This is a genomic window from Erwinia endophytica (assembly GCF_009295515.1).
Classification (GTDB): Bacteria; Pseudomonadota; Gammaproteobacteria; order Enterobacterales; family Enterobacteriaceae; genus Erwinia; species Erwinia endophytica.
This window is the reverse complement of the sequence record NZ_RQVV01000053.1, coordinates 173,015-288,357: the sequence shown is the minus strand read 5'-3', so window position 1 is coordinate 288,357 and position 115,343 is coordinate 173,015. Positions and strand designations below refer to the sequence as shown.

103 protein-coding genes, 1 other RNA gene, 3 pseudogenes and 1 other annotated feature (2 of these 108 running past the window's edge) are annotated in these 115,343 nt (G+C 51.8%); of the genes and pseudogenes, 43 read left to right on the top strand and 64 right to left on the bottom strand.

Annotation, left to right across the window (positions count from 1 at the left end; all coding sequences use genetic code 11):
• Together pykF and EH228_RS16005 are read left to right on the top strand one after the other, a co-directional pair.
• Positions 1 to 928: the 3' portion of a pyruvate kinase PykF gene (gene pykF / locus EH228_RS16010; protein WP_152322609.1), read on the top strand. The gene continues 488 nt to the left of window position 1, outside the view; 928 of the gene's 1,416 nt are visible here — the last part of the coding sequence; its start codon lies off the left edge, out of view; its stop codon occupies positions 926 to 928.
• A gap of 304 nt (positions 929 to 1,232) precedes the next feature.
• Positions 1,233 to 1,469, top strand: coding sequence for a major outer membrane lipoprotein (locus EH228_RS16005; RefSeq protein WP_152322608.1), 237 nt, complete (start codon positions 1,233 to 1,235; stop codon positions 1,467 to 1,469).
• An 85-nt stretch (positions 1,470 to 1,554) separates the two neighbouring features.
• Here EH228_RS16005 and EH228_RS15995 read toward each other — a convergent pair whose 3' ends face one another.
• From EH228_RS15995 to sufA, 7 genes are all read right to left on the bottom strand, one after another.
• Positions 1,555 to 2,520 (bottom strand): L,D-transpeptidase family protein, encoded by a 966-nt coding sequence (locus EH228_RS15995; protein ID WP_152322606.1) that lies wholly within the window; start codon positions 2,518 to 2,520, stop codon positions 1,555 to 1,557.
• A 63-nt stretch (positions 2,521 to 2,583) separates the two neighbouring features.
• Positions 2,584 to 3,006 (bottom strand): cysteine desulfuration protein SufE, encoded by a 423-nt coding sequence (gene sufE / locus EH228_RS15990; RefSeq protein WP_152322605.1) that lies wholly within the window; start codon positions 3,004 to 3,006, stop codon positions 2,584 to 2,586.
• Positions 3,007 to 3,030: 24 nt separating this feature from the next.
• The gene (sufS, locus tag EH228_RS15985) at positions 3,031 to 4,251 is read right to left on the bottom strand and encodes a cysteine desulfurase SufS (protein ID WP_152322604.1); all 1,221 of its coding nucleotides are present in this window, start codon (positions 4,249 to 4,251) and stop codon (positions 3,031 to 3,033) included.
• On the bottom strand, positions 4,248 to 5,531 hold the full coding sequence (sufD, locus tag EH228_RS15980) for a Fe-S cluster assembly protein SufD (protein ID WP_152322603.1): 1,284 nt from the start codon (positions 5,529 to 5,531) through the stop codon (positions 4,248 to 4,250). The genes sufS and sufD overlap by 4 nt, the downstream gene beginning before the upstream one ends.
• Positions 5,506 to 6,252, bottom strand: a complete 747-nt coding sequence (gene sufC, locus EH228_RS15975; protein ID WP_152322602.1) for a Fe-S cluster assembly ATPase SufC — start codon at positions 6,250 to 6,252, stop codon at positions 5,506 to 5,508. The genes sufD and sufC overlap by 26 nt, the downstream gene beginning before the upstream one ends.
• A 55-nt stretch (positions 6,253 to 6,307) precedes the next feature.
• The gene (sufB, locus tag EH228_RS15970; RefSeq protein WP_152322601.1) at positions 6,308 to 7,801 is read right to left on the bottom strand and encodes a Fe-S cluster assembly protein SufB; all 1,494 of its coding nucleotides are present in this window, start codon (positions 7,799 to 7,801) and stop codon (positions 6,308 to 6,310) included.
• A 5-nt stretch (positions 7,802 to 7,806) separates the two neighbouring features.
• Positions 7,807 to 8,181, bottom strand: a complete 375-nt coding sequence (gene sufA / locus EH228_RS15965) for a Fe-S cluster assembly scaffold SufA (RefSeq protein WP_152322600.1) — start codon at positions 8,179 to 8,181, stop codon at positions 7,807 to 7,809.
• Positions 8,182 to 8,574: 393 nt separating this feature from the next.
• On the opposite strand from sufA, the gene EH228_RS15960 reads away from it, so the two are divergent.
• Positions 8,575 to 8,979 (top strand): hypothetical protein, encoded by a 405-nt coding sequence (locus tag EH228_RS15960; RefSeq protein ID WP_152322599.1) that lies wholly within the window; start codon positions 8,575 to 8,577, stop codon positions 8,977 to 8,979.
• 26 nt (positions 8,980 to 9,005) lie between these two features.
• Here EH228_RS15960 and EH228_RS15955 read toward each other — a convergent pair whose 3' ends face one another.
• The gene (locus EH228_RS15955) at positions 9,006 to 9,437 is read right to left on the bottom strand and encodes a hotdog fold thioesterase (protein WP_152322598.1); all 432 of its coding nucleotides are present in this window, start codon (positions 9,435 to 9,437) and stop codon (positions 9,006 to 9,008) included.
• Positions 9,437 to 12,499: a D-2-hydroxyglutarate dehydrogenase YdiJ gene (gene ydiJ / locus EH228_RS15950; protein WP_152322597.1), complete on the bottom strand. Its 3,063-nt coding sequence runs from the start codon at positions 12,497 to 12,499 to the stop codon at positions 9,437 to 9,439. Before ydiJ ends, EH228_RS15955 begins: the two co-directional genes overlap by 1 nt.
• Positions 12,500 to 12,723: 224 nt before the next feature.
• Between ydiJ and ydiK the strand changes: the two genes are divergently transcribed.
• Together ydiK and rprA are read left to right on the top strand one after the other, a co-directional pair.
• Positions 12,724 to 13,833, top strand: a complete 1,110-nt coding sequence (gene ydiK, locus EH228_RS15945; RefSeq protein ID WP_152322596.1) for an AI-2E family transporter YdiK — start codon at positions 12,724 to 12,726, stop codon at positions 13,831 to 13,833.
• 265 nt (positions 13,834 to 14,098) lie between these two features.
• Positions 14,099 to 14,206: antisense sRNA RprA (rprA, locus tag EH228_RS15940), an RNA gene on the top strand.
• A 70-nt stretch (positions 14,207 to 14,276) separates the two neighbouring features.
• Here the strand turns inward: rprA and ppsA are convergent.
• Positions 14,277 to 16,652, bottom strand: coding sequence for a phosphoenolpyruvate synthase (gene ppsA / locus EH228_RS15935; RefSeq protein WP_152322595.1), 2,376 nt, complete (start codon positions 16,650 to 16,652; stop codon positions 14,277 to 14,279).
• 465 nt (positions 16,653 to 17,117) lie between these two features.
• Between ppsA and ppsR the strand changes: the two genes are divergently transcribed.
• The gene (ppsR, locus tag EH228_RS15930; RefSeq protein WP_152322594.1) at positions 17,118 to 17,945 is read left to right on the top strand and encodes a posphoenolpyruvate synthetase regulatory kinase/phosphorylase PpsR; all 828 of its coding nucleotides are present in this window, start codon (positions 17,118 to 17,120) and stop codon (positions 17,943 to 17,945) included.
• Between the two features lie 168 nt (positions 17,946 to 18,113).
• On the top strand, positions 18,114 to 19,160 hold the full coding sequence (locus tag EH228_RS15925; RefSeq protein ID WP_152322593.1) for a 3-deoxy-7-phosphoheptulonate synthase: 1,047 nt from the start codon (positions 18,114 to 18,116) through the stop codon (positions 19,158 to 19,160).
• 175 nt (positions 19,161 to 19,335) lie between these two features.
• On the opposite strand, the gene EH228_RS15920 is transcribed toward EH228_RS15925, so the two are convergent.
• The 12 genes from EH228_RS15920 to EH228_RS15865 form a co-directional block, all read right to left on the bottom strand.
• A complete protein-coding gene (locus tag EH228_RS15920; RefSeq protein WP_152322592.1) occupies positions 19,336 to 20,775 on the bottom strand; it encodes a protein adenylyltransferase SelO in 1,440 nt (479 codons plus the stop codon).
• A 206-nt stretch (positions 20,776 to 20,981) separates the two neighbouring features.
• Positions 20,982 to 21,440, bottom strand: coding sequence for a C40 family peptidase (locus EH228_RS15915; protein WP_152322591.1), 459 nt, complete (start codon positions 21,438 to 21,440; stop codon positions 20,982 to 20,984).
• Positions 21,441 to 21,653: 213 nt separating this feature from the next.
• Positions 21,654 to 22,196, bottom strand: a complete 543-nt coding sequence (locus EH228_RS15910) for a glutathione peroxidase (RefSeq protein WP_152322590.1) — start codon at positions 22,194 to 22,196, stop codon at positions 21,654 to 21,656.
• Positions 22,197 to 22,412: 216 nt separating this feature from the next.
• The gene (gene ihfA / locus EH228_RS15905; protein ID WP_152322589.1) at positions 22,413 to 22,712 is read right to left on the bottom strand and encodes an integration host factor subunit alpha; all 300 of its coding nucleotides are present in this window, start codon (positions 22,710 to 22,712) and stop codon (positions 22,413 to 22,415) included.
• Between the two features lie 4 nt (positions 22,713 to 22,716).
• Positions 22,717 to 25,104: a phenylalanine--tRNA ligase subunit beta gene (gene pheT, locus EH228_RS15900; protein WP_152322588.1), complete on the bottom strand. Its 2,388-nt coding sequence runs from the start codon at positions 25,102 to 25,104 to the stop codon at positions 22,717 to 22,719.
• Between the two features lie 15 nt (positions 25,105 to 25,119).
• Positions 25,120 to 26,103 carry a phenylalanine--tRNA ligase subunit alpha gene (gene pheS, locus EH228_RS15895; protein ID WP_152322587.1) on the bottom strand — a complete coding sequence of 328 codons (984 nt, stop codon included), beginning with the start codon at positions 26,101 to 26,103 and terminating at the stop codon, positions 25,120 to 25,122.
• Positions 26,104 to 26,182: 79 nt separating this feature from the next.
• Positions 26,183 to 26,306: a sequence feature (Phe leader region), on the bottom strand.
• On the bottom strand, positions 26,257 to 26,301 hold the full coding sequence (pheM, locus tag EH228_RS15890) for a pheST operon leader peptide PheM (protein WP_152322708.1): 45 nt from the start codon (positions 26,299 to 26,301) through the stop codon (positions 26,257 to 26,259). Its footprint overlaps the feature before it by 45 nt.
• A 130-nt stretch (positions 26,307 to 26,436) precedes the next feature.
• Positions 26,437 to 26,793 (bottom strand): 50S ribosomal protein L20, encoded by a 357-nt coding sequence (gene rplT, locus EH228_RS15885; protein WP_152322586.1) that lies wholly within the window; start codon positions 26,791 to 26,793, stop codon positions 26,437 to 26,439.
• Positions 26,794 to 26,833: 40 nt separating this feature from the next.
• On the bottom strand, positions 26,834 to 27,031 hold the full coding sequence (gene rpmI, locus EH228_RS15880; RefSeq protein WP_004157374.1) for a 50S ribosomal protein L35: 198 nt from the start codon (positions 27,029 to 27,031) through the stop codon (positions 26,834 to 26,836).
• 97 nt (positions 27,032 to 27,128) lie between these two features.
• Complete coding sequence (gene infC / locus EH228_RS15875) at positions 27,129 to 27,680, bottom strand: translation initiation factor IF-3 (RefSeq protein ID WP_152322585.1); 552 nt, start codon at positions 27,678 to 27,680, stop codon at positions 27,129 to 27,131.
• A gap of 3 nt (positions 27,681 to 27,683) precedes the next feature.
• Positions 27,684 to 29,612: a threonine--tRNA ligase gene (gene thrS / locus EH228_RS15870; RefSeq protein ID WP_152322584.1), complete on the bottom strand. Its 1,929-nt coding sequence runs from the start codon at positions 29,610 to 29,612 to the stop codon at positions 27,684 to 27,686.
• Between the two features lie 283 nt (positions 29,613 to 29,895).
• Positions 29,896 to 30,651 carry a DUF481 domain-containing protein gene (locus EH228_RS15865; RefSeq protein ID WP_152322583.1) on the bottom strand — a complete coding sequence of 252 codons (756 nt, stop codon included), beginning with the start codon at positions 30,649 to 30,651 and terminating at the stop codon, positions 29,896 to 29,898.
• 396 nt (positions 30,652 to 31,047) lie between these two features.
• Here EH228_RS15865 and EH228_RS15860 point away from each other — a divergent pair, with 396 nt between their 5' ends.
• Complete coding sequence (locus tag EH228_RS15860; protein WP_152322582.1) at positions 31,048 to 31,941, top strand: fructosamine kinase family protein; 894 nt, start codon at positions 31,048 to 31,050, stop codon at positions 31,939 to 31,941.
• A gap of 21 nt (positions 31,942 to 31,962) precedes the next feature.
• On the opposite strand, the gene EH228_RS15855 is transcribed toward EH228_RS15860, so the two are convergent.
• Positions 31,963 to 32,502: a YniB family protein gene (locus tag EH228_RS15855; RefSeq protein ID WP_152322581.1), complete on the bottom strand. Its 540-nt coding sequence runs from the start codon at positions 32,500 to 32,502 to the stop codon at positions 31,963 to 31,965.
• A gap of 171 nt (positions 32,503 to 32,673) precedes the next feature.
• Between EH228_RS15855 and hxpB the strand changes: the two genes are divergently transcribed.
• The 7 genes from hxpB to EH228_RS15820 all read left to right on the top strand — a co-directional run bounded on the left by hxpB (position 32,674) and on the right by EH228_RS15820 (position 41,302).
• Entirely contained in the window at positions 32,674 to 33,345 is a 672-nt protein-coding gene (gene hxpB, locus EH228_RS15850; protein WP_152322580.1) for a hexitol phosphatase HxpB, read from the top strand.
• Between the two features lie 156 nt (positions 33,346 to 33,501).
• Complete coding sequence (locus EH228_RS15845) at positions 33,502 to 34,092, top strand: metal-dependent hydrolase (protein ID WP_152322579.1); 591 nt, start codon at positions 33,502 to 33,504, stop codon at positions 34,090 to 34,092.
• Positions 34,093 to 34,255: 163 nt separating this feature from the next.
• Complete coding sequence (locus EH228_RS15840) at positions 34,256 to 35,653, top strand: L-cystine transporter (RefSeq protein WP_152322578.1); 1,398 nt, start codon at positions 34,256 to 34,258, stop codon at positions 35,651 to 35,653.
• A gap of 138 nt (positions 35,654 to 35,791) precedes the next feature.
• Complete coding sequence (gene katE / locus EH228_RS15835) at positions 35,792 to 38,056, top strand: catalase HPII (RefSeq protein WP_152322577.1); 2,265 nt, start codon at positions 35,792 to 35,794, stop codon at positions 38,054 to 38,056.
• 206 nt (positions 38,057 to 38,262) lie between these two features.
• A complete protein-coding gene (locus EH228_RS15830; RefSeq protein ID WP_152322576.1) occupies positions 38,263 to 39,600 on the top strand; it encodes an MFS transporter in 1,338 nt (445 codons plus the stop codon).
• A 137-nt stretch (positions 39,601 to 39,737) separates the two neighbouring features.
• Complete coding sequence (locus EH228_RS15825) at positions 39,738 to 40,109, top strand: DUF6515 family protein (protein ID WP_152322575.1); 372 nt, start codon at positions 39,738 to 39,740, stop codon at positions 40,107 to 40,109.
• A 278-nt stretch (positions 40,110 to 40,387) separates the two neighbouring features.
• Positions 40,388 to 41,302, top strand: coding sequence for an antimicrobial resistance protein Mig-14 (locus tag EH228_RS15820; RefSeq protein ID WP_240116309.1), 915 nt, complete (start codon positions 40,388 to 40,390; stop codon positions 41,300 to 41,302).
• A 243-nt stretch (positions 41,303 to 41,545) separates the two neighbouring features.
• On the opposite strand, the gene osmE is transcribed toward EH228_RS15820, so the two are convergent.
• On the bottom strand, positions 41,546 to 41,881 hold the full coding sequence (osmE, locus tag EH228_RS15815; protein ID WP_152322574.1) for an osmotically-inducible lipoprotein OsmE: 336 nt from the start codon (positions 41,879 to 41,881) through the stop codon (positions 41,546 to 41,548).
• A 212-nt stretch (positions 41,882 to 42,093) separates the two neighbouring features.
• On the opposite strand from osmE, the gene EH228_RS15810 reads away from it, so the two are divergent.
• From EH228_RS15810 to nadE, 3 genes are all read left to right on the top strand, one after another.
• Positions 42,094 to 42,675 carry a TetR/AcrR family transcriptional regulator gene (locus EH228_RS15810; RefSeq protein WP_152322573.1) on the top strand — a complete coding sequence of 194 codons (582 nt, stop codon included), beginning with the start codon at positions 42,094 to 42,096 and terminating at the stop codon, positions 42,673 to 42,675.
• The gene (locus tag EH228_RS15805) at positions 42,672 to 43,865 is read left to right on the top strand and encodes a multidrug effflux MFS transporter (RefSeq protein ID WP_152322572.1); all 1,194 of its coding nucleotides are present in this window, start codon (positions 42,672 to 42,674) and stop codon (positions 43,863 to 43,865) included. The genes EH228_RS15810 and EH228_RS15805 overlap by 4 nt, the downstream gene beginning before the upstream one ends.
• 123 nt (positions 43,866 to 43,988) lie before the next feature.
• Positions 43,989 to 44,816: an ammonia-dependent NAD(+) synthetase gene (nadE, locus tag EH228_RS15800; protein WP_152322571.1), complete on the top strand. Its 828-nt coding sequence runs from the start codon at positions 43,989 to 43,991 to the stop codon at positions 44,814 to 44,816.
• A 99-nt stretch (positions 44,817 to 44,915) separates the two neighbouring features.
• On the opposite strand, the gene spy is transcribed toward nadE, so the two are convergent.
• From spy to EH228_RS15765, 7 genes are all read right to left on the bottom strand, one after another.
• A complete protein-coding gene (gene spy / locus EH228_RS15795) occupies positions 44,916 to 45,407 on the bottom strand; it encodes an ATP-independent periplasmic protein-refolding chaperone Spy (RefSeq protein ID WP_152322570.1) in 492 nt (163 codons plus the stop codon).
• Positions 45,408 to 45,787: 380 nt separating this feature from the next.
• A complete protein-coding gene (gene astE / locus EH228_RS15790) occupies positions 45,788 to 46,786 on the bottom strand; it encodes a succinylglutamate desuccinylase (protein WP_152322569.1) in 999 nt (332 codons plus the stop codon).
• Between the two features lie 85 nt (positions 46,787 to 46,871).
• Positions 46,872 to 48,200, bottom strand: coding sequence for an N-succinylarginine dihydrolase (gene astB, locus EH228_RS15785; protein WP_152322568.1), 1,329 nt, complete (start codon positions 48,198 to 48,200; stop codon positions 46,872 to 46,874).
• The gene (gene astD, locus EH228_RS15780; RefSeq protein ID WP_152322567.1) at positions 48,197 to 49,666 is read right to left on the bottom strand and encodes a succinylglutamate-semialdehyde dehydrogenase; all 1,470 of its coding nucleotides are present in this window, start codon (positions 49,664 to 49,666) and stop codon (positions 48,197 to 48,199) included. The genes astB and astD overlap by 4 nt, the downstream gene beginning before the upstream one ends.
• Positions 49,663 to 50,697 (bottom strand): arginine N-succinyltransferase, encoded by a 1,035-nt coding sequence (gene astA, locus EH228_RS15775; protein ID WP_152322566.1) that lies wholly within the window; start codon positions 50,695 to 50,697, stop codon positions 49,663 to 49,665. Before astA ends, astD begins: the two co-directional genes overlap by 4 nt.
• The gene (locus EH228_RS15770; RefSeq protein ID WP_152322565.1) at positions 50,694 to 51,914 is read right to left on the bottom strand and encodes a bifunctional succinylornithine transaminase/acetylornithine transaminase; all 1,221 of its coding nucleotides are present in this window, start codon (positions 51,912 to 51,914) and stop codon (positions 50,694 to 50,696) included. The genes astA and EH228_RS15770 overlap by 4 nt, the downstream gene beginning before the upstream one ends.
• 454 nt (positions 51,915 to 52,368) lie before the next feature.
• Positions 52,369 to 53,790 carry a YchO/YchP family invasin gene (locus EH228_RS15765; protein WP_152322564.1) on the bottom strand — a complete coding sequence of 474 codons (1,422 nt, stop codon included), beginning with the start codon at positions 53,788 to 53,790 and terminating at the stop codon, positions 52,369 to 52,371.
• A gap of 373 nt (positions 53,791 to 54,163) precedes the next feature.
• On the opposite strand from EH228_RS15765, the gene EH228_RS15760 reads away from it, so the two are divergent.
• The 9 genes from EH228_RS15760 (at position 54,164) to EH228_RS15720 (ending at position 64,047) form a co-directional block, all read left to right on the top strand.
• A complete protein-coding gene (locus EH228_RS15760) occupies positions 54,164 to 54,712 on the top strand; it encodes a YbhB/YbcL family Raf kinase inhibitor-like protein (RefSeq protein WP_152322706.1) in 549 nt (182 codons plus the stop codon).
• Positions 54,713 to 55,012: 300 nt separating this feature from the next.
• Positions 55,013 to 55,510, top strand: a complete 498-nt coding sequence (locus EH228_RS15755; protein WP_152322563.1) for an SH3 domain-containing protein — start codon at positions 55,013 to 55,015, stop codon at positions 55,508 to 55,510.
• 38 nt (positions 55,511 to 55,548) lie between these two features.
• On the top strand, positions 55,549 to 56,769 hold the full coding sequence (gene icmH / locus EH228_RS15750) for a type IVB secretion system protein IcmH/DotU (RefSeq protein ID WP_152322562.1): 1,221 nt from the start codon (positions 55,549 to 55,551) through the stop codon (positions 56,767 to 56,769).
• Positions 56,769 to 58,883: a type VI secretion system membrane subunit TssM gene (tssM, locus tag EH228_RS15745; protein WP_152322561.1), complete on the top strand. Its 2,115-nt coding sequence runs from the start codon at positions 56,769 to 56,771 to the stop codon at positions 58,881 to 58,883. The genes icmH and tssM overlap by 1 nt, the downstream gene beginning before the upstream one ends.
• Before the next feature lie 16 nt (positions 58,884 to 58,899).
• Positions 58,900 to 59,598, top strand: coding sequence for a type VI secretion system-associated protein TagF (tagF, locus tag EH228_RS15740; RefSeq protein ID WP_152322560.1), 699 nt, complete (start codon positions 58,900 to 58,902; stop codon positions 59,596 to 59,598).
• A 39-nt stretch (positions 59,599 to 59,637) separates the two neighbouring features.
• Positions 59,638 to 60,804, top strand: coding sequence for a type VI secretion system-associated FHA domain protein TagH (gene tagH / locus EH228_RS15735; RefSeq protein WP_152322559.1), 1,167 nt, complete (start codon positions 59,638 to 59,640; stop codon positions 60,802 to 60,804).
• Positions 60,801 to 61,595 carry a PP2C family protein-serine/threonine phosphatase gene (locus EH228_RS15730; RefSeq protein WP_152322558.1) on the top strand — a complete coding sequence of 265 codons (795 nt, stop codon included), beginning with the start codon at positions 60,801 to 60,803 and terminating at the stop codon, positions 61,593 to 61,595. Before tagH ends, EH228_RS15730 begins: the two co-directional genes overlap by 4 nt.
• Positions 61,592 to 62,545, top strand: coding sequence for a hypothetical protein (locus tag EH228_RS15725; RefSeq protein ID WP_152322557.1), 954 nt, complete (start codon positions 61,592 to 61,594; stop codon positions 62,543 to 62,545). The genes EH228_RS15730 and EH228_RS15725 overlap by 4 nt, the downstream gene beginning before the upstream one ends.
• 53 nt (positions 62,546 to 62,598) lie before the next feature.
• On the top strand, positions 62,599 to 64,047 hold the full coding sequence (locus EH228_RS15720; protein ID WP_152322556.1) for a serine/threonine protein kinase: 1,449 nt from the start codon (positions 62,599 to 62,601) through the stop codon (positions 64,045 to 64,047).
• Between the two features lie 12 nt (positions 64,048 to 64,059).
• Here the strand turns inward: EH228_RS15720 and EH228_RS15715 are convergent, their stop codons facing one another.
• Positions 64,060 to 64,737 (bottom strand): gamma-glutamylcyclotransferase, encoded by a 678-nt coding sequence (locus EH228_RS15715; protein WP_152322555.1) that lies wholly within the window; start codon positions 64,735 to 64,737, stop codon positions 64,060 to 64,062.
• Between the two features lie 699 nt (positions 64,738 to 65,436).
• On the opposite strand from EH228_RS15715, the gene chaA reads away from it, so the two are divergent.
• Positions 65,437 to 66,534, top strand: coding sequence for a sodium-potassium/proton antiporter ChaA (gene chaA, locus EH228_RS15710; protein ID WP_152322554.1), 1,098 nt, complete (start codon positions 65,437 to 65,439; stop codon positions 66,532 to 66,534).
• Between the two features lie 77 nt (positions 66,535 to 66,611).
• Here the strand turns inward: chaA and EH228_RS15705 are convergent, their stop codons facing one another.
• Genes EH228_RS15705 through hemA form a run of 7 tightly spaced genes read right to left on the bottom strand, consistent with a single transcriptional unit; the run spans position 66,612 to position 72,369 of the window.
• Positions 66,612 to 67,025 (bottom strand): META domain-containing protein, encoded by a 414-nt coding sequence (locus tag EH228_RS15705; RefSeq protein WP_152322553.1) that lies wholly within the window; start codon positions 67,023 to 67,025, stop codon positions 66,612 to 66,614.
• A gap of 53 nt (positions 67,026 to 67,078) precedes the next feature.
• Positions 67,079 to 67,933, bottom strand: a complete 855-nt coding sequence (kdsA, locus tag EH228_RS15700) for a 3-deoxy-8-phosphooctulonate synthase (RefSeq protein ID WP_152322552.1) — start codon at positions 67,931 to 67,933, stop codon at positions 67,079 to 67,081.
• Between the two features lie 15 nt (positions 67,934 to 67,948).
• Positions 67,949 to 68,758 (bottom strand): invasion regulator SirB1, encoded by an 810-nt coding sequence (sirB1, locus tag EH228_RS15695; RefSeq protein ID WP_152322551.1) that lies wholly within the window; start codon positions 68,756 to 68,758, stop codon positions 67,949 to 67,951.
• On the bottom strand, positions 68,755 to 69,153 hold the full coding sequence (locus tag EH228_RS15690) for a SirB2 family protein (protein WP_152322550.1): 399 nt from the start codon (positions 69,151 to 69,153) through the stop codon (positions 68,755 to 68,757). The genes sirB1 and EH228_RS15690 overlap by 4 nt, the downstream gene beginning before the upstream one ends.
• Positions 69,154 to 69,167: 14 nt before the next feature.
• A complete protein-coding gene (gene prmC / locus EH228_RS15685) occupies positions 69,168 to 69,995 on the bottom strand; it encodes a peptide chain release factor N(5)-glutamine methyltransferase (protein WP_152322549.1) in 828 nt (275 codons plus the stop codon).
• Positions 69,995 to 71,077: a peptide chain release factor 1 gene (prfA, locus tag EH228_RS15680; protein WP_152322548.1), complete on the bottom strand. Its 1,083-nt coding sequence runs from the start codon at positions 71,075 to 71,077 to the stop codon at positions 69,995 to 69,997. The genes prmC and prfA overlap by 1 nt, the downstream gene beginning before the upstream one ends.
• A 35-nt stretch (positions 71,078 to 71,112) precedes the next feature.
• Positions 71,113 to 72,369: a glutamyl-tRNA reductase gene (gene hemA, locus EH228_RS15675; RefSeq protein WP_152322705.1), complete on the bottom strand. Its 1,257-nt coding sequence runs from the start codon at positions 72,367 to 72,369 to the stop codon at positions 71,113 to 71,115.
• A gap of 224 nt (positions 72,370 to 72,593) precedes the next feature.
• On the opposite strand from hemA, the gene lolB reads away from it, so the two are divergent.
• The 4 genes from lolB to EH228_RS15655 all read left to right on the top strand — a co-directional run bounded on the left by lolB (position 72,594) and on the right by EH228_RS15655 (position 76,595).
• A complete protein-coding gene (lolB, locus tag EH228_RS15670; RefSeq protein ID WP_152322547.1) occupies positions 72,594 to 73,217 on the top strand; it encodes a lipoprotein insertase outer membrane protein LolB in 624 nt (207 codons plus the stop codon).
• The gene (ispE, locus tag EH228_RS15665) at positions 73,214 to 74,104 is read left to right on the top strand and encodes a 4-(cytidine 5'-diphospho)-2-C-methyl-D-erythritol kinase (RefSeq protein WP_240116308.1); all 891 of its coding nucleotides are present in this window, start codon (positions 73,214 to 73,216) and stop codon (positions 74,102 to 74,104) included. Before lolB ends, ispE begins: the two co-directional genes overlap by 4 nt.
• 141 nt (positions 74,105 to 74,245) lie before the next feature.
• Complete coding sequence (prs, locus tag EH228_RS15660) at positions 74,246 to 75,193, top strand: ribose-phosphate diphosphokinase (RefSeq protein WP_152322546.1); 948 nt, start codon at positions 74,246 to 74,248, stop codon at positions 75,191 to 75,193.
• Between the two features lie 253 nt (positions 75,194 to 75,446).
• The gene (locus EH228_RS15655; protein ID WP_152322545.1) at positions 75,447 to 76,595 is read left to right on the top strand and encodes a GGDEF domain-containing protein; all 1,149 of its coding nucleotides are present in this window, start codon (positions 75,447 to 75,449) and stop codon (positions 76,593 to 76,595) included.
• A 51-nt stretch (positions 76,596 to 76,646) separates the two neighbouring features.
• Here the strand turns inward: EH228_RS15655 and ychH are convergent, their stop codons facing one another.
• Complete coding sequence (ychH, locus tag EH228_RS15650; protein ID WP_152322544.1) at positions 76,647 to 76,928, bottom strand: stress-induced protein YchH; 282 nt, start codon at positions 76,926 to 76,928, stop codon at positions 76,647 to 76,649.
• A gap of 265 nt (positions 76,929 to 77,193) precedes the next feature.
• Here ychH and pth point away from each other — a divergent pair, with 265 nt between their 5' ends.
• Complete coding sequence (gene pth, locus EH228_RS15645; protein WP_152322543.1) at positions 77,194 to 77,781, top strand: aminoacyl-tRNA hydrolase; 588 nt, start codon at positions 77,194 to 77,196, stop codon at positions 77,779 to 77,781.
• 34 nt (positions 77,782 to 77,815) lie between these two features.
• On the opposite strand, the gene EH228_RS15640 is transcribed toward pth, so the two are convergent.
• Positions 77,816 to 79,285 carry a SulP family inorganic anion transporter gene (locus EH228_RS15640; RefSeq protein ID WP_152322542.1) on the bottom strand — a complete coding sequence of 490 codons (1,470 nt, stop codon included), beginning with the start codon at positions 79,283 to 79,285 and terminating at the stop codon, positions 77,816 to 77,818.
• A gap of 347 nt (positions 79,286 to 79,632) precedes the next feature.
• Here EH228_RS15640 and ychF point away from each other — a divergent pair, with 347 nt between their 5' ends.
• On the top strand, positions 79,633 to 80,724 hold the full coding sequence (ychF, locus tag EH228_RS15635) for a redox-regulated ATPase YchF (RefSeq protein WP_152322541.1): 1,092 nt from the start codon (positions 79,633 to 79,635) through the stop codon (positions 80,722 to 80,724).
• Positions 80,725 to 81,670: 946 nt separating this feature from the next.
• On the opposite strand, the gene EH228_RS15630 is transcribed toward ychF, so the two are convergent.
• Positions 81,671 to 82,396, bottom strand: a complete 726-nt coding sequence (locus EH228_RS15630; RefSeq protein ID WP_152322540.1) for a dTMP kinase — start codon at positions 82,394 to 82,396, stop codon at positions 81,671 to 81,673.
• 154 nt (positions 82,397 to 82,550) lie between these two features.
• On the opposite strand from EH228_RS15630, the gene EH228_RS15625 reads away from it, so the two are divergent.
• Both EH228_RS15625 and EH228_RS15620 read left to right on the top strand, forming a co-directional pair.
• Entirely contained in the window at positions 82,551 to 83,264 is a 714-nt protein-coding gene (locus EH228_RS15625; protein WP_152322539.1) for a nucleoside/nucleotide kinase family protein, read from the top strand.
• A gap of 42 nt (positions 83,265 to 83,306) precedes the next feature.
• Positions 83,307 to 84,077 (top strand): nucleoside/nucleotide kinase family protein, encoded by a 771-nt coding sequence (locus tag EH228_RS15620; protein ID WP_152322538.1) that lies wholly within the window; start codon positions 83,307 to 83,309, stop codon positions 84,075 to 84,077.
• Positions 84,078 to 84,401: 324 nt separating this feature from the next.
• Here EH228_RS15620 and EH228_RS15615 read toward each other — a convergent pair whose 3' ends face one another.
• Positions 84,402 to 84,761 carry a diacylglycerol kinase gene (locus tag EH228_RS15615; protein WP_152322537.1) on the bottom strand — a complete coding sequence of 120 codons (360 nt, stop codon included), beginning with the start codon at positions 84,759 to 84,761 and terminating at the stop codon, positions 84,402 to 84,404.
• A gap of 28 nt (positions 84,762 to 84,789) precedes the next feature.
• Entirely contained in the window at positions 84,790 to 85,914 is a 1,125-nt protein-coding gene (locus EH228_RS15610; protein ID WP_152322536.1) for an N-acetyltransferase, read from the bottom strand.
• A gap of 808 nt (positions 85,915 to 86,722) precedes the next feature.
• On the opposite strand from EH228_RS15610, the gene EH228_RS15605 reads away from it, so the two are divergent.
• Genes EH228_RS15605 through spt form a run of 4 tightly spaced genes read left to right on the top strand, consistent with a single transcriptional unit; the run spans position 86,723 to position 90,827 of the window.
• Positions 86,723 to 88,465, top strand: coding sequence for a fatty acyl-AMP ligase (locus EH228_RS15605; RefSeq protein ID WP_152322535.1), 1,743 nt, complete (start codon positions 86,723 to 86,725; stop codon positions 88,463 to 88,465).
• Complete coding sequence (locus EH228_RS15600) at positions 88,462 to 89,376, top strand: NAD-dependent epimerase/dehydratase family protein (protein ID WP_152322534.1); 915 nt, start codon at positions 88,462 to 88,464, stop codon at positions 89,374 to 89,376. The genes EH228_RS15605 and EH228_RS15600 overlap by 4 nt, the downstream gene beginning before the upstream one ends.
• A gap of 31 nt (positions 89,377 to 89,407) precedes the next feature.
• Positions 89,408 to 89,668, top strand: coding sequence for an acyl carrier protein (locus tag EH228_RS15595; protein WP_152322533.1), 261 nt, complete (start codon positions 89,408 to 89,410; stop codon positions 89,666 to 89,668).
• Entirely contained in the window at positions 89,655 to 90,827 is a 1,173-nt protein-coding gene (spt, locus tag EH228_RS15590) for a serine palmitoyltransferase (RefSeq protein WP_152322532.1), read from the top strand. Before EH228_RS15595 ends, spt begins: the two co-directional genes overlap by 14 nt.
• 276 nt (positions 90,828 to 91,103) lie before the next feature.
• Here the strand turns inward: spt and EH228_RS15585 are convergent.
• The 15 genes and pseudogenes from EH228_RS15585 to EH228_RS15520 form a co-directional block, all read right to left on the bottom strand.
• Positions 91,104 to 91,635 (bottom strand): annotated as a pseudogene (locus EH228_RS15585) (IS1 family transposase).
• An 8-nt stretch (positions 91,636 to 91,643) separates the two neighbouring features.
• Positions 91,644 to 91,760: pseudogene (locus EH228_RS20250) on the bottom strand (YhcH/YjgK/YiaL family protein); the annotation flags it as partial.
• A pseudogene (locus tag EH228_RS20245) lies at positions 91,761 to 91,951 on the bottom strand (shikimate kinase); the annotation flags it as partial.
• Between the two features lie 17 nt (positions 91,952 to 91,968).
• The gene (gene idnO / locus EH228_RS15575) at positions 91,969 to 92,733 is read right to left on the bottom strand and encodes a gluconate 5-dehydrogenase (protein WP_152322531.1); all 765 of its coding nucleotides are present in this window, start codon (positions 92,731 to 92,733) and stop codon (positions 91,969 to 91,971) included.
• Between the two features lie 128 nt (positions 92,734 to 92,861).
• On the bottom strand, positions 92,862 to 93,566 hold the full coding sequence (locus EH228_RS15570; protein ID WP_240116307.1) for an NADPH-dependent F420 reductase: 705 nt from the start codon (positions 93,564 to 93,566) through the stop codon (positions 92,862 to 92,864).
• A gap of 174 nt (positions 93,567 to 93,740) precedes the next feature.
• Positions 93,741 to 94,340, bottom strand: a complete 600-nt coding sequence (locus EH228_RS15565) for a cupin domain-containing protein (protein ID WP_152322530.1) — start codon at positions 94,338 to 94,340, stop codon at positions 93,741 to 93,743.
• A gap of 267 nt (positions 94,341 to 94,607) precedes the next feature.
• Positions 94,608 to 95,936 carry an NTP/NDP exchange transporter gene (locus tag EH228_RS15560; RefSeq protein ID WP_152322529.1) on the bottom strand — a complete coding sequence of 443 codons (1,329 nt, stop codon included), beginning with the start codon at positions 95,934 to 95,936 and terminating at the stop codon, positions 94,608 to 94,610.
• Between the two features lie 78 nt (positions 95,937 to 96,014).
• Positions 96,015 to 97,676, bottom strand: coding sequence for a Na+/H+ antiporter (locus tag EH228_RS15555; RefSeq protein WP_152322528.1), 1,662 nt, complete (start codon positions 97,674 to 97,676; stop codon positions 96,015 to 96,017).
• A 436-nt stretch (positions 97,677 to 98,112) separates the two neighbouring features.
• The gene (locus tag EH228_RS15550) at positions 98,113 to 99,639 is read right to left on the bottom strand and encodes a sodium:solute symporter family protein (protein ID WP_152322527.1); all 1,527 of its coding nucleotides are present in this window, start codon (positions 99,637 to 99,639) and stop codon (positions 98,113 to 98,115) included.
• Entirely contained in the window at positions 99,636 to 99,905 is a 270-nt protein-coding gene (locus EH228_RS15545; protein ID WP_152322526.1) for a hypothetical protein, read from the bottom strand. The genes EH228_RS15550 and EH228_RS15545 overlap by 4 nt, the downstream gene beginning before the upstream one ends.
• A 243-nt stretch (positions 99,906 to 100,148) precedes the next feature.
• A complete protein-coding gene (locus tag EH228_RS15540; protein ID WP_152322525.1) occupies positions 100,149 to 101,087 on the bottom strand; it encodes a choline kinase family protein in 939 nt (312 codons plus the stop codon).
• Positions 101,084 to 102,013 (bottom strand): phosphotransferase, encoded by a 930-nt coding sequence (locus EH228_RS15535; RefSeq protein WP_152322524.1) that lies wholly within the window; start codon positions 102,011 to 102,013, stop codon positions 101,084 to 101,086. The genes EH228_RS15540 and EH228_RS15535 overlap by 4 nt, the downstream gene beginning before the upstream one ends.
• On the bottom strand, positions 102,007 to 103,302 hold the full coding sequence (locus tag EH228_RS15530; protein ID WP_152322523.1) for a M20 family metallo-hydrolase: 1,296 nt from the start codon (positions 103,300 to 103,302) through the stop codon (positions 102,007 to 102,009). Before EH228_RS15530 ends, EH228_RS15535 begins: the two co-directional genes overlap by 7 nt.
• On the bottom strand, positions 103,241 to 104,038 hold the full coding sequence (locus tag EH228_RS15525; RefSeq protein ID WP_152322522.1) for a DeoR/GlpR family DNA-binding transcription regulator: 798 nt from the start codon (positions 104,036 to 104,038) through the stop codon (positions 103,241 to 103,243). The genes EH228_RS15530 and EH228_RS15525 overlap by 62 nt, the downstream gene beginning before the upstream one ends.
• 46 nt (positions 104,039 to 104,084) lie before the next feature.
• On the bottom strand, positions 104,085 to 105,515 hold the full coding sequence (locus EH228_RS15520; RefSeq protein ID WP_204902671.1) for an amidase: 1,431 nt from the start codon (positions 105,513 to 105,515) through the stop codon (positions 104,085 to 104,087).
• A gap of 790 nt (positions 105,516 to 106,305) precedes the next feature.
• Here EH228_RS15520 and EH228_RS15515 point away from each other — a divergent pair.
• From EH228_RS15515 to EH228_RS15505, 3 genes are read left to right on the top strand one after another with little or no spacing between them, the layout of a single operon-like run.
• Positions 106,306 to 107,700, top strand: a complete 1,395-nt coding sequence (locus EH228_RS15515; protein ID WP_193323360.1) for a purine-cytosine permease family protein — start codon at positions 106,306 to 106,308, stop codon at positions 107,698 to 107,700.
• Positions 107,701 to 107,721: 21 nt separating this feature from the next.
• Positions 107,722 to 109,374 carry a GMC family oxidoreductase gene (locus tag EH228_RS15510; protein ID WP_152322521.1) on the top strand — a complete coding sequence of 551 codons (1,653 nt, stop codon included), beginning with the start codon at positions 107,722 to 107,724 and terminating at the stop codon, positions 109,372 to 109,374.
• Positions 109,367 to 110,857, top strand: a complete 1,491-nt coding sequence (locus EH228_RS15505) for an aldehyde dehydrogenase (RefSeq protein ID WP_152322520.1) — start codon at positions 109,367 to 109,369, stop codon at positions 110,855 to 110,857. Before EH228_RS15510 ends, EH228_RS15505 begins: the two co-directional genes overlap by 8 nt.
• Positions 110,858 to 111,034: 177 nt before the next feature.
• On the opposite strand, the gene yncE is transcribed toward EH228_RS15505, so the two are convergent.
• The 5 genes from yncE to EH228_RS15480 all read right to left on the bottom strand — a co-directional run.
• Positions 111,035 to 112,099 (bottom strand): 7-bladed beta-propeller protein YncE, encoded by a 1,065-nt coding sequence (gene yncE / locus EH228_RS15500; protein ID WP_152322519.1) that lies wholly within the window; start codon positions 112,097 to 112,099, stop codon positions 111,035 to 111,037.
• A 132-nt stretch (positions 112,100 to 112,231) separates the two neighbouring features.
• Positions 112,232 to 112,642 carry a hotdog fold thioesterase gene (locus EH228_RS15495; protein WP_152322518.1) on the bottom strand — a complete coding sequence of 137 codons (411 nt, stop codon included), beginning with the start codon at positions 112,640 to 112,642 and terminating at the stop codon, positions 112,232 to 112,234.
• Between the two features lie 12 nt (positions 112,643 to 112,654).
• Positions 112,655 to 113,413 carry a 2,3-dihydro-2,3-dihydroxybenzoate dehydrogenase gene (gene dhbA, locus EH228_RS15490; protein WP_152322517.1) on the bottom strand — a complete coding sequence of 253 codons (759 nt, stop codon included), beginning with the start codon at positions 113,411 to 113,413 and terminating at the stop codon, positions 112,655 to 112,657.
• On the bottom strand, positions 113,410 to 114,264 hold the full coding sequence (locus tag EH228_RS15485) for an isochorismatase (RefSeq protein WP_152322516.1): 855 nt from the start codon (positions 114,262 to 114,264) through the stop codon (positions 113,410 to 113,412). The genes dhbA and EH228_RS15485 overlap by 4 nt, the downstream gene beginning before the upstream one ends.
• Positions 114,265 to 114,278: 14 nt before the next feature.
• Positions 114,279 to 115,343, bottom strand: the 3' portion of a protein-coding gene (locus tag EH228_RS15480; protein WP_152322515.1) for a (2,3-dihydroxybenzoyl)adenylate synthase. 552 nt of this gene lie beyond the right edge of the window; 1,065 of the gene's 1,617 nt are visible here — the last part of the coding sequence; the start codon falls outside the window, past its right edge; the stop codon is at positions 114,279 to 114,281.

Genomic DNA, 115,343 nt, shown 5'->3' with positions numbered 1-115,343 from the left:
TTCAATCCAGTTGCCCGCGCTGGCTGAAAAAGACAAACATGACCTGATCTTTGGTTGCGAACAGGGTGTCGACTTTGTTGCGGCTTCCTTTATCCGTAAGCGTTCGGATGTACTGGAAATTCGTGAGCACCTGAAGCAACACGGTGGAGAGCACATCCAGATCATCTCTAAAATTGAAAACCAGGAAGGTCTGAATAACTTTGACGAGATCCTTGAAGCCTCTGATGGCATCATGGTTGCTCGTGGCGACCTCGGCGTGGAAATCCCGGTGGAAGAAGTGATCTTCGCGCAGAAAATGATGATCAAAAAATGTAATCGTGCACGTAAGGTGGTGATCACCGCGACGCAGATGCTTGATTCAATGATCAAGAACCCGCGTCCGACTCGTGCTGAAGCTGGCGATGTGGCTAACGCCATCCTCGACGGTACTGATGCCGTTATGTTGTCCGGTGAGAGTGCGAAAGGGAAATATCCGCTGGAAGCCGTGACCATTATGGCCACCATCTGCGAACGTACTGATCGCGTGATGAAAAGCCGGATTATTGACGCGAAGAATGACAACCACAAAATACGCATCACCGAAGCAGTATGCCGCAGTGCCGTGGAAACAGCTGAGAACCTGGAAGCACCATTGATCGTGGTCGCGACGGAAGGCGGTAAGTCAGCTAAATCTGTGCGTAAATACTTTCCTCAAGCCACGATCCTGGCACTGACGACCAATGAGCAAACTGCCCGCCAGTTAATTCTGAGCAAAGGCGTCGTCACTTCCGTGGTAAAAGAAATCGCCTCTACTGATGATTTCTATCGTATCGGCAAAGAAGCCGCTATCGCCAGTGGATATGCACAGCGAGGCGACGTAGTGGTCATGGTTTCGGGTGCTTTAGTACCGAGTGGAACGACGAATACCACTGCTGTACATGTTCTGTAATCTAAGATTACGCCTTGCAGCGATAAAGCGCCCTGAGTGGCGCTTTTTTTATAACTTCAGTAAAGAATTATCTTAAAAAAACCTATCGAAATTAACTATTCAACTCGGTAATAAGTGAGATTGATCCGATTAAAGTCGCCTGTTTTAGCTAAATTTTTTGCACCTTTTTGGTAAGACGGTGCTTCTTTGAGCGAACGATCAAATTTAAGCACGTTCTCATTAAAAATTTATTCTCATTAGAAAATACTTTGTGTAATACTTGTAGCGCTACATGGAGATTAACTCAATCTAGAGGGTATAAATAATGAATCGTACTAAACTGGTACTGGGCGCGGTAATCCTGGGTTCAACTCTGCTGGCTGGTTGTTCAAGCAACGCTAAAATCGATCAGCTGTCTACCGACGTTCAGACTCTGAACGCTAAAGTTGATCAGCTGAGCAACGACGTGAACTCAATCCGTTCCGACGTACAGGCTGCTAAAGATGACGCAGCTCGTGCTAACCAGCGTCTGGACAACCAGGCTCACTCTTACCGTAAGTAAGACGCGTTCTGGTACTAAAAATGGCGCACAATGTGCGCCATTTTTTTTGCCTTTTACCTCTTCTCCTTATGCAACATCCCGGTTTTCACTGTTGCTGGACCGCAGGTTCCGGAGCATGGTCATCAACCTCCTCCCCGGCATTCACCAGCACTGGCATACCTGAACGGCGGACCAACGCGGCGTTAATCACCGCAACATCGCTGTCATCACTGTTAATAAATTTTTTCGCGTTAGCACTCAAAGCAATTGGCATGGTTTGCGGATCGTCTTTCTCACTGTGTGACAATGGCTGGTGCACTTCGATATAACGTTTGCCATCCGGTTCCACCGCATATTTGAGCGGCTGATTGATGACCTGCACACGCGTACCTGCGGGGACGCGGTTAAACAACGCCGCGATATCATCAGGCCGCAAGCGAATACAGCCAGAGCTGACACGCATTCCAATGCCGAAATCAGCATTGGTTCCGTGGATCAGATAATGCCCTTTGCCATATGCCAGACGCAGCGCATAGAGTCCCATCGGGTTATCGGCCCCCGCAGGCACGGTGACCGGCAGCACTTTGCCTTCAGCGGCATAACGCTTGCGGATATTGGGTGTGGGCGTCCAGGTCGGATGGGGGATTTTTTGGCTGATAGTGGTGACCATCTCCGGGGTATTCGCCCCCAGTTGACCGATACCTATTGGATAGACGATCACCGTGTTCTCGCCCTGCGGATAATAATAGAGGCGCAATTCCGCCACATTAATCACTATCCCTTCCCTTTTGGTATCCGGCAATAACATCTGGGTGGGAATGATCAGTTGCGACCCCGCTTTGGGTAACCACGGATCGGTACCCGGATTCGCTTCCAACATCCCCAATAATCCGATTTTGTATTCCGCCGCGATCCTCTCCAGCGATCGACCATCACTGGGCACAGTGTAGGTGGTATTCTCACCAATCAGACGGCTATTTTCAGCGGGAAGAGGGTATGCTGTAGCGCGGGCTTGCTGTACAAACAAAAGAGCAATCAGTAACAAATAAACAAACTGGGACAACGTTTTCATGCGATTTCTCGTGTAAAAAACTTCCCACCAACATAGTGGGAAGCCTACGAGAAGTGTAGCAATTCAATCCACAGTAAGCGCCTGCGCTTTCAGACGAATGGCACGAATCATCGCTTCCAGCCCCTGAGAACGGGAAGGCGTGAGATGTTGAGTCAAGGCCAACTGGGCAAACCAGGGGCGGACATCAAAGGCAAGGATTTCTGCCGGCGTCATCTGCTGATAAAGGATAAATACAATACTAATCAATCCTTTAACGATAGCAGCATCACTATCACCACGCAGTACCACACGTCCATTGTCGTCGACGTCCATCAAGATCCACACCTGACTCTGACATCCAGAAATGGTGTTTTCCGGCTGATGCAATGATTCAGGAAATTCAGGCAACAACGCACCCAGTTCAATCACATACAGGTATTTTTCTTCCCAGTTAGCGCAACGGGTAAAGTTGCGGACCAGTTTGTCTCTATCTGGCAGGGTCGCCATGGTTCATCCCTCTTTGCCGCCAGCTCAGCCCAGCAGGCGGTGTATTCGTGTCAGGCCAACCGCCAGGCGATCAACCTCTTCTTCGCTATTATACAGAACAAAGGAGGCCCGGCACATCGCCGGAACGCCGTAGTGGTTCATCAACGGCATGGCGCAGTGGTGGCCCGTGCGAATGGCGATACCATACTGGTCGAGAAAGCTACCAACATCATAGGCGTGATGCTGACCCAGATTGAAAGCAATCACCCCTGCCCGCTGCTGAGGTCCATAGATTTTCAGGTCCGGTACAGCGGCGAGCTTATCCATGGCATAATGCATCAGCGCCTGTTCACGCTGATGAATGACATCCAGACCCAGTTCACTCACCCAATTCAGCGCCGCTCCCAACCCCATAATTCCACCCGTGTTAGGCGATCCCGCCTCAAAGCGCCACGGCGCTGCCGCATAGGTGGTTCCTTCGGTCAGGCTGACCGTGGCGATCATTGAGCCGCCGCCTTCCCACGGCGGCATTTGATCCAGCACGGCTTTACGGCCATACAGAATACCAATACCAGACGGACCGTAGATTTTATGGCCTGAGAAAACGTAAAAATCACATCCCAGATCCTGCACGTCAACCTGCTCATGCATGACCGCCTGGGCTCCATCAATTAACGTGGCGACGCCAGCGGCTTTCGCCTGAGCCACCAGTTCTTTCACCGGGTTAACTGTGCCGAGCACATTCGATACCTGGGTGATCGCCAGCATGCGGGTACGGCTGTCCAGCAATGACGGCAACGCAGAGAGTTCCAGCTCGCCAGTCGCCGTTAACGGGATAAACCGCACTTCGGCGCCGGTACGTTGCGCAATCATCTGCCACGGCACGATGTTGGCATGATGCTCCATCGCGGTGATCAGAATGTTGTCACCCGGCTGCAAGTGACTCGCCCCCCAGCTATTGGCGACCAGATTGATCGCCTCGGTGGTCCCCTTAACAAACACGATCTCTTCCGGCGACGCCGCATTAAGGAAACGCGCGGCCTGCGCACGCACATTTTCCATTGCCGTGGTGGCTTCAGCACTCAGAGTATGGATCCCCCGGTGCACTGCCGCATAACCCTGCTGATAGAAATGACTTTCCGCATCGATAACCACTTGCGGCTTCTGGGCACTGGCCGCGCTGTCGAGATAGGCCAGCGGCTGGCCATTTATTTCTCGCGTCAGAATGGGAAAATCAGCCCTGACGCGCGTCAGGTCAAAACTCATTTTATGTCTCCAGGGAAACGCTGAGCGATACGCTGCATCACCGCTTCCTTCAGCACGTCATCCGTTATAGCTTCGGTTAATTCTGCGGCAAATGCGTAAATAATCATCCGCTGGGCTGACTCTTCGCTGATACCCCGGGCACGCAAATAGAACATCTGCTCGTCGTCAATGCGGCCAATGGTTGCACCATGACTGCACTTCACGTCATCAGCGTAAATTTCCAGTTGCGGCTTGGTGTCCACTTCAGCCAGACGCCCCAATAACAGGTTGTTGTTGGTCATCTGTCCGTCGGTTTTCAGCGCATATTTAGCCACTTTGATCTGGCCATTAAACACCGCCCGGGCTTTATCTCGCACGATGGTTTTATGCAGTTGGCGGCTCAGGCAATGGCCCTTGTTGTGCTCCAGCCAGGTTCGGCTGTCACAGACTTCTTTGCCTGATGGCAACATCAAACTATTAATGCCAAGCTCCGAGCCTTCGCCATTCAATTGCACACTGGTGTTATGGCGGGATAAACCGCTGCCCAGCAGGAAATTGTGGCTTTGTACCCGGGCATCGCTGGCAATCACGATATCGTTATGAGAGAAGTGGTAACTGCTGCTGTGCTCGAAAGCCAGCTTGTAATGTGTCAGTTGCGCATTGTTGCCCACGGTCACGGTCAACCGCGCGCCAGTAAAATGCGCGGCATCATTCAGGCTGACATAGTGTTCAATCACTGTCGCCGACGTATTGTCGTCCAACTGCAACTGATGGCGGTAGTGAGAGGTGTTCATCTCTTCCTGCACGCTACCGCTACTGATATGTAACATATAAAGCGCCCGCGCAGCTGACTTACCGCGCGGCAAATGAATGGTAGCCACCTCTTCTGCCAGACTCTCGGTCAAATGCAGAAAAACTTCTGGCTGTATCGGCGCGCTCAACTCACGACGTTCTGCCCCCAGGCTGACCTGAACAGCGAATACGTCAAAGGATTTATCGCTCAATTCCGCATTGAAGCGACCATCCACAAACACCATCTTCACCGCATCCAGATTCAATGACAGACTGGCGACATCAGCGGCGGTCAGGTCGGGCGCGTCGGGTAGGACGAAGTTGTGTGCCAGTAATCCTTCCAGTGGCGTGTATTTCCAGTTTTCATGCTTGCGGGTCGGCAGACCAAGACGCAGCAATTGCTGCCAGTGCTGCTGCGCCTGCAGTGAACGATGATGCCCGTGACTCTCAAACAGATGATGCCACTGCTGCAAAGCGTTCTCGTTATTCCTGGTCGGTAAGCCAGCCATAGCCTTGGTCCTCCAGTTGTTTTACCAGCGTAAAGTCGCCGGACTTCACGATTTTTCCCTGATATAAAACATGGACGAAGTCTGGCTTGATGTAGTCCAGAATACGCTGGTAATGCGTCACGATAATAAATGCGCGTTTACCGTCACGCAGTGAGTTAACGCCATTGGACACGATCCTCAGCGCATCAATATCCAGTCCTGAGTCGGTTTCGTCGAGAATGCAGAGTTCAGGTTCCAACGCCGCCATCTGCAGGATGTCGTTACGCTTTTTCTCGCCACCCGAGAAGCCCACATTGACTGATCGGGTCAGGAGGTCTTCCGGCATCTTCAACAGGTGAATTTTGTCTTCGATAAAGTCCTGGAAATCAAAGCGGTCCAGTTCATCCTGCGCACGGTATTTACGCACCGCGTTAACCGCTGTTTGCAGGAAAAACTGATTGCTGACGCCGGGAATTTCTACCGGATACTGAAAGGCCATAAAGATCCCTTCGCCCGCGCGATCTTCCGGCGAAAGCGTCAGTAAATCCTTGCCTTTGAAATTGACCGAACCGCCCGTTATCTCATATTCTTCACGCCCCGCCAGCGTGGCGGACAGGGTACTTTTACCCGAGCCATTCGGTCCCATAATGGCATGAACTTCACCCGGCTTAACCTCCAGGTCTAACCCTCGCAGGATCTCTTTATCTGCAATACTTACCTGTAAACCTTTAATACTTAACATAGTGTTTCCTGAACAATACTCTGCGGTATTTCGCAATGATCGTAAACGGCAGGGATTAGCCCACGCTGTGTTCGAGGCTAATCGCCAGCAATTTCTGTGCTTCAACCGCAAACTCCAGTGGCAGCTCGGAAAAGACGTCTTTACAGAAACCGTTCACAATCATCGAAATCGCGTCATCTTCACTGATCCCTCGCTGCAGGCAGTAGAACAGCTGATCCTCACCGATTCGCGAGGTGGTGGCTTCGTGCTCCAACTGCGCTGAATTGTTACGCGCTTCCACGTACGGGAATGTATGCGCGCCGCACTCCGCACCAATCAGCATCGAGTCACACTGAGTGAAATTACGCGCATTGGTGGCGGTTGGCATAATCTTCACCAGACCACGGTAGGTATTCTGGCTTTTCCCGGCCGAGATCCCTTTGGAAATGATGGTTGATTTGGTGTTTTTGCCGATATGGATCATCTTGGTACCCGTATCGGCCTGCTGGTGACCACTGGTCAGCGCCACAGAGAAAAACTCACCGATGGAGTTGTCGCCACGCAGAATAACGCTAGGGTATTTCCAGGTGATCGCCGATCCGGTTTCAGACTGCGTCCAGGACATCTTGCTATTCTCGCCTTCACACAGCGCTCGCTTGGTCACGAAATTGAGAATACCGCCTTCGGACTCACCGCCGGAGAACCAGTTCTGCACGGTGGAATATTTCACTTCGGCATCTTTATGGATGATCACTTCCACTACCGCAGCATGTAACTGATAGCTGTCGCGGACCGGTGCCGAGCACCCCTCAATATAGCTGACATAACTGCCTTCATCAGCAATCAGGATGGTGCGTTCAAACTGGCCGGTCTTCGCGGCGTTAATACGAAAATAAGTCGACAGCTCCATTGGGCAACGTACTCCTTTCGGGATATAGACAAACGTCCCGTCAGAAGCCACCGCCGAGTTCAGCGCGGCAAAAAAGTTATCATTCGCTGGTACGACGGTTCCCAGATACTGCTTAACCAGTTCCGGGTGCTCATGAATAGCTTCACCAAATGAACAGAAAATAATCCCCTGCTCCGCCAGCTTGCTACGGTAAGTCGTGGAAACCGATACCGAGTCGAAGATGGCATCAACCGCCACTTCCTGACCTTCACGAACCGGAACCCCCAGTTGTTTAAAGGCGTTTTCCACTTCTTCCGTCAGGTAGTTCGGAGCCTGAGCACCAGACGTTTGTTGAGCGCCAGGCGCTGAAGCGCAACTGTCATCACAGTTCCCACAGGACGGGGCTGAATAGTAGCTGTAGTCCTGATAGTTAAGTGACGTGTAGTGGGCTTTCAGCCAGTGCGGCTCTTCCATTTCCAGCCAGGCTGCATAGGCCTTAAGGCGGAAATCCAGCATCCACTCAGGTTCGTTACGTTTGGCCGAAATCGCCCGTACGACGTCTTCGCTGATGCCATGTTCAAACTCTTCAGTCTGCAGTTGGGTAAAGAAACCTTCTTTGTACTTCTGATGGTTTCCGCCCCAGACCTGCACATCGTCTGATGTTTCAGTGTTTCGAGACATAAATTTTACTCAACGCCAAAGCTCTCACCACAGCCACAGGCGTGTTGAGCTTTAGGATTATTAAATTTAAAAATCTGATTCAGACCTTCACGTACGAAATCCACTTCCGTTCCGTCAATGAAAGGCATGGCCTGCAGGGGCACAAACAGCGACGCGCCCTTATGAGTAAACACCAGATCATCGTCAGCAGGCTGTTTTATTAAATCCATCGTATAGCCAAAACCGGCACAACCCGACGTTTTCACGCCCAGTCTCAGCCCCTTCACTTCTGGATCGCCAGCCGCCAGGGTAATAATTTGCTTAGCGGCGCTGTCAGTGAGCGTCAGGCCTTTCCAGACATAGTCGTCAGGAGAAAAAGAAGCAGTCGTTGCTGATGACATAATATTACCTCGCGAGTCGATAGCCCTGCGGGCTAATACCTCTATGTTAGTGATAATGATTGTCTCTTCAACCTCTTGTTTTGCAGGGATTAACGCCAAGAGGGTTTTTTAGGGCCTTTTTATTCAGTTTAGACCCTTAGAAGAGGATAACGATCGATGTCACGCCGCAATTTAACGAAATGCTAACGCATTGAAAAGTAGCCAGTAAATATCGGCGCTGCCGGGTTGATTAGGATTAATAGTCATTTTAACTTCTCAACCCCAACCTCGAATAGTTATTACCAATTTATCTGAGGAGCAGCATGAATCGATAAATTTTCATCGCTGCGCCGTTGAATAATATTCTCGTTATTATATGCTAATGATTATCATTAGCGGAAAATGGACCCCTGAATGAATCTGTCGATAAATGCCTGGCTACAACATAAGATTGATGAGTACAAATTTTCTGTCCGTAATATTACTGTGGATTTCTATATGGTGCAGGCCAAACTAAACCGCCCTGAGTGCACCCTGGAACAACTGCGAAAATTCAACGATACCTGTCTGGATATGGCTGATCTCTGCCAGCTCAACGGCGATGATCAGAGTTACCTGCACGCTCTGGGTAAGCTACACCAACGTCTGCTGCAAGAGTTGGGCAACACCAGCCGTGAGCGGCTGTTCCGTATGCAGGCCTGGCAGTTAGCCCGCCATTCACTGACCCGACTGTGTCATCAGTTGGCAATCAATGGCCAGTGGGACAAAGCCACTGCACTGCAAAGTGATTTTGTCAAACATGCGTCCTGGATAATATGACGCCGACAGTAATGCTTTAAAGGTGCCTACTTTTCCGTCCGCGACGTCATTACCGCCGTAGTCAATCGTGCAGTACAGCATAATTGCCGCTGCTCGTTAACGATCTCTATCTGCCAGACCTGATGCGTACGTCCCAGGTGCAGAGCCCGACAGATACCGCTCACCAAACCGTCCCTGACACCCCGCAGGTGGCTGGCATTAATTTCCAACCCCACAATGTAGTCATCCCCATCCGTACAAAGATAACCTGCCACTGACCCCAGCGTTTCCGCCAACACCGCTGACGCGCCGCCGTGCAACAGACCAAACGGCTGTCGGGTCCGGGCATCAACTGGCATGGTGGCTTGCAGGCTCTCATCATTAAGCGCGGTGAACACGATACCTAAGTGTGCCACCATTGTACCCTGGCTACGCTGATTTATCTGCTCCAGTGAGCTGTCGCGTTTCCAGATAGCCATCAAATTAACTCCAGTAAAGCCTGCAATGGGTGACGCATGCCGTTGCCCTCAATACGCTTCACCTGGCTACGACAGGAATAGCCGGTCGCCAGGCAACGCTGGCGAGGTAATTTCTGCAATGCCTGATGCCAGGATAGCGCATAAATGCCGAGCGAATTATCCAGATTTTTCGCCTCATGACCATAGGTTCCCGCCATCCCGCAGCACCCGACACTGACATTTTCCAGTCTGGCGCCAAATTTAGCGAAAATACCTTTCCACTGCGCGCTGGAAGCAGGCAACGCGGTGACTTCAGTGCAGTGCCCGAAAAGGTACCAGGCTTCGCCGCTCTGATTGTCATCCGCCGCGTTGACTTCTGACAAAATTTGCTGCAACCATTCATGTACCAGTTGAACGTGGAAATTCCCCCGTTTATCCGCAAGGATTTCCTTATATTCATCGCGATAGCAAAGTACCAGCGCCGGATCGACGCCGACCATCGGCAGTTCCAGCCTGGCGACCCGATTCAAAAAATCCGCTGTTTTTTGCGCTGTGCGGGCAAAACGCCGCAGAAAACCTTTGATATGCTGAGCTTTACCGTTAGGCGAGAACGGCAGTACCACTGGGTGGTAGCCCAGTTTTTCAATCAGCCTGACGAAATCGGTGACCAACTGCGCTTCGTAATAGCTGGTGAAGGGATCCTGAACCACCAGGACATAACGCTGACGCTCGCTGGCGTTCATTGCTTCGAGCTGTTCCAGCGTGGTGGTGGTGACTGAACGTTGTCCCGCTAACTGCTGCCGCAGATTAGGTGAAGAGAGCTGCGGTAAATCAACCATACCGATATAACGTTTGCTCATCTCGCGTACCAACGGTTGACGCAGGAAAAAGTTAAAGAATTCAGGCGCTCTCGCCATCAGAGGGGCATAACTTTCGACCGAGGCGACCAGATGATCACTGACCGGGCGCAGATAACGCGTGTGATATAGCTGCAGGAAGCGCGAACGGAAACTCGGCACATCAATTTTGATCGGACACTGGGTGGAACAGGCCTTACAGGCAAGGCAGCCGGACATCGCCTCTTTGACCTCATGGGAAAAGTCATATTCTCCCCGTCTGGCGTACCAACTATTGCGAGTTCGCTCAATCATGCCGCGTAAGCTAACCTTGCGTTCCGGCAACTGCGTCTCCAATACCCGCGGGTCAACACCTTGTTCAGCCAGCAAGCGCAACCATTCACGGGTCAACGTCGCGCGACCTTTTGGCGAATGAATGCGATTGCCGCTGATCTTCATGGACGGGCACATCGGACTACGCACATCAAAATTAAAGCACAGACCATTGCCGTTACATTCCATCGCCCCACGCCACTCGGTTCTGACATTGACCGGGATCTGCCGATCCCAGGTACCACGCTTAACCGCATCCACCTTCATCATCGGCTCATCGACGCCGAACGGCGCACAAATTTTCCCGGGATTAAGCCGGTTTGCCGGATCAAAGGCCGCCTTAATCCGGCGTAAATCGTTGAACAGCGCCTCGCCAAAAAATGCCGGACTGTATTCAGCACGAAAACCTTTACCGTGTTCTCCCCACAACAAACCGCCATAACGCGCGGTCAGCGCCACCACTTCATCGGAAATTTGCTTCATCAGCATTTCCTGTTGCGGATCGCACATATCCAGCGCCGGACGCACATGCAGCACACCGGCATCAACGTGACCAAACATGCCGTAGCTCAGATTATGTCCGTCCAACAGCGCCCGGAACTCGGCAATATAGTCAGCCAGATGCTGTGGCGGCACGCAGGTATCTTCCACAAACGGAATCGGTTTAGCCCGGCCTTTGGCATTCCCCAGCAGACCCACCGCTTTTTTACGCATGGCATAAATACGCTCGATACCGGCAATATCGTCACACAGTTGATAACCGATAATGCCGGCTTGATGGGCGGCCATCAGACTTTCCAGACGTGCACAGAGTGATGCCACCTGGGTGTCAATCAGCGCTTTATCATCCCCGGCAAATTCAACAATATTCAGGCCAAGCATATCCCGTTCCGGCACATCAGTAATCAGTTCACTGACTGAATGCCAGACGATATCTTCACGCGCCAGGTTCAACACTTTTGAATCAACGGTTTCAACTGACAACGCCTGCGCCTCGACCAGAAAGGGCGCACTGCGCAGGGCCGAATCAAACGAATCGTATTTTATATTCACCAAACGCCGGACTTGCGGGATTGGTGTAATGTCCAGCGTCGCTTCAGTAATGAAAGCCAGCGTGCCTTCCGCGCCACACAGCAAACGGGTCAGATCAACCTGCTGCAGGTCGTCGCTGATAACATGCCGCAAATCATAGCCAGTGAGGAAGCGGTTTAGTGTGGGGAATTTATCGAGGATCAACTGACGCTGGTCACGACAACGCTCCAGCACGGTACGATAGATATTGCCTACCCGGTCCGGCTCACTAGCCAACTGTTCCGCCAGAGAGACCGGTATGCGCCGGGTGTCCAGAATTTCTCCCCCCAGCAGCACGGCACGTAACCCGATGACATGATCGGACGTTTTGCCATACACCAGGGAACCCTGCCCCGATGCATCGGTGTTGATCATCCCACCAAGCGTGGCCCGGTTACTGGTCGACAATTCAGGGGAGAAAAAATAGCCGTAGGGTTTGAGCCAGGCATTGAGCTGATCTTTGATAACCCCTGCTTCAACTTTTACCCAGCCCTGCTCGACGTTGATTTCCAGGATACGGTTCATATACCGGGACATATCCACCACAATCCCCTGATTTAGCGATTGTCCGTTAGTACCCGTACCGCCGCCTCGCGGGGTAAAGACCAGACTGCGGAACCTCTCCTCGCCCGCCAGACGGGCGATCAGCGTGACATCCGCAGTGGAGCGAGGGAACAGCACCGCATCGGGAAGCAATTGATAAATACTGTTATCGGTAGACAGGGTGAGACGGTCGGCATAACTGGTCGCCGTGTCGCCGGTAAAGCCCTGTTGCTCGAGCACCTGCAAAAAATTTAGCACCAGTTGAACGAGGCCTGGCGCCTGGGAAATCTGTGGGATCATTATCGGGTGACCAAAATGTTGTCTGTAATGGTTGCGCTTTGGCGAAAGTTTTATCACATTTTTTTATGGCCTGTCGCGATTTCAAAATCCCTGAGAAAAGAATCACGTGTCGTTTGTATCGAAAATGCATCTGATACATCATGCTTATGGTGTCGGGCATAAGAAATGCCCGCGTCCGTGAAGGACCACCCACTACGTCTTTTACCTGAGGTTAATGTTCATACATGAAGAATGTGTACAAAGGATGGGATTTGCCACAAATTGTCTTCTCCCTGATGTTTATTACGCTGATGATTGTCGCTTGTTTCTGGGTGGTGCAACCGTTCGTTCTGGGGTTCGCCTGGGCCAGCATGGTGGTGATTGCGACCTGGCCGCTGATGATAAAAATTCAGAACTGGTTGTGGGGGCGACGCTCACTGGCGGTGATCGCCATGACGTTAATCCTGCTGCTGCTGTTTATCATTCCCATTGCCGTATTGGTTAACAGCCTGATTGAGAACAGTGGCCCGGTTATCGCCTGGGCGACATCGGGTCATCTGAAACTCCCTGATATGGGCTGGCTGAACAGCATTCCGTTGGTCGGTAAAAAGCTCGCCTCCTTCTATCACAACCTTGTGCAGGGCGGCGGCGGCGCGATGATGGCGAAGGTACAGCCTTACATCGGACGTACCAGCGGTTTCCTCTTCGCCCAGGCCGGTAACTTTGGTCGTTTTATGGTGCACCTTGCCCTGATGCTGCTATTCAGTGTGTTGCTCTACTGGCGTGGAGAACAGGTTGGTCACGGTATCCGCCATTTTGCCTATCGGATGGCCTCCCAGAGCGGTGATGCGGTGGTATTGCTGGCTGGTCAGGCTATCCGCGCCGTTGCTCTGGGGGTGGTGGTCACCGCGCTGGTGCAAGGCGTACTGGGCGGCATTGGTCTGGCTATTTCCGGTATTCCTTACGCCACTGTATTGACGGTATTGATGATATTCTCCTGCCTGGTTCAACTTGGCCCGTTAGTGGTGCTGATCCCGGCGGTTATCTGGCTCTACTGGAGCGGTGATACCACCTGGGGATCGGTGCTGGTTATCTGGAGCTGTGTGGTCGGGATGCTGGATAGCGTGCTACGGCCAATGCTAATCCGTATGGGGGCTGATTTACCGATGATCCTGATACTTTCTGGTGTTATCGGCGGTTTGATTGCTTTTGGCATGATCGGCCTGTTTATTGGCCCAGTGGTATTAGCCGTGGCTTACCGGCTGGTCTCACTCTGGATACAGGAAACGCCTGCGCCAGATGAAGATTCACAGAAAGCGAGTGAAGAACTGGCCGAATTTAAACAGGAAATTTAGTAAAAATCTTTTTTCAACGCGGTCAGCTTGCCTGACCGTTTTTATTACAAAATATCAACATTATCTTTTAAGCACATTAAATAAAAAATTTTCACAAAAAAACACCGTCATTCTGCCCTCATCAATTATCAACACACCAAATTGATTAACATAACTACAGTTTTCATTCTGTTATCAATCCCCTTTCAGTCACAAATGATTATAAATGTTAAACTAATAAGAGGATTCTTAATGACTCTTTCCGTCCAGCTGAATAGTATGCTTAATAAGTTTATGATCAAATTTTTGTTCTAAAAACAACGCGTTCTCTGAGTAAAGTGAAGAATTGCTGTGTGTAGTCTTTGCCCATCCCTAAAGGTGGGCTTTTTTTTATCTCTCAAAGAAAAAAGCCAGATAATCTGGCCTTTTACAAGTATAACCGTGAACATTAGCGAGGGCTATTTTTACGGCAATTCAGCCAAACTGAGCCAGGTTTGTACCACCGTGTCCGGGTTCAGCGACAAGCTATCGATACCCTGCTCCATCAGCCAGGCGGCAAAGTCTTCATGATCTGACGGGCCTTGCCCACAGATACCAACATATTTTCCCTGTTTCTTCGCTGCTTTGATAGCCATTGACAACAGCGCTTTCACGGCATCATTACGCTCATCAAACAGCTCAGAGACCACGCCTGAGTCACGATCCAGTCCCAGTGCTAACTGGGTCATATCATTAGATCCGATGGAAAAACCGTCGAAGTATTGCAGGAATTCTTCAGCCAGCAACGCATTCGAGGGGATCTCACACATCATGATGATTTTCAGCCCGTTTTCACCACGTTTCAGTCCCTGACGCTCCAGTTCCTCCACCACCGCTTTCGCTTGTGCTACCGTGCGGACGAACGGCACCATAATCTCGATGTTGGTCAGTCCCATCTCATTACGTACACGCTTAACCGCCGCGCATTCCAGGGCAAAACAATCGCGGAAACTGTCAGCCACGTAACGTCCGGCCCCGCGAAAACCCAGCATCGGATTTTCTTCTTCCGGCTCGTAACGCTCCCCTCCAACCAGGTTGGCATATTCGTTCGTTTTAAAGTCAGAAAGACGCACAATCACCCGCTTAGGCGCAAAAGCGGCCCCCAGTGTGGCAATGCCTTCCGTCAGGCGAGCGACATAAAATTCAACCGGATCAGCAAACCCCTTCATCAACGTGCGAATCTGCTGCTGCAACTCGGGGGTTTGGCGGTCAAACTCAAGCAACGCTTTAGGATGCACCCCGATCATTCGGTTAATGATAAATTCAAGACGCGCTAACCCTACCCCTTCGTTGGGTAAGCAAGCGAAATCAAACGCCCGATCCGGGTTGCCGACATTCATCATGATTTTCAGCGGCAATGAAGGCATTTCATCGACCTGGGAGCTTTTCACTTCGAAGTCGAGCAGGTCATCGTAGACATAACCGGTATCGCCTTCTGCGCAGGATACCGTGACTTTATGACCGTCCTTCAGGCATTCCGTCGCCTCGCCGCACCCCACCACCGCCGGGATCCCCAGTTCACGGGCAATAATGGCCGCATGACAGGTTCGCCCACCACGATTGGTGACAATCGCTGACGCTTTCTTCATGATCGGTTCCCAGTCCGGGTCGGTCATATCGGTCACCAGCACGTCACCTTTTTCAATCCGATTCATTTCGCCAATGTCATGAATGACTTTGACGACACCGGCACCAATACGATGACCGATAGCGCGCCCTTCCACCACCACCTTGCCTTTGCCCTGTAAGGTATAACGCTCCATTACCTGGCCATTTGAACGCACCGTTTCCGGACGGGCCTGCACGATAAATAACTGACCAGTATGCCCATCTTTCGCCCATTCAATATCCATGGGACGTTGATAGTGTTTTTCGATCTGTACCGCCTGCGCGGCCAACGCTTCCACTTCTTCGTTACTCAGGCAGAAACGATCGCGCTCCGCTTCCGGTACATCCTCGATCCTCACCTGTTCACCGTGTTCCTGCGAATCGGCATAAACCATGCGGATTTTTTTCGACCCCATATTACGGCGGACAATTGCGGGTCGCCCGGCCGCGAGCGTCGGCTTGTGCACGTAGAACTCATCCGGATTAACCGCCCCCTGTACCACCATTTCACCCAGGCCTGGTGCCGCGGTAATAAATACCACCTGATCGAAGCCAGACTCAGTATCAATGGTGAACATCACACCAGCGGCGCCAACATCAGACCGCACCATGCGCTGTACGCCGGCAGAGAGCGCCACGCCACGATGATCATAGCCCTGATGCACACGATAAGAGATCGCCCGGTCGTTAAACAGCGAAGCATAAACGTGCTTGACTGCAATCAACACGGCATCAAAGCCCTGCACATTAAGGAACGTTTCCTGCTGCCCGGCAAACGATGCGTCGGGCATATCTTCAGCCGTGGCAGAAGAACGTACGGCAAAGGAGGCTTCGGCATCGTCAGACGACAACTGCTGGTATGCCTCTCGGATGGCCTCTTCCAGCTGCGGCTGAAAAGGCGTGTCCACAATCCACTGACGAATTTGTTTGCCCGCTTTAGCCAGTTCGTCAACATCATCAATATCGGTCTTTTCAAGCAGGTCGTAGATACGCTGATTGACGCCGCTTTGATCGAGAAATTGATTGAATGCATCAGAAGTCGTCGCAAAACCGTTCGGAACGGATACGCCGAGCGAAGACAAATTAGTAATCATTTCACCCAGAGAGGCATTTTTGCCTCCCACCCGATCAACATCGTTCATGCCAAGCTGGTTATACCAGAGCACAAGCGGCAATTCGCCTTTATTGGACATTGAAACAATCCTTTTAAGATTTAATTAAAAATACGAGGACAGAATAATGCCTTTTAAGCCTGGCACATTAAGGCAAAAGAAAGAAACCGTTGAATCGTTCAAGCAAGGAAAAAACACATTTTTAAGAATACTCCGCCTGAATTCATCACATTCAAATTAAAAATAAATTCATATATTTCAAGTTATTACATTAAAAATCCATCTTGAAGATGTATACCAACCCGGCGCCTTACCGTGTAATTCATATTCAGAATGATTTTTTGATTAAGCTCTATTTTTACGAATACAAAAAGAAAACATCATTTCATTAATGTGACTTTTTTTACCAGCCATCATTTTGATTGAAAATTTCATATTATTAAAATTTGAATTATTCATTTTAAAAAGTGATAGTGGTCATTATTTGCTTTATCGCTATAAATTAATTTAACCTGTTAAGAACAATCGTTGGGAGATAAACCAGACGTGAACAATGAACGAAGTGTTTTTTATATCTCAGATGGAACTGCGATTACGGCTGAAGTACTGGGACATGCGGTGCTGTCGCAGTTCCCGGTAGGAATCAATAGTGTCACGCTGCCTTTTGTTGAAAACGTACAACGTGCCCAGGCCGTGAAGGCGCAGATCAATACCTTATATCAAAAGAGCGGTATACGTCCGTTGGTGTTTATTTCCATCGTCACACCAGAAATTCGGGAAATCATCCAGCAAAGCGACGGCTTTTGTCAGGATATCGTGCAGTCGCTGGTTGCCCCCTTACAGCAGGAATTGGGGGTTGCTCCAACCCCCGTAGCTAACCGTACACATGGACTGACGGCGAGTAACCTGGGCAAGTATGATGCCCGTATTGCCGCGATTGATTACACTCTGGCCCATGATGACGGGATCTCGTTACGTGGACTGGAGGAGGCGCAGGTCATTTTGCTGGGGGTCTCACGCTGCGGCAAAACGCCAACCAGCCTGTACCTGGCGATGCAATTTGGTATCCGTGCGGCAAACTATCCTTTTATTGCTGAAGATATGGATAACCTGAAGTTACCGCCAGCTCTGAAGCCTTTCCAGCATAAGTTGTTTGGTCTGACCATCGATCCGGAACGACTGGCTGCTATCCGTCAGGAGCGTGCGGAAAATACCCGTTACGCCTCAATACGTCAGTGTCGTCTGGAAGTCGGTGAAGTTGAGGCGCTGTTCCGAACGCATCAAATTCGCTATCTGAACAGCACTAACTATTCGGTGGAAGAGATAGCAACCAAAATCCTCGACATCATGGGGCTGAGTCGCCAGATGTACTGATCCCGTGCCGGGGTGTCGGTTAATCTGTTGTCTAAACCATAATATTTATTCCACTGAGACCACATTCTGTGGCTGTTCGCGTTGAAATCATCGCTGATTGGTTTATTGTGATCGCCATCACTTCCCGGCACGCCTGCCGATGCGAAGAAAAAAATTTCAGAGAACATAATGAACAAAACAGATGAACTGCGGACCGCGCGCATCGAAGCCCTGATCACGCCTGATGAACTGGCGCAGCGCTATCCGATCACCCCAACAATTGCGGCCAACATCACCGATTCTCGCCAACGTATTGCCCGTATTCTTGCTGGCGAAGATCACCGCCTGCTGGTAATCATTGGCCCCTGCTCACTGCACGACCCGGTCGCCGCCGTGGAGTATGCGACAAGACTGAATGTACTGCGTGAAAAATATCAGTCACGTCTCGAAATCGTGATGCGTGCTTACTTCGAAAAACCGCGTACCGTGGTGGGCTGGAAGGGCCTGATATCCGATCCCGATCTGGACGGCAGTTTCCGCGTCAACCTCGGTCTGGAAGTCGCCCGCAAGCTGCTACTGGATATCAATGCGCTGGGGATGCCTACCGCGACGGAATTTCTGGATATGGTGGTCGGTCAGTTTATCGCCGACCTGATCAGCTGGGGAGCAATTGGCGCCCGGACCACGGAAAGCCAGATCCATCGTGAGATGGCGTCGGCGCTTTCCTGTCCGGTGGGCTTCAAAAATGGTACCGATGGTAATATTCAGATTGCCGTGGACGCCATCCGTGCTGCACGAGCCAGCCATATGTTTTTATCGCCGGATAAGCACGGCCAGATGACCATTTACCAGACCAGTGGCAATGCATCCGGCCATGTGATTATGCGGGGAGGTAAGCAACCCAACTATTATCCAGAAGATATCGCCCAGGCTGTAGGCAGCCTGCGCCAGTTTTCGTTGCCAGAACATGTAGTTATCGATTTCAGTCACGGTAACTGTCTGAAGCAACATCATCGGCAGAAAGACGTGGCGGAATCCGTCGCACAGCAGATCCGTGATGGCTCGCTGGCCATTGCGGGCGTGATGATTGAAAGCTTCCTGCAGGAAGGGACACAGAAAGTCGAGGCCGGTAAACCACTGGTTTACGGTCAGTCGATTACTGATCCCTGCCTGGGATGGGAAGACAGCGAGGCCGTACTGGCCCTGCTCGCCGAGGCCATTGATTCACGTTTCTGATGTGTGGTCATGTCGGCCCCATCAATTGATGCCTGTCGATCTATCCGGATAAACAGACCGTGGAGCGCATGGACGCGCGTCGTCAGGGACGATTCACGGCGTGTCCATCTCCCGGAGGGTCCCTTCGGCGACAACCAGAACACCACCGCGATCAGCCCTGTTTCCTGACAATGCTTCAGCTCGAACAACTGACTTCCAGCTTCTTGCCCCAGTCTGGCGGACGCCGCATCAGATCTGCAAACTCTGGCGCATCATCGAATGGCTTACTCAGTGCCTGATGGAGTCGTTTCAGCACGTGGGTATCGTCCTGCTCAGCCCGCTCGATCGCCTGCTGTGCCAGATAATTACGCAGCACGATTGCCGGGTTCACCTGCTTCATCGCTTGCTGACGCTCCTCATCGCTACGCTCTTCTTTAATCAAGCGTTGGCGATAAATGTTGTACCAACGGTCAAAGGCTTCACGATCGATAAACTCATCGCGTAGCGGCGATGTGGACTGCTGCTGTTCCGTCTCACTCAGCTTTCTGAACGTCAGGGTATAATCGCTGCCCTCTTTCGTCATCAGCGACAGTAATCCGGTAAGAATATCATTGTCATCCCGGTCCTGGGTTTTCAGCCCCAGCTTCGCCCGCATCTGCTCACCCCAGCAACGCATCAACTCCGGCTCGTACTCTGCTAGTGTCTGCTCCAGTTGCGCAGTATCCAGTAATCCCGACAGCGCATGCGCCAGACGATTCAGGTTCCATAACCCAGCCACCGGCTGATTATCAAAACTGTAACGCCCCTGATAGTCCGAATGGTTGCAGATAAAGTCCGGCTGATAATCATCGAGAAAACCATAAGGGCCATAGTCCAGCGTCAACCCCAGAATTGACATATTATCCGTATTCATCACGCCATGAGCGAAGCCGACACTCTGCCAGTGTGCAATCAGCCGGGCCGTGCGCCTGACCACATCACTGAACCACAGCAGATAACGATCAGCTTCGTCCTGCCATTGCGGCCAGTGGTGGTGAATCACATAATCGACCAACTGGCGTAACTTTTCCGGCTGCCGGGTATAAAAGAAGTGTTCGAAATGACCGAAACGAACATGGCTCTCCGCTACCCTTAGTAACATGGCGCCCCGCTCGATAGTTTCGCGCCTGACCGGTTCATCACTGGTCACCACTGTCAATGCACGAGACGTCGGTATCCCCAGAGCATGCATCGCTTCTGAGGCCAGAAATTCACGCAGAGTGGAACGCAATACCGCCCGACCATCCCCCATGCGGGAGTATGGCGTCAGGCCTGCGCCTTTCAGGTGCCAGTCCATCTTACGGCCATCGGCCAACTGCTGCTCGCCCAGTAGCAGTCCCCGGCCATCACCCAGTTGCCCGGCCCAAACGCCAAACTGATGCCCACTGTAAACCTGCGCTAATGGCTGCATCCCTGGCAGAAGCGTCTGCCCGCTCCACACTGCACTCTTCGGCTCCCTAAACCAGCACGAATCCAATCCCAGCTCCTGCGCCAGTGTGGCGCTGTGAAACAACAGGCGTGGATTTTTAAGTGGTGTTGGCGGCAGAGCCGTATAAAACCCCGTCAGCTCATGGTGCCAGGTATTATTGAATTGCATGGCGTCCCCTTACGATTTGCCGGAGCCAGGAGGGTTACCCGCCCCCGATCTGACCGCCAGTGTACCCCGACAAACGAGGGGTTAACACGGAGTCATCAAAGGGTTATTAAGGTGGGAGGCCAGGCATAGGGCGTCCGTGGATGTCATCTCGCACAGAACAAAACAAGCATCGACTGCATCGCAGTCAGGCGACATATGAGCAGAATTTAAATCCGTCTTGCCTGCCAAAAAACTTTTTTCCAATAGACATTATTTAATGAGGAGCGGATAACCCCCTGGCTGGTAGAAGCATGAATAAACTGGTTATCGGTATCATAGATACCCACGTGCAATCCGTTATCTCCCCTGCCGGTTTTGAAAAAAACCAGGTCGCCAGGCAACAGTTCATTTTGGCTGATACGGGTCCCGATATCCGTCTGCGCCTCCGTGGTCCGGGGTAATTGCAAACCAAAGCGATCGCGAAAAGTCATATAGACAAAACCGGAGCAATCAATGCCCTCCCTGCTCATACCACCATAGCGGTACGGGGTGCCACGCCACTGGCTGAGCTGGTCGTTCAACTGGGCAATAACGGTGATGGAATCGGAAAGGCGGTCATTTGGCGGCGGCGCATGGCTGCTGCAACCCGCGAGAATAACAATGATCAACAGAAGCCAGTAACGCATAGCGGAGCATCCTTCATAAGAAGCTACTACTCTAATCGCAAAATGCGGTCACAGGCAACATCATCAGGATAATCAGAGGGATGAGATCAGCATTTTATGCTCTTCAGTTATCAGGTCAGCTTCCTGAAAATGGATGCGTTGCGCCTCCTCAACCAGCAAGCTGAATGAAGCAAGGCGCCGCGCAAGCGCAACGCCTTCACACAGTCACCACCGTTATTTTGCCAGTGCCTGTTTGATGCTTTCGATAATCAGGGGATTATCCGGCTGCATATCAGGTGAAAAACGCTGTACCACGCTACCGTCACGGCCAATCAGGAATTTTTCGAAATTCCACAGAATATCGCCAGGCTCTTTCGGCGCGAGACCTTTGCTGCTAATACGCTCAAGGAAACTGTTGTCCGGCGCAATGGCTTCAGGCTGCGCCGCAACCAGTTGCTGATACAACGGATGACGCTGGGGGCCGTTAACCTCAATTTTACTGAACATGGGGAACGTCACGCCGTAAGTCATGCTGCAGAAGGTTTTAATCTCTTCCTCACTCCCCGGTTCCTGGCCAAGGAAAGCATTACACGGAAAGCCAAGCACCGAAAAACCCTGGTCATGTAGCGTGTTATGGAGTTTTTCTAACTGTTCGTACTGGGGTGTCAGGCCGCATTTCGAGGCCACGTTAACCACCAGCAATACCTCGCCCTGCCACTTCGCCAACGTTGTACGTTCACCATCCAACGTAACCAGTTCTGTGTCAAAAATACTCATTGGTTTTTCCTGTTTCACTAAGGGGATAAAAGCCGTCCGACCATTAAGACCAGCTGCATATGAGTCACTCAATTAAAGACTGGGGCACCTGACGTTACTGTCACCACCAATACATTAATGCTATCACCACATGAGCAATCGCATCAAAAGAAAGTGCCATCGCCGTTTACCACCAATGAAAAAGGTCGCATTAGCGACCTTTTTATATAACAGAAATCAGTCTTCTTTTGGCGTGGCCTTCTCAACCCGACTTTTAAGTTTCTGCCCAGGCCGGAAAGTTACCACACGGCGCGCCGTAATTGGAATATCTTCACCGGTTTTAGGATTACGTCCCGGACGTTGATTCTTGTCGCGAAGGTCGAAGTTGCCAAATCCTGATAGCTTAACTTGCTCACCATTTTCCAAAGCGCGGCGAACCTCTTCAAAAAACAGCTCTACCAGCTCTTTGGCATCCCGTTTGCTAAGCCCCAGCTTCTCAAACAGGTATTCAGACATTTCAGCTTTTGTAAGCGCCATAGGTTCAATCCCTCAAGGTTGCCTGGAATCGCTCTTTTAACGCTGCAACACATTTGGCGACGGTTGCAGCGATCTCCTCTTCTTCAAGTGTCCGGCCGGTATCTTGCAAAATCAGGCTGATAGCAAGGCTCTTAAAACCTTCATTTACGCCCTTACCGCGGTACACATCAAACAAGTTTACGCCAACTATCTGATTTACGCCAACTTTCTTACACTCTGCAATGATATCTGCTGCCGGGACGTTTTCAGCCACCACCACAGCGATGTCACGACGGTTTGCCGGGAAGCGAGAAATCTCACTCGCATCAGGCAGGACGCGGTCTGACACCTTGTCCCACTCCAGTTCAAACACCACGGTACGACCATTAAGATCCAGTTTCCGTTCAAGTTCTGGATGTACCACACCGATAAAACCGATGCGATCATCGTGTAAATAAATTGCCGCACTTTGCCCCGGATGAAGGGCTGGATGAGCTTCCGCACGGAACTGAATGTCAGATAATTTGCCGGTCAGATCGAGTACAGACTCCAAATCACCTTTCAAATCATAGAAGTCAACCGACTGACGTGCCAGATCCCAATGCTCTTCATACCGGCTACCACTCATCACGCCTGCTAGCATAACATCCTGGCGAATACCGAGGTTAGCCTGAATATCAGGGACAAAGCGCAGCCCGCTCTCAAACAGACGCACACGATTTTGCTGACGGTTCTGGTTGTAAACCACTGCGGAAAGCAGCCCAGTCCACAACGAAAGACGCATCGCTGACATCTCAGTCGATATGGGGCTTGGCAGCACCAACGGTTCGATTCCTGGATGCAACAACGCCTGAATCTTCGGATCCACAAAGCTATAGGTGATCGCTTCCTGATAACCTTTATCCACCAACATCGCTTTCACCCGTTTAAGGGAAAGCCGGGCTTCCCGGTGGGTAGTCATCACCAGATCAGTGTGGAGCGGTACATCAGGAATAGCGTTGTAGCCATAAACACGGGCCACTTCTTCCACTAAATCCTCTTCGATTTCCATATCGAAACGCCAGCTCGGCGCAACCGCCTGCCAAAATCCGTCACCTTCGGTCACTTCACAACCAAGACGCCGCAAAATGTCAGTCACATCCGGGTCAGCAATCACGTGACCGATCAAACGATCCAGCTTTTCACGACGCAGTGTAATGGTGGCTCGCTTTGGCAATGTGGCTTCATTGCTGACATCGATAACCGGCCCCGCGGCTCCGCCGCAAATATCCAGCAACAAACGCGTCGCCCGCTCAATCGCTTTAAACTGGAGTTGTGGATCAACGCCACGCTCGTAACGATGAGATGAGTCAGTATGCAGACCATGACGACGTGCGCGCCCGGTTATCGACAATGGATTGAAGAACGCACACTCGAACAGCACATTGACTGTTTCTTCGTTAACGCCGGAATGTTCGCCACCAAAGATACCGCCCATCGCCAGTGCTTTATGATTATCAGCAATCACTAATGTGTCAGCGTTCAGCTTAGCTTCTGTGCCATCCAGCAACCTCAGTGTTTCCCCCTCTTCTGCCATGCGCACCACGATACCGTCATCAATACGATCGAGATCGAATGCGTGCATCGGCTGTCCCAGTTCAAGCAGCACAAAGTTAGTGATATCAACCACTGGATCGATCGAGCGGATACCACAACGACGCAGTTTCTCTTTCATCCACAACGGCGTTGCGGCTTTAACGTTGACCCCCTTGATCACTCGACCAAGGTAACGCGGACAGGCTTCCTGTGCCTCAACACGGATGGGGAAAGTGTCCTCAAGAGTGGCCGCCACTGGTGTCATCTCTGGCTCAGTCAACGCCATTTTATTCAACACCGCCACATCACGCGCCACCCCGATGATACTTAAGCAGTCTGCACGGTTTGGCGTGACGCTGATTTCGATGGTGTGGTCATCAAGCGCGAGGAATTCGCGAATATCAGCACCCACCGGCGCATCCAGCGGTAACTCAATAATACCGCTATGATCGTCGGAAATACCTAACTCGGAGAAAGAACACAGCATGCCTTCTGATGGTTCGCCACGCAGTTTAGCCGCTTTAATTTTGAAATCACCCGGCAGCACCGCACCGATGGTCGCCACAGCCACTTTCAGACCCTGACGACAGTTTGGCGCGCCACAGACGATATCCAATAAGCGATCGCCGCCGACATTAATTTTAGTCACCCGCAGTTTGTCTGCATTCGGGTGCTGACCACACTCCACCACTTCTCCCACAACCACGCCGTGGAACGCCCCAGCGACAGCCTCAACGCCGTCCACTTCCAGGCCAGCCATGGTAATTTGTTCAGACAGGGCGGCGCTATCGATAGCGGGGTTAACCCATTCACGTAGCCAAAGTTCGCTAAATTTCATTGCTGTTATCCGCCCTTATTTAAACTGTTTTAGAAAACGTAAATCATTTTCGAAGAAAGCGCGCAAATCGGTCACGCCATAGCGCAACATCGTCAGGCGCTCCATCCCCATGCCGAAGGCGAAACCAGAATAAACTTCCGGGTCGATACCCACATTGCGCAACACATTGGGATGCACCATGCCACAGCCCAGCACTTCCAGCCATTTGCCATTTTTTCCCATTACATCCACTTCAGCGGAAGGTTCGGTGAACGGGAAATAAGATGGACGGAAACGAACCTGCAAATCCTCTTCAAAGAAGTTGTTCAGAAAATCGTGCAGCGTGCCTTTCAGGTTAGTAAAGCTGATGTTCTGATCGACGATCAGCCCTTCCATCTGATGGAACATCGGAGTGTGAGTCTGATCATAGTCGTTACGATAAACTCGTCCTGGCGCGATAATACGAATCGGCGGTTTCTGGGTTTTCATGGTGCGGATCTGCACACCGGAGGTCTGGGTACGCAGCAGACGGGTCGCATCAAACCAGAAAGTATCGTGATCAGCACGTGCCGGATGATGGCCCGGAATATTCAACGCATCGAAATTGTGGTAATCATCTTCGATCTCCGGGCCGGTCGCCACCGCAAAACCCAATTCACCAAAGAATGTTTCGATACGATCAATAGTCCGGGTTACTGGGTGCAGTCCGCCATTCTCCATACGGCGCCCAGGAAGCGAGACATCGATCGTCTCTGCCGCCAACCGGGCATTCAGGGCGGCGGATTCCAACTCGTTCTTGCGCTCGTTCAACGCTTCCTGAACCTGCTGTTTCGCTTCATTAATAACCGCACCGGCTGCCGGACGCTGTTCCGCGGGTAATTCACGCAGTGTGGTCATCTGCAACGTCAGATAACCTTTTTTCCCAAGATATTCAACGCGTACCGTATCTAACGCGGCAACATCGTGTGCATCAATAATGGCCGCCTTTGCGTTCGCCACCAATTCTGCGAGATGTGACATGCTTTCCTCTTCTTCCAGCCACTGTGGCCGGTCTGTTTTTTATGGGGACGATCACTCGCCCTGGTTCTGACACGCAAGAAACAAAAAAGCCTCCACGAGGGAGGCTTTCAGCGCAATTTTTCGTTTCTTTTCTCAGCGCAAGCCTCCCGGGATTCAGGTGCTAAAGTCAAAAAAGAAACGGAAAATAGCAGCATTCATGCTTGCATTACCTTGTTGTCGGGTGAACTCTGCCTGGGACAGTGACTTCTATTGAAAGCCGCACAAGCAGAAATGTCAATTTTTTCAGTTATTACAGACAACAAAAGAGGGAGCAAGCTCCCTCTTTTTCCTGACTTACGCCAGCGCTGATTTCGCTTTTTCGACCAGAGCAGAGAATGCAACTTTGTCGAATACTGCGATATCGGCCAGAATCTTACGGTCGATTTCAATCGAAGCCTTTTTCAGGCCATTGATGAAACGGCTGTAAGAAATACCATTGGTGCGGGCCGCTGCGTTGATACGCGCGATCCACAGTTGACGGAACTGACGCTTACGTTGACGACGGTCACGATAAGCATACTGTCCCGCTTTGATAACAGCCTGGAAAGCAACGCGGTAAACACGTGAACGTGCACCATAGTAGCCTTTAGCTTGTTTTAAGATTTTCTTGTGACGAGCGCGAGCAACGACACCACGTTTTACACGAGCCATTTAGCTCTCCTGTTTAATATTCTGTTTGAAAAAAAATGACTTATGCGTACGGCAGACAGGCAATAACCAGCCCCAGATCACCTTTGGACACCATGCCTTTCGGACGCAGGTGACGCTTACGCTTAGTCGATTTTTTGGTCAGAATATGACGCAGGTTCGCGTGTTTACGCTTGAAGCCGCCAGAGGCAGTCTTCTTAAAGCGCTTAGCCGCGCCACGTACAGTTTTAATCTTTGGCATTTAAAACATCCACTTCGCATTGTTAATAAAATGAATCAGACAGGCGAATAAAAAACACCGCGGTCAAGACCGCAGCGATTTTCATTACTTTACAGGCCTACTGTTTCTTCTTAGGAGCGAGCACCATGATCATCTGACGACCTTCAATCTTAGAAGGGAAAGATTCGACAATCGCCAGATCCATATCTTCACACAGATCTTTACGGACGCGGTTAAGCACTTCCATGCCAATCTGTTGGTGCGCCATCTCACGACCACGAAAACGCAGCGTAATTTTGGCTTTATCGCCCTCTTCCAGAAAGCGAACCAGGTTGCGTAGTTTTACCTGATAGTCGCCATCATCGGTACCAGGACGGAATTTAATTTCCTTAACCTGGATAACTTTTTGCTTTTTCTTCTGTTCTTTAGAAGATTTGCTTTTTTCATAGAGGAACTTGCCGTAATCCATGATACGGCAAACGGGCGGTTCGGCGTTAGGGCTGATTTCCACTAAATCAACGCCTGCTTCTTCAGCTTTTTCTAAAGCTTCATTCAGACTGACAATACCAATCTGCTCGCCATCGACGCCAGTCAGACGAACCTCGGTGGCACGGATTTCTCTGTTAATACGATTAGGACGCGCCGGTTGAACTCGTTTTCCGCCTTTAATACCTTATTCCTCCAATTGATGAAGATTGCGACTGCGTATTTCATCCTGCAGCTTCGCGATCACGTCGTTTACGTCCATGCTGCCCAGGTCTTTACCACGGCGGGTGCGAACGGCAACTTTGCCAGCTTCCACCTCTTTATCACCACAGACCAACATATAAGGGACACGACGTAAAGTATGCTCGCGGATTTTAAAGCCAATCTTCTCGTTTCTCAAGTCCGCTTTTACACGAATGCCTGCATTCTGAAGTTTTCGCGTTAATTCTGCAACATATTCAGACTGACCATCGGTGATATTCATCACCACAACTTGTACCGGAGCCAGCCAGGTTGGGAAGAAACCGGCATACTCTTCGGTAAGAATACCGATAAAGCGCTCCACTGACCCCAAAATGGCGCGGTGAATCATTACCGGCACCTGACGCTCATTATTTTCACCAATATACGAGGCACTCAGACGGCTCGGCAAAGAGAAGTCGAGCTGAACGGTACCACACTGCCATGCACGATCCAGGCAGTCATGCAGGGTGAATTCAATCTTCGGACCATAGAATGCCCCCTCACCCGGCTGATAGTCGAATGGAATGCCGTTCTCATTCAACGCAGCGGCCAGGTCGGCTTCGGCACGATCCCACTGTTCCTCAGAACCAATACGCTTCACCGGACGGGTAGACAACTTGACCGCAATTTTTTCAAAACCAAACGTGCTGTACATGTCGTACACCATGCGGATGCAGTTGTTCACTTCGGCGCGCACCTGTTCTTCCGTACAGAAGATATGGGCGTCATCCTGCGTGAAACCACGTACACGCATCAAACCATGCAACGCACCAGACGGTTCGTTACGGTGGCAACTGCCGAACTCCGCCATACGCAGTGGCAGATCGCGGTATGATTTTAAGCCCTGATTGAAGATCTGTACGTGTCCGGGGCAATTCATCGGCTTGATGCAATATTCACGGTTCTCCGAAGAGGTGGTAAACATCGCTTCTTTATAATTCTCCCAGTGGCCGGTCTTTTCCCACAGCACACGGTCCATCATCAGCGGACCCTTCACTTCCTGATAGTCATACTCAGTCAGTTTGCTGCGCACGAAAATTTCCAGCTCCCGGAAAATAGTCCAGCCGTCATTATGCCAGAACACCATCCCCGGCGCTTCTTCCTGCATATGGTACAAGTCGAGTTGCTTGCCAATTTTACGGTGGTCACGCTTTGCCGCTTCTTCAAGGCGCAATAAATAGGCCGCCAGCTGTTTTTTATCAGCCCAGGCGGTCCCATAGATACGCTGCAACATTTTATTATTGCTGTCACCACGCCAGTAAGCACCAGAAATTTTCTGTAGCTTGAAATGGTGGCAGAAGCGCATATTCGGCACATGTGGCCCACGGCACATATCGATATATTCTTGATGATGATACAAGCCTGGCTGGTCATCGCGGCTGATGTTTTCATCAAGAATGGTCATCTTGTAAGTTTCGCCACGTGCAGCAAACACATCACGCGCTTCCTGCCAACTGACTTTCTTCTTGATGACGTCGTAATTCGTTTCGGCCAGTTGGTGCATCCGCTTTTCCAACTGCTCAATATCTTCCTGCGTCAGCGTACGATCGATATCCACATCATAGTAAAAACCATTATCAATAACCGGACCGATCGCCATTTTGGTATCAGGCCATAGCTGTTTGATCGCATGACCTAACAGATGAGCGCAGGAATGGCGGATAATCTCCAGACCTGCGTCGTCTTTGGCGGTGATGATGGCGACGTTTGCATCTTCCGTTATAGGATCCACCGCATCCACCAGCTCACCATTAACGCGACCGGCGATACAAGCTTTTGCCAACCCCGGACCAATGTCCTGTGCAATATCCATCACGCTGACTGCGTGGTCAAAAGTACGCTGACTTCCATCAGGAAGAGTAATAATGGGCATGTTACATCCTTAATTGCAGTGGTAACCCATACGCAAGGCTACATACAAAATTGGGTTCATTTTATACGTCAGGATGAGGAGACTTGAAACCAACTCACCGTTGTCAGTTTGGTACTCCACCTGGTACACACGCTCAGAAGCTTGCCGCTGGCAAATAACACCTGAGGGACGAACATCTTACACGCTATGAGCAGTGCGTCAAAGAATGAACAGAGCGAGATATTTGCTGAAGATCAAACGGAGAGAGAAAAGACGGGCCGACGCATCGCGGCCCGTAACAGATTTACATGGCGTAAGAAAGTTGAATTGTGGTTTTTGTGTCGGTCTTGTCCGGGGCTGAGTCCGGTGGATTCTCGTTCCAGGTCACGTTATAGGCTAACTTCAGCGCGAAATGGGCGTTGATAGCCACCTGCAGACCCGTTTCAGAGTTCAGCGTCGTGTCATCGCTGCCCAACACCGATACCCCCTGAATAAACCGAGTGGTATCAGTCAGTTGCCATTGATAACTCAGCGCACCATAAGCCAGCGCCCGGGTATCATGCCCACCATCATGATAATCGTCATAACGTACACCGGGGCCCGCTTCCACACGGAGTGAATGCACCGGACCGCTGAGGATCTGACGACCATAACCCGCCGCCAGAAAGGTACGTCCATCGTAACCGTTAAAACGATCGCTCAGCCAACTGGTTTGCCCAAACAGGTAGTCTGCGCTGTTCAGGTTATAGCGTGTACGAGCGCCAAGTTGGTATGTTTCGGAAGATCGTTCATCATTGGATGAGGTGTTACTGGCATTCCCCCACAAACTGTAAGCCGTTGAAGGATGATACCAGGTCATATTGGTACTGGCCGTCAGTGAAGAACTGGAGGTATTACCGGTTTGTGCCAGATAACCCGCCGCGGCATTGCCTTCAAAACTTTTCTTTGCGGTGGAGGGATCATCCATGATGGTAAAGACGTTGTTATCCGCCAATGCCTGATGGCTAACCGCGCCAGCAGAGAGCAAAAGTACGACAGACAGCTTGTTAAACGCTTTCATTAATTATGACCCGTACAACAGTTTAAAAAAAGTTGAGTCTGAAGAATTTCAGAGGACTAACAATACATTTTACAGTAATAATTGTAACAATTTATTAAATCACCCTTTTCCCCCTGGCATCCAGGCCTGACGCCTTCATGAATGAGAGCATTCCCATTAACAACGCACATTATAAAGGTTAATGAAATTATTTACAGCACGATGAAAATGATAAAACCCCGAATAAGCGCACATATTAACCTCATAATGTAACTAAAATAATCAAAATATTTCATCACGCCGAACGCGAAAATTATTTAAATAATGCTTTATGCTGACACTTCCTCTGTTGTTGGTTGTTCTTTATGCGGTAATATCCCCCCAACCTGCAAGACACAGCGAAAAGAGGAACCCCCTATGTGGTCAGCCATTGGTCGTCTGTTGCGTGAGCAGTTTGGTGTCGCTGAAATCAGTCAGCGTACAACATTGCCCGGTGGCGATGTTCACCCGGTATGGCGGTTTCGCTACGGCGAGCATGATGTGTTCGTAAAAAGTAACCATCGTGAAATGCTGGACTTGTTTACCTGGGAAGCTGATCAGTTGCAATTGCTGGCCCGTAGTGGAACGGTTCGCGTTCCCGCCGTGTACGGCGTGGGTAGCAACCGCGATGAGAGCTTTCTGCTACTGGAATATATCCCCCTGCAGCCCCTCGATCAGCACAGTGCGTGGCAGTTAGGCCAGCAGTTGGCCCGCCTCCACCAATGGAGCGATCAACCGCAGTTTGGCCTTGATTATGACAATAACATCACCACCACCCCACAGCCCAATAGCTGGCTGCGACGCTGGTCAGTCTTTTTTGCCGAACAACGAATCGGCTGGCAACTTCAACTGGCGGCGGAAAAAGGTATCCAGTATGGCGACATCGAGATGATTACCCGTTGTGTGCAAGATGTTCTTGGTTCCCATCATCCCCAACCTTCTTTGCTGCACGGCGATCTTTGGCCTGCAAATTGTGGCGCCAGCGCCAGTGGCCCGTGGATGTTCGACCCGGCCTGCTACTGGGGCGATAGAGAATGTGACCTGGCAATGTTGAGCTGGTTCGACGAATTACCAAAACAGATTTTCGCAGGCTACCAGTCTGTATGGCCATTGCCCGCTGATTATCTGCAACGTCAACCGGTTTATCAGCTCTATTATTTGCTGAATCGGGCTAACGTTTTTGGCGGTCACTGGCTGGATGCGGCCCAGCGGGCGGTGGACGTCCTGCTGGACGAAGACAAGCTGGGCAAACAACATGCCCGCCCGGCCTGATTGTGTGCATCAGGCCCAGGGTCAGTAAATGAAACCCAGCAACTTAAGAACAAAGTAACCCGCCGCAGCGATAACCACCGGCAAGATATAGAGCGGGAAGAATTGCAGAAAAATAGTGTGATGCGGCACCACTATTTTTTCTTCCAGTTGCTGACGACTACGCCCTTCCGCTCCCTTCGCGTTTTCCAGGATTAGCTGGTCCTCAATCCCTTCTTTCAGATGGCGCGACTGACGCCACATTCTGGCGCCGGAGGCCTGCAGGGCCAGAGCGACAAAGATCAGCAAGTAGATAATCCAGAAAGTGATATTGCTGCCGTTATTAAAATCCGGCACTGGTGAATTATTCCAGAATGCGTCCAGAAAACCGGTATTAAAGCGGATCATATCAATCATCACATGAGAGAAATCCTGCATTACTGCATTAATCCCTTCTCGTTTCTCACGGCTCTTTTCCAGAAAACCCATCAGTGAAATCAGTGTTGAAATAAGCGCCGGAATAAAAATAATCCAGCCAGCGACCCGCTTGAGTATCGCGACCCGGCCAGCTTGTTGATAAGTCATGCTTTCTCAATCCTCATGGTATGGAACGGTAAGTTTACCCGCACGAGGCAAAATGTGCCTGAAAAAAGTGACGTTGTCGCCATAAATGGCGTTTTAACTGTGTAAACAGACCGATGTTGTCGGCAAAAACTTCATGTTAAGGTGTCTGCAAATTTTCAAAGGAGTCACAATATGTCCTGGTCCCGCCCGGTATTGGCTGCAATTTTTGATATGGATGGCCTGTTGATTGATTCAGAGCCCTTGTGGGAACGCGCCGAGATGGATGTCTTGGGTACGCTGAAACTCGACCTGTCAAAACGCAGCGAGCTGCCAGACACCCTGGGTCTGCGGATCGATCAGGTGGTACGCATGTGGTTCGAAACCATGCCCTGGAATGGCCCTGATCAGCAAGAAATCACCCAACGCATCATTAACCGGACGCTTGACCTGATAGACGAAACCCAGCCTTTACTGCCTGGCGTGCAACAAGCGTTGCGGTTGTGTAAAGCTGAAGGGCTGAAAATCGGCCTGGCCTCCGCGTCACCGCTGTATATGTTGGAACGGGTGCTGAAAATGTTCAACCTGCGCGACTATTTTGAGGTACTGGTTTCCGCTGAAACCTTGCCTTACAGCAAGCCCCATCCACAAGTTTATCTGGATGCCGCCGCACAACTCGGCGTTGACCCGCTGAATTGCGTCACCCTGGAAGACTCGTTCAATGGCATGATCGCCACCAAAGCGGCGCGTATGCGTTCCATCGTCGTGCCCGCCGCTGACTTTGCGACAGATCCACGATGGGCGCTGGCCGAGGTAAAACTCTCCTCGCTGAATGAACTCACCTCCGCCGCTTTACTCGGCCAATAAGCTTTCTGCGGGTAGAAATCGGCTGCCCGCCGCTTTTTTCCGCCACCTGTTGCGCAAGCATGCAACATTCATTTTTAGTTACAACGTCACATCTATATTCTACTGTATATATCCCCTATACTGGATGAATCAACAGCCTCATAACCAGGTAGACTCATGACGGCCGAAGGCCATGTTATTTTTGCCATTGCCAGCGCGATTTTTGCCAAACGGGCTGCGCTTACGCCCGAACTGGCAAATGGCGACTGGTGGCACATTATGCCTGCGGTTTTGCTGACTTGCCTGCTGCCGGATATCGATCACCCCAGCTCCACACTTGGCCAGCGCCTAACATGGCTGTCGCAACCGATCGCCCACACTTTTGGTCATCGGGGATTTACCCACAGTCTGCTGGCCGTCTTCGGCGGCATCGTGCTTTTCCAACTAAAAATCCCGGCACAATGGGGTCTCCCCGCTGATGCCTTCCAAGGCCTGGTACTGGGATATCTCAGCCATATTGTCGCTGATATGCTCACACCCGCGGGAGTTCCGTTACTGTGGCCGTGCCGCTGGCGCTTCTGCCTGCCACTGCTGCACAGTCAGAAAGGAAACCAACTGGAGCGGGTTTTATGTCTGGCTCTGGTCGGTTATGCCATGTGGTTTCCGCCGGGAATGCCTCCCTTTGGTGCAAGCGGCTGGCCCTCCCAGCTGGTTAATTCGGTGCAAAACAGTCTGCTCCGCGTTATAAACCACCAAAAAGTTCATTAAATGAACGATAAAAACCAATAAGTTATTATCCATTCCTTTTGGATATATCGGCCTTTCATCCTGAACTGTTACCATTCATCCTTTGACGCACTTTTTACATATTGAAAATTATCTATTACTGAGCGGGGTGAGATCCAACCCCGTAATCACTGGAGATCTGGGGATGAACCTTCCATTATTTGCTAACGTGGCGATTTTTATCGTCCTGTTGGTTGTCCTGGCTAAAATCGGCAATACGCGCTGGAGCCTGTCAAAACGGGTTCTGGCCGGGTTAGTTATCGGCGTACTGTTCGGCCTGTGTCTGCATGCCCTCTATGGCGCTGACCACCCCGTGCTGAAAGAATCCATCGCATGGTTTAACATCGTCGGTAACGGTTACGTTCAACTGCTGCAGATGATCGTCATGCCATTGGTCTTTGTCTCAATCCTCAGTGCGGTTGCTCGTTTGCATAATGCCGCAGCATTGGGAAAAATAAGTGTGCTGACCATCAGCGTACTGCTGTTTACTACGGCTATTGCCGCCGTGGTGGGCGTATTCGTGACCTGGTTATTCAACCTGAATGCCAACGGTCTGGTACAAGGAGCCCAGGAGACGGCACGTTTGGCCATGCTACAGTCCCACTACGTGGGGAAAGTCGCCGACCTGACCACCCCGCAACTGCTGCTCTCTTTGGTGCCCAAAAACCCGTTTGCCGACCTGACTGGCGCCAGCCCAACGTCTATTATCTGCGTGGTTGTTTTCGCCGCTTTCCTGGGCGTGGCCGCCCTGCACCTACTGCGGGATGACCAACCAAAAGGTGAACGAGTCCTGTCCGCTATTGATGTGCTGCAAGCATGGGTGATGAAGCTGGTTCGCCTGGTAATGACCCTGACCCCATTCGGGGTACTGGCGTTGATGACGAAAGTGGTGGCCAGTTCTAATATCAATGACATCATCAAGTTGGGCGGATTTGTGCTCGCCTCCTATCTTGGCCTGGCGATAATGTTTGCCGTGCATGCTCTGCTGCTGTCGCTCAACGGTGTCAATCCTAAACGCTTCTTCCAGAAAGTATGGCCTGTCATCACTTTCGCATTCACCAGCCGTTCCAGCGCGGCAACTATCCCATTGAATGTTGAAGCACAAACCCGTCGCCTGGGCATTCCGGAATCAATTGCCAGCTTTTCAGCCTCATTTGGCGCCACCATTGGTCAAAACGGCTGTGCAGGTCTGTATCCGACCATGCTGGCGGTGATGGTTGCGCCGACCGTCGGCATCAACCCATTTGACCCACTGTGGATTGCCACACTGGTTGGAATTGTGACGCTAAGCTCCGCTGGCGTTGCCGGTGTTGGTGGCGGTGCGACCTTCGCGGCGTTGATTGTACTGCCCACCATGGGCCTGCCGGTTACTCTGGTCGCGCTGCTCATCTCAATTGAGCCACTGATTGACATGGGACGTACTGCACTGAACGTTAACGGTGCCATGACTGCCGGAACGCTGACCAGCCAATGGCTAAAACAAACCGACAAAGCACTGCTGAATAGCGACGTGGATAATAACATTGAGTTAGCGCACCGCTAATCACCTTCCTACCGGACTGGCAGACTGCCAGTCCGTTTTTTCCCGGCGACCATATTTGCCCCTGTCGTTTTCAGGCGTATCCATGCCACTGTTCTATAGTTATTGGAGTAAAAAACGACAGTAACAGGAGCCGTGATCATGTCGAAAGCACCTCATAACAAGGAAATGAGCCATGATGCGCCCTCAACCGGGCCTGATTCGGCAAAACCGGGATTAGATTCACTGGCACCAGCAGATGACTCACATCAACCTCTGGCGAAACCAACGTCCCCCGGCAAGCAGCCAACCGCTCCCGGTAGCCTGAAAGCCCCCAATACCCACAACGCGAAGATCGACGCGCTGGAAACATTCCGCAAAGGCAGTGAAAATTTTCCGCTGACCACCAATCAGGGGACCCGCATTGCTGATGATCAGAACGCGTTGCGCGCCGGTACGCGAGGCCCGACGTTGTTGGAAGATTTCATCCTGCGTGAAAAAATCACCCATTTTGACCATGAGCGAATCCCGGAGCGGATCGTGCATGCCCGGGGTTCCGCCGCGCACGGCTATTTCCAGCCATATCGCGATATGAGTGACATTACTAAAGCTGACTTTTTGCGTTTTCCTGAACAGTTAACGCCCGTTTTTGTCCGTTTCTCTACCGTTCAGGGGAGCGCCGGCTCAGCGGATACCGTCCGCGATATCCGCGGCTGGGCCACTAAATTCTATACTCAGGAAGGCGTGTTCGACCTGGTCGGCAACAATACTCCCGTTTTCTTCATTCAGGATGCGCATAAATTCCCGGACTTTGTTCACGCGGTCAAACCTGAGCCACACAACGACATTCCGCAGGGGCAGAGCGCGCACGACACCTTCTGGGATTATGTCTCGCTACAGCCAGAAACACTGCATAACGTTATCTGGGCGATGTCCGATCGCGGTATCCCCCGCAGCTACCGCACGATGGAAGGTTTTGGCATCCATACCTTTCGCTTTATCAATGCCGAAGACCAGGCCACTTTCGTACGCTTCCACTGGAAGCCCGTCGCGGGTAAGGCCTCCCTGCTGTGGGATGAGGCGCAAAAACTGGCTGGGCGCGATCCGGACTTCCATCGTCGCGATCTGTGGGAAGCGATTGAAGCCGGTGACTTCCCGGAATATGAACTGGGCGTGCAGTTAATCCCGGAAGAAGATGAGTTCAAATTTGATTTCGACCTGCTGGATGCCACCAAACTGATCCCGGAAGAACTGGTGCCGGTCGAGCTGATTGGCAAAATGGTGCTGAATCGTAACCCTGATAACTTTTTTGCCGAAACGGAGCAGGTGGCCTTCCATCCCGGACACATCGTGCCCGGCATCGACTTTACCAATGATCCGCTGTTACAGGGGCGCCTGTTCTCCTACACCGATACACAGATCAGCCGTCTCGGTGGACCGAATTTCCATGAAATCCCGATCAACCGTCCACTCTGCCCGTACCACAACTTCCAGCGCCAGGGGATGCACCGGATAGATATTGATACCAATCCAGCAAACTACGAGCCGAATTCAATCAATGACAACTGGCCGCGTGAAACGCCCCCCTCGCCGCATCGGGGAGGCTTTAAAAGCTACCAGGAACGGATTGAAGGCCATAAAGTGCGGGAGCGTAGCCCATCATTTGGTGAATACTACTCACAACCACGCCTGTTCTGGAATAGTCAGACTCCGGTGGAGCAGCAACATATTATTGCTGCGTTCTCCTTTGAACTCAGTAAAGTCGCTCGTGCTTACATCCGTGAGCGGGTGGTGGATCATCTGGTACATATTGATGTGTCGCTGGCTAACAGCGTGGCGGAAAATCTGGGTATCACACTCTCCGATGAGAAAATGCATACTGCGCCCCCCAAAGATGTCAACGGGCTGAAGAAGGACGCCAGCCTGAGCCTGTACGCAATACCGAATGGCACCGTCAAAGGCCGCCAGGTGGCGCTATTGGTCAGTGATGGCGCGGTCGCGGCCGATGTGCTCGCTATCCTGCAGGAACTGGGGGCGCATGGCGTACATGCCCGGCTACTGGCTGCGCACATGGGTCAGATACATGCTGACGACGGTTCTACTCTGCCGATTGACGGTACCTTCAGCAGCTTGCCTTCACTGACCTTTGACGCGGTTATCGTGCCTGACGGCAATATCGATAGCTTATTGCTCAGCGGCGATGCCCGCTACTTCCTGCTGGAAGCCTACAAGCACCTGAAAGTGATTGCCCTGAGCGGTGATGCCCGCCGCTTCAAGGCACAATTTGCTCTGAGCGACCATGAACGGGAAGAAGGTATTATCGAAGACAGCAAAGCCGAAGGCGTACTGATGAGTGAATTTCTGTCGGCGATGGCGGCACACCGCATCTGGTCGCGCAGTCAGAAAGCGCAGAGTGTTCCGGCATAAATGCCAACGCTGCACCTGAACACGGCAACATCGTCCTTATCAGCGTTTCATCCAGGTGCAGCGGGTGAGGTTTATCTACCGCCCTTTCTTCCTCTTGCTAACCGGTTGATCGTCGCCCATGGCGAATTCTTATCATTTGGTCAAAACAGTGGCACCAATGTTGCATCTCCTTCTGTATAACACATCTGTTGTTCAGGAGATTATCCATGAGCATTGCCGCCAGCGATACCCGCTACCGTTATCGCATTTTCGCCATGCTGTTTTTCATCGCGTTGATTAATTACATTGATCGCGGTGCACTATCGTTTGCTGCAAATGACATTTCGGCTGAGTTTCACTTCAGCAAAATACAGCTTGGGGTCGTGCTGAGCTATTTTGGCTTTGGCTACCTGTTCGGTTCATTGTGCGGCGGTTTCCTTGCTGACCGTCTGGGTACGAAAAAGGTCTGGTTGATAGCGGGCATTCTCTGGTCATTACTGGAGATGGCTACCGCCTGGGCTGGCGAACTGGGCATCGCGTTGTTTGGCGGTTCCGCCATTATGGGCTTTGCGGTGATGCGCATCATGTTTGGCGTTGCGGAAGGCCCGGCCTACGCGTTAATGAATAAGGCCATCGCCCACTGGGCACCAGACAATGAACGGGGATTCGCGCTGGGAATCGGCTTGCTTAGCACGCAGGTCGGTGCGTTGCTGACCGCGCCAATTGCTGTTGGCCTGCTGCTACTGACCGCTGACTGGCGGGTAATGTTCATCCTGCTGGGTATTTTCTCACTGGCCTCGATGGTGCTCTTCGCCCGCATTTTCACCGATACGCCGGAACAACAGCCACGTGTCAGCCTGTTCGAACGCTCCCTGATAGCTCAGGGACAGTTACAAAACGCGCATACCGTGCGCTTGCCATGGTGGTGTTTTTTCACCAACCGCACCCTCGTCTGCAACGCGTTGGGCTATTTTTCCTTTCTCTATGTCACCTTCACGTTAGTGACCTGGGGACCCAAATATTTGCAGGATAACTTCCACTATGACCTGCACTCACTGTGGTACGTCGCAATGATCCCATGGAGCGGCGCCTGCTTCACCGTGCTACTGGGCGGCAGGATCGCTGATTCGCTGCTCAGACGTTTCAATAATCTGCGCCTGGCCCGTAACGTTTTTGCCGCCGTCACACTGTTACTGACTTCGCTGTGCTTTATGGCGATCCCATGGATGCCATCAGCCACCGGGATAATCCTGATGATGACGCTGGGCAACGCACTCAACGCGCTGGTGAACAATGTTTACTGGTCAGTGGTGATTGACGTTACGCCAAAATCCACCGTCGGCACCTATAGCGGTATCACTTTAGCCATTGCCAATCTGGCTTCGATTATCTCTCCGATGCTCTGCGGCTGGCTGGCGCAGCATTATGGCTATAACGCGATGTTCAGCGCCACGGCCGCTATCGCATTTGGCAGCATGATAGCAATGACCCTGCTCCAGCCGGAAAAAAAACTGTCTGTCGATCCACAAGGGTTTACAGTCCGTTCGCATCAGGACGCAATCTGAAAGGGATAATGCAGGACAGGTTAAGAATACGTTAAACGCTGTAAGCAACGGACAACAGGAAGCCGTTGCCCCTTGTATTTTGGCTGCTCCGGAGTAATGTTACCCTCAGTCAGAACCAGGAGACCAGGAGAAACTGTATGAAAAAGGTGACGAGTACGTTGTTCGCCTTGATGTTGTTATCACCCACGCTGGTTTCCGCACAACCAGGTGGCTGGGGCCCAGGTCCGGGACCGGATGGGGGACATGGTCCAGGGCATTTGTCTTTCCTGCCGGAAGCAGCGGCAGCGGTGATTATCGGTGGCCTCACCTATTACGCGCTAAACGGTAATTACTACCAGCGCCAGAACGACAATACTTATGTTGTGGTTCAGCCTCCGGTTGAACATACCAGCGGAAATATGCACGCGCTTGACTACAACGGTGAGCGATTCTATGTGCAGGATGGTCACTATTATCGTCGTGATATCGATGGCCGTTATCTGGAAGTACCACGCCCATCGGGCTTGTAATAAATAAGCACATAAAAAAGTCACCCAGGTATAATGTCCGTCAGTTAAGGAGCGTTTGGCTGACCCTGAGCTTGGGTAAGAATACGGAAATGTTGATCGTTTTCTGATTAATGAGACGGTCCCCACCCCCTGTGAGCAACACGCTGACAGGGGGTTTTATTGTTATCTGGAGAATTGGACTTCCTGACTTCATGTTCACTCACATTGATAGCGCTCCTTATCGACCACCTTGGTAGAAGACTTTTCCTTATGGTATGATCGGCGAATCGAAGGATCGAATGAACATATGGATTATGTTAATAGCAAAGGTTCTAAATTGGGATGAGTGCTCACTCAGCGATTATAAATATTCATGTCTAGAATATGGCTATAATTGTGAGTCTGCACCTGAATTTCTATCGTTTATGTTACGGCATGGTGCACCGCTTAGGTTCTTTTCCTACAAAAAGAAGGGAATAACACTTGGTAGTGTTTGCGTTGATCATGGCTGGATTGCAAATGACATTAAGAACCGGAACAGGAGTATTCTCCATCTACCGGTTCCAGCAACATCAATTTACCTGCCATTTAGTCAGGATTTAAAAAGCAAAGTGATCATGCCTTTTAAATCAAAGTGCCTACATCCTCTGCAAAATAAAATTTTCATCAACACGTCTTATGGCTTGTTAAGCAAAAGGACCGCTGCCTTCGCAAAAAATATTAATTCAGACTTCTCGAAAAAGACGATTACCACACGCGAAAGAGAAATTCGGAATTTTTTAAAATCTGGTGGGAGTTTTTTGTCAGTAGACAAAATGTCAGGTGACCAAATTTTCGATATATATCAAACATTATTTTTTTCGAGACGAAAAAAGGAAGTATCAGATCAGACAATCAACAGATCATTCTTTAATGAATTTCACGCTAACTTCAAAGGTGACGTGATGTTCATTGGTAATGAAGCGATAGGTATTCAGTTGTTGTTGTCTGTTAACAGCAAAAGCGGTTTTTTTGTGGACTTCATCAACATTGGATACCGGCAGGATAGTCATATAAATTCACTGGGGACTATTTTAATGTGGCGAAATTTGGCCTCACTGAATGCTGAAGCGTATAAGATGCGTAAAACATTAAATTTCTCTTATGGTTTTATGTCTGGTGATTACAAGAAACGATGGTGTAACCCTGCCCCCGTAGGAAAAGTTTTGATTTAACAAAAACTATTCGCATAGCGAGATACCGCTCTGTAAATAATTCGGGGTAACCGGTCAGTGTCAAGATAATTGATGGAGCATCTGGAGAATATGCCTAAGAGGGTGAAACTGCCAACAGGAAGAGAAAGGGCCTTTACGAGAGCGGCCCTGGATGTATCCGAAAGCGCAGAAAAATGCCAGTCAGTTGCTTTACTGGCTGGCATGACATCTAAGTGACCGTTTGTCTTTAAATACCGCCGTAGATCAATGAGATAATTGCGGATCGGTATCGTACTCTTTGCAGCTCTGGAAGCCATAGTTCATGACGCGGCCAGTATCACTATAGCTGACGAAATAAGTCTGCTGTTTACCATCACGCTCGCCCAACACATAAGTCTGGCAGGTACCACGAGCATAAACCATGGTAATTTCAGTCGCGGGTGGCCCGGCAATATCACGAACCTGCTGCCGGGTCATCCCCTTTTTCACATCCTGTACCACCGGCTTTGTCACATAGCTTTCAGCGCGATCATAGGCTGTACAGCCAGATAAAACAGACAGAGCCACTGCAGCACCAATCAATCCCATTAACTTCTTCATATTTTTATTCCTCTCATTGTTATCCATATCTTTGTAAGCCTGAAGCATAAAGGTAGATTAATCAACTTTATGACGTATAAAATCCCCTACAGGAACATGGGTGACTCCGTTATAATAACATCATTTGAGAATGAACATTCTCTCTCAGTTTAGGGCATGGGCATGCGCACACGATGTCCTGATGGCGAATACAGTACAAGCGTGAGGTAACCATGAGCGCGCCAAATGAAGCCCGCGATGCCCGTCATCGCCTGCGTCAGGATGAGATCATTGCAGCGGGTCGTCGCTGCTTTCGCAAGGAAGGCTTTCACGGAGCCAGTATGGCGCAACTGGCGGCTGAAGCCCGGCTCAGCGTTGGCCAAATCTACCGTTATTTCACCAATAAAGATGCGATTATCGAAGAGATCGTTAAACGCATCATTGATGCCCGTCTGGCACATATGGAAAAGACCGCTGCGATTAATATGTCAGAGATGCTGGCCTGGCGACTCGCGCTAAACGAGGATGACGAAGCGCTAATGATGGAAGTGGCCGCCGAAGCGACCCGTAACCCAGTGGTTGCGGCGATGATGATTGAGGCCGATAACCGTATGTTCACCCACGCTTGTTCAAATTTTAAACGCGCGTATCCACAATTAAGTGATGAGCATATCCGTGCCTGCGTGGAAGTACTGGCGGTACTCACGGAAGGCACATCATGGCGACGTCTGACGCCGCAAAAAGCATCAGCGGAACGCCTGTGTGCCCTCTATCAACAATTCAATGATCTCCTTTTTAAAACAGAGGAAAAATGACGCCTGCTCATCACCATCGTCTTGGCTATGCCATTACACTCGGCCTGCTGGCCGCACTCGGGCCGCTTTGCACCGATCTTTATCTCCCGGCGCTGCCAGATCTGGCCAAAGACCTTAACGTTCCCACCGCTACTGCTCAGCTTAGTCTGACTGCTGGTCTGATTGGCCTCGGCGGCGGCCAGTTGATTTTCGGGCCAATGAGTGACAAGTATGGCCGTATCCGTCCGTTGCTGATCTCACTGGTTCTGTTACTGATCGCCTCCGTTGGTTGCGCACTGGCGCAGAATATCCATCAGTTGCTACTCGCCCGCCTGTTCGAAGGATTATCCGGCGCTGGCGGTGCGGTACTGTCACGCGCTATCGCACGCGATATGTACAGTGGCCATGATTTGACCCGCTTCTTTGCGTTGTTGATGCTGGTGAACGGCCTGGCACCGATTGCCGCCCCGGTAATGGGCGGTGTGCTGATGGCCCTGTTCAATTGGCGCGGACTGTTTGTGGTTATCGCCGCCATCGCCGCACTGCTGTTTGTTCTGGCGAAGATGAAATTGCATGAGACGCTCCCTGCTGAGCGACGCAGTCAGGGCAGTATTTTTTCCGCATGGGCCACCCTCGGCCAGGTGGTAAAATACCGGCCATTTATGGGCTTCTGCCTGACACAGGGCTTTATGATGTCGGGCATGTTCGCCTATATCGGGGCCTCGCCGTTTGTACTACAACAGATTTATGGCCTTTCCCCGCAGGCTTTCAGCTTCTGCTTCGCGGCTAACGGCCTCGGTCTGATTATTGCCTCGCAAACCAGTGCGCGACTCAGTTCGGTATGGGGTGAGTACCGCGTACTGAAGGGCGCGCTGACCCTGGCGTTTATTTCGTCAGCCAGCCTGTTAATCGCCGGACTGAGTCATTCTGAACTATCGTTGGTGCTGGTGACGCTGTTCTTCAGTGTAGCCAGTAATGGTGCGGTTGGCGTGGTGGCGGCATCACTGGCGATGCAAAGCCAGGGGCAACGGGCGGGAAGCGCGTCTGCGGTGCTGGGCGTGTCCATGTTTACACTGGGCGGAATTTCAGTGCCGATCACCGGGATTGGCGGCACCTCGGTACTGACCATGGCCACAACGATCTTCGGTTGCTATTTGCTGGCAATCACCATGTTTATCCTGCTGACAAAAAAACCGAAAGCGACTGATTAATCAGTAAAGGGCGTGCAATCAGCAACATTGAATCTTGTTGTTTCACGCCTGGCGAGTTAGTTTTACAGCAGATGTTTTCGCCATTGCCCTGTCCGGGCAGGCACTGAATCTGAGGAGAGGTAAATGGCTCTGCAACAGGAAATTATCAAAGCGCTGGGTGTGAAACCCACCATTGACGTGAAGCAGGAAATTCAGACCAGCGTTGCGTTTCTCAAAGCCTATCTGAAAACCTACCCGTTTATCAAAACGCTGGTGCTTGGCCTCAGCGGCGGCCAGGACTCGACCCTGACCGGTAAGCTGAGCCAGATGGCCATCAGCGAACTGCGTAGCGAGACCGGTGACCAAAGCCTACAGTTTATCGCCGTACGCCTGCCCTATGGTGTGCAAGCTGACGAGCAGGATTGCCAGGACGCGATTGATTTTATTAAGCCGGATCGCGTGCTGACCGTTAATATCAAAGAAGCGGTGCTCGCCAGTGAGAAGGCGTTGCGTGACGCAGGCATCATCCTGTCAGACTATATCCGCGGCAATGAAAAAGCGCGTGAACGCATGAAGGCCCAGTACAGCATTGCGGGGATGACGGCTGGTGTGGTGGTGGGAACCGATCATGCGGCTGAGGCGGTAACCGGCTTCTTCACTAAATACGGTGATGGCGGCACTGATATCAACCCAATCTTTCGCCTGAATAAAGGCCAGGGTAAAAAACTGTTGAAAGAACTGGGTTGCCCTGAGCATTTATACCTCAAACACCCCACAGCCGATCTGGAGGATGACCGCCCTGGATTACAGGATGAAGTGGCCTTGGGGGTGACTTATGAGATGATCGACCGCTATCTCGAAGGCCAGACCATTGATGCCAAGGCCAGTACAATTATTGAGGGCTGGTATCTGAAAACGGAACACAAACGCCGACCACCGATTACCGTCTTCGACGATTTCTGGAAAAAATAGCCCGCCCCAATAGTAACCGGCACCATAAATAAAACCGCCGAGGCTGTCCACAACAGGTGAACAACATCGGCGGTCTCAATTCAGTCTGACAGCGAACGGTTAGTCTTCTGCAGGAGGAGGTGGCATTTTACCTTCATGCTGCGGCTTTTCGGTCAAATGTTTTTCAAAATTCTGATTGAATTGCTTCTTCTGCTCAGGCGTCAGGACATTGTACATTTTGTTCTGCGTTTCCAGCATGTTAAGTGTACGGTCCTTGCTGTCTGCCGCTATCTGGCTGGCCTGCGCTTCGGCTTTCGTCTGGTCGAAGGCATCAGAAGCGATAATGTCATGCAATGCACGGCGCTCTTCCGGAGAAGGGCGTTTCATGTCTTTGTGAGCGTCTTTCATGATCGCATGCATCTGCTGTTTCTGCGCCTCAGTCAGCTTCAGACCTTCAAACATGGCAAACGGACCTGGGTGATGCGGTGGCTTATGCATCATGGCTTTGTCTTTACCGGCTGGCGGCGGCGTGATGTTATCGGCGGCGTGAACGATATTTGCCGCCCCCATGGCCAGAGTCATAGCAACAACAAGAGAAGTTAATTTACGCATAATATTATCCTTGAATTGAAACTTATTTTGCTCACTAGCGACTCTTTGTCGCAAAGTCGTAAATAAGTTTATGCGACGAAACGTCAAGTACTCAGAGACTGAGTAAATCCCTGAAAGCATAAAAGACAAAAACACGGCAATCATGGAGAGAATGGGAAGATTATAGTGAAAAATTGCAAAAGGATATGAATTTAAAACGATTAATACAAAAACGACGATGCAATGTAATATACTCGATAAGATTCCGGAAAGATAGAGTAAACATCCAACAGATTTTCTGGCGGGTAATAAACCATTCTGACAGATTACCCCAAATAATAACGGCTGAAAATATTGATGATGGCAAAATAAACATCTCACGACCCGACCACCCGGCAGAATCAGCCCGTACCGGTCGCCTCATTATGGACATTATCTTCCACCAACATGAGTCCCGCGCGTTGCCCCAAAGCAACATCAGGATTAGGAAACAGAATGTACTCCCTCGCCTGCTGCACGTAGTAACGTTTTTCCCCGTCTTCCGCCAACAAGGTCCCCTGTGGAAAAGCGGTAAAATTGAGCGTGCGATGACTCATATGCAATCTGAACGCTTCCGACAGACGAGTAATCTGCTGCGAGACCCGGTAACGCACCGGCTGAGCGGCAGGTTCAGACAGCACTTCGCCTGACAATACAGCCGCCAGCGCATCACGCACCGCAGTAAACTGCTCCAGGTCATTGCAACCCAACGGCCGCGCCTTACCCAGTTCCAATGTACAACTGGCTGCACTAAAATGTTGGGCACTGTAATGGGTAAACGTGCCGCCCGGCGCACGATGAAAGACCAACGCATCCAGGCCGGCAGCGGCCAGCCAGTGAAGAAAATCTTCCGGCCAGGGGGTTTCGCGCAGCGGCATCACGCCGAATCGACTATGCCAGGATCCACGAATAGCGGTATGTAAATCCAGATGCCAGCGGACTTCGTCACGGTTGCCCACCTGCCAGAACGTTTCCAGCGCCTGTTCCAGCCGCCACGCCCGTCGTGCTTCCGGTGAGTCTTCATATTGCTGCCAGCGTCCACCAAATAATCGGTTGGCGTCATAACGAAGATAGCGCTTATTTTCGCGCAAAGCCTGCGGGTTACCGAGGATCACCAGTAACCGGGAACGTAACGGACGCTCCCCGGCTAATAATGCGTTGATCAACGCGTTCAGTATTTCAACCGGTGCCGTTTCATTACCGTGAATGCCTGCGGAGATAACCAGCGCCAGTGATGACGCGTTAAGCGGGGTCATTTCAAGGATCCCTTCATCCAGCCACTGCCAGCTCAGGTGCTCATTGTGGCCTGAAAACTGCGCTGGCGGCTTTCCGGAAAGAGTTTGATTCAAGAAATCCTGCATGGATTCTCCTTGTTATGAATGTCGGCTTGACCTCAATACCACAAGGTACGTCACAGGGTAACACAACACGTATTGGATCCCGTGTTTACTGTTGAAAGCGATAAACATTACCTAAGTTTAGCCGTTGGGTCAGTTCGTCCAGTGCTTCCCTGCCTTCAAGCAGCAATTGCGGGTCGGCAAGGTCCTCATAACACAGACGATCCCGGTAGTATTTTTCCACCCAGTGGTTCAACGTGACAAACAGTTGATCATTCATCATTACCGCAGGATTAACCGCAGCTTGTTGCTCGTCATTTAACACCACACGCAAGCGCAGGCAGGCTGGCCCACCACCATTGCACATACTTTCACGCAGATCGAAAACCTTCAGCTCATCAATCATGCCGCCGCTCTCCGCCAGCGAGCATAAATAACGCCAGACCCCCGGATGCTGACGCGCTTCTTCCGGCAGCACCAGCAGCATTTTGCCGTTAGCTTTGCTGAGTAACTGGCTGTTGAAAAGATAGGTCGAGACAGCATCGGCTACACTGACACGGTTGTCTGGTACTTCAACTGGCGTGAAACCCGGTATTTTTTCCCGCAGTGTCGCCAGCAGTTCTGGCTGATGCAGAAACGCCTGCTGGTGGCAGAATAAAACCTGCTGGTTACTGACCGCTATCACGTCATTGTGAAATACCCCTTGATCGATGACCGCTGGATTCTGCTGAGCAAAGACGGTTCTCTGCGGGTCAAGCTGATGCAGGCGAGCCACGGCTTCACTGGCCTCGCGAGTCTGCCGGGCCGGATAACGATGCGGGTGTTGGCTACAACCGCCCTCCTCACGACCATAAACGAACAATTGTACTCCCGGCTCACCATATGCATGGGTGAAGCGATTATGGTTCGCCGCACCTTCATCACCAAACATCGCCACCTGCGGCAACGCATCGTGCACAGCAAAGTGCTTTGAATCGTGGAAAATGGCCCGCAGTAAAGCGGCAGTGGTCGGCGCTTCCATCGCCCGGTGGAATTTATTGTTCAGGTTCGCTACGGTCAAATGCACCCGATCATCGGCACTGTCGGTGGAAGGAGATACGGTAGCCGCGTTAGCCACCCACATCGCCGAAGCGGAACTGACCGCCGAAAGCAATTGCGGCGCCTGGCGGAAGGCTTTTTCCACCACCTGCGCATCGCTGCCAGTAAAACCAATCTGCCGCAGCATTGCCACATTGGGGCGCTCATGTGGCGGGATAACACCCTGTACAAAACCGGCATCAGCCAGCGTCTTCATTTTCAGCAATCCCTGCTGAGCGGCAAGCTTTGGATTAGAAACCTGATGCTGATGCCGGGTGGACGCCTCATTACCAAATGAGAGACCCGCGTAATGATGCGTCAGCCCTGGCAGACCGTCAAAGTTAGCTTCGCAGGCAGTCATTGTTCATCTCCCGACCAACTGAAATCCAACCCTGGCGCTAAAGTCACCGGCAACCTCAGATCGTCGCTTTCCAACGAAGCCATCGTCCATGCGCAGTAATCGGCGGCGTAAAACGCGCTGGCCCGGTGATTACCGGATGCGCCAATCCCGCCAAATGGCGCACTGCTTGCCGCGCCGGTCAACGGTTTGTTCCAGTTAACGATCCCGGCGCGCCCCTCAACCAGCAGGCGATCAAACAGCTCGCGCTGAGCAGAGAGCAGGCCAAGGGAAAGACCATAACGCGTAGCGTTCGCCAGACGGATTGCCTGGTCAAAATCGTCATAGCGGATAACGGTCAGTAACGGGCCAAAAACTTCTTCATCTGGCACATGATTAAGCGTGGTGAATTCGATAATTCCTGGCGTCAGGATCGCGCTGTTCCGCTCTGGCCAACGCATGGGCAGTAGCACGTTCCCCCCCGCGTCAACCCGCGCCTGCCACGCGTTAAAGATACGCTCCGCCGCCGCTAAAGAGATAACGCTGCCCATAAATGGCTGCGGTTCGTCATTCCAGCGTCCGGTACGGATTTTCCCCGCCACTTCAATCAGACGGGTAAGAAACGCATCCCCTGTCGCGCCACGCTTCACCAACAGCCGACGGGCACAGGTACAGCGCTGACCGGCGGTAATAAAAGCAGACTGGATGGTCACATTCACCGCCGCATCAATATCGGCAGGGTCGTCGACAATCAGCGCGTTGTTGCCGCCCATTTCCAGTGCCAGTATTTTGTCTGGTCGCCCGGCAAACTGCCGATGCAACTGATAGCCCGTACTGGCGCTCCCGGTAAACAGCAGGCCGTCAATTTGCTGTTCTTGCGCCAGCGCCTGTCCTGTTTCACTGCCCCCCTGCACCATATTCAACACGCCGCCTGGCAGGCCGGCATCGAGCCACAAGCGGACCACTTTTTCCGCAATCGCCGGCGTCGACTCACTGGGTTTAAAGACCACGGTATTACCGGCCAGCAGTGCGGGCACAATATGACCGTTCGGCAGATGCCCCGGAAAATTATAAGGCCCCAAAACAGCCATAACGCCATGAGGACGATGGCGTAGCGCGCTGTCCCCGGACTGACTTTCACCGGTACGGACATGATAAGCTTTTATCGAAATGGCAATTTTATTGATCATCGCCTGAATTTCAGTCACCGCTTCCCAACGTGGCTTGCCCGTTTCCTCGGCCAGGGTTGCCGTCAGTGATTCTTTATTTTTTTCCAGTCGCGCGGCAAATTTCTCCACAATACTCTGGCGCCCGGCGAAAGAAAGACGAGACCAGGCGGGAAATGCCGCTCGGGCCGCGGCACAGGCGGAGGATACCTGCTCCTTACTGGCGGCTTTCCCCTGCCACAGCAATGCGCCATTTACCGGATCGAGCTTGCTGAAACTATCCCCACCACCGGTCAACCATTGTCCGTTAATACAGTGCGTCATGCTTTTTTCTCCGAACTTGATACCGTCACTACCCGCAGGGGATCACCCTGTTCGCAGCGTAAAATGTCAGCCTGTTCCTGGGTGAGAGTCAGGTGCTCGCCATGTGGATCGACATTGAGCAACACGACGCGAAAATCGTCATAATGATCATTACCGACCAGGCATAAAGGCAGGTTGTGGTGCGGTTCAGTGCCGATGTTTACCGGCAACAAGCGACTCTTGCGGATCGCCCGTACGTGATCAATATCACATTCCAGCGTCGGGCCGCCGTCAAAGATGTCGACATAATTCAGGTACCTGAATCCCTCCGCCTCCAGCACGGCACGGGCGGGTGCCGTTTGCGGATGTGTTTTACCGATCACTTGCTGAGCCTCCGCCGACAGATAGGCGATATACAGCGGGTGCTTTGGCATCAACTCAGCGATAAATGATTTTTGTCCGGTGCCGCACAGGTAATCGGCGGCGCTGAAGGACATCGAGAAAAAACGGCTGCCGACGCTTTCCCAAAACGGTGAACATCCCTTCTCATCGATCCAGCCGCGCATTTCAGCCACTACTTTTTGCATAAAGCGGTGGCGAAATGCGGCCATAAACAGGAAACGGGATTTCGACAGCAAATAACCATTTTTGCCGTTGCGGTAATCAGGATCGAGAAACAAAGTACACAGTTCACTGCAACCCGTGTGGTCATTACTCAGCGAGAGCGTCGGCAAGATGTTATAGACGTTGAGTTCTTTTGAAGCATGAACCTGGGTCCCGACATGGAAGTTGTACCACGGCTCCTGCAATCCCACGGCGACCTCAATGGCACAAATGCCCACCACCTGATGCGTTGCTCCGTCTTCCAGTACGAAGACGTAGCCCTGTTCTGCCCGTGGCAACGCATTCTGCCAGGTGAGAATCGAACGCTCGATTCGCGCTGACAGCGTGGCACTGTCGGTGGGCAAAGAAGTCAGTCCCCCGCCGGTTTTCCCGGCGAGAACCATCAACTGAGCAAGATCATCATGCCTGGCAGGACGAATGAACATCATAATCCGCTCCCGCGCATCACCGCCCGGCACGCTTTTTCAAAACGAACCAGCCCCTCTTTCACTTCCTGCTCACTGATTATCAACGACGGCGCAAAACGCACCACGCTGGCGCCGGCAATCAATATCATCAGACCTTCGCGGGCCGCCGCCTGGTTAAACCATTTCGCCTTGCCGCTGTAATCTTCCTTCAGCACGCAGCCAATCAATAGCCCCAGTCCGCGAATATCACTGAACACCTGCAGTCGTTGGTTAATGTCGTTCAGACCATCCATAAACCACTGATGACGTAACGCCACGCCCGCTAACATGTCCGGGCGGTTAATCAGCGAGAAAACTTTCCCTCCCACCGCGCCAGCCAGTGGATTACCGCCGTAAGTGGTGCCATGAGTGCCAGGCCCCAGTACGCTGCCCCATTTTTCCGTGGTCAACATAGCGCCAATCGGGAAGCCACCGCCCAGTGCTTTTGCGCTGGTCAGCACATCCGGCGTCACCCCATAGTGCATATAAGCATACAGAGATCCTGTACGGCCCACGCCGCTTTGCACCTCATCAAAAATCAGCAACGCCTGATGCTTATCGCACAGTTCTCGCAAACCACGCAGAAAGGCCGGCTCCGCAGGGATCACGCCGCCCTCTCCCAGGATCGGCTCCACAATCACCGCGCAGGTTTGATCATTAATCAATGCGGCAGCAGATGCCAGATCGTTATAAACAGCGTGCTGGATCCCACCGGGTAAGGGGGCAAAGTCTTGCGAATAGGCCGGTTGCCCACCCGCCGAAACGGTAAACAACGTACGTCCATGGAAGGCATTTTTAAACGCCACGATACCGCTTTTCTGTTCGCCGACCACATCGTGGGCAGCTTTACGAGCCAGCTTCAGTGCGGCTTCGTTAGCTTCCGCACCAGAGTTACAGAAAAAAACTCGATCGGCGAATGTCGCATCAATCAGTTGCTTCGCCAGACGCAGGATCGGTTCATTAGTATAACCGTTACCGGTATGCCATAACCTTGCCGCCTGTTGCTGTAACGCCTGCTGCAAATCAGGGTGAGCATGACCCAACGCATTCACTGCGATGCCACCAGCAAAATCGATATAGCGATTACCCTGCTGATCCCATAATGTGGAGCCTTCCGCCCTGACGGGGACAAAACTGGCCGGGGCATAGGTAGGGACCATCCACTGATCAAAATTCTGGCGAGTAACTTCTGGTTGCATGACGGCCTCGTTAGTCCTGCCCACTGACAGGTAATCAATAAGTTTTAAAAATGTTAATAAAAAGATTCATCTGAACTCCACTGTAAATTGCACGGTTCATGCCAGCCAGCATTTATTTGCATAAATTTTTTTTTATTAATAAATATCAATAAGTTAATGATGAGCCCCATTCACTTAAAGTGCATAAAAAGTGAATAAACCCATCATGCAGGCTGGATTGCAGAATAAAAAAAAGCAGAGTTATGCATTGATGAAACAAAATAATGCTTTTGTGATCACATCTGAAATTTGGCTACAAAACCAGGCAATTACCGCACCTTTCTGGCGCATGACGCACTGAAAAAAGGCAGAAAACGGGGGCAAGGTCAGACCAGTAGACGCTATTGTATCGGGTCATTCGCGACTAAAAGAGAGACTGAAAGAGATAATGGCAGTAATGTGCTCAGCCTGTCGGTCAGGGAGCCATCAAATCGAATTGATTATCCGGGGTATTTTGCAGCGTCATCGGCGATACCAGCTTCAGGGTGATCCAGTTTGAGGTCGCACGCTGCTGTTTACTGTCTTCCAGCGTCACCGACAGGCGATATTCATTCGTGGCGTTTGGCGAGTTATTCCATGCCGGAATAATAATACTCCAGCCCTGAGTATCGGTTTTATTTGACGGAGACGTCAGGCTCAGCGCCTGCGTATCCCCTTGCCAACTGATCGCTTTGATGGGATTACTGTTGCGGATCTGTAGTTTAAGCGGCAAGGTCTCACCCGGTTGCACCTGCCACGGCGGCGTGGCAAGGAACACCGACAGCGTTTTATGTTGACGGAACGCCATCACCGGCGAGTTATTGCGGTTAACCACATCGTAGCGGCTACCGCTAAGTGAACGCGCCTCCGCGACATTATCAGCCGACAACTGTTTACTCAACGCCACGCCTGGCCGGTAATTCATTTTCAGTACAAACTGATTCTGGGTTTCGCCAGTATTCGCGGTTTTCCGCGAGGCGCTCAGGGTAAACAATGGCACGGGGGTATAGCTAACGCCCAGCTCAATAGCAGAGGGATTATTGTCCCAGGTACCATTGTTGAACAAATCGACATTATCGCCGTAATACTGCTCATAGCTAACCGAAACGCCCAGTTGCTGGTAAAACGGCAGATACCCCTGGGTGGTGATATCATAGCCGCGCGCCATACGCATCTGGGCATCGGCGGAATAGTCACTCCAGCCGGAAAATGGCTGATAATAGTTAGCTGAAAAGCGCAGGAAATGACTCCAGGCTTCAGCCCCCAGCGACCCACGCTGCCGATTCGATTCAAACAACTCATCAACAAACGCGTTGTAACCGACTCGCCAGTCGCCTACCAGCCAACGCTGGCCCAGACCAGCATTGCCGACCAGGCCATAATCACTATGCAAAATACCGATCTGGCTAAAGGTCAGGTAACGACCATTGTCCTGCCACGGTGTAAGTAACTGAGCAGACGTACCGTCAAAATTACCGTGATTATCCACCATCAGTGACAGGTTGGCATAACCATAGGGAGAAAGCAGATCTTTGCCCTCACTTTCTACCCGACGAGCCGCTTCATCACGGAAGTGATTAAAGGCCCACTGCCCCGCATTTTTACCCAGGGATTTATCGTCATCGCTGTTCATACTGGCTTCGCCAATACTTTTAACCGCTTCCGCCAGGCGTTTTTCAGTCGCGGTATCGGACTCTGCGTTACTGCTGCCAAGGTTGGGCAACTGACTGGTGAAACGGGCTGGATCGTCAAAAGGCGCATCTGAAACGCCAGCGTCCGTCGTCAGCGCCTGTGCAGAAGCGGCTAACAGCATCAGACTGCCGTAAAAAAGTGGCGATAGTGGATGAACTCTTCTCATAACCTCATTAATGACCGACTGACAAATCGGCATTCGCTACATCCTCGTCATTCGACAAGTCGCAGGCGCACTGTCAGTTTCCGTTACTGAGGCAGACCGCATAATTCGGCCTGATGGCCTCGTTCCTTTGAGTCCTGCGCTGGCACTATTCAAAATGATATTGGCACTTTTGTCCTACCCGAATGGTTTCGGGTATATAAATGTAAGATAGCTCACAAATTTGAGACAAACCCAGCTTAACACTTTTGGCGTGGGGGAGGCACCCCGTCATCCGTGATGTTTGGGCTGCCTTCCGGTGTAACAACACGCTGGCGTATCGGGTCATTATGACTCATGCTTTGCCCTGATCTTTGCTAACAGGAACCTACTGATGATGAAGAAAACTTTGCTGTCTTGTGCTCTGTTACTGAGCACTTCTGCTGTCAGCGCAGCCCCCGTTTTCACCCTCACGTCCCCTGATTTTAATGACAATGGCGTGCTGGCTAAAAAGTTTGGCGGTGCGGCAAAGGGGAATACCAGTTGTACGGGCGAGAATATTTCTCCCGCCTTAAGCTGGAATAACCCACCGGAAGGAACAAAGAGTTTTGCCCTGACGATTGTCGATCCGACCGGCGCGAAAGGGCTCGGCGTAAATCATTTGGTGGCTTACAACATTCCCTCCCAGCGCAACCGTTTCGCACAGAATGAACTGAGCAACGGGAAAGACTATACCGGTGGTAAAAATACGCCCGGCACCACCCGCTATTATGGCCCGTGCCCACCACAGGGCGGTGGCCAACATCACTATATTTTTACATTGATTGCCACCGATTTACCTGTCAACAACCTGCAACAAGGACTGACCCGAGATGAGCTGCTGAGTCGACTGAAAGGCCATACGCTGGGGGCTGCCGGACTGATTGGTCGATTGGGCAATGAATAATCAGGATAGAGGAACCGCCTTTTGACTAAAGCAATATTCACTTGCTGGTTATCGACCACACTATCTTGCCAACATCGGTGAACGCTTTTGCCACACTCCGGACAGTCATTAACATGCTGAGTCACATGCCACAATGGTTCCCATTCTTAAAAGCGTCATGTAAACTGACGCTATATTTATCTTTCTGTAAAATTGAATGATTTTTATGCGCAGAATCCGCATTTCTCCTGCGGTCGGCTGCGTAAGAGTGGGTTTTCTCATGGACAATAAGACTCACTGATTAAATTCACGAGGATCAAAGTGAAAATAAGCGTCGCGTTAACTCTGTTGGCTGTCATGACCCTTGCAGGATGTAAGGCCCCTCCTCCTCCAGTTACCGATGATACTCTTGTCACAACGGAAGTGGATGGCATACAGCTGACACATCGTCATGCCGTGCAAGCCCCGCAATCTTTTACACCGATCAACGAAACGTACCGTGCGCTATACAATGCTTCAGTAATGAATCGGCCGGATTTTGGCGGTAAATTAATTCGTCACCTGAACAATGGCAAGCCGTTTACCGTATTGGGTGAGGTGGAAAACCACTGGCTGGCAATAGCAGACGTGGACCAGGAGCAATTACTGGGTTACGTGTCGCCTAAAGCTGGCGTAGTCGCCTCTCAATATGATGACACGGTGAAACGTGATCGTCGGCGAGTACGTAAAAATCCCAATGCCAAAAAAGTTTGCGTCGACGTTGGTGGACAGAGTAAAGCCTGTCGCAACAACGATACTGCAACCTGGATCCTTGAATAGGCCCGGCAAGTGCCGCACTGTAGAGACAGTAAAGTTTGATGACCCTGGAATCCCCTGCTGGCATTCCTATCAATGCCGGCCAAGAGAACCCATTACTTGCCGCTTCCGCGCCATTGCTGAATGCCATCGTGCAAATTCGTCTGGCAGCCACGCATGACGACCCCAGCGGTCTGCGCCAACAACTGGTCGATGAGATCCGCCAGTTTGAAATCCGCAGCAAGCAAGCCGGTTTACCTTTCGATATGATTATCGGCGCGCGTTACTGCCTGTGCAGTGCGTTGGATGAGGCCGCCGCGCAGACGCCATGGGGCACTCGCGGAGTCTGGTCCGGCAACGGACTACTGGTCACTTTCCACAATGAAAGCTGGGGCGGAGAAAAAGTCTTCCAGTTACTTTCGCGGATTTCACAGACGCCAGCCCAGCATCTGTGGCTACTGGAAGTGATCCACTACTGCCTGTTGCTTGGATTCGAGGGACGCTATCGCGCGATAGAGCAAGGACGTATTCAATGCGACGCGATCCGTAGCCGTCTCGCACAATTAATCAGCGATACCCGAGGCGTACAACAACCCACTATGGCACCGCAAGCGCTGAAGCCCTCAGCTCAGAACACGCTATGGCGTCCTCCCATTCCACTCTGGGCCTGTCTCACCGTCACGGCTTTTATTGCCTGCCTGGTTTATTCCACTCTGAACTGGCGGCTGGGTAATTCCGCCGAACCGTTACTGCGATCAATCTGGCAAATCCCACTCCCTAAACTCGACATCAATAAGCGCAACACCGCCACCCAGGCGCTGCTGGATATCCGCCAACGACTGGATGATCTGATAACGGCCCGACAATTGGACGTGACCGACCGCATCAACGGCAGTAAAGTCATCATCTCCAGCGATAAGCTGTTCAGTCATTCCGGCAGCGATCTGACGCCGGAAGGCCGCGCCATTATCACCCGCGTCTCTGGCGCTATCGACAATATTAAAGGGACAGTGCTGGTGAGTGTTTATACCGATAACCAGCATATACACTCAAGCCACTTTGCCTCTAACTATGAATACTCTCTCGCTCAGGCACACAGTATCAGCACATTGATGCAGCAACAGATGCAGACGCCAGGTCATCTGATTCGAAGCGAGGGACGTGGCGACAGCAACCCATTGTTACCCAATGACAGTCCAGAAAACCGCGCACGAAACCGCCGGGTTGAGATTATCCTCTTCCCTGCGCCGGAAGTGCAGGGAAGCCAGAAGGGGGATTTCTGATGCCATCAACTGTTACCACTGTGTTCTTAAGCCGGTTATTATGGAGTTTTCTGGGTATTACCGCCCTCTCCGCACTCATTTGGATTATCGGCCCGCAAATCACCTTCAGCAATACTCACTGGCTGGAAAGCGAGCTAAACCGCCAGATAGCCATCGGCATGTGCTACTTTCTGTGGATCATCTTTCAGTTGATCCCACACCTTTACCGCGCATGGTTTAATAGCAAACTGCTGAACAACCTACAGAGTTATAATGTGGACCATGCCGAACAGGCGGCCACCGAAGAACTCCTTAGCACCCGCTTCAGCGAAGCGGCGATGATACTGAGAAAACGCCAGTTTTCCGGCAGCCAACAGAAAAAGTACGGCTGGTTACAGCGTCTCAGCGCGCAATATCTCTATCAATTACCCTGGTACATCATTGTTGGCGCACCGGGCGCGGGCAAAACCACCGCGCTGCTCAACTCAGGACTGGAATTTCCGCTGAGTGACAGTATGGGAAAAACCGCACTACGGGGCGTGGGCGGGACACGGCACTGCGACTGGTGGTTTACTGAGGAAGCCGTGCTGCTGGATACGGCTGGCCGTTATACTCTGCAGGAAAGCTTACGCGCAAGGGATGCCTGTGAATGGCAAACGTTCATCTCGCTGCTTAAGCGCTACCGTACCCGCCAGCCGATCAATGGCGTTATCATGACTATCAGCGTGGCCGATTTGCTGAGCGACTCTGCTGAAGCACGTTACGCTCAGGCCACGTCATTACGTCAGCGTATGGTCGAATTGCACCAACAAACCGGCATCCACTTTCCGGTATATGTGATGGTGACTAAAACCGATCTGCTGAAAGGCTTTATGAGCTATTTCGCCAGACTGGATAAAAGTCAGCGTGATAGTATTTGGGGATTCAGTTTCCCGTGGGGAACAGAGCGTAACAGCGAACCGGCATTGAATACGTTGTTTGAGCAACAGTTCAGCAATCTGACTCTGCGTTTACAGCATGATCTGGCCGATAAAATGACCCGCGAGAACGACCTGGTCCAACGTGCAGACAGCTTCCTGTTTCCTCAGGAATTCGCCTCGCTACGCCCGCTGCTGGCAGAATATCTCAACATTGTTTTCACTGCGAAAAACGGCGAAATCCCCTGGGCAGTCCGTGGGCTGTTTTTCACCAGCGGTACTCAGGAAGGATTGCCCTTTGACCGCATTATGGGTGAACTGACGCGTAAGCTGCAATTGCCGCAGGCTTCAAACCCTTTCATCACTAACTGGGACACCGTCAATCGCAACGCCCCTATCCCAGCCAACAAGGGCCAGAGTTATTTTATTCGTTCACTGTTCAGCGAGCTGATTTTTCAGGAGAGAGGATTGGCCGGCAGCGACCGCTCGTGGGAGCATCGTAACCGCCTGTTGCACTGGGCTGGCTATGCTTCTCTCGGGCTGGCGCTGATTACCGCCACACTATTGTGGACCACCAGCTATTATAAAAATCAGCACTACTTACAACAAGTTACCACCCGACTGGTGCCAGTCAACCAACAAGCGCGACGCCTGGCCGCCAATAACCACGGGGATATACTGGAACTGCTTCCCTTTTTAAACAGTCTGGTCGACTTACCGCAAAGCGACAGTTTTTCCCTTAAGCATCCTCCGCTGAGTATGCGCGGAGGTTTGTACCGTGGCGATCAGGTTAGTGACGCGGCCTGGGGCTTTTATCAGAACGCGTTGAAAAACCTGCTATTGCCTCGCGTGGCGCAAAACATTACCGACACCCTGCGTAATGATAAAGGCGAAGACAGTGACTTCAGTCGTAATGCCCTGCGGGCTTACCAGATGCTGTATCAACCACGCACTTACGACGGCGAGTTTTTACGCGGTTGGGTGATGCAGAATTTGCAACGTACGCTGCCAGGTAACGTCACCACCCGCCAGCTCCAACAGATTGACTCGCACCTTAGCCAGTTGCTGGACCGGCAAATCCAGACCTCGCCTTTCGTGCGGGAGGATGCGTTAATAAAGCGAAAAATGACTATAAATTTGGATAATATGGGACGGCAACATGCAGTCAGTACCTCGTTGATGACCGCATCAAAACCGACCTCGCCTGACGATGACTAGTCCGGAGAAATTCACGATGCCAGAGAAAAATGCGCTGGGTTGGTACGGCAAGTTGCCAGGCACGGGTGATTTTTTGCAACGCCGACTCTCTGAAGACATTGTCACTAACTGGTCAAACTGGTTTCAGACAGGTCTGGCGCACTGGCATAACCACAGTGAAAGGGGTTGCGCTCAGTTCTGCCGCGCGCCGATCTGGAACTTTGCTCTACCGGCCACCCTTGGCGTGCAGCAAGTGCAAATTGGTTGCCTGCTACCGTCCCATGACCGTGTGGGGCGCGCCTGGCCGCTACTCGCGCTACAAAGTGTGCCAGCCAGCCTCTGGCACCCGGCGCAATTAACGGTTTCTGGCGACTGGTTTCAACAACTGGGAGAGGCGCTGTATCGTGCTGTCAGCACCCCTTTTTCTGCCCAGCAGTTGGAACATGAGTTACAGGCCCTGCCGCCCCTGTCGCTACCGGATACTGGCCGCTCGGATATTATGGATGTCATCGGTTATCAAAACCTCCCTTGTACCCTGTCCTGGCGCGAGGTAGCGATGCGTTTCGACCCAATGCAATACACCAGCTACTGGTGGACTAATCAAAGTGACGGCCATTCACTTGCCAGTCACAAACACAGCGGCAAACTGACCGCACAGTTGTTTTCGCAGTTATTCGATCCGGCCGCAGTGGCACAACCGGGTCAACATGGACTCTATCCGCCAATGTTTGAATAGAGTTATCAGGCCTGATGGCCCTGGCTTCAGGAAAAGTGCATGCGATTTACCATTGTTGAAAGCAGAACCGAAGCACCTGTTACCACCTGTGAATTTTCTCCACCAGGCGGCACCATAGGCCGCAGTATGGACAATGATCTGATCCTGCCGGATGCAGATCGTACTATTTCACGTCTGCAGGCGGTGGTTCACGTTGCCAGTAATGGCGAATGCCGGCTGACTAACCACGGCAGCGTGATTGCTGTCGTGCATAATTCAGTCCCACTGGCGCGCGGCAATCAGGTTGTCGTACAGCATGGCGATGTACTGAAAATTGGCGATTATCAGATAGCTGTTATCGACCCGGTACGCGAAGCAGACGAAAACATCAGCCATGTCGATCCACTGACGCTGTTCAACCATAACGATACGCAACCACTGGATCCATTGGGTATTTTACACCAACAGGAAGCCGTTCGGGTTCGTCCTGTCGATTCGCCACCCCCTGAGCCACTCACCACTCGCACGGTTCGCCAGAGCGATGCCCGTCTGGGTATCGACCCGGTTAATCATGATGCGCCGTCTGCCGAACGCCCCGTTCCCCAAAACAATGAACAGCGTCTGATCGCCGCGCTGATGGAAGGCATGGGGCTGGATAACCATGCCAGGGAGACGAAATTGACCGAAGAACAAATGCGCGTCACCGGCCGGATGCTAAGCCTGTTTTCACAGGGAACGGTCGCCCTACTCTCCTCACGTTCGATTCTCAAACGTGGGGTGAAAGCAGAGATGACCATGATCCTCAACGAAGCCAACAACCCGTTCAAGATCCTGCCCTCCGGCAAGACAGTATTAATGCAGATCTATCAGAGCCAGATGCCGGGTTTTATGCCGCCCGAGCAAGCGGTGCGCGATGCACTGGTCGATTTGCAGGCCCATCAATTAGGCATGATCGCGGGTATCCGCGCCATTATCGCCGCCATGTTGCAATCGTTTAACCCACAGCGACTGGAAGATCATGCAAAACGTGACGGCAACCTACCTCGCATGGGGCTGAGCGCAAATAAAAAAGCCGCCATGTGGGACTATTTTTTACGTCATTACCAGAATACTTCTGGAGAAATCGAAGACGATTTCCACACACTGTTTGGTGATGCCTTCCTGCAGGCCTACGACATGGAAGTGAACCAGTACAAAGATTCTCAGAACCGGCCGGGGAACGAATGAATATTAACTATGCCGCGACATCACAGGCAGGAGCACGAGAAAGTAATCAGGATGAGACCGGTGTATTATTGGGCGAACATTGCGCCTGTTTTTTGGTCTGTGACGGCGTAGCCGGAACGGCTGGGGGCGACGTGGCGGCCAGGATAGCACGGAATGCATTACTGTCTGAACTGGCAGATGATGAAGCAATCAATCCAGGGGACACGGCTCGCTGGATGAAAAATGCTGATCTGGCGATACGTCAGGCACAGCGCAATATGAAAGATTTCAAGCACATGAGCACCACTATTGCCGCGCTGTTTATTGACCGTGACTTGCAGCGTTCATGGTGGGCGCACGCAGGTGACAGCCGCATTTATCACTTTCACCGGGGGTTTATTCATTCGGTAACCCAGGATCACAGCCTGGCACAACAAATGCGGGATGCAGGTATTGATAATGCCGGAATTAACAGTAATTTACTCTATAATGCACTCGGTGTGGACGGCCTTCCGTCGGTCAGTTACAGCCCGGTGGTTCCGCTGGAAGATGGCGATGCATTCCTGATCTGTACCGATGGCTTTTGGTGCAGTCTGACGCAGGAAGAAATGGAACAAGCATTACGTATGGTTAATTCGCCTGAAGAATGGCTGGTGCTGATGCAGAGAGCCATCAACCACAGCGAAGAAAAAGATAATTTGAGTGCGGTGGCGATCTGGGTCGGTTCGCCCCAGGATATAACACTATTACAATCGATGGCGGATTCTGCCCGTTTTCTACCGCCGCGGGATTCACACCAGGAAACGCTATGAGATTTTGGTTGCCAGCCACGACTGTCACATTGTTGATACCAACTGCCGTACAGGCTGAGGACTATCGCGTGGTATATTCCCCCAGCCTGGCGCTGGAGGTGTATATCGATAACGTTGCGAGTAACGCACCGAAGGACTGGTGTAATGAAACGCTGCATCTGCGCATCGTTTCCGGTAAAAACGAGGAGTCCAGTGTACTCACCAGCTTTCTGCCACGCGTAGGTAATCTGTTGCAAAACCAGTGCAATAACCTGGAAGAACTGCCCTGGCAGATGACCAATGATACCGGTTCCGTGCTGGCCACCGGTACCGCGGCTAAAGCACAGGATTGGCGTCCCATTGTCATCGCTGACGCGACTGCCGCCGCCACGGCCTACAATGCCGAACCACTGGATTTATCCCAACCCGCCAGCAATGCTCCGTTGCAGTATTTCGAGCTGCCAGGCGGTTGCCATTTTCGTACCTGGTGGGATGAAAATGGGCAGTCATTGTTTATCCCGGACGGTAAAAACCTGAGCTGTTCGGCTGAAGGGTGGCTGGAAGGAAAAAACGAGCTCACGCTGACTGTCAACGGGAAAACCCAACCGATAGCCGTGCAGTTTTACGCGGGGTTCCCACTGCGCAACCTACATCCCACCCCCGGAGAACTGGATATCGTTGCCGCCAACAACCAGCGTCTGGTGGTGAGCAAAAAAGACGCGCCGAACAGCTGGCTACTGCTGAGATTTAATCCGGATTTGCACGTCTGGTCATTTGACGGCACATTGCTGGTAAAGATGGATAAAAATCTGGCTAGCGATCCAACGGTACTGAAAACCCAGGCAGACGCAGTGCGCAAGGCCTGGGAGTCAGTGGTGGATCAACAAATTAAAATTAATGTGCTGCTGATTGATGACCTGCATGCAGACCTTGCCGATCCGGCTATTGGCGCCTGGCGCACCGTTAACTAGCTCGAACGGTTCCCGGATATCACAAAGACGTTAGCACTTAGAGAACATTTATTATGTCGGCAAACGATCATACGAAAAACATGCCCAATGCCCTTCCGATTGGCTACCGTTTTAACGAGTTTGAGATTAAGGACGTGATCGGGGGGGGCGGTTTCGGGATTGTTTATCGTGCCTGGGACCATCTGCTTGAACGCACCATCGCAATCAAAGAATACCTGCCGATTTCTCTGGCAACCCGTAATGAAACTCAGGCGATTGTCCTGCGCAGCGAACGTCATCAGAAGCTATTTGCTGCCGGCCTGAACAGTTTTATTCAGGAAGCCCGTCTGCTGGCGCGATTCAACCATCCGGGTTTACTGCATGTGCTGCGCTTCTGGGAAGAGAACGGCACCGCTTATATGGGGACCCTTTACTATAGCGGCATCACGCTGAAAGAGTGGCAACAAAGCAGCCCGGAAACATTGACCGACGCCTGGATCCACCATCTGCTGCCCCCTCTGTTCGGCGCAATAGACACCATTCACCGTGCTGGCTATCTGCATCGCGACATCTCGCTGGATAACATTCAGATCCAGGATAATCAGTTACCGGTACTCCTGGACTTTGGTTCCGCGCGTAAAGAAATTGGCAACCTCTCCGATGAGACCGAGATCATGCTTAAGCCGGGTTATGCGCCGATTGAGCAATACAGCGAAGAGAGTGATATTGATCAAGGACCGTGGACCGATATCTATGCGCTGGGTGCCGTGTTGCATACGCTGGTGACCGGCAGTCCGCCGCCCGTCAGCGTAGTACGCTGTATTGAGGATCGCTACGAACCCTTGACGAAACGACGCCCAAAAGGCTTCTCGCTGTCACTGCTCAATGCCATCGATCATTCTCTGGCAATGAAAGCGCAGGATCGCCCGCAGAGCATTGATGAGTTGGCGACATTGATAGAACTGCCCATCAGTACGGTCGAAGAGTTCGTCACCACGGCCCCCCATGTGACGAAAAAAGTGTCGCCCCACGCCGCCGAACCAGCGCGACAGCAAGAGCCGGTGGCGAACGCTGTCAATTCAAGCACCGCTGAACCTGTGCCCCTTCAACCGGGCCGTAAACTGTCAAAATCAGTGGTGATCATCGCCGGCGTGGCCGTACTCGCCGTGGTGGTCCTGGCAAATCTGCTGAACCACGATGCTCCACATCCTGAGCCAACCCCACCTGAGGTGACCCGGATACCTGCCGTTGAACAGGGAGTCACGGCAGCCGAAGCCCCTGCGGCATTAGCCCCACCATCTGCCGCCGCCCCTATTATGGCGACGGTATACCTGAAACTGGGCAACAGTGAGAAGATCATGCTGAACGGTAAGCCGGTGGAGGTGAAACCAAACAATAGCGGTTATGCATCACTCAACCTGGTCGCGGGAAGCTATCAGATCGAAGTACAAACCGCTACCACCGTGCACAGCCAGCAGTTAGAGATCAACCGGGTCGGAACCTGGCTGGTTAATCCAGGCTGAAATGGCGGGGGATCACCCTGCCAAATTATGGGAACATTGCTGCAGATCGCGGACGTACTGTACCAAATCGGTCAGGCAATCATCATGCAATCCACGTTTTTTTAGCTCCTGTTCAAGCGAAAAAAGATACTGGGCATTGGTGCCAAGAGGCCCACAGGCCTGGGCAATCAGCGGTGCGATGGTTTTCGGGCTCGAGTCAGCTTCATACAGCTCGTGATTTGGGTCCATCACAAACACGATTGCCATGGCGTTACGACCATCAGCCAGCGTCAGTTCACACCAGGTCGGCAGATAGCAACCGGTGACCATCTCACGCTTCCACAACAGCTCCAGATCCTCGTGTAGCTTGTCTTCCGGCAGACGAAAGGCCAGCCCTGTCGTTGTTCCGCCCTCTTTCAACGCCAACATTCTACCTGGCCGCATCGCCGTTCCGCGTCCGGCAATCAACCGCAAACAAAACGCGCGATGCCAGCCCTGCAACGTTCCCTCAGCCACTTCATCGGATTCAAACACCGGGTTCCACATCAGCGAACCGTAGCCAAAAATCCATACCGGACTCTGATCCGGACGACAGGCCAGGGTGGCAGCCAGCGAGGCAGCTCGCTGCTCACTGCTCCATAACAGGGATTCCTCGATAGCACCAAAAGCCGTCTTACAATCCGCTTTTTTCAGGAAATCTCTTGTTAACATTGCCCTTCTCCTGCCCATGCATATTTTCAGCCATGCCTGGCCTATTGTGTGTGCCTGAAAATTCTTAAGAAACTTATGCCTTCGCTGCTGTTAATGACCATATGTCAATTAAGGCTATATAATCAAGTTTGACGCACATTTTTTGATACTGGTGTTTAACCACCGCTCCGACAACGTTGTGGCTAATTTCTTCACGGCCCCCTTGCCATGGCTCTCCTTTGGGTCTTTATATTCATCTGAAAGCCTACTGCGTATGGGACGGTAAGGCATGCTTAACACTGTCAGGAAGAGCAGATTTTGAGCTGTGAGGCATGATTTATCTCCTTTCAGTTAGCTTGCCAAAGCCCCCCTCTTTGAGAAGATCATGTTTTTCTACCCTTCAATAAGAAAACTGCACCAGAACGTTTTTATCATCAAAAATTGAGGTACTTAATGGCGATGAAATGGTTAAAATAAAGAAATAAAAATTATAATTAAATCAACATTGACATAAAGATAGAGAAAAAAATGATGTTTAATTGTGGTTTAAACCACAATCACCCTGTAAAGCGTAAAACAATGTAAAATGTTCACGTTTTTAATCCACTACCCGTTACACTTCCACCGCTGGTAATATCACCATGATAAATGATAACAATAACACCAGTGATGACTTCCTAATCTCCACTCCAGCGGACCCACTTAAGGAAAATGATGCTTATGACGGCGCAAGAAAGCGTTAAAACACGCCATAAAGAGACGACTCTGATTCTTCCGGTCGCTGCTCTGATTATTATTGGCTTCTTTGGCCATTCCACTTCAATGACCATGATCGTCGCCATCAATCTGTTGGCGCTGGTCGCTATCCTCAGTAGCGCTTTCAGTGTGGTTCGCCATGCCGATGTACTGGCCCACCGCCTGGGTGAACCCTACGGTTCGCTCATTCTCAGCTTGTCGGTCGTTATCCTTGAAGTCAGTCTGATCTCCGCATTGATGGCGACCGGCGATGCCGCACCCGCCCTGATGCGTGATACCTTGTATTCAATTGTTATGATTGTCACTTGCGGTCTGGTGGGTTTTGCTCTGCTGCTGGGTGGACGCAAATTTGCCACCCAGTTCGTTAACCTGGCTGGCGTTAAGCAGTATCTGATTGCCCTCTTTCCTCTGGGGATCCTGGTGCTGGTGTTCCCCAATGCCTTGCCTGGCGGCAATTTTTCAGTTTCTCAAGCACTGCTGATTTCAGGCATTTCCGCCGCAATGTATGGCGTGTTCTTACTTATCCAGACTAAAACGCACCAGAATCTGTTCGTTTATGAGCATGAAGATAAGAGCGATGACGATAATCCTCATCATGGTAAGCCCTCAGCCCACTCAAGCCTCTGGCACACGCTCTGGCTCATCGTGCATCTGGTTGCGGTCATTGCGGTCACTAAAACGGATGCCACACCACTGGAGTCACTGCTGACGAGACTGAATGCGCCAGAAGGATTTGTTGGGTTCCTGGTCGCGCTACTGATCCTCTCACCCGAAGGATTAGGGGCGATTAAAGCCGTGCTGGCTAACCAGGTTCAACGGGCGATGAACCTGTTCTTTGGCTCAGTGTTGGCGACCATTTCACTGACCGTACCGGCGGTAACCGTCATTGCCACACTGACCGGACATCAACTCATTTTCGGGCTGGAACCGCCGCAGATGGTCCTGATGCTGGCCGCCCTGCTGCTTTGTCAGGTGTCGTTCTCTACCGGGCGCACCAACGTGCTGAACGGCGCGGCGCATTTGGCGCTGTTTGCCGGTTACCTGATAACCATCATGCTATAAAAGCAAACGGCATCAGTGATAATCCTGATGCCGTTTTAAATGATGCGCACACCTCAGAGTACGAGTCTGCACCTGAATCAATGATCTGCAACATACACCAGAGTGTGGCCTGATCCGCTCAACGTCAGGGTCTGGCGCTCAAGTTTCAGTGTTACCCCTGTCGTTAGCATTTTCCCGATCATGGTTTCCCACTCGTTCAACTGTGGATCGATGCACAGCATCCGCGTTGAGGACAACTGTGGCACGCTCAGCTTGCCATGCTGCAGTTTTCCCTGGCCAAAGAAGCGATTACACATCACACCACTGACGCGCATGTCCTGCGCAAAATTGATCCCTGGCCGGATACCAACCGACGGTGTCACAGCCTGACCATCAACGCCCTTCAGAACAAAGTTATGATCGGACAGCGAATTGTGAGAAGCATTTTCTCCCCCGCTGCTGCAGCCTGCCAGCAGCAGCGCCACCAATATCAGTGCGGCATGTTTGTTCATTCATGGGTCCTTGCAAAGAAAAAGGCTGGCATGCAAGCCAGCCTCCAACATCCTTAATGGCTGGTATCCAGCTCCGGAAAGTTTTTAACTAAATCGTCAAGTGCTTTGATTTGTTTGAGGAAAGGCTCCAGCTTGTCCAGCGGCAATGCGGAAGGACCATCACACCTGGCGTTAGCCGGATCCGGGTGCGCCTCAATAAACAACCCCGCCAGACCCACCGCCATACCGGCCCGGGCCAGCTCAGTTACCTGACCACGACGGCCACCAGAGGCAGCACCAAACGGATCACGGCACTGCAACGCATGGGTCACGTCAAAAATGACCGGGCTGCCGTTAGAAACCTGCTTCATGACGTTAAAGCCCAACATATCGACCACCAGATTATCGTAACCAAAGTTGGCGCCACGGTCACACAGGATCACTTTCTCGTTACCGCCTTCAGCGAACTTCTCAACAATATTCCCCATCTGACCTGGGCTAACGAATTGAGGTTTCTTCACGTTAATCACCGCGCCAGTTTTCGCCATCGCCTCCACCAAATCAGTCTGGCGGGCAAGGAACGCCGGCAACTGGATAACGTCCACCACGTCGGCGACTGGCTGTGCCTGGCTGGGTTCATGCACATCAGTTATCACTTTGACGCCAAAAGCCTGTTTCAGCTCCTGGAAAATTTTCATGCCTTCTTCCAGGCCTGGGCCGCGGTACGAGCGGATTGAGGAGCGATTAGCCTTGTCAAAAGAGGCTTTAAACACGTAAGGGATCCCCAGTTTCTGGGTCACGGTGACGTAGTGTTCACAAATCCGCATCGCCAGATCACGCGATTCCAGCACGTTCATGCCGCCAAACAGCACAAATGGCAGATCGTTTGCGACCTTAATGTCACCAATGCTAACCACTTTTTGTTTCATGTCATCGCCTTATATTTAATGCAGGGTGATCTGTTTTTGTTCAATCGAATAAATTTGCAGCTTAATCATTTCACTGATCGGATCTTCAGGACACTGTTCAACAAAATAGGTCAAATCGCTCAGCGCCACATGCTCACAATCCAGTTGGGCGAAGATCAACCCGCGGTCACGGATCTCATACGGATCATCGGGGTCCATATTCACCAGTACCTGACTAACCTGCAGCGCCAGCTCCATCTGTTTCTCTTCCATCAGCGCCGATTTCAGCGTATCAAGCATTTTATTGAGTACCAACTGTGGCTCCGCTTCTTGCAGATCATCGTCATAAAGTTCAGCGACCGGGCCAATATTCCCCTTCAACCAGACTTCCAGCGTGTGCTCATCCAGCGTGTCACCGTTGAAAGGATTAATTAACCACATCTCGTCATCCAGCCAGTCGGCTCTGAGTATGAGCTGCGTTGGGAAAATTACCGGCATCAACGGCAGTGACAGCTGTTCCGCAATATGCAGGAAAATAATGCCTAACGATACCGCCGTACCCTGTCGCGTTTTGAGTACATTATCCAGCCACAATGTATCAGAGAGACGGTAAACACCGCTGGCACCGCCAAATCCCCACTGCTTCCAGAACAGCTCAATCAGTTTTTCCAGCTGCAGATCCTGCGCCAGTTGTGGTGGAATAACGGCGCGGGCTTCCTCTACCAACGTTGCCAATTGCTTTCTCACTTCGTCAGCAGGAAAATTGGGACGGATAGCCACCATGGCGGCTATCACTGCTTCGCTCAGCGAAGTCACGGTGAGTTCAGGATCGACTATCGACGTCATACATTCCCCAACAACGGCATTTTGGTGGTAGCCAGATGGTAAATCAGCACCAGAGCGGCAGCGGCCACAATAAAAGCTATCCACCGTACTTTCTGAGCGCGTGGTTTGCGCCCGAGAGCGATAAACCCAAGAGCGATATAGATAATAACGCCAAACAGCTTCTCCGTCAGCCAGGCGCCCTGCGGAGAGAACGGATAAAAATGGGTTATCACCACCAGTAGGATACCGGAAAGCAATAACAACGTATCATTGAGATGCGGCACAATACGCACCCAACGACGCTGCAGCATCGTCGAGCTGGTCTGCAACCAGAAGAAGCGTAGTACAAACATCAGCGTGGTCACGGCCACCGTCAGCAGATGAAGCATTTTAATGGAGCTATACCAGTCAGCCATTGAAGTTCTCTCGGTTACGGTTTCTGAGCACAGGTTACGCGGTCATTGCCGCCATAATCTTGACAGGTTGTCACGGAGGAAAACCTGTTCTCGCGCAAAATAGTGCGTACTTGTTCAGCCTGTTGCCAGCCATGTTCCAGCAACAGCCAACCACCAGGCCGTAAATGTCGTCCGGCACCCGCGACAATAATTTTGATGTCCGACAGACCGTTATCCGCCGCCACTAACGCAGTCGCGGGTTCGAAGCGAACATCTCCCTGAGCCAGGTGTTCATCCGCTTCATCGATATAGGGCGGGTTGCTGACAATCATGGCGAACTGCTCACCGGTCAGCGCGCTAAACCAGTTGCTCTGGCGGAAGGACGCATTTGCAATCGCCAGACGCTGCGCATTACGCCGGGCCAGTTCGACCGCCGCCGCAATCCGATCCACGCCAATAACCTGACAGTCAGGACGCTCACTGGCCAATGCCAGCGCAATCGCCCCGGTCCCCGTCCCCAGATCAACCACCTTTGCGGCAGTAGGGAGGCGAGCCAGGGCCTGCTCTACCAACAATTCAGTATCAGGGCGGGGGATCAGCGTGTCGGGAGAAACAGCCAGCGACAAAGACCAGAATTCGCGCTCACCAGTAAGATAAGCGACAGGCTCGCCATTCGCGCGACGAGCCAGCAGACGATCCAGTTGTTCCTGTTGTGCCGTGTTAAGCGGCGTCTCATCAAAAGCGATCAACCAACTACGCGACTTTCCGGTGACAAACGCCAGCAGGATTTCCGCATCACGCTTCGGGCTTTCACTGCCCGGCAGTTGTGCAATCGCGGCCCGTAGCCACTGCCGGATCTCCATTATTCCTGTCCGGACAGCGCAGCCAGTTGATCCGCCTGATATTCCTGCACTACCGGCTCAATCAGCATATCCAGTTTGCCCTGCATCGCCTCTTCCAGACGGTAAACGGTCAGGTTGATACGATGATCAGTAATACGCCCCTGAGGATAATTGTAGGTACGGTTACGGTCAGAACGGTCCCCGGTTCCCAGCAGGTTACGGCGTGTGGACGCTTCTTCCTGCTGTCGGCGGGCCATCTCGGCAGCACGGATACGCGATCCCAATACCGCCAGTGCTTTGGCTTTATTTTTATGCTGGGAACGCTCGTCCTGACACTCCACCACAATACCGGTTGGCAGGTGGGTAATACGGATAGCGGAATCGGTGGTATTGACGTGCTGCCCCCCCGCACCCGAAGAGCGGAAAGTATCAATTTTCAGATCGACCGGGTTAATATCCGGCAGTTCGGCTTCAGGCACTTCCGGCATGACCGCCACAGTACAGGCGGAAGTATGGATACGCCCTTGCGATTCAGTCTCCGGCACACGCTGTACGCGGTGCCCGCCTGATTCGAATTTCAGACGACCATAGGCGCCCTCGCCGATAACTTTGGCGATCACTTCTTTATAACCGCCGTGCTCACCTTCATTGGCGCTCATCACTTCCACTCTCCAGCGGCGTGACTCGGCATAGCGGCAATACATGCGAAACAGATCGCCCGCAAAAATGGCGGCTTCATCTCCACCGGTTCCGGCTCGCACCTCCAGATAGCAGTTGCGCTCATCATCGGGATCTTTCGGCAGCAGTAATACCTGTAGCTCCTGTTCCAACTGTTCGCTGGCCTCGCGGGCTTCTTTCAACTCTTCCTGCGCCATATCGCGCATTTCGCTGTCGTTCAGCATCTCTTGCGCAGTGGCGATGTCATCCTGAGTCTGTTGCCAACGGCGAAAGCACTGAGTGACGTCCGTCAACTGAGCATATTCGCGCGACAGCGCACGAAAACGCTCTTGATCGGCAATTACGCCAGCATCGCCCAGCAACGCCTCAACTTCTTCATGGCGCTCCTGTAAGGCGACCAGTTTGGCAACAATAGAAGACTTCATTGATGGTATTTTACCTTGTTAATCAGAAAGAAAGACTAATCCAACCCGAGGCTGTCGCGTAAGATATGCAGGCGTTCAGTGTCCCCATCGCGGGCGGCCTGCTGAAGAGATTTGGTCGGTGCGTGAATTAAACGGTTGGTCAGTTTATGGGCCATATCGTGGATCACTTCTTGCGGTGAAGCCCCCTGTTGCAAGGCTGCCAGGGCGCGCGCTTCAAGCTCGCTACGTACCTGATCGGCCTGAGAACGATAGTCACGAATGGTTTCCACCGCGCTCTGCGCCCGCAGCCACGACATAAACTCACCGCTTTCCTGTTCCACAATATTTTCGGCTTGCAAGGCAGCGGCCTTACGCTGTGCCATGTTACTTTCAATAATCGCCTGCAAGTCATCAACGCTATAGAGATAAGCATTAGCCAGCTTGCCCACTTCCGGCTCCACGTCACGCGGAACCGCGATATCCACGATCAGCACCGGCTGATTGCGCCGTTTTTTCAGCGCTCGTTCCATCATCCCCTTACCAATAATAGGCAACGGACTGGCCGTTGAACTGATGATAATGTCGGCTTCCGACAGACGCTCATCAATGTCGGCCAGGCTAATCACTTCCGCCCCGACCTCATCAGCCAGTAATTGTGCTCGTTCACGCGTTCGGTTCGCGATGATCAGCTTCTGCACACCATGTTCGCGCAGATGGCGGGCCGCCAGCTCGATAGTCTCGCCTGCGCCAACCAACAGCACGGTCACTGTCGACAGCGATTCGAAAATCTGTCGTGCCAGCGTACAGGCAGCAAAAGCAACCGACACCGCACTGGCGCCAATATCGGTTTCAGTGCGGACACGTTTAGCCACTGAGAAGGACTTCTGGAACATCCTTTCCAGTTCACTGGTTATCGGATGACCACGGTGAGAATCGGCAAACGCTTTTTTCACCTGTCCGAGGATCTGCGGCTCTCCCAGTACCAGCGAATCCAGTCCACTGGCAACACGCATCAGGTGGCTGACCGCTTCGTCATCACGATGCCAGTAGAGGCTCTTACGGACCTCATCGGCACTAAGCTGATGATAATCACACAACCATTGCACCAACTGTTCTTGCAGATTCTCCTGCTGCTCGACGCTAAGATATAGCTCGGTCCGGTTACACGTGGACAGCACAACGCCGCCCTGTACTAGCGGTTGAGCCAATAAGCTGTTAAGAGCCTGATCCAACGTCTCCGGTGAGAAAGTGACACGTTCACGCAGAGCAACAGGCGCTGTTTTGTGATTAATTCCGAGAGCCAGCAACGTCATGGTGAGTAGATTGCGGTTATCCCACTGTTGATAGGGTTTTGTGAGGCGCATTCTACAAGATGCGCGAGATCAAGAAAAGCCATCCTTCGCCGAACGCTGTAACAAGATATAGCTATCAGCAGCAAATAATACAAATTGAACATTGACGCCGCCCTGGCAGGCCGCTAGCGTGAACGGTTAATTTGAGCCTGAATGCCTGACCGGAGTCTGAGGAGCTGACCCCAATGTTTATGAAGAATCGCCGTCTGATGCGGCTTCTCCCGCTAGCCAGCGTGTTACTGGCAGCCTGTAGCATCAATAAACCCCAGGGGCATGGGCAGAGCATCGCCTCGCCACAATGGCAACAGCACCAGCAGGAAGTGCAAAAAATTACCCAGTACCAAACGCGTGGCGCTTTTGCCTATCTTTCTGATAGCCAGAAAGTCTACGCGCGTTTTAACTGGCAGCAGACCGCGCCTGATCGCTATCGCCTGCTGCTGACTAACCCGCTTGGCAGCACCGAACTGCAACTGGATGTTCAGGGCAGCGTCGTGCAGATTGTCGACAATAAAGGCAAACGTTATGTCGGTAATGATGCTGAGAAAATGATCGCGCAACTCACCGGAATGGCTATCCCACTCAGCAATCTGCGTCAGTGGATGATGGGATTGCCGGGCGACGCCAGCGATTACTCGCTCGATTCTCAGTACCGCCTGCATGAAGTGAACTACAGCCGCAATGACCAGCACTGGAAAGTGGACTATCTGGGCTACGACCCGCAGCAAAATCCGAACCTGCCTGCCAATATGGAACTCCACGAAGGCAACCAGCGTATCAAACTGAAAATGGACACCTGGACTATTAAATGAGTGGCGACCTTGTTCAATCAGCCATGCCCGCCAGTGCGAAATGGCCCGCTCCCGCTAAACTGAATCTGTTCCTCTACGTGACGGGTCGTCGTCCCGACGGTTATCACCATCTGCAAACGTTGTTTCAGTTTTTGGATTTTGGCGACGAGTTGACCATCACCGCCGATAACAGCGGTACGATCAAACTGTTAACGGCGATCGACGGGGTGCCGCAGGAAGAGAACCTGGCCGTGCGCGCCGCTCAACTATTACGCCAGCAGGCGCAACTGCACGGCACGTTGCCGCCTCAAGCGGGTGCCTCTATCGCGATTGAAAAAAAACTGCCTATGGGCGGAGGATTGGGCGGAGGATCTTCCGATGCCGCGACGGTACTGGTAGCATTGAATCATTACTGGAAAACAGGCTTCAGTTTTGCCGAACTGGCGGCATTGGGTCTGACGCTGGGCGCGGACGTACCGGTGTTCGTGCAGGGATTTGCCGCCTTTGCGGAAGGCGTGGGTGAAGAACTGACCCCTGCCTCCCCCGCCGAAAAATGGTATCTGGTGGTTCATCCTGGCGTGCATATTTCCACCCCGGCGATATTTAACGATCCGGCGCTGCGCCGCGACACGCCGCGACGCAAAATCAGTGAATTATTACTGGCTGATTACCACAATGATTGTGAGCCAGTCGTAAGAAAACGTTTTCGCGAGGTTGAACAGCTTGTTTCCTGGCTGCTAGAATACGCGCCGTCGCGCCTGACGGGAACCGGCGCTTGTGTGTTTGCTGAATTTGACACCGAGTCCACTGCCCGTAAGGTGTTCGATCTTGTGCCGAAAAAGTGGCAGGGCTTTGTTGCGCGAGGCGTTAATATTTCGCCGCTGCACCGCTACCTTTCGTCACAATAAGAGCCGCTGTGCTCCTTTGTCCTGTTCCTTGAAGTTACACAGCGCTCAATACTATCCCCGTATGAACCCGTCAGTGGTATACCGCCCAGTGCCACTGACGATGTTGTTCATTCTCTGGACGCAAAGCCTGAGGTTCTTCTCGTGCCTGATATGAAGCTTTTTGCTGGTAACGCCACCCCGGAACTAGCACAACGTATTGCCAACCGCCTTTACACTAGCCTGGGCGACGCCGCTGTCGGTCGTTTCAGTGATGGTGAAGTGAGCGTACAAATCAATGAAAATGTACGCGGTGGTGATATTTTCATCATCCAGTCCACCTGTGCGCCGACCAATGACAACCTGATGGAGCTGGTGGTCATGGTAGATGCCCTGCGTCGTGCTTCCGCTGGCCGTATCACCGCAGTTATCCCTTACTTTGGTTATGCCCGTCAGGATCGTCGTGTGCGCTCCGCGCGCGTACCGATCACGGCTAAAGTGGTGGCTGATTTCCTCTCCAGCGTTGGTGTTGACCGTGTATTGACTGTGGATCTGCATGCTGAGCAGATTCAGGGCTTCTTTGACGTCCCGGTTGATAACGTCTTCGGCAGCCCTATCCTGTTGGAAGACATGCTGCAGATTGGCCTGGAAAACCCCATTGTGGTTTCTCCGGATATTGGTGGCGTGGTACGCGCCCGCGCGATTGCCAAACTGCTGAACGATACGGATATGGCAATCATCGACAAACGTCGCCCACGTGCCAACGTTTCACAGGTGATGCACATCATCGGTGACGTTGCTGGTCGGGATTGCGTTCTGGTTGATGACATGATCGATACAGGGGGAACGCTGTGCAAAGCCGCCGAGGCGCTCAAGGAACGCGGTGCTAAACGTGTATTCGCCTACGCCACCCACCCGATTTTCTCCGGTAATGCCGTGGAAAATCTGCGTCATTCGGTCATTGACGAAGTGGTGGTTTGCGACACCATTCCGTTGTCGGATGCTATCAAAGCGCTGCCCAATGTGCGTACTCTGACGCTGTCTGGCATGCTGGCTGAAGCGATTCGACGTATTAGCAACGAAGAATCCATCTCTGCCATGTTTGAGCATTGATCGTGAGGGGACAGGACTATCTGTCCCTTTTTTACGCCCCCTGCCCCTTATATCAGTAAACCGGGTTAATTGATTTTATTCATTAACCACGCAGCTTATCGCCAATCATTTCTTAACTTATTGATTTTTACACTGATTATTATTCATTGAATCTTTTTATTCATTTTTTCAGTTAAACACAACTGCAGGGTCTTCTGAGCGCTATTTATTAATGCTATTTTGCTCAGATCGATCCACCAGGAATATTCTCAATATGACATTTGACATCTTTACCCTTGTCATATGCGAACTGTATGTACTGTTTTTTCTGAGCATCATCATGGTTTTCGCCTGGAAAGGGTCACAATATAACCATGCGCTTGGTTTTCAGTGCCTGTCGCTGATTATCTCTGTCGTCGCGGTTTACCTGCGTAATGCAGAAGCGATGTTTTGGACCATCGTGGTTAGCAATATTTTACTGATACTGGCTTACAGTATGCAGGTGCTGGCATTTCGCTCGTTTCGTCGAGCAAAGAGTGGTGTTCTCTGGCTTCTCGGCCCGCTGATTTGGACATTGCTCTGTTTGACTCCACCATTTTACTACTCTCCGTGGCACCGTCATCTCGCTAACTGTATATTGTGCATTATCTATACAGCCTGGATGATCGCCGAACTGCACCGCTCTCGTCTCCTCTTGCCCGTCACCTACTGGCCAGTGCAACTACTGCTGTGGATCCATCTGTTTCTCCATCTTGTCCGTATTCTGCTCATGAGCTTGACTTCCAGCCCATGGTACAACGTCATCAGCTTCTCTACGTTCTCCATTTACATCATTCTTGAATCGACAATGCTGGTCATTAGCCTGACTTTCGCCATGTTGGCGATGGTCAATGAACACACACAGATTAAATACAAACAGGCATCTCTGCTTGATCCTCTAACCGGTATCTGGAATCGTCGCGCCTTGTTTGAAAAAGGCAACAAGCTGGGCAAATTTTGTTTAAAAAAAAACCTTCCATTGGCAGTAATACTGTTCGATCTCGATCACTTCAAATCCATCAATGACTGTTTCGGGCATTATCTGGGCGACATCGTACTGATGGATTTTTGTCGGCAGGTGGAATCGTTCATGCCTGTAACAGGATATTTTGCCCGGTTGGGCGGTGAAGAATTTGCCGCCATTATCAGCGCCAGTGAAAAAGAAGCACTGGACTATGCCGAAAACATACGCAGGGCGGTGGAAAATGCACGGCCGGAAGGGGTTCATTACACCGTCAGTATTGGCGTAGCGACTCGCCTCTGCCCCCATCAGCCAATTGCTTCGTTGATGGTTGCCGCCGATGAAGCGCTCTATCAGGCAAAAGCACAGGGCAGAAACCGGGTGAGGTTGTTTGTTGCATCACCGCTCGCTGAGATATCTTGAAGGGACCGGAAAAGCAAAACGCCTCCGGCAAGGAGGCGTGAATGACGCGGCTCAGTGCTGGAGATGATTTGACGTCCGGCGACAGCGTTTATCACCATAGTGCCGGATCCAGTAGTAGCGATCAGTCACTTTTTCACGTCCGCTAATACTCGCCCCCACCAGCCACATCAGCGCACCGATAAAAATACCAAAGATAGCGCTATGCGTCATAAACTGAGGCAATTGTAGTTGTGGCAGTTGATTCAATACTGCGTAACCAATACCAGCTACCATCACCACCAGCCCCAGGGCCATCAATGAATTACCGGTAATATTGGCATGTTTACGTTTCATTTTTCACCTCCGGAAATCAGTGCAAAAGCGTGTTCTCACACTGTAGTGTCATAATTTTATGCAATGGTTTACTTATTCGTTGCGCAGCAGATCACATTTGTTGCTAAAACTTGGACAAATTTTTACACGCAATACACTGACTTATCGCTAGAAAACGTATTATTACGCTATTCAATTATTGCTTTGTTGCTCACAATTTTGAGTTCTTTAACCGCTCTTAGTACACTGGCGCCCTTCCCTATGCACTCATCAGGAACAGAACGACGTGAATAGCATTAAACTGATTGTGGGTCTGGCCAATCCCGGCGCTGAATACGCCGCAACGCGCCATAACGCCGGGGCCTGGTATGTCGATTTACTGGCGGAACGCCACAATCAGTCGTTGAAAGAAGAAAGTAAGTTTTATGGTCATACCGCCCGACTGAATATTGCCGGTGAAGATATCCGCTTGCTGGTTCCCACGACCTTTATGAACCTGAGCGGTAAAGCCGTGGCGGCGATGGCCACTTTTTACCGTATCGCGCCGGAAGAGATTCTGGTGGCACATGATGAGCTGGATTTGCCGCCAGGGGTGGCGAAGTTCAAACAGGGCGGCGGCCATGGCGGCCATAACGGACTGAAAGACATCATCAACAAGTTGGGGAACAATCAAAACTTCCATCGTCTGCGGATCGGCATCGGCCATCCTGGTGACCGAAACAAAGTGGTGGGGTTTGTACTGGGTAAACCTCCGGCAACCGAGCAACAACTGATTGATGGCGCAGTAGACGAAGCGGCGCGCTGTACCGAACTCTGGCTGAAGGAAGACCGCCTGAAAGCGATGAACCGGCTGCATAGTTTCAAAGCGGGATAAACCCACTCATGGATTTATCCCCGGTAGTTACCGGCTAGCGCGCGGCACAATCTGCATCATCCCGTTCGTGACTGCAAAACGGCCCTGCCTGCGTTAAAAGTTCGATGCAATCTGCGCTAAGATGGCGCAAGCGTACGCTTTTACCCACCGCGACATAGCGAGCGGTCAGTTTATCGATAGCCTCGACCCCACTGGAGTCCATCACCCGGGTACGGGCAAAATCGATAATCACCTTCTGCGGGTCTTTCTCCGGATGGAACAATTCATGGAAACGGGCGACAGAGCCAAAGAATAACGGCCCTTCCAGTTGATAGACCTTCTGCTCAGCACTTTCTTCCTGCGCAAAGATAGCGATACGTACATGTTGCCAGGCAAAAACCAGTGCCGAGATAACCATACCGAAGATAACTGCCATCGCCAGGTCGGTATAAATGGTGACCACCGTCACCGCGATCATAATAATCGCATCGGCTTTCGGCATGCATTTCAGACGTTGGAAAGAACGCCATTCAAAGGTATTAATACAGACGACCAACATAATCCCAGCCAATGCCGCCACCGGTAACAGTGCAATATATTTCGACAGACTGACCACAAACAGGATCAGGAGTAACGCCCCCACCAGGTTAGAAATACGACCACGTCCACCCGAGGTGAAGTTGATAATCGACTGACCAATCATCGCGCATCCGGCAAAGCTACCGAAAAAGCCACAGAGGGTATTACCGATACCCTGTGCCACGCACTCTTTATTGCTGTCACCTTTCTTCCTCCCCATTTCATCGAGGACCGTCAACGTCAGCAACGATTCGATCAATCCAACCAGGGCGATAATGACCGAATATGGCAACACCACCTTTAATGCCGTCCAGTTTAGCGCAACCTCAGGCAGATGAAATGCCGGCAGAGTACCGGAGATATCCGCCAGGTCGCCCACGCGGCGGGTATCCAAACCACAACCGATGACCAGAGCGCTGATAGCAATCAGAGCGGCCAGCGAGCCAGGGATAGCTTTGCTCAATTTAGGGAACAGCCAGACAATTAACATGGTCAGCGCCACCAGACTGTACGTCAGTGGCCCCTGATGTTTGATCAGCGGGATTTGCGCCAACGCGATAACAATGGCCAGGCCATTAACAAAGCCATAAATAGCGGGCTGCGGCACCAGGCAGATAAATTTTCCCAGTCGGAACAGACCAATAAGCAGCTGGATCAACCCAGCCAAAATAGTCGCCAGCAACACATACTGATAACCATGAGCTGCAATCAAACTGACCAGCACGACCACGATAGAACCCGCTGCGCCAGAGATCATGCCGGGTTTTCCCCCAAACAACGCGGTGACCAGCCCAAGGATAAAAGCGGTATGCAGGCCAATCGTTGGCGACAGCCCGGCGAGCAGCGAAAAAGCGGTGGCTTCAGGGATTAGGGCCACGGAGACAACCGCGCCAGCCAAAATATCATTTTTTACCCCGGCCACGCTGAGGTTGCTCAGATTGAACATGCTAATTTTCCATCATAATAATGCTACCAGTGGTGACAACACCGCCAGGTAAGTGAGTATCGTCAAACTCGTCAGAAAGACATGAAGTGCAACAGATGTTGCGGGAGAAGGAAAAATCAGGGTGGCGTAAGCAACGTGCTAGGCATCAGCAAGGCTCTCCATCAATTGTCAAGTTATGTCAGTATGGTGGAATGTGAACAAGATCTCAACTTTGATCCTTTCCCCCCAATTGGAAAACAACGCCATTGAGTCGATAATTACGTGTATAATGCGCGGTAATAATACTCTCAGACAGTTCAGTGACTCTATCAACTCACTGATTATTAAGAAATTAAGGTGATTCAACGATGGGATTTAAATGCGGTATTGTGGGCCTGCCAAATGTTGGGAAATCCACCCTGTTCAATGCGTTAACCAAAGCGGGCATCGAAGCAGCAAACTTCCCGTTCTGTACCATTGAACCGAATACCGGCGTGGTGCCAATGCCAGATCCCCGTCTGGACAAGCTGGCGGAAATCGTCAAGCCGCAGCGTATCCTGCCAACGACCATGGAGTTCGTGGATATCGCCGGACTGGTTAAAGGCGCTTCCAAAGGTGAAGGTCTGGGTAACCAGTTTCTGACCAACATCCGCGAAACTGAAGCGATCGGCCATGTGGTTCGCTGTTTCGAGAACGACAACATTATCCATGTGAATAATAAAGTCGATCCGGCTGATGATATTGACGTGATCAATACCGAGCTGGCGTTGTCCGATCTGGATACCTGTGAACGCGCGCTGCAACGTGTGCAAAAACGCGCTAAAGGCGGTGACAAAGACGCGAAAGCCGAACAGGTCGCGCTGGAAAAATGCCGGGCGCATCTGGAAAACGCCGGAATGCTACGTTCACTGGATCTGAGCGAAGAAGATAAAGCCGCTATCCGCTACCTGAGCTTTCTGACGCTGAAGCCCACGATGTATATCGCCAACGTTAACGAAGACGGTTTCGATAACAACCCTTATCTGGACGTGGTGCGGGCGATTGCCGAGAAAGAAGGTTCCGTCGTGGTACCGGTGTGTGCCGCTGTAGAATCCGATATTGCCGAGCTGGACGACGAGGATCGCGAGGAGTTTATGGCCGAACTGGGGCTGGAAGAACCGGGCCTGAACCGCGTCATTCGTGCGGGCTACGCCCTGCTGAATCTGCAGACCTACTTCACCGCAGGTGTGAAAGAAGTCCGTGCCTGGACCATCCCGGTTGGTGCGACAGCGCCACAGGCCGCGGGTAAAATTCATACCGACTTTGAGAAAGGCTTTATCCGCGCCCAAACGATCAGCTATGAAGATTTCATCACCTACAAAGGTGAACAGGGTGCAAAAGAAGCCGGCAAGATGCGATCCGAAGGCAAAGATTACATCGTGAAAGATGGTGATGTGATGAATTTCTTATTTAACGTCTGAATAATCTTGAGTGGGTTCAGACGATCTCACCCCCTCAAAATCACGTTAAAAAACCATAAATCCACGCAATGCGTGGATTTTTTCATAGCGTCTCAAGCAACCCCATATCAGCGCTGTCATAAATGTTACCACAGCGGTATTGAATCCGGTTGACGCGCGCCGGGATGTGGGTGAACAACAGCTCGCCATCAGGGACAAGATCATTAAAAACAATAAAATAACTCACAAGCAAGAGATAATTTCCAATTAAATATTAATTTAGTTGGAAATTATGTTTTTGTTTTGGCAATGCCATATTGTCGCTTTTTGCAAATACAAATAAAGTCATTTAATTAAATATATTATAAGAAGTAAGTCAATTAGCTTATGTATTCCACTCACAATGCATAAGAATTACTTTCCCACTTTTCCTGGCTCTGGCATCGCCAGTAAGTATAATGGCCGTCGAAGATAATTAAACACTGCCGCTCGCATCATCGCTCCAACGGATAACACACCTTTACCGTAAAGGTGTTCAGCTTTTAGCGAATGAAAAAGGTTGATCATACTGATATTATCACCGCGACGGACACTGTCTGTTAGCCAGACGCAGGACGCTATCACGTCACATTATGTGATAAAAATAGGTACTCAATAGCGGTTCCAAATAGTACTACAAGTATAGCAATGTAGATAAGCAGACTGTCGCGCGAGCCGAGGCTCCAGGGACGGATCCTCGCCGCAAGCGTCAGGGTTTCGTGACAAAAGGTGGATAAAAATACCCCTTACGCGGCTGACGGGTTGATGCCGGATATGTGGCTTGGAGTGGAGAGTTTACTCAACGCCAGACACTCCACTCATTGGCGGGGAGTCCAACAAGGCCAAACAGCCGATATCCACTTCACACAGACGGCTTCTTCCCGAACATCATCGGCGGTTTGGCATTGGATACAATGACGATAGAAGGCTATGAGGTGGCGACAGACTTGCCTTCATCAATATAGTGATAGCCACGCGTTTCCATGAAATTCGTTACGGCTTCCTCAGCTGCACGTAATACCTCATCAAGCGGTTTATTAGCATCAAGATCAATAATTTTTGCGCCTTCAAATGTCAGTTTTGGCGTTATAGCTATTTTCCTGGCGAGAGACTCTCGCTCATGATCCGGCTTACGTGCGCAGGCGACATCAAGATCAACATTGAGTTTAATGACTAAATCAGGTTTCTGAGTGGCCATCCAGTAAAAAGCCGCCCTCTCACGTCCCGCCAGCCATGTCACAAAACGATTACCCGGTACGCTGGGAGGAAGCAGCATGCCATCATAAGCACCAGGAAACTGAACTTGAGGGAAACGATCGGACAATATAATGAAACCACGTTTACGCAAAGCCAGCATACGCCGAAAACGCAATAATCGGCGTACCACAAAAGACATAATGACTAAAGCAGGCAAAGCGCTGGGATGAGACTTAGCGACCTTGGTTTTATTCTTATCTATTGACTTGCGAAGAATACGCCCCATGAAAGGAAGCTTAACGACCGCACGTTCTACATTACCAGCCTGTTTACCCAGGTGAACCTGAGCTGCGGGACCATATTTTTCCAGACAGCTAATAAGGTGTTCACAAACAGTGGATTTCCCAGAACCATCGCTGCCAATAACCGATATTAGCGGTGGGAATTTAGAATGCATAAAAAATACTCTCCCTCAATATATTTCGAAGAATATATCATTTGTAAAGAGAAAAGTCGTCAATAGTAGCTCTTATTGCTAAATGGGAAAAATATTTTGAAGGTCGAGGGTCAATTAGCATACAATATCTTTTTTTAATCTTAGGTTTTTGGAAGTGAGTCAAGAGATTACCCCCTTTACCAACCATGCCCCTGTGCGTGTGATTGCGATAACCGGTTGTGATGGCTCTGGTAAATCGACTTTAGCTGCCAGTTTAGTCAGCCATCTTTCTACGCAATGGCCGACACAACAGCTTTATCTCGGGCAGTCATCGGGACGCATAGGTGAATGGATCAGCAGTCTACCCATTATTGGGGCTTGTGTTGGTCGCTATTTGGTGGCTAAGTCTGATCGTGTACATGACAGGCCCAGCGCTCCCCCAGGTAATGTCACCTCTCTGGTTATCTATTTACTGTCTTGTTGGCGCGCCTACAAATTCAGGAAAATGCTGAAGAAGACTCAACAGGGGCAATTACTGGTTACCGATCGTTACCCGCAAGCTGAGGTCGCGGGGTTTCGCTTTGATGGGCCTCAGTTGGCAAAAGCAACTGGAGGTAACTTTTGGGTACGCGCGCTGAGAAAACGTGAGCAAAAACTGTACCAGTGGATGGCCTCTTATCCTCCCCTGTTATTGATTCGACTTAATGTTGACGAACAAACGGCGTATTCACGCAAGCCTGATCACAAGCTCGAAGCATTGCGCGAGAAAATCAAGGTCATACCCAATCTTACTTTTAATGGCGCAAAGATTCTTGATTTAGATGGCCGGGAACCCGCCAGTAAGATTCTCGATGAATCGTTAGATGCGATTCGCACTTCTCTTTCGTAGTCACAAGCTCAGGCTTGTGCATACCTTTTGATATCAATATAAATGCAAACAGACAGAGTGAATACAGACAACGAATCATCCCCCACTTATGTGCCAGGGCTTGTTGCGGTAGTGGGTTGTGATGGCACGGGCAAATCCACGCTTACAGCAGACTTAGTCAAAAACCTGCAGAAGCATTTTGTGACTGAACGTCGCTATTTAGGGCTCATCTCCGGTGAAGACGGCGATAAAATTAAACGTTTGCCGTTTATCGGGGTATGGCTTGAGCGACGCCTGGCGGCCAAATCTGAGAAAACGCAGAGCATGAGTAGCAAAGCGCCACCTCTCTGGGCTGCCTTAATAATGTACGGGCTCTCATTGTGGCGTGAGTCTAATTTAGGCAAAGTACAACGTCTGGCACAAAGTGGCGTATTGGTGATTAGTGATCGCTTTCCACAGGCCGAAATGTCAGGTTTTCATTATGACGGACCGGGCATTGGCGTCGAACGCGTGACTGGCTGGCTGATGACCCGACTGGCATTACGTGAGCGCAAGTTGTATCAACGAATGGCTTTATGCCGTCCTGAATTAATTATTCGCCTTGATATTGATGTCGAAACCGCTTTTGCCCGTAAACCTGACCATAGTTATGAAGAGTTGCAGGATAAAATTGCGGTAATGGTCGAGCTTAATTACAACGGTTCCCGGATTCTCGATCTGGACTCCAGAGCACCCTATAACGAAGTGTTGGAAAAGGCTCTGGATGCCGTATCTTCCGTAGCGGTAGCTTCTCAGCGTAGACAGCAAGAGGTGGTCTGTAACCAACCCGCATAATCACTAATCACACGATGAGAGATTGCCACAGGTATATATCCTCAGCGGAAGAACAAAGCAAAAATACCGGCGCTAACCGCATCACATCAATACCACACAGCCCAGTGCATAGTTTGTTCATGCACTGGGCTGTCTTATTCTTGACGTTGAGAATAGCTATTGGGATGCTCTGGTGGCGTCAACCAATGAACTGACACGTTCAGATTCAGTTGGCTAATTACGCCTCAACACATCGATAGTTTGCAGAATGACGGGTATATTTATTGAGCATCAGCATTATCTGAGATAATGCCTGTTCACAATATTAACTACCCGTCTGAATGTTCAAAGCAAAACAATTAACCAAATTATGATGGTCATCACCACAGTAACTAACTGTGCCGCTCCCCCCAAATCTTTTGCCCGCTTTGATAATGGATGGATATCTAAAGAAATTCGATCTATTACCGTTTCAATGGCGGTGTTAAGTAACTCGACCATCAATAAAAGAAAACAACTGGAAATCAAGAATAAACGCTCTATTTTTGTCACGTCCAAAAAAAGTGCGATAACCAGTAATATTGCGCTAATAATAAACAACTGACGAAAGGCATCCTCAGTTAACAAGGCATTAACAAAACCAGCCAGCGAATGATTAATGCTGCTTGTTAATCGCTTGATCCCTTTCCTCTTTTCAAGTGACATCAACGTTTTCTCTTATAACATATTTTAGTTAGAGATGTTTTTCGTACAAACGATAACGCTTATAAGGGACCGCACCAATTTTCTCCAGGATAGTTCGCATACCGGTATTGGTCTCTAAGATCCAGGACATCTCTAAAGCATCAATATTCCGCTTCGCGAAGGGATCACGTAACGCTTCAATAAGTAGCAGGGCAATGACGGGTCCCATACGACTGAAATGATACTCATGGCGCACCCCCATCAGTGGCACTCGGGCGGTTCGCACCCCACTCACCTTCAGACGCCACAGTAACTTAGCCCAGCCAAAAGGAAACAAACGCCCATTCAGACCCGAGATCGCCTCATTAATATTTGGCAAACCAACGATAAACGCCACAGGAACAGAATCTATTTCCGCAACATAAATCAGGTCATCCGGTACCAGGAACTTTAACTGTTCTCCCATGGTAGCAAACTCGTGCTCAGTAAAAGGCACAAATCCCCAATTATTCTGCCATCCAGAGTTAAAGATCTCCCGTAACACCTGCATTTCTTCATTAAACCGCTTACGATCCAGACGGCGGATGGTCACTTTTTTGCGCACATTTGCCATGAGTTTGTTTAATGACGGAGAAAAATGCAGGTCTGTTCGCTTCATCCAATAAGCCAGTAAATCTATCCCCTGGGTATACCCCTGCTGCTCTACCCTGGTGCCATAATAAGGTTTACCATGAACCATTAACGCTGAAGGTGGCGTATCAAAACCATCAATCAACAAGCCACTCTCCTGGTTGATATTAAGGCTAAAGGGGCCAGTGATTTTTGTCGCGCCTTTAGACTTCAACCACGCTTCTGCTGCGGCAAATAGTGCGCTGAAAACTTCAGGATCATCAATGGCATCAATCATGCCAAAATGCCCGGTATCCTCACCATAAAGTTCGCGGTGCAATGTATCAATTTGCGCCGTTATCCTGCCGACAACCTGCTCCCCTTTTTTGGCTACCCATGCCTGCCACTCTATATGTTCACTGCTTGGGTTTTTCTCAGAAAGGTGCTCTAAGCGTTCCAGATACAAGGGATCAATCCAGTTAGGATCACCGTGATACAGTGAAGACGGAAAAGCTATAAATTCCTTGAGATCACGCTTATCCACGACTTTTTCAATGCGAAACATAAACACCCTTATATCTATCTATAAAAAATATACTGAAAAAACACACAATGAATCTGTCTACATTATCCAGTATGTGAGCTATTGATATTTTGTCCTTACCCACCTTGCTGGAAACAGAAAAAGCAATAATGCCTTACCTAATTCTGACAAAAACATTTCAAATAAATACCGCATTAGTAACGATGGGTGATTATTAGATTTAAATATAATCATACGTTATGGACATATCCCCTTCATCGCAATGCTGTTGTCAGAACAGATGCAATACATTATTCCTCCAGACCTCAACAAGTCAGAAGTAACATTAACGGCAGATTTTTAAGCAAAATGAGATATCTCCCATTCTGCTTCGAATTGCTGGCGCATTGGCTGCATTCCCGTCATTCCCTGAGTAAGAGACTGGAGAGTTATCGGCTGGACACTTTCCTGTTATTTGAATATTTGGACTCTATTGAGTCAATTTTTCACCAAAATAAGCGCCAAATAAAAATTATGCCGAGGACAGCTCTCCGCGCATTAGGCATATAATGCGATACATCAGCCATCAGCGCCATCCTGAGAGGCCCTACTCTCTTTTACCACTTAATGCTGTTTTGGCGAAAACACCATACCATTTTTATGGTGGGACCTCATAAACACTAGCCATTCAAGATGCCGTCAGATAAGATAATCCATTAAGTTATTTATAGTATCAATAACAAGTGTCGCATTACTACTATACAAATTCTTACAAAAACTCTACTTCTCGCATCACTAAGAGTCTGTATTATTTGTCGTTAATAAATTAATGTTATGGTCATGTTGTAATATGTATAAAACAAGTTCCATTCACTCTCTTCCCTTGCGTTATGCGGATTTCCCGACTTTGGTGGATGCTTTAGATTATGCCGCCCAAGGAAGTACAGGGATGAATTTTTACGACAGACGTAATCAACTTCTGGCTGCGCTGCCTTATCACACGCTACGCGAGCGGGCGATTACGGGTGCGCGTCGTCTATTATCACTGAACCTCAATAAAGGTGACCGTGTCGCGCTAATCGCTGAAACCAGTGTTGGCTTTGTGGAAGCCTTTTTTGCTTGTCAATATGCAGGGTTGGTTGCCGTTCCCCTTGCTATCCCTATGGGTATTGGGCAAAGCGCTTCTTATATCGAAAAGCTCCAGGGGCTATTAAATAGCTGCAATCCTTCGGCTATTATCAGCAGTGATGAATGGTTGCCGTTAATTAGCTCTGCACGCAGTGCTGAAGCGCAGCCTATACATATCCTCAGTAATGCAGACTTCAATGCTCTGCCTGAAAAGGATGTCGTACTGCAACCTCCTTCACCTGACAATATTGCTTATCTGCAATATACGTCTGGAAGCACGCGTTTTCCTCGCGGTGTGATAATAACCCAACGTTCTGTCATGGCTAACTTGCGAGCGATTAGTCACGATGGTATTAAAGTACGCGCGGGTGATCGCTGTGTTTCCTGGTTGCCTTTCTATCATGATATGGGCCTGGTTGGTTTTGTCCTGACGCCAATGGCGACACAGCTCTCCGTTGACTATTTGCGGACCCAGGATTTTGCCATGCGTCCAATGCAGTGGCTTAAATTGATCACCAAGAACCGTGCAACCGTCTCTGTTTCTCCGCCATTTGGTTACGATATTTGCCTGCGTCGCAGCAACGAGACAGAATTAGCCGAATTAGATCTTTCCAGTTGGCGTATTGCCGGAGTTGGCGCTGAGCCCATTCCTGCTGAATTATTAAATAAATTCAGTGAGCATTTCAGTCAGGTACAGTTTAATGGCGATGCCTTTAGACCATGCTATGGTCTGGCCGAAAACACGCTGGCCGTGAGTTTTTTTGATGCCTCATCAGGTCCACGCGTCAACGTGATTGACCGTGACAGTCTGGAGTATAACCGTAAAGCGGTTGCCCCAACTCAAAATACGCGGGCGACGGCCACTTTCGTCAACTGTGGCAAAGCGCTACCTGGCCATCATATTGAAATTCGTAGCGAAACAGGCGCGCCGCTGCCAGAACGGGAAGTCGGTCATATCTGTATTTCTGGCCCCAGCCTGATGAGGGGCTATTTCCACGATACGACATCCCAGCAACAAATCCAACGCCAGGGGTGGATGGATACCGGCGATTTAGGTTATATGCTGGACGGAAACCTGTACGTAACGGGCCGTAAAAAAGATCTGATTATTATTCGTGGTCGTAATATTTGGCCTCAGGATATTGAATATGTCGCGGAATCAGAACCAGAAATCCGTCCTGGTGACGCAATCGCCTTTGTGACCTCCCAGGATCACGATGAAGGCGCCAGAATCATTTTGCAGATCCAGTGCCGGGTGAGTTCTGAAGAACGTCGGGAGCAAATTATCCACTCTCTGACATCGCGCATTCAAAGTGAATTCAGCGTTGCTGTCGATATTGTACTGATGCCTCCCCATAGTATTCCGCGGACGTCATCAGGGAAACCTGCACGGGCTGAGGCCAGAAAACGTTATCTGACTGAATTAATTGGTCCGCAGTTACAATTAGCAGGCTATGCACAATGACAAAAACGGTCGCAGTGACAGGTGTGACCGGATTTATCGGCAGGCACATTGTTGATAATCTGCTTTCACGCGGGTTCACTGTACGTGCTTTGACCAGACGCGCACGTCGCTCCTCAAACAACAATGTGGTTTGGGTACAGGGAGCGTTAGAAGATAAAAAATCGCTTTCGGAGCTGGTGCGCGATGCTGAATATGTTGTCCATTGCGCAGGGCAAGTTCGTGGAAGCAAGGAAGAAACTTTCACTGAGTGTAATGTGACAGGCAGCCTGCATTTGATGCAAGCCGCCAGAGAAAGCGGCAATTGTAAGCGTTTTCTATTTATGTCCTCGCTTGCTGCCCGTCACCCTGAACTGTCCTGGTACGCGAATTCAAAACACGTTGCCGAACAAAAATTAATAATGGCAGCCGCGAATATTTCTCTTGGCATTTTTCGCCCAACCGCAGTTTATGGGCCGGGCGATAAAGAGTTGAAGCCCTTGTTCAGTTGGCTTCTCCGTGGTGTACTTCCACAGCTTGGTGCGCCTGACTCACAGCTATCATTTCTTCATGTGAGTGATTTAGCTGAAGCGGTTGGGCAATGGTTAACCGTTTCTCCATCGCATAATCATCCATATGAATTATGTGACGGTGTGGCGGGGGGGTATAATTGGACACGCCTGCAAGAAATCGGTAGCGCAGTACGTCATGCTCCAGTACGGTTAATCGGAATTCCTCTACCTTTGCTTAAAATAATTGCTGATATCAGCACGTTATCGAGCCGTTTAGTCAGACAGGAACCGATGCTAACTCGCAGTAAAATCCGCGAATTAACCCATAGTGACTGGTCAGCAAGCAATAACGATTTGTCCAATTCAATTAACTGGTTTCCTAAAATAAGTCTGGAACACGCGCTGCGTGACAGACTATTTTAATTATTATGATCATAGGTATATAAGAGTTTCTATGTTAAATCGTGAAGTTTTGATGGATTATATCCTCGAGTGTTTACAAGGTATGGCCACAGGCAATCAAGAGATAAAGCCTGACAGTGACCTCGTCAATGATCTTGGTCTGGAGTCCATAAAAGTCATGAACCTGTTGATGATGTTAGAAGACAAGCTGGATATTTCTATCCCGATTAATATCCTGCTGAATGTCAGAACGCCTGAGCAATTGCTGGATGCCCTACTCCCACATATGGAGAGTACTAATGGGTCTGTATGACAAATTTGCGCGACTTGCTGGCGAGCGTGAAAAATTCCAGACATCCGGCCTGAATCCATTCGGCACCTGTATTGATGAGATCTATTCAGCCACCGAAGGGCGTATTGGCGATAAGAAGGTTGTCCTGGCAGGCACCAATAACTACATGGGGCTGACTTTCAATACCCAGGCGATTGCTGACGGCCAGGCGGCCTTAGCCGCTCAAGGCACCGGAACAACCGGTTCACGTATGGCTAACGGTAGTTATGGCTCTCACCTTGCTTTGGAGCAAGAGCTGGCCGCTTTTTTTGATCGTCCCAGCGCCATTGTATTCTCAACCGGTTATACCGCTAATCTGGGCGTGATCAGCACGCTTGCTGGTCCTGACGCCATCGTATTGATAGACGAAGACTCTCATGCCAGCATCTATGACGCTTGCGCTTTAGGCGGCGCACAAATTATTCGTTTCCGCCACAATGACGCGCAAGATTTGGAGCGCCGTATGCTGCGCCTGGGTGAGAAAGCGCGTGAAGCGATAATTATCGTTGAAGGCATTTATAGCATGCTGGGCGATGTTGCTCCGTTGGTCGAAATTGTCGATATCAAACGCCGTCTTGGTGGTTATTTGCTCGTGGATGAAGCGCACTCCTTCGGGGTTATGGGCGCGACTGGCCGCGGCCTTGCCGAAGAGCTGGGTGTTGAGCAGGATGTTGATATTATACTGGGTACCTTTAGCAAGAGTTTAGCCTCTATCGGCGGATTTGCCGTCGGCGCTAAAGCCATGGACGTTTTACGTTATAGCAGCCGTCCTTACATTTTTACTGCGTCACCCTCACCATCCAGTATCGCCTCTGTGCGTTCTTCTTTAAGAACTATCGCGCAAAATCCAGGCCTGCGTGACAAACTTTGGAGTAACGCACACAGACTCTATCGCGGTCTGGCTGAACTCGGTTATGAGCTGGGCCCACGGATCAGTCCTGTTGTCCCGGTAATGATTGGCTCGAAAGAAGATGGACTGCGCCTCTGGCGCGACTTGATATCCAATGGGGTGTATGTCAATCTCGTTTTACCCCCTGCTGCACCATCAGGCATTACTCTGCTGCGTTGTAGCGTTAATGCGGCGCACAGCGAAGAAGAAATCGATACTATTATTCGGGCCTTTGCTGCACTGAAAGATTAATACCGCGACACAAAAATCCTTCCGCGATGTTGCCCTGGCAACAAAAATAATCATCGGGTAACATCGCTCACCAATACACGCGCCTGATGAAATAGACGCCCCAATTTAAATGACACAGCGTATAAAACGCGATCATTTAATGACCGGAAACGTTCATCATGAAGATGACAACCATCGGTCTCGATCTGGCAGGTCTTTCCGTTCCATGGCGTCTCTCAGTGTCGTGATATGTGTCAGTTACTGAAATGGGTTATGTATTCAATATGGTGATGAGTATTACGCTGCATAATGCTCACGCTCGATAAACGTACCAATGATCCTGTCATGCATTTCAGCTGATGTTGAGGACCCCAGTTGTCTTGCGGTTCAGTCAGGTTCCGGTTTTCACGCTCAATTCGTGGTGTGTAAAGCTTACCTGTGATGTGCTTTTCATTCGGTAACCCGTCATAAGCACTGAAATTATCGGCACACCATAAGGCCACATTAAAACCTGAAAGCTCCCCCGAAAAATGACCACATTTCATCCACTTCGCCAATGCGCAGATTATCCAGTGGAAGAGAGGTGACGTTTTTCGGCGAAAGTTTTTTAGCGTGCGCGCAACGGCATTAGCAATGCTCGTGCGGTGTCGCGGATGCCAGCATTATTCATGGCAAGATCAATGATCTGATCCTTCATGCCCTGCTGGCAGGCTCGGTATTTATATTCAAGTTGAACGCTTCGGCTGCGTGCCTGACAGCAATAATGTTGATGCCCGGCACGGGCATGACCCGCGTGAAGTTCAATGGCGGCAGGGCCGGCCCCACACATCACCCCTGTTACGCAACCAGTAACAGGCTAGCTATTTTCACCACAATTTTTCGCAACGGTGACGGCTCGCCCAGAGTACACATTGGACGATGCAACTCCTGAGGGAAAATCACCGCCAGTTCTCCTGACAGCCGGCCCAACCATGGCAGACAATCATCGTCATTCAGCGCCTGGCCCGCGGCCATTTGATAATATTCTGACGCGGATGTAAGTCGTCGCCATCAATAAACTTCACCTGTAGCGCATTAGCCCGCGCTGCGCCCACCGATGATTTCCCGCTACCCGCCCCCATCACGATGATGCATTGACCTGCCATGCTCCGTTCCCCGCCAATTACACTGCTGCCAGCATGCCGCCATCGACAAATAGCAGATGGCCATTGACAAAATCAGACGCCCGCGATGACAAAAAAACAGCGGCGCCCACCAGTTCTTGTGGTTCACCCCAACGGGCGGCGGGCGTGCGTTTGCACAGCCAGTCGGTGAATTGCGGGTTATCCACCAGCGCTTTGGTCATTGGCGTATCAAAATAACCCGGCGCGATACCGTTCACCTGAATATTATAACGAGCCAGCTCCACGCTCATGCTGCGGGTCAGCATTTTTACCGCTCCCTTGGCGGCAGCATACGGGGTAATAGTATCGCGCCCCAATTCGCTTTGCATTGAGCAGATATTGATGATTTTCCCCGCCTTACGGGCAATCATTTTTTTCGCCACCGCCTGAGAAACCAGAAATACGCCGGTCTGATTAGTGGCGATAATTTGGTTCCACTCTTCAAGCGGAAATTCGGTAAAAGGGTGACGCCGCTGAATACCCGCATTATTGAACAACACATCAATCGGGCCGATATGGCGTTCAATCTTCTCAATGGCCGTTTCAACAGCGAGCGCATTGGAAACGTCAAATACCGATACATGCGCGGTGTAGCCCTCATCACGCAGCTTCATCGCCGCGTTTTCAGCCCGCTCTGGCGAGGTGCCGTTAATAATGATCTCAGCGCCATGCTCCGCCAGCCCCTGCGCCATCGTAAAGCCAATGCCCTGAGCCGCACCAGTCACTAAAATGCGTTTATTTTCTAAGCTGAATAATTTACTCATTATATTCCTGCTCCAGGTCTTCAGGCTACGGTGAGCTCGCGTAAGGCAAGGCAACGGGGTGATGATATGCTGCCTATCACACGAGTTTTGGCCTGAGTAAACCGTGATCAAGATCACTTAAAACGGTTTTAGCGGTCAATGGCATGATTGAGTTCATCTGCGGTCAGGGTGTGCAAAAACAGCGGTCCGCCAGGCTGAAACAAAGCCGCGGCTGCCAACCCTCCTACTACCACGGGGGTAAAACCGGCAGCCGTAGTCAATTGGGCTACTGTATCCAGCGCGCCTTTATCATCGCCCGCCAGCGGCACAGCCACCGCCTCCTCACCGGTTTGATGTGCCGTGGCCGCCAGGCTGGATGCCGCCAGCGAATTAAACCCGCGAACCCATCGCGCGCCGGGGAACAAACGCGCGCTATAGATACCACTGCCTGTCTGCAACGCCTGCCGGGCGATGTCCCCGTCCCGCTGTGGATAAGGGTTGGCGACATCCAGCACCACCTTCCCCCGCAGGGTTCCGGCCAGTTGTTTCCCCAGCACAGGCAGCGCGCCATAAGGTACCGCCATCACCACTACATCGCCGTATTGCGCCGCCTGCAACGGTGATCCGGCCTGAGCGCGAGGCCCCAGCGAGCTGACCAGCGGCTTTAATTCCTGGGGATGGCGGGAAGCGAAAAATACCGAATAACCCGCGTTGACCCACAGCCGTCCCAGCGTTCCCCCCATCTCCCCGGCACCAATGATGCCGATACGCGGTAAGGGTTCTGCCAAAGCATGACGACAGCCCGTCAGAAGCAATAAACAGGATAAAAAAAGCGTGCTCGCCATGCGCGACATAACATTCCTCCTCTGCGATTTCCGGTGGCTGTGTGTCTGAGTTACCCCGCCGTTTTTACCCCTCTCACTCGCACTGTTGTGCTTCGGGATAGCCTGCAAAGATGCAGCACGGAGCGATCGCCTCCACAACAGCGAGCTCAGGACGACAGATATCATGTGTGAGTGAAACGCCACTCAGCTCCACGCCTGCCGCAATGGCCCCTGCACACCATAGACAGGATCGCTGTGCGGAAACGGCAGATGCGCGATACGCTCCAGCATGGCTTTAGAGGGCGGCTCCCGGCATATATCCCAATCCTGCCGGGGTGGATAAGCACCGACGACAACGAAATCATCACTGCTCGCCAAATTGCAATGCCCCGTGCCAGCAGGTAGCAACGCCACATCGCCAGCCTGCACGGTGACCTCATGTCCACCGGGCCCGCCCAACATCAGGCGAGCCTCGCCGCTGACGAAACCCAGGACTTCATGCGCGGTACTGTGGTAATGGTGGAAAGGGTAAACGCTGGCCACCCACTGAGGCGGCCAGCCGGTACGTTCGAACAAGGCTTCGGTACCCGCCACCGCTGCCGTTGCGCCACTAAGCACATGACGATAAAGCAATACCGGTAGATGTGGGTTATTAGGCACCCAGCCATTGGCTTCCAACGGTAAGCGTTGCGCCTGCATTGTCGCGGCTGAATTTGTTTGCGTCGCCGCTTGCAGCAATACCGGCGCGCTCGCGGCCAGGCAAGAGATGAACCGCATAAAATCCCGACGTGAACACATTGCCATATCGACCTCCGTACAGCATTTACGGGCCCAATGGGCGCTGTTTAATGTGATGAACATCACGAATGTTACCTGGATAACCCAGGCTTTGGCGCCCCCCTTGTCAAATGACAACGACACATAAAAATAAATTTTTAACTTATATATATCAATTAATTATAAATTTTCTGGGCACTATAGCGATAGCAGACAAAAATGGTAAAAGTCATATCGGGAGGGTGCCGCTGATCATGGGGGTACCGGGTCTGAGATAATCGTTTTCATCATGACCTATCTCGGGGCATTCGCCTGAGGCGCCGATGCCAAACGCTGTTGCCGCTGCCCCAGCCACAGGCTGTTAAGCAGCCAGAATACCGATAACGGCACGGCAAGCCACAGCCATACCGGTCCGGAACTGCCGAGCATGCCAGCCGCAGTCCAGCTCCATGCGCCAACCTGATCCCCCGCCCGATAAACCGCGGTATCGATAAAACTTTTAGCTTTGTATTTGTCTTCCCGATTCAGCACGGTAAACAACAGCTCCCGTGTTGGTCGGGCAATGGCGAAGTTACTGGCACGCCGCACGACGGAAAAGAGAGCCAGAGCCAACAGTGACGGTTGCCATGCCAGCGCCAGAAAGCCCACGACAGTCAGTACCGGCAGAATAATCAACACGGCGGTGGTGCCAAAACGACTCAGCAACTGACCGGTGGCCAGGATTTGCACCGTGAGAGTCAACACATTGACCAGCAAGTCCAGGCTGGCGAAAAACGTGGAGCGGGCACCATCATTAGAGAACGCGTGCCGCGCCAGTTCCGCCTGACGGAAATAGAGAAACGTCGACGTCACCGAGAACAATATCATGTAAAGACAAATATTCAGCAGATAAGGCGAGCGAAACGTGTGGCCAATGCCGCTCAGGATGCCGCCCCCCAGCGGTCGTCCGTCATTTTCGTCCACACGCCGGGACGGATGACGCAACTGCGGTGCTAAATGCGTCAGGCGTCGGACGCAACAGACCGCTAATTCCAGCAGAACGGCAGCCAATAAAAACAACCCTGCCGGTCCTGCCACTTTGACCAACGTGATGGTAAACAGCGAGCCGGCTATAGCGCCCAACGTAGCGCCGGCAGCCATCAGCGCGAACAGGCGTTTGCCACGGTCGCTGTCAAAAATATCGACTATCAGCATCCAAAAAATGGACACCACATACAGATTAAATACGGATACCCAGACAAAAAATACACGTCCCAGCCAGAGACGCCCCGGAGCATTGAGCACAGAGATCAGCAAGGCGAACAGCAACAGGCAGGCGATGAAAAAACGATAAAACAGGGTGATGGCCCGCTGGCGAGAGAGGCGGCGCGACAACGCAGCGAACGGCAAATTGCACACCAGCATGGCGATAAGCGTGGCGCTGAACAACCACTGGAGATCCTCCGCTCCATTCGCACTACCAAACGCGTCACGCACGGGACGGATAACATAGTAAGCTGACAGCACACAGAAAATATACACCCCGCACCAGCATAGCGGTCGCAGCTCTTCCTGCCGAACTCCAGCCAGCTGGGTCAGTCTTACCAGCCGATTTTTCACCGCTTTATTCAAGGCTGTTTGCATAGCATCTCTCTCGACAATCTGCCTGCCAGACCGCATAACATCGTGACCGCGACGGTAAAATCGGACTCTGCCCTCTCTTTAGACTGTACGCGATCGAGTGAAGAGTGCGGCTTCCGCCAAATCAATTTCAGCAAGTAACTTGTTCAGCGTTTCATCATTGATCTTCTGGCGCCTGCGCAACCGCAACAGCTCAGCTCGCTGTGCCTGCAATCCCCGGGTACGCAGTTTGATATCTACCTGATCATCAAGACGGGCCATTTCATCTGCGGTCTGGTCCGCGCCAAGCACTTCCAGATGCCGTCGGTAAAGATCCATGACTCGGGCGAAACAATCGGCTACCCGCACCGTTGCCGACTCATCCAGTCCCACCTTAATCTGATCATGAGTCTCAGCCAGTGCCCGAATGGCGGCCTGCGCGGCTTCAATACGCGCATAACGTTCCTCAGCCGCGAGCCCATCCTCTTTGCCACTCACGCCGTGTAATACCATTGGCAATCCAACAATCGCCACCAGTAACGAACAGAGAATCGTGCCTGATGCGATAAAAATAGCCATTTCACGCCCGGGAAAAGGCATGCCATCCGGTAATAAAATAGGCAAAGACAGTGCGCCCGCCAGTGTTACCGCGCCACGGACGCCGCCAAGGGTCATAATGATTAACGGACGCCAGCCGCTCACTGCCAGATCGGTGGCATTGCGTTGTCTACGACGCCGGGCAAGCCAGCGCAATCCCCACATCCAGCCAAAGCGCAATAAGTGCAACATCATCAGCACCAGCAACACGTAGCCAATGAGTACCACCATATGCGTATAGCCCTGTGCTTCAGCGGCGATCAGTGCCGAGCCGATAATGTGCGGAAGCTGTAACCCTAACAAAATAAAGGTCATACCATTAAAGACGAACTCGATCATCCCCCAGGTTCCCCTGATCCGCAGACGCGTCACAATTGACATATCCGCTCGCAGGCTCTGGTAATTCATCATCATGCCAGCCGCTACTGCCGCAAGTATCCCCGAACATCCGGCCCGTTCAGCCGACAGGTATGCGGCAAACGGCAGCAGTAGCATCATGATGACCCCCGCAGCCGGATCTTCATCGCTCGCCCGCTTTTTAAACCAACTGGAGAGCACAATAGAAAGCCAGCCTATCGCCGCCCCAATCGCCAGTCCGCCAACCGCAATCATCACAAAACTGAGAAACGCATGACGCAGTGAAAAAACGCCGGTCATGGCCGCTGCGATGGCAAACCTCAGCGCCACCAGGCCCGATGCGTCATTCATCAACGCTTCGCCTTCCAGAATATGCCGCAGATTACTGGGTATTGCGCCTTTACCGGCAATCCCCGATAAAGCGACCGCATCGGTTGGCGCCAGCACCGCGGCCAACGCGAAAGCCACCGACAGTGGTATCGCCGGGATTAACGCATGAACCGAATAACCGATAACCGGTACAGTCACCAACGCCAGGCCCAACGCCAACGCCAGGATAGCGCCTCGTTGCCTGAAGAACTCACGCTTCGGGATACGCCAGGCATCAGCAAACAGTAACGGTGGGATAAACAGCATCATGAAAAACTCAGGATCAAAGGTAACATGCAGGCTAAAACCCGGCCATGCCAGTACACAGCCCAACAAGATCTGAATCAGCGGAAGAGGTAACTTTAGAGCGATAACGCGGGTTACAAATCCGGATAAGCCTACGGTGGTTAATAGCACTAAGATGGTAAAAACACTTTCCATTGTTCATCCAATTGCAAGGCAGCACGTTTCTCACCCACATGATCTGCCAGTTAAAATCAGCCATTCCCTCTCAGAGACTCACCAAATCATTTGTATGGCGGGACAACACACCAACAGCGTTTTTGCGCCACGTCGGCGCGGGTCCTAACCGGTTCAGGTAGCCAGGGCGGATCACGCGTCCGGCAAACAACCAATAGATCAGTTAATAATGCAGACTGCGCTTGCGGCGTGAAGGATGATGGCGATAGCATCATTATTTCATCTTCCTGATGATACCCGAGTAAATGTTAATTTCTAAACATTTTAATAACATTTAATGTCATAATAACATCCATCATCGCCACCATGCACACTCATTGTGGGTCACGCCGTCAGAATTAAGGCACAAAAAAACGGGCCATCACCCGGCCCGTGTCATGCAGCTTAATGCTTCTGGTTAACTCAATACGGCTTTACCAGGCAGTTGTGCCGGACCATCCGCCAGTGCAAACAGCGCCTCTACCCGTTTTTTCTCCGTGGCATCAGTTTTGAACATCACCCCGCAAACGATGAATGCCGCCACGTTGCCGGCCAGGCCCACAATGCCGCTGGTCAACGATCCCAGCACTGGAATGTCATCCGGGAAAAACACCGTTAACACAATGGCGATAACAATCCCGGTCACCATGCCCAGCAAGGCTCCCTGCTTGTTGCCAAAACGGCTGAATATGCCGAAAAACAACGGTACCGCCAGTTGAATAATGCCCTGATAGGAAATCTGTGCCAGCAGTTGCAGACGTGAATAGTTAAAGGTCAGATAAGCCAGCAAGGCGGCAGCGATAATAAATACCACCATGCCGGATTTCGCCAGTACGGTCAGTTGACGATCACTACGGGGTTGATTCCATGTCGCGAGGTCATTGGCAAACTGCGTACCACACACCTGGACACAGCCATCGACATGGCCAATACTGGCCGCCAGCACAATCACCAACGCAATAGCCAGCAACCATGGGCCACCCTGTTCAAACAGTGCAGTAAAGAAGCCCTGCTGTGGATTAGCCTGTACACCGGGCTCCTGGCTGACCGCCGTAGCGAACAGCATTAAAATCGCATAGAAACCGCCAACTAACAGGATGGTTAACAGGGTTCCCTTTTTCACCGCCCGAATACCGCTGGCGGTGTAGATCCGCTGAAAACTCATCGGCCAGCACATTGAACCGACCACACCGGTAAAAATCAGACTGAACATATACCAGCGACCATAATGACTGCCTGCGGCACCAGGGATTTGCAACATATTCGGCGGCAAACTGGCCAGCTGGCTATAGCCATGATCGCCAGTAAACAGCAGGATCACACACACCAGCGCCCCCAGCCCATAAGCGATGATGCCCTGATACATATCCGTCATGATCAGACCACGCATTCCCATACTAACCGTCCAGTACTGACGTACCAGAATCAACAGCACCCCGGCTATCAGACAGCTGGTCACGCCCAGACGGCCAAAACTGGCGAACTCCACCAATAGCGCCAGCGCCTGAATGCCCATCACGACCCAGGGAAATACACAGATGATACCGATGATTGAGGCCACGCGTTTTACCGCCGGACTGTTGTAACGCATCCCCAGCAGATCCGGTTGAGTGGTGAGATTAAAATGTTGCCCCCATGTCCAGGCTCGACGAGCCATCAGGTACATCGCCGTTACCCCAAGTGTTGAGTAAACCGCGCCATAAAAACCAATCACCCCACTCACTGACAACGCAAAGAACGCGGTAAACGTCGCGCCAGGCCACCACGAGTTGGTATAGCTCATGGCGATATACCACGGACCGTACGCCCGGCCGCCGACCGCGTAATCCGCAAACGAGGTGCTTTTCCGGTTAGTCGCATATAACACGCCGATCATCACCGCTAAAAACAGCCCCATCATACCGAAGGTAATAAAATAGTGTGGCTCAACAGCAGAGATATTCATGACAGTTCCTCATCTTCGGGAATTTCCCCAAAAGCGCATTCAGCAAGATACATCACCCACAAACCGATCCCGAGAAAAGCGGCGATGGCTAACCAGTAAATAATTGGCATCGGTATCCCCAGGAATAACTGTTTATTGCCACTGACACTTAAATATAACGGTGGGAACAAGGCCAGTAATAATAATGCCAACAGATAAAGGGCAAAGATTTTATTTTTTAAACCGATTCGTGCTTGCAGACTACGCGACATGATCATCGAACTCATAACAACCTCCCCGGCATGGATAATTAATGGCTTCACACTCCCTTAGCGGTGCTGTTATATCCGTCAGACGTCAAGCCGCTGACGCATCGACGCCAACACCAGCATGATGCAACAACACATTGACGTTTTTGTCCGGCAACATGGCGTATCACGGAGATAAACAGGGTTTCCCGATAAAAAAACAGGCAATAACGACGCTTCAGCGCACGGTATACCGCGCGATTGATCTCGTTTATTTAATCATTACACCGCGTGCAACCAGTTTTCCCAGTCAGGATGATAGAGCACGCTGCGGGCACGCATGGTCTTCCACGCGCCATATTTCGAAAAATCAAAATCAATATCAGCGAGATGATGTTGAATCATCGCCCAGGCAGACCATTTCATATCGGCGAGAAATTTATAGAGTTGTACCCGTGCAAAACAGGCGTTATCTACCTTGCCGAAATAATCCTCCAGTAATTCACACTCTGTTTCCGCACTAAAAAACATTTCACCAAACCATAATGCCAGCTCATAACAACGATCATTATTCGAGGCATATTCAAAATCGACCAACCGAATATCATCATGTTGGTTGAGCATAAAATTACCGGCCAGGGTGTCATTCATACAAGGCACCAGATCCAGCCCGGCCGACTGCAGTGCCTGACGCGCCCGCTGGCTTTGCTGATGCAGCCAGGCCGCATCAGCGGAAAACACGGCAGGTAACGAGTGTAACTGGGCGATATGTTCATCCAGCATCTCAAAAACGGTTTTAGTTTGCCGCAGCGGCGGCTGATCGTTGAAGCTTTTCAGCGCCTGTAACGCCCGATGGCGGATCGTCCGCTGCTGAAAATCCTGATTCGATGCGCTGCGCCACCCCGCCATAAATTCAAAAATCTCGACACCTAACTCACGCAGATACATCACCACCTGCACGCCATAACCGGTTTGCGCCGCTTTCAGGCTGGCTTCATGCGCGGTATCGCGATTGATATAACGCTCAGTTCCTTCACCGGGAATTTTGACAAAGTAGGCGCCTGCGGCGCCCGCCACATCAACGCGCCAGTTCGCATTAGAGATACCGCCGCTGACCGGACGATAGGTAATATCACAGGACTGCCAGGCGGGTACTGCGGCGATCGCCTGCTCCAACCGTTTCTCCTGCCAACTTTCAGCCTCTCCCAGACGTTTACTCATGCCGCACTCCCCGCCACCAGGGCTAACCAACGTTCAAAACGGCTATCGCGGGCGCTCTGTCGGCACCGCAATAACGTCCACTGTCCCACTTTGGCAAACTCCAGACCGCGCGAGCTGCAATGACCGTTCCACAGCCCCCACAATGTCCAGTAATAATCATCCGCCAGCGCATATAACCGGCAACGGGCATAATCGGCTTCAGTACACTTACCGTGCCACGCGGCAATCGCCTCACGCCATTGATGGTCAAACAGCATGCGCTCATTCAGCAATACCGCGATGTCGTACCAGGCATCGCCCAGGCTGGCGTAATCGAAGTCGAGCAATTGCCAGTCACCCTGTTCATTCACCAGCCAGTTGCTGGCAATCGGATCGCCGTGGATCAATACGGCGGGATGCGGTTGCTGATTCAGCGCCTGCCACGCCAGATCAACACATTCCCCCAGCCAGTTCAGCTCATCGGACATTATCACTCCGTCTTCCCGGCAGCGCTGACGCAGATGCCGCATGTCGTCCTGACGCGATGGCAGAGCCAGGTTGATTTCATGCAGTTGATCAAGCAGACGGGTCAGCCGCGTAAAATGTCGGGGTTGCATCAGTTGATCCAGCCGGGCCCAATGCCAGCGCGTATCAAGCGCGGTGTAAATCACCACGCCTTGTGCAACATCCGCATAGTGCACTGCGGGAGTCAGTCCGATTTCCGCTGCGGCGCGACTGGCGTCGATGCTACGCTGGACATCAATCAACCGGCGCTGATCATCTTGCAATACTTTGGCATAAAGTGGTTGCGTGCCGCTGTGTAAGCGAAATCCGGCCCATTCGGTGGCAAGGCGATGAGGCGACGCCACGCCGGGAGTCCCGGGTTGAATCGACCATTGGCTGTCCGGCTGCCAGCCATGCAGCGCCTGCTGTAAACGGCTTAGCATACGCTCACCTCTGGCTGGGCAGTAGGATGCAGACAGAGATCAGCCAGCAGCGCCAGCAACACATCCAGTCCACGATGCAAATCGTCCTGCGCGGTGAATTCGCGCTCGTTATGTGACAAACCGTCCTGGCTGGGAACAAACAACAGGCAACTTGGGCAGTGATAACTCAGACTGATGGCATCATGCCCCGCCACCGTATGCATCGGCATTGCGCTGATCCCGAGACGTGCGGCCTGCGTCAGCGCGCGTTGCACCAGGGCCGCATCCAACTGCTGAGGCGGGCGAAGCTGCGACGCCTTCAAACTGACATCCGTGGCGGTTGCCTGCGCAATCTGCTGTAAGGTCTGGGTAAACTGCTCGCCAATGGCGGCTAACAACGCTTCATCGGCGGAACGAAACTCAATGAACAATGTGGCTTCGCGGGTGACCACGTTAGGTGAATTGGGCGTCGTCTCGATCCTGCCGACCGAAGTATGTAGCGCCAGACCGTATTTATCCGCTTCTTCCCGCACCGCCACGATGGTTTTCGCCGCTGCCAGCAAGGCATCACGCCGACAGGCCATCAACGAAGGTCCGGTATGATTCTGCTCGCCGTGAAAGGTCACCTGCCACTTCAACGCCGCCCAGGTCGCGGTCACCACGCCAAGTTGCGTTTTCTGCTGTTCCAACTGCGGACCTTGCTCAACATGCAGCTCAATATAGGCCGCCAGCGGCATCTCCGGCAGCACAGTGCCGCGATAGCCGATCCTCTCCAACGCCTCTCCCAGGGTAATGCCCTGCGCATCACGGCAATTCAACGCAACATCCAGCGGGCTGGCGCCGGTAAAAACCGAACTGCCAATTAAACTGGGTTGAAAGCGGGCTCCCTCTTCATTTGTCCAGTTCACCACCGCAAGATTACATTGCGCCGCACGGGGCAATACATTGAGCTGACGTGCAAGGCTGGCCATCGCTACTGCACCCGCCATCACCCCAACGGCGCCATCAAATCGCCCTCCCGCGGGCTGGCTGTCGAGATGGGAACCACACAATAACCAGGGCGCGCCGGGACGCAATGTTAACAGGCCAAAAATATTACCGATCGGGTCAATATGCACCGTAAAACCCTGCTGACGCAGCCAGCGGCAAAAGGCGTCACGCATTGCGCCATCGTCAGCACTGCCCGCCAGGCGATGCAGTCCGCCACCACGGGTGGCGCCAATGGCGCTACTTTGGGCGAAAAGCGCCTCAAAGGCCTGATAGTCGCTTGCGGTCATCCGCGGCCACGCCGGGATAGAGGATGTTGACATGAGCTTTCTCCAGACTGGCGATAAAACGTGCCGGCGGCGGCAGGCTGGTCACCAGCGTATCCACCGCGCTAAACGGCAAGGTATTCACAAATGTGCGCAAACCAAACTTCCCTTCATCCGCCAAAATAACGCTCTGACGACAATGTCTGCTCAGCTCCCGCCGCAGCAGTGCTTCCGGCTCTTCGTAATCCATAAATCCGTTTTGCAAATCCACCGCGCCGATACCCATGAAACAGATGTCGTAGTGAAACTGCTGCGCGAATGCCAGCGTATGCGGGCCAATTAGCGCGTTATCGTTACGACGAACACACCCCGGCGTCAGCGTGACCGCGTTATCGCTCTGCTGGGTCAGCAGACTGGCGATGTCCAGTGAATTAGTGACCACTTTTAATCTGGCGAACCGCGTGAGTTGATGAGCCAGCGCCAGCGTGGTGGTCCCGGTATCAAGGAACAGCGCCATCCCTTCCTCAACCATCTCGCTCGCCAACTGCCCAATCCGTACTTTGGCGCGGGGTTTAATGCGACTGCGTATTTGCAACGGCTGCTCTTCACTGGCCACCGGTAAAATAGCGCCGCCATGTACCCGGCGCAGCACGCCACGCTCTTCCAGATATTTTAAATCCCGGCGAATAGTCTCTTCCGATACCACCAAACGCTGCGCCAGTTCGGTTACGCGGACCCGTTTATCGCTGCTTAAGACCCGTTTAATTTCATCCAGTCGCGGCTGATTAATCATCGTTCACCTTATTTAACCGTTGCGAAAAAACGCAGTATACCTGCGCTTACGCCACGCCTGGGGGTTGACGATTATCCCACGGCATCAGCGCTTCCAGTGCGGCACAAAATTGCAGCACCTCGCCATCGGCATAACGACGACCAATCACTTGTAATCCCACCGGCAGACCATCCGCGGTAAAGCCGCACGGCACAGTGGCGGCCGGATTGCCGCTGAGATTGAATGGCCAGGTAAACGGCGTCCAGCGCGCCCACTCCACCCCACTGTTTCCTGCGGGTTGTCCGGCAGGCGTATGCCTGTCCGCCGCAAAAGGCAGGATCGGCAGGGTTGGCGTCAGCAAAAAATCAACCTCATCAAATAGCGCATGTACCTGACTGGCAAACGCGGCACGCTGTTTGAGCGCCTGAAGATAAGCCGCCAAATCCAGCTCAGCAGCACGGGAAATCAAGGTGGCGAAGCCGGGATCCAACTGCCCGGATTTATCGACCAGCGCCGCGCCGTAGGCAATACCACGCCCCCCTGTCCATAAGGTATTAAAGGTATCGAAGGGGTTTGGCCAGTCCAGATTTCCCACCTGTAACGCCACCGGCAACCCATCGGCTATCTTCGCCACCGCCTGCGCCACCAGCGAAGCAATGACCGGGGCGACCGGCGTGTTGAACAGCGTAGGACTAAAGCGCACCCGCACCTTTCCCAGCGGCACATCGCAACGCGCCAGGTAAGATTCGCCTTTTTCCGGCAGCGCCTGGTGATCGCGGGCGTCGGGTCCGGAAAGGATGTCAAACAGTAAAGCGCTGTCACGCACGGTACGGGTCAGCGGCCCGGCGTGACTGAGCATTTCGGTCGCCGACCACGGCCAGGTGGGAATGCGCCCCAGTGAGCCTTTTAAGGCAAAAATGCCGCAAAACGCGCCAGGGATCCGTACCGAGCCACCGCCATCTGAACCTAATGCCGCCGGCACCATCCGCGCGGCAACACTGATAGCCGAGCCTGAGCTGGAACCACCACTGGTTAAGGCGTGATTCCAGGGATTACGGCCATGACCGAATACCCGCGAGACACTCGATCCCGTCCAGCCAAACTCGGTGGTGGCGGTTTTGCCCAGGATAATCGCCCCTGCAGCTTTTAAACGGGCAATGATCGGCGCGTCACTCTCCGGTACATAATCGAGAGAGGTCAACGATCCTTTGGTAGTACGCAACCCCTGGGTTGAAAACAGATCTTTGATACCAAACGGCACACCATGCAGCGGACCGCGCAAACGGCCCTGCGCCAGCTCGCGATCACAGTCCCCGGCTTCTTGTAATGCGGCGATGTCATACACATCCCCAAACGCATTTAATGTGGGGTTGTGGGTTTTTATACGCTGTAAACATGCCGTCACCAACGCCACACTGGTCAGTTCGCCCTGACGAATCTGACGGGCTGCATGCAATACATCAGGCATTTTTGATACCAACAGCTCACCGTTGTTCATTATTTTACCCGGCATCATCCCATGGTCATCTGGCAATGATATTGGCAACAACACGAGGCTGGCGCAAGACCGAATAATGTTGTCTATGTGGGATATTTGGGGTTAATCATCGTTCGGTAATAGGTTTTTGTGATAACCGGTGGCAGAACATCATCAGGGCAGAGAAAAACGGCACAGCATGTTCGTCTGCTTTAACGCCCTTTTTCCTCACCCGGCGCGATGGCGCCATTAACTTAGGCGGAGAATTGTCAACCACGATCATCGGCATCGCTTAAGCCAGGAAAGTCCGTCGTGATAGCAAAATCATATCGCTAAAACGGCGAAAAATTCAGCCCGGCATTGAAACCAGCCGGATGTTTTACGGCATGTCACTGCAGATGAGGGGTCTGTGGTCAGGTCCTTTGCATCGTATTTTTATATTTAAGCCACCAACATAACCATATTATTGCTATGCAATAATGAACGAATAGGGTGCAACTCTGTTTTATTTTGGTGCGATAAAATCCATTTATTTGCAGCACATTGTATCTTAGGCATTTTTAACACCTTGAAATCACATTGACATCCTGTCGTCGCCCTATTCTTGTGCGTGACATTCAGGTCCAGGGTTATTACAGTTTTTATGGCGCTTACCTATATTTTTCCTCCTTTCTGTCCTCCGTCCCCTCCTGCACCATAAAAGAGCAGTAACACGCCATCGTTACTCACATTGTGGTTTTCAACACAAGCAGTGAGTCCATTGTTACGGCATGAGCAGAGCCTGCAGTCACCTAAAGTTAAGAGCAACATCATGACAAATCATACCAACAGCATCGCTTCAGCTTCCTCCGTCGAACTCAGCACTATTCAGCCAATTCCGCACGCCGCACGGCACGGTAAACCTCGCGACTTGTTCACGATCTGGTTTGGCTCCAATATCATGCTATTGACCGTCATCACTGGCGCCCTGGCCGTGAGTGTGTTCCACCTTTCCTTTTTGTGGGCCACCCTTGCCGTATTGATTGGTAACCTGGCTGGCGGGCTGTTTATGGCGCTTCATTCAGCCCAGGGCCCACAGCTTGGCGTGCCACAAATGGTACAGACACGAGGCCAGTTTGGCTCGTACGGTTCGGTACTGGTCGTGGCGCTGGTGGTCATCATGTACATCGGTTTTCTGGCCTCAAACCTGGTATTGGGTGGCCAGGCGTTGCATGCGATCAATCGTTCAATCTCCGCCAATAGCGGGATTATTGCTTCCGCGGTGCTCAGCCTGATCGCCACCGCCTTCGGTTATAATCTGATCCACGCCTACACCCGAGTGATGTCGTGGATATCGGGCATTGTGCTGGCGTTAACCTTCGGCTGGATTATCTTCATTCATGGTCTGCCGGCGGATTTCATCAATCGCAATGGTTTTAATATCGGCGGCTTCCTTGGCGCGATTTCAATTGCGGCACTGTGGCAACTGGCTTACGCCCCTTATGTCTCCGATTATTCCCGCTACATGCCGAAAGACATCAGCGAAAAAAGCGTGTTCTGGTATAGCTACTTCGGCTGCGTACTGGGGTCTTTCTTCCCGATGATCCTCGGCATTATTGTCGCCATCTGTGTGGTCGATGGCGATATCATCGCCGGTATCGTCCACATGACCGGAAGCCTGGCCTTCGTGGTCATTGTGGTGTTTGCGCTGGGTATCGCGGCGACCAATGCGATGAATCTCTATTGCGGCGTACTCTGTACCTTGACGCTGGGTCAGACATTTTTCCCCAAATGGTCACCGCTCTCAGGCGCCCGCATTTTCACCGCCATCGTGACTATCCTGATTGAGATCGCATTAGCGATTTATGGTCAGGACAACTTCCTGGTCAACTACACCAACTTCATCCTGATGCTGCTTTATGTGCTGGTGCCCTGGACCGCCATCAACCTGGTTGATTACTACCTGTTGGCGCATGGCAGCTACGACGTCGCGTCTTTCTTTCGCCGCGATGGCGGCATTTACGGCTACTACAACCTGCGGGCCATTTTCTGCTATCTCCTCGGCATCGCGGTAGAAGTGCCGTTTATGTCCACCGCCATCTATACCGGTCCTGCGGCTACCGCACTGGGCGGCGCCGATATCTCATGGATTGTGGGGCTGGCGGTGGTATCACCGATTTATTACCTGATCAGTCGCACGCAGTCTGTCGCGCAACCCTCTGTTTGAAAATAAAAAAAGGGACGTAGCATGAAAGAAATGACGCAATACGACTATATCGTGATTGGCGGCGGCTCCTCCGGCTCGGTACTGGCCGCCCGTCTGTCAGAACGTAGCGATCTTAAGGTCTGCCTGATCGAAGCGGGAAGCCGGGACACCACGCCGCGTATCCAGACCCCGGCAGGTACCATAACCCTTTATAAAAGCACCAAATTTAGCTGGAACTTTTACTCCGCGCCGCAGAAGCACCTGGGCGGTCGTCAGATGCACGTACCGCGCGGTAAGACACTGGGCGGATCGTCATCGATGAACAGCATGATCTATATCCGCGGTCTGCCTTCAGACTACGACCGCTGGCGTGACCAGGCGGGATGCGAAGGATGGGGCTGGGATGACGTTCTGCCGTGGTTTAAACGCTCTGAGCATAACCAACTGCAACAGGACACAGCCTTTCACGGTTATCGGGGCGAGCTGGAGGTGACGACGCCCCGAGATCCCAATCCGCTGTCCCCGGTCTTCGTTAATGCGGGTCACCGTCTGGGTCTGCCGGTGAATCATGACTTTAATCACGGGGGCAATATTAAAGGGGTAGGCATTTATAACGTCACCCAGAAGGACGGTAAACGGTTATCCAGTTATCGCGCGTTCCTGCATCCGCATCTGCACAGAAGCAATCTTCACGTCATCACCGACTGCGAAGTTCAGCAGTTGATTATTGATGGCAATCGGGTGCAGGGCGTGCAGGTCCGCATGGCAGGCAGCGAACACCTCCTCTCTCTACGGGTGAATAAGGAAGTCATTCTCTGTGCGGGGGCGATCGGTTCGCCGCATATCCTGTTGAAGTCCGGTATTGGACCACGTGACGAGCTGAATCATGTCGGCGTCCAGGCCGTGCTGGATTTGCCAGGCGTGGGAAAAAACTTGCAGGATCATCTCGACGGTCTGGTAACGATACGTTCAAAAAGCCCACTGACGCTCGGCTTTTCGATCAAAGCCTGGAAGCCGATTTTGAGCGCGCCAGTGAAATACCTTTTCGCCAAAAAAGGCTGGCTCACCACCAATTATGTTGAAGCAGGTGGCTTTGCCTGTACCCCGCTCAGCCCGACAGAACCGGATATCCAGTTTCATTTCGTTCCTGGTTATCGCAGCCACCGCGGACGATTGTTCGAATGGGGGCATGGTTATGCTATTCACGTCTGTGTGTTACGGCCAAAATCGAAAGGCGAGTTGACGCTTAATCGCGACGGTGAAGTGGTGATTGATTTTAATTTTCTCTCCGATCCCCGCGACGCAGAGGTCCTGGCCGAAGGTATTAAATACGCCCGACGTATTCTGGCCCAGGATGACTTTGCGCCGTATCGCGGCAAAGAGATGCTGCCTGGCGAACATATCCAGACTGATCAGCAGTTGCAGCAACACATCCGTGAATACTGTGCCACGGTATTTCACCCGGTCGGCACCTGCAAAATGGGCCATGACCCCTTAAGCGTGGTCGATCCATCCACTTTAAAAGTCCATGGCATGCAAAATCTGCGGGTGGCAGATGCCTCGATCATGCCGTATCTGATCAGCGGCAATACCAATGCGCCCGCCATTATGATCGGCGAACGTGCCGCCCATATGCTGCTGAATGACTGTACTGACCTGCAACCTCATCGCCATCAGGAGAGCACCAGTGTTTGATAAACCGTACTGGGAAAACAAACTAAAAGATCAACGTTTTATCAACCATGCCGTCATTAACGGCAAACCCTATACCGCTCGCAGCGGCAAGGTGTTTGAGGTTGTCAACCCGGCGAGCAATGCGGTACTGGCACAGGTCACCGCGTGTCAGGCGGAGGATGTCGATGTTGCGGTGCAGGCCGCACGTAACGTCTTTTCATCCGGGGTCTGGTCTGCAGCCAGTGCCCAGCAGCGTAAAACGGTCCTGCAACGACTGTCGCAACTCATTCTGCAACATCGTGAAGAACTGGCGCTGCTGGAAAGCGTCAGCATGGGAAAACCGGTGCAGGATGCGCTGAATATTGACGTGCCGGGTGCGGCGAATGTCTTTGCCTGGTATGCCGAAAGCATCGATAAGCTGTATGACGAGGTTGCCCCGACGCCACCCGGTTCGCTGGCAACCATCACCCGTGAACCGGTTGGTGTGGTCGCGGCAATCGTCCCATGGAATTTCCCGCTGGATATTGCCTCGTGGAAGCTGGGCCCTGCGCTGGCGGCAGGTAACAGCGTTATCCTGAAACCTTCTGAGCATTCACCGTTTACCGCCCTGCGCCTGGCTGAACTGGCGAGCGAAGCCGGCATACCTGACGGTGTGTTGAACGTGGTCACCGGGCTGGGAACCGAAACCGGCAGCGCGCTGGGTCTACATCATGATGTCGATGTCATTACCTTCACCGGTTCAACCACGGTGGGCAAAGCGTTCATGCACTATTCCGCCCAGTCTAATTTGAAACAGGTCTGGCTGGAATGCGGTGGAAAAAGCGCCAATATTATCTTCGCTGACTGCCAGGATCTCGCGCTCGCCGCCGAAAAAGCCGCCTTTGGCATTTGTTTTAACCAGGGTGAAGTCTGTTCGGCCAATTCACGCCTGCTGGTAGAGAAAGCGGTTTATAGTCAGTTTATTGCCATGCTCACGGAAAAAGTGGCTGCCTGGGCGCCAGGGCATCCGTTTGACTCGCAGACACGGATGGGCGCCATGGTCAGCAGCGCGCATAAAAATAAGGTGCTCGACTATATTGCCCGCGCTCAGGAACAGGGCGCGACATTACTGACCGGCGGTAAGAGCCAGCAGATCGACGGCGTTGACAATTATCTGCAACCCACCCTGCTCGGAGCCGTTACCCCAGCAATGTCCGTGTGGCAAGAGGAGATTTTTGGCCCGGTACTGGCGATCAGTATGTTTACCGATGAGGATCAGGCTATTGAGCTGGCCAACCAGCATATTTACGCCTTAGCCGCCTCGGTCTGGAGTGACGATCTTAACCGTGCTCACCGTGTGGCCGCGCGGCTCAATGCCGGTACCGTCTCAGTCAATACCGTTGATGCCCTGGATGTCAGCGTCCCCTTTGGCGGCAATAAGCAGTCGGGATTCGGCCGTGACCTGTCGCTGCATGCTTTTGATAAATTTACCCAACTGAAAACCACCTGGTTCCAGTTCAGATAACCCCGTTGTAGTCAGATCCACTGGCGGTCGTCGTGCCCGTTTAAACGAGCGTGACGATGCCAGTGGAGTGCAAAAGTGTTGCCGTATTAAGCCGCTCAGCAGGTCGATGCGGCTTTTTTATCGATGAAACCTGACAGTCAAAATGGCCAACATGCGGTAGTCCCTCTCCATTTGACGTTACAAAGCCACACGCATAACCTCATCCGGCGCGCTGGCCTCCTGAGTGCGGGTAAACGGCTGTTTCACACTGATATACAGCGTCTGACCGTCTGACGACAACGCCAGACTGTTAGGGTGTACCGGCGCTTTAATCGTTCTCAGCACCTGGTAGGTTTTCGCATCGATGATACTGACTTCTCCCGTGTCGCGGTGCGTAACATACACTTCGTTGCGCCGGGCATTGAACAGCACCGCCAGCGATGTCGGCAGATTAATTTTCTGCGCCACCGTACCATTGCGGCTATCCACCACCAGTAACTGTGCTGTTTTCGTGTCAGTGATAAAGGCACGATGCGTGGCAGGATCCAGCGCGATATTCAGGAAAAAGTGCGCCTGATCTTCCGCCAGTTTGGTACGGGTCAGCACCTGGTTACTGGCGGTATCGATGGTGATAAATTCATTGTCGCCATTGGTGACATACAAACGATGCGCGGGGGCATCCAACGCCAGGCCGACTGCATATTTCCCCATACCGTCAAAGGTGTGACGCAACGTTAATGTGGCGCCATCTACGGCCCAGACCCGGCTCTCTTTGCCAACACCGGTCACATATAGCGTATCGCTGCTTTCATCCACCACCAGCTCACGCGGGGCCAGCGGCCTGGAGGTTGCAGTACGCGGACGTGTATCCAGCACCAGACTGCCCTGCACCTCGCCGGTTTTGACATCAATCGCGGTCACTGCGGCGTTCAGTGTATTGCCAACATATAACCGGTTGGTCTTATTGTTGACTGCCGCGCCAAATGATTTGAACTGATGATGAATAGCCTGTGTCACCGCCAGGGTTTGCGGATCAAGACGGTAAACAACACCGCCCTTATCCAACTGAAGACTCTGTGCTGTCGCAAGATACAACGCGTTTTCCGATGCACTGTAAGCCATCTCATAAGCGCCATTTGCCGCTGGTTGACGCAGCAGCCCGACTGGCGTTTCACTGTATGCCGGCAATACGCTGGCGAACAACGTCAGTGCCAGCAATGAGAAACATCCTTTGTTGCGTGCCCAATTTCCAATAAAATTCATACTTTCTCCCTGTAATATTCGTTGCGGTAATGGCATTCTGCCGCAGGCAAAACACCTGATGGTGATAGACTTGATCATCCTTCAGCACGCCGGATACGCAACCGCCATCTGAAGAATGACGGCTAAGTGCGTTCATCCCAGCAGCGCGGTGGTCAGTCGGGCGGTGCAGCATCGTTTATCGCGATCAAAGATAACGATTTCCCAGACCTGCTGACTCCTGCCCAGATGCAGCGGGCAGCACACGCCTCTGACCTCTCCACGGGTGACGGCCCGGTGATGGCTGGCGCTGATCTCGGTACCCACCACACACTGCCCTTCTTCGCTGGCAAGGTAACCGGCCATCGATCCCAGCGTTTCAGCCAGCGCCGCCGATGCCCCGCCATGTAACAAACCAAACGGCTGACGGGTACGCTCATCAACCGGCATGGTGGCTTCCAACTGCCTGTCGTCCAGATGGGTGAAGACCATTCCCAACTGGCTGATCATCGAGCCCGCCACCATATGATTCAGATCTTCCAGACTTAACGGCCGTTTCCAGATCATCCGTTACCTCCGTTAAGCGCCAAGCGTCGAACCGCCGTCGACCACGATATCCTGTAGCGTGATATGGCTGGCCTGTGGGGAGGCGAGGAACAGAATGGTGTTGGCTATTTCCCCGGGACGGGCAATTTTTCCCAACGGGATGCCCAGTTTGTACTGCCCGGCAAAACCACGAATACGCTGTTGTTCGGCCTCTGGAGAACCCCACAGGCTGCGCTGCATATCGGTATCAGTGGAACCCGGAGAAACCAGATTACAACGGACACCATAGGGTGCCAGTTCCAGACCGACCGTCAGGCTCAGGCTGCGTAACGCGGCTTTTGACGCGCCATAAGCCGACATGCCCAGACGCGGGCAATGCGCCGCATCGGAGGCGACCGTGACAATCGCCCCGCTGCGCTGCTGACGAAATACCGGCATGGTCTGCTGAAACAGATTAAAAGCGCCGCCGGCATTGACCGCCATCACTGCCTGCCAGTCGGCCACGTCCAGTTGGTCGGTGGCCCCCATCCGCAGGATCCCGGCGCTGTTGATCAGGATGTCCAGCCGCGGCGTTTCTTGCAGCAACTGCTGACAGACGGTTTTTACCTGTCCGGCGTCCGCGACATCCAGTTGCTGGATCCGAAAGGGAATATCGGTGGCGTCAAAGGCCCGGTCCAGCCCCACCACCCCTGCGCCAGCCCGGTGAAAAGCCAGCGCCGTGCTGTAGCCGATGCCTTTCGCCGCGCCGGTGACCCAGACATTTTTCCCCCTGAAGTCATATTGTAGACTCATGCCTTGCGCTCCCTGGCAAGCAGTGCCCACCATGCCGCCAGCGTGGGTTCCTTCGCTAACATCACAAAATCGATGTCGTGATAAACATTACGCCAGCGGGCCGCCAGCGCCATGATCCGCACGGAGTCCAGACCATAGTCGATCAGGTTTTCACTCTCTGACGGCACCTCGCCATCATCCAGCAACGGCAGGATCAACGCCCGCAATTGTTCTTTGCTCTGCGGTATCGGGAGCAGTTCTTCTGTCGTCACCACTTTCCCGGCCCGACCGGCGGTGTATTTCAACGCCATCAGGTGCTCGTCGCGGCTGAAATCCGCCAGTGCATCCGCCACCATAAAGGGCTGAATATCCCGCATGAAGGCGTCGATAGCGGTGGTCAGACAGCCAATATGGGCGTAAACACCACAGATTATCAGTTGATCGCGCCCATTCTCTTTCAGATGTTGTTCCAGCGGCGAGCGATGAAAAGCGCTGTAACGCCATTTAACCAACACCTCATCCTGCGCCTGCGGCGCAAGCGCAGCCACAATCTTCTGCTGTTCCGGATGTTTGTTCAGGCCCGGCCCCCACATATCGTTCAGCAGCGCACGGTCTTTGTCGCTCTGCTGGTTTGGCTGAGCGGTGTAATAAACCGGGATAGCCTGCTGATGACAATAGTCTCGTAACGCCGCAATATTGCGGATGACCTGCGCGATCATCGGACAGTTTTCGCCCCAGAAATTAATGAAATAATTCTGCATATCATGGATCAACAGCGCGCCACGCGCAGGCTCAAACGTCCAGTTGACTTTGTTTTCCGGTAACTCATTGCCCGCAGGCAGGGCGTATCCTTTCAGGGATGGAATAGACATACTCTCTCCATTAATCATTGTGTTAACTGGCGTGCAGCAAGCTGTTCGCGCAGGCGCTTTTTATCCACTTTGCCAACCGGCGTGAGCGGCAGGTTATCAACGGTTTCAATCCGATCAGGCAGCTTGAATTCCGCTACCCCGAGCGCCCGCAAATAACGGCGAATTTCCACTGCGCGCAACGGACGCAGTCCGACGATAAACGCACAACTTTTCTCGCCCAACAGGTGGTCTTCCATGGACACCAGCGCCACCTGTAGGATCGCGTCATGGCGCAACAGCAGGTTCTCAATCTCTTCCGCCGCGATTTTCTCGCCACCCCGATTGATCTGATCTTTCTCCCTGCCCTGGACACAAATGTAACCATCCGCAGTAATGGAAATCAGATCGCCGGAACAATAGAATCCGTCAGCATCAAAGGATTTGGCGTTGTGTTCCGGGCTGCGGTAATAACCGCGAAAGGTGTACGGCCCCCGGGTCATCAGCCGCCCTGTTTCACCAATGGGCAGCGGCTGACCGTGTTCATCGGCCACCCAGACTTCATCATCCGGACTCATTGGCTTTCCCTGGGTACAAAAGGTATGCCAGTCGTCATCGTCCAGTTGGGTATAGTTGACCAGGCCTTCCGCCATGCCGAACACCTGCTGTAACCGGCAACCGAGCTCCGCCGGAATACGTGCGGCCAACGCTTCACTCAGGCGGGCGCCTCCCACCTGCAATAAACGTAACGAGGCCAGTGCGGCATGACAGCCCCACTCCTGCACCGCCTGTAACCACAGACTGACTGCGGGCGGTACCAGTGCGGTCACCGTTATCTGATGCTTTTCTATCAGTGGGAAACAGCTACTGGCGCTGGGATCGCCCGCCAGTACCACACAACCGCCGCCATAGAATGTCCCGCAGGCCCCCGGCGAACTGAGCGGATAGTTATGGGCCGCCGGCAGCGCACAGAGAAAACGTGTGGAGCGGTCAAAACCACACACTTCCACGCTACGACGGATGCTGTAGTAATAATCATTATGGGTGCGTGGGATCAGCTTCGGCGTACCGGTGCTGCCGCCCGAGAGTTGGAAAAATGCCAC

What these genes read in the sequence shown, in the direction of transcription:
- EH228_RS15545 (WP_152322526.1), bottom strand. Translation starts at nt 99,905, where the DNA reads ATGAGTTCGATGATCATGTCGCGTAGTCTGCAAGCACGAATCGGTTTA.
- astA (WP_152322566.1), bottom strand. Translation starts at nt 50,697, where the DNA reads ATGATGTTCATTCGTCCTGCCAGGCATGATGATCTTGCTCAGTTGATG.
- EH228_RS15525 (WP_152322522.1), bottom strand. Translation starts at nt 104,038, where the DNA reads ATGATTAATCAGCCGCGACTGGATGAAATTAAACGGGTCTTAAGCAGC.
- EH228_RS15515 (WP_193323360.1), top strand. Translation starts at nt 106,306, where the DNA reads ATGACAAATCATACCAACAGCATCGCTTCAGCTTCCTCCGTCGAACTC.
- astB (WP_152322568.1), bottom strand. Translation starts at nt 48,200, where the DNA reads ATGACTGCCTGCGAAGCTAACTTTGACGGTCTGCCAGGGCTGACGCAT.
- rpmI (WP_004157374.1), bottom strand. Translation starts at nt 27,031, where the DNA reads ATGCCAAAGATTAAAACTGTACGTGGCGCGGCTAAGCGCTTTAAGAAG.
- EH228_RS15540 (WP_152322525.1), bottom strand. Translation starts at nt 101,087, where the DNA reads ATGAGTAAACGTCTGGGAGAGGCTGAAAGTTGGCAGGAGAAACGGTTG.
- nadE (WP_152322571.1), top strand. Translation starts at nt 43,989, where the DNA reads ATGGCTCTGCAACAGGAAATTATCAAAGCGCTGGGTGTGAAACCCACC.
- astD (WP_152322567.1), bottom strand. Translation starts at nt 49,666, where the DNA reads ATGACGCACTGTATTAACGGACAATGGTTGACCGGTGGTGGGGATAGT.
- sirB1 (WP_152322551.1), bottom strand. Translation starts at nt 68,758, where the DNA reads ATGACGTCGATAGTCGATCCTGAACTCACCGTGACTTCGCTGAGCGAA.
- kdsA (WP_152322552.1), bottom strand. Translation starts at nt 67,933, where the DNA reads ATGAAACAAAAAGTGGTTAGCATTGGTGACATTAAGGTCGCAAACGAT.
- ydiJ (WP_152322597.1), bottom strand. Translation starts at nt 12,499, where the DNA reads ATGATCCCACAGATTTCCCAGGCGCCAGGCCTCGTTCAACTGGTGCTA.
- EH228_RS15960 (WP_152322599.1), top strand. Translation starts at nt 8,575, where the DNA reads ATGAATCTGTCGATAAATGCCTGGCTACAACATAAGATTGATGAGTAC.
- osmE (WP_152322574.1), bottom strand. Translation starts at nt 41,881, where the DNA reads ATGAAGAAGTTAATGGGATTGATTGGTGCTGCAGTGGCTCTGTCTGTT.
- hxpB (WP_152322580.1), top strand. Translation starts at nt 32,674, where the DNA reads ATGTCCTGGTCCCGCCCGGTATTGGCTGCAATTTTTGATATGGATGGC.
- sufB (WP_152322601.1), bottom strand. Translation starts at nt 7,801, where the DNA reads ATGTCTCGAAACACTGAAACATCAGACGATGTGCAGGTCTGGGGCGGA.
- pheT (WP_152322588.1), bottom strand. Translation starts at nt 25,104, where the DNA reads ATGAAATTTAGCGAACTTTGGCTACGTGAATGGGTTAACCCCGCTATC.
- icmH (WP_152322562.1), top strand. Translation starts at nt 55,549, where the DNA reads ATGACCCTGGAATCCCCTGCTGGCATTCCTATCAATGCCGGCCAAGAG.
- katE (WP_152322577.1), top strand. Translation starts at nt 35,792, where the DNA reads ATGTCGAAAGCACCTCATAACAAGGAAATGAGCCATGATGCGCCCTCA.
- EH228_RS15595 (WP_152322533.1), top strand. Translation starts at nt 89,408, where the DNA reads ATGTTAAATCGTGAAGTTTTGATGGATTATATCCTCGAGTGTTTACAA.
- tagH (WP_152322559.1), top strand. Translation starts at nt 59,638, where the DNA reads ATGCGATTTACCATTGTTGAAAGCAGAACCGAAGCACCTGTTACCACC.
- chaA (WP_152322554.1), top strand. Translation starts at nt 65,437, where the DNA reads ATGACGGCGCAAGAAAGCGTTAAAACACGCCATAAAGAGACGACTCTG.
- EH228_RS15860 (WP_152322582.1), top strand. Translation starts at nt 31,048, where the DNA reads ATGTGGTCAGCCATTGGTCGTCTGTTGCGTGAGCAGTTTGGTGTCGCT.
- ychH (WP_152322544.1), bottom strand. Translation starts at nt 76,928, where the DNA reads ATGAAACGTAAACATGCCAATATTACCGGTAATTCATTGATGGCCCTG.
- EH228_RS15925 (WP_152322593.1), top strand. Translation starts at nt 18,114, where the DNA reads ATGAACAAAACAGATGAACTGCGGACCGCGCGCATCGAAGCCCTGATC.
- EH228_RS15730 (WP_152322558.1), top strand. Translation starts at nt 60,801, where the DNA reads ATGAATATTAACTATGCCGCGACATCACAGGCAGGAGCACGAGAAAGT.
- EH228_RS15825 (WP_152322575.1), top strand. Translation starts at nt 39,738, where the DNA reads ATGAAAAAGGTGACGAGTACGTTGTTCGCCTTGATGTTGTTATCACCC.
- EH228_RS15845 (WP_152322579.1), top strand. Translation starts at nt 33,502, where the DNA reads ATGACGGCCGAAGGCCATGTTATTTTTGCCATTGCCAGCGCGATTTTT.
- EH228_RS15560 (WP_152322529.1), bottom strand. Translation starts at nt 95,936, where the DNA reads ATGCAAACAGCCTTGAATAAAGCGGTGAAAAATCGGCTGGTAAGACTG.
- EH228_RS15600 (WP_152322534.1), top strand. Translation starts at nt 88,462, where the DNA reads ATGACAAAAACGGTCGCAGTGACAGGTGTGACCGGATTTATCGGCAGG.
- EH228_RS15495 (WP_152322518.1), bottom strand. Translation starts at nt 112,642, where the DNA reads ATGATCTGGAAACGGCCGTTAAGTCTGGAAGATCTGAATCATATGGTG.
- EH228_RS15910 (WP_152322590.1), bottom strand. Translation starts at nt 22,196, where the DNA reads ATGAGTATTTTTGACACAGAACTGGTTACGTTGGATGGTGAACGTACA.
- pheS (WP_152322587.1), bottom strand. Translation starts at nt 26,103, where the DNA reads ATGTCACATCTCGCAGAATTGGTGGCGAACGCAAAGGCGGCCATTATT.
- ydiK (WP_152322596.1), top strand. Translation starts at nt 12,724, where the DNA reads ATGAAGAATGTGTACAAAGGATGGGATTTGCCACAAATTGTCTTCTCC.
- EH228_RS15705 (WP_152322553.1), bottom strand. Translation starts at nt 67,025, where the DNA reads ATGAACAAACATGCCGCACTGATATTGGTGGCGCTGCTGCTGGCAGGC.
- EH228_RS15610 (WP_152322536.1), bottom strand. Translation starts at nt 85,914, where the DNA reads ATGTTTCGCATTGAAAAAGTCGTGGATAAGCGTGATCTCAAGGAATTT.
- ispE (WP_240116308.1), top strand. Translation starts at nt 73,214, where the DNA reads ATGAGTGGCGACCTTGTTCAATCAGCCATGCCCGCCAGTGCGAAATGG.
- spt (WP_152322532.1), top strand. Translation starts at nt 89,655, where the DNA reads ATGGGTCTGTATGACAAATTTGCGCGACTTGCTGGCGAGCGTGAAAAA.
- lolB (WP_152322547.1), top strand. Translation starts at nt 72,594, where the DNA reads ATGTTTATGAAGAATCGCCGTCTGATGCGGCTTCTCCCGCTAGCCAGC.
- EH228_RS15855 (WP_152322581.1), bottom strand. Translation starts at nt 32,502, where the DNA reads ATGACTTATCAACAAGCTGGCCGGGTCGCGATACTCAAGCGGGTCGCT.
- EH228_RS15805 (WP_152322572.1), top strand. Translation starts at nt 42,672, where the DNA reads ATGACGCCTGCTCATCACCATCGTCTTGGCTATGCCATTACACTCGGC.
- EH228_RS15820 (WP_240116309.1), top strand. Translation starts at nt 40,388, where the DNA reads ATGAACATATGGATTATGTTAATAGCAAAGGTTCTAAATTGGGATGAG.
- EH228_RS15570 (WP_240116307.1), bottom strand. Translation starts at nt 93,566, where the DNA reads ATGTCGCGCATGGCGAGCACGCTTTTTTTATCCTGTTTATTGCTTCTG.
- rplT (WP_152322586.1), bottom strand. Translation starts at nt 26,793, where the DNA reads ATGGCTCGTGTAAAACGTGGTGTCGTTGCTCGCGCTCGTCACAAGAAA.
- ychF (WP_152322541.1), top strand. Translation starts at nt 79,633, where the DNA reads ATGGGATTTAAATGCGGTATTGTGGGCCTGCCAAATGTTGGGAAATCC.
- sufE (WP_152322605.1), bottom strand. Translation starts at nt 3,006, where the DNA reads ATGGCGACCCTGCCAGATAGAGACAAACTGGTCCGCAACTTTACCCGT.
- EH228_RS15520 (WP_204902671.1), bottom strand. Translation starts at nt 105,515, where the DNA reads ATGAACAACGGTGAGCTGTTGGTATCAAAAATGCCTGATGTATTGCAT.
- EH228_RS15615 (WP_152322537.1), bottom strand. Translation starts at nt 84,761, where the DNA reads ATGTCACTTGAAAAGAGGAAAGGGATCAAGCGATTAACAAGCAGCATT.
- sufD (WP_152322603.1), bottom strand. Translation starts at nt 5,531, where the DNA reads ATGGCTGGCTTACCGACCAGGAATAACGAGAACGCTTTGCAGCAGTGG.
- sufA (WP_152322600.1), bottom strand. Translation starts at nt 8,181, where the DNA reads ATGTCATCAGCAACGACTGCTTCTTTTTCTCCTGACGACTATGTCTGG.
- EH228_RS15920 (WP_152322592.1), bottom strand. Translation starts at nt 20,775, where the DNA reads ATGCAATTCAATAATACCTGGCACCATGAGCTGACGGGGTTTTATACG.
- prmC (WP_152322549.1), bottom strand. Translation starts at nt 69,995, where the DNA reads ATGGAGATCCGGCAGTGGCTACGGGCCGCGATTGCACAACTGCCGGGC.
- idnO (WP_152322531.1), bottom strand. Translation starts at nt 92,733, where the DNA reads ATGAGTAAATTATTCAGCTTAGAAAATAAACGCATTTTAGTGACTGGT.
- EH228_RS15620 (WP_152322538.1), top strand. Translation starts at nt 83,307, where the DNA reads ATGCAAACAGACAGAGTGAATACAGACAACGAATCATCCCCCACTTAT.
- EH228_RS15915 (WP_152322591.1), bottom strand. Translation starts at nt 21,440, where the DNA reads ATGCGTTACTGGCTTCTGTTGATCATTGTTATTCTCGCGGGTTGCAGC.
- ppsA (WP_152322595.1), bottom strand. Translation starts at nt 16,652, where the DNA reads ATGTCCAATAAAGGCGAATTGCCGCTTGTGCTCTGGTATAACCAGCTT.
- EH228_RS15485 (WP_152322516.1), bottom strand. Translation starts at nt 114,264, where the DNA reads ATGTCTATTCCATCCCTGAAAGGATACGCCCTGCCTGCGGGCAATGAG.
- EH228_RS15535 (WP_152322524.1), bottom strand. Translation starts at nt 102,013, where the DNA reads ATGCTAAGCCGTTTACAGCAGGCGCTGCATGGCTGGCAGCCGGACAGC.
- EH228_RS15955 (WP_152322598.1), bottom strand. Translation starts at nt 9,437, where the DNA reads ATGGCTATCTGGAAACGCGACAGCTCACTGGAGCAGATAAATCAGCGT.
- EH228_RS15565 (WP_152322530.1), bottom strand. Translation starts at nt 94,340, where the DNA reads ATGGCAATGTGTTCACGTCGGGATTTTATGCGGTTCATCTCTTGCCTG.
- EH228_RS15720 (WP_152322556.1), top strand. Translation starts at nt 62,599, where the DNA reads ATGTCGGCAAACGATCATACGAAAAACATGCCCAATGCCCTTCCGATT.
- sufS (WP_152322604.1), bottom strand. Translation starts at nt 4,251, where the DNA reads ATGAGTTTTGACCTGACGCGCGTCAGGGCTGATTTTCCCATTCTGACG.
- sufC (WP_152322602.1), bottom strand. Translation starts at nt 6,252, where the DNA reads ATGTTAAGTATTAAAGGTTTACAGGTAAGTATTGCAGATAAAGAGATC.
- EH228_RS15760 (WP_152322706.1), top strand. Translation starts at nt 54,164, where the DNA reads ATGAAGAAAACTTTGCTGTCTTGTGCTCTGTTACTGAGCACTTCTGCT.
- EH228_RS15690 (WP_152322550.1), bottom strand. Translation starts at nt 69,153, where the DNA reads ATGGCTGACTGGTATAGCTCCATTAAAATGCTTCATCTGCTGACGGTG.
- astE (WP_152322569.1), bottom strand. Translation starts at nt 46,786, where the DNA reads ATGCAGGATTTCTTGAATCAAACTCTTTCCGGAAAGCCGCCAGCGCAG.
- EH228_RS15995 (WP_152322606.1), bottom strand. Translation starts at nt 2,520, where the DNA reads ATGAAAACGTTGTCCCAGTTTGTTTATTTGTTACTGATTGCTCTTTTG.
- hemA (WP_152322705.1), bottom strand. Translation starts at nt 72,369, where the DNA reads ATGACGTTGCTGGCTCTCGGAATTAATCACAAAACAGCGCCTGTTGCT.
- EH228_RS15725 (WP_152322557.1), top strand. Translation starts at nt 61,592, where the DNA reads ATGAGATTTTGGTTGCCAGCCACGACTGTCACATTGTTGATACCAACT.
- EH228_RS15555 (WP_152322528.1), bottom strand. Translation starts at nt 97,676, where the DNA reads ATGGAAAGTGTTTTTACCATCTTAGTGCTATTAACCACCGTAGGCTTA.
- tagF (WP_152322560.1), top strand. Translation starts at nt 58,900, where the DNA reads ATGCCAGAGAAAAATGCGCTGGGTTGGTACGGCAAGTTGCCAGGCACG.
- EH228_RS15810 (WP_152322573.1), top strand. Translation starts at nt 42,094, where the DNA reads ATGAGCGCGCCAAATGAAGCCCGCGATGCCCGTCATCGCCTGCGTCAG.
- yncE (WP_152322519.1), bottom strand. Translation starts at nt 112,099, where the DNA reads ATGAATTTTATTGGAAATTGGGCACGCAACAAAGGATGTTTCTCATTG.
- EH228_RS15640 (WP_152322542.1), bottom strand. Translation starts at nt 79,285, where the DNA reads ATGTTCAATCTGAGCAACCTCAGCGTGGCCGGGGTAAAAAATGATATT.
- EH228_RS15655 (WP_152322545.1), top strand. Translation starts at nt 75,447, where the DNA reads ATGACATTTGACATCTTTACCCTTGTCATATGCGAACTGTATGTACTG.
- spy (WP_152322570.1), bottom strand. Translation starts at nt 45,407, where the DNA reads ATGCGTAAATTAACTTCTCTTGTTGTTGCTATGACTCTGGCCATGGGG.
- EH228_RS15550 (WP_152322527.1), bottom strand. Translation starts at nt 99,639, where the DNA reads ATGAATATCTCTGCTGTTGAGCCACACTATTTTATTACCTTCGGTATG.
- EH228_RS15605 (WP_152322535.1), top strand. Translation starts at nt 86,723, where the DNA reads ATGTATAAAACAAGTTCCATTCACTCTCTTCCCTTGCGTTATGCGGAT.
- EH228_RS15765 (WP_152322564.1), bottom strand. Translation starts at nt 53,790, where the DNA reads ATGAGAAGAGTTCATCCACTATCGCCACTTTTTTACGGCAGTCTGATG.
- ihfA (WP_152322589.1), bottom strand. Translation starts at nt 22,712, where the DNA reads ATGGCGCTTACAAAAGCTGAAATGTCTGAATACCTGTTTGAGAAGCTG.
- EH228_RS15830 (WP_152322576.1), top strand. Translation starts at nt 38,263, where the DNA reads ATGAGCATTGCCGCCAGCGATACCCGCTACCGTTATCGCATTTTCGCC.
- EH228_RS15770 (WP_152322565.1), bottom strand. Translation starts at nt 51,914, where the DNA reads ATGCAACCAGAAGTTACTCGCCAGAATTTTGATCAGTGGATGGTCCCT.
- EH228_RS15510 (WP_152322521.1), top strand. Translation starts at nt 107,722, where the DNA reads ATGAAAGAAATGACGCAATACGACTATATCGTGATTGGCGGCGGCTCC.
- tssM (WP_152322561.1), top strand. Translation starts at nt 56,769, where the DNA reads ATGCCATCAACTGTTACCACTGTGTTCTTAAGCCGGTTATTATGGAGT.
- EH228_RS15530 (WP_152322523.1), bottom strand. Translation starts at nt 103,302, where the DNA reads ATGTCAACATCCTCTATCCCGGCGTGGCCGCGGATGACCGCAAGCGAC.
- EH228_RS16005 (WP_152322608.1), top strand. Translation starts at nt 1,233, where the DNA reads ATGAATCGTACTAAACTGGTACTGGGCGCGGTAATCCTGGGTTCAACT.
- EH228_RS15715 (WP_152322555.1), bottom strand. Translation starts at nt 64,737, where the DNA reads ATGTTAACAAGAGATTTCCTGAAAAAAGCGGATTGTAAGACGGCTTTT.
- prfA (WP_152322548.1), bottom strand. Translation starts at nt 71,077, where the DNA reads ATGAAGTCTTCTATTGTTGCCAAACTGGTCGCCTTACAGGAGCGCCAT.
- EH228_RS15840 (WP_152322578.1), top strand. Translation starts at nt 34,256, where the DNA reads ATGAACCTTCCATTATTTGCTAACGTGGCGATTTTTATCGTCCTGTTG.
- dhbA (WP_152322517.1), bottom strand. Translation starts at nt 113,413, where the DNA reads ATGAGTCTACAATATGACTTCAGGGGGAAAAATGTCTGGGTCACCGGC.
- EH228_RS15630 (WP_152322540.1), bottom strand. Translation starts at nt 82,396, where the DNA reads ATGCATTCTAAATTCCCACCGCTAATATCGGTTATTGGCAGCGATGGT.
- thrS (WP_152322584.1), bottom strand. Translation starts at nt 29,612, where the DNA reads ATGCCCATTATTACTCTTCCTGATGGAAGTCAGCGTACTTTTGACCAC.
- EH228_RS15865 (WP_152322583.1), bottom strand. Translation starts at nt 30,651, where the DNA reads ATGAAAGCGTTTAACAAGCTGTCTGTCGTACTTTTGCTCTCTGCTGGC.